The organism is Terrabacter sp. Soil810 (genome assembly GCF_001429645.1).
In the GTDB taxonomy this organism is placed as follows: Bacteria; Actinomycetota; Actinomycetes; order Actinomycetales; family Dermatophilaceae; genus Terrabacter.
The window spans coordinates 1,026,957-1,139,764 of sequence record NZ_LMSW01000011.1 but is presented as its reverse complement, the minus strand read 5'-3'; the positions used below and the strand labels follow the sequence as shown (position 1 = coordinate 1,139,764).

General features: G+C 71.3%; 108 protein-coding genes, 3 tRNA genes and 1 other RNA gene (2 of these 112 cut by a window edge). 45 read left to right on the top strand and 67 right to left on the bottom strand.

Annotated features, from left to right (window positions below; genetic code table 11):
• The 7 genes from ASG96_RS11175 to ASG96_RS11145 form a co-directional block, all read right to left on the bottom strand.
• Nucleotides 1–535, bottom strand: partial view of a hypothetical protein gene (locus tag ASG96_RS11175; protein ID WP_057587958.1) — the 5' portion only. 65 nt of this gene lie to the left of the window's left edge; the window shows 535 of its 600 coding nt (coding positions 1–535); it begins with the start codon at nt 533–535; its stop codon lies off the left edge, out of view.
• A gap of 95 nt (nt 536–630) precedes the next feature.
• Nucleotides 631–1,257 carry a Clp protease N-terminal domain-containing protein gene (locus tag ASG96_RS24545; protein WP_056758453.1) on the bottom strand — a complete coding sequence of 209 codons (627 nt, stop codon included), beginning with the start codon at nt 1,255–1,257 and terminating at the stop codon, nt 631–633.
• Between the two features lie 4 nt (nt 1,258–1,261).
• The gene (locus ASG96_RS11165; RefSeq protein WP_056758945.1) at nt 1,262–1,474 is read right to left on the bottom strand and encodes a helix-turn-helix domain-containing protein; all 213 of its coding nucleotides are present in this window, start codon (nt 1,472–1,474) and stop codon (nt 1,262–1,264) included.
• 103 nt (nt 1,475–1,577) lie between these two features.
• Nucleotides 1,578–1,973, bottom strand: coding sequence for a VOC family protein (locus ASG96_RS11160; protein WP_056758455.1), 396 nt, complete (start codon nt 1,971–1,973; stop codon nt 1,578–1,580).
• A 173-nt stretch (nt 1,974–2,146) separates the two neighbouring features.
• Nucleotides 2,147–2,716, bottom strand: a complete 570-nt coding sequence (locus ASG96_RS11155; RefSeq protein WP_056758458.1) for a dihydrofolate reductase family protein — start codon at nt 2,714–2,716, stop codon at nt 2,147–2,149.
• 146 nt (nt 2,717–2,862) lie between these two features.
• Entirely contained in the window at nt 2,863–4,350 is a 1,488-nt protein-coding gene (locus ASG96_RS11150; protein ID WP_082591732.1) for an alkaline phosphatase family protein, read from the bottom strand.
• A gap of 162 nt (nt 4,351–4,512) precedes the next feature.
• Nucleotides 4,513–4,845, bottom strand: coding sequence for a hypothetical protein (locus ASG96_RS11145; RefSeq protein ID WP_157610791.1), 333 nt, complete (start codon nt 4,843–4,845; stop codon nt 4,513–4,515).
• Between the two features lie 607 nt (nt 4,846–5,452).
• Here ASG96_RS11145 and ASG96_RS11140 point away from each other — a divergent pair.
• Nucleotides 5,453–5,890, top strand: coding sequence for a hypothetical protein (locus ASG96_RS11140; protein ID WP_056758466.1), 438 nt, complete (start codon nt 5,453–5,455; stop codon nt 5,888–5,890).
• Between the two features lie 931 nt (nt 5,891–6,821).
• Here the strand turns inward: ASG96_RS11140 and ASG96_RS11135 are convergent.
• A complete protein-coding gene (locus ASG96_RS11135) occupies nt 6,822–7,235 on the bottom strand; it encodes a PPOX class F420-dependent oxidoreductase (RefSeq protein WP_057588405.1) in 414 nt (137 codons plus the stop codon).
• 489 nt (nt 7,236–7,724) lie between these two features.
• Between ASG96_RS11135 and ASG96_RS11130 the strand changes: the two genes are divergently transcribed.
• The gene (locus ASG96_RS11130; RefSeq protein ID WP_056758469.1) at nt 7,725–8,417 is read left to right on the top strand and encodes a GAF and ANTAR domain-containing protein; all 693 of its coding nucleotides are present in this window, start codon (nt 7,725–7,727) and stop codon (nt 8,415–8,417) included.
• Nucleotides 8,418–8,491: 74 nt separating this feature from the next.
• On the opposite strand, the gene ASG96_RS11125 is transcribed toward ASG96_RS11130, so the two are convergent.
• Entirely contained in the window at nt 8,492–8,923 is a 432-nt protein-coding gene (locus ASG96_RS11125; protein ID WP_057587955.1) for a VOC family protein, read from the bottom strand.
• A gap of 371 nt (nt 8,924–9,294) precedes the next feature.
• Here ASG96_RS11125 and ASG96_RS11120 point away from each other — a divergent pair, with 371 nt between their 5' ends.
• The 3 genes from ASG96_RS11120 (at nt 9,295) to ASG96_RS11110 (ending at nt 14,341) form a co-directional block, all read left to right on the top strand.
• The gene (locus tag ASG96_RS11120) at nt 9,295–10,401 is read left to right on the top strand and encodes a phosphotransferase (RefSeq protein ID WP_057587954.1); all 1,107 of its coding nucleotides are present in this window, start codon (nt 9,295–9,297) and stop codon (nt 10,399–10,401) included.
• Nucleotides 10,402–10,767: 366 nt separating this feature from the next.
• On the top strand, nt 10,768–11,793 hold the full coding sequence (gene glsA, locus ASG96_RS11115; protein ID WP_082591730.1) for a glutaminase A: 1,026 nt from the start codon (nt 10,768–10,770) through the stop codon (nt 11,791–11,793).
• A gap of 661 nt (nt 11,794–12,454) precedes the next feature.
• Nucleotides 12,455–14,341 carry a CHAT domain-containing protein gene (locus ASG96_RS11110; RefSeq protein WP_056758478.1) on the top strand — a complete coding sequence of 629 codons (1,887 nt, stop codon included), beginning with the start codon at nt 12,455–12,457 and terminating at the stop codon, nt 14,339–14,341.
• A 246-nt stretch (nt 14,342–14,587) separates the two neighbouring features.
• On the opposite strand, the gene rnpB is transcribed toward ASG96_RS11110, so the two are convergent.
• Nucleotides 14,588–14,983: RNase P RNA component class A (rnpB, locus tag ASG96_RS14840), an RNA gene on the bottom strand.
• A gap of 92 nt (nt 14,984–15,075) precedes the next feature.
• Nucleotides 15,076–16,875, bottom strand: a complete 1,800-nt coding sequence (locus tag ASG96_RS11105; protein WP_057587953.1) for a PP2C family protein-serine/threonine phosphatase — start codon at nt 16,873–16,875, stop codon at nt 15,076–15,078.
• An 81-nt stretch (nt 16,876–16,956) separates the two neighbouring features.
• Between ASG96_RS11105 and ASG96_RS23220 the strand changes: the two genes are divergently transcribed.
• Nucleotides 16,957–17,340, top strand: a complete 384-nt coding sequence (locus tag ASG96_RS23220; RefSeq protein ID WP_056758484.1) for an ATP-binding protein — start codon at nt 16,957–16,959, stop codon at nt 17,338–17,340.
• Between the two features lies 1 nt (nt 17,341).
• Here the strand turns inward: ASG96_RS23220 and ASG96_RS11095 are convergent, their stop codons facing one another.
• From ASG96_RS11095 to ASG96_RS11085, 3 genes are all read right to left on the bottom strand, one after another.
• The gene (locus ASG96_RS11095) at nt 17,342–17,695 is read right to left on the bottom strand and encodes an STAS domain-containing protein (protein ID WP_057587952.1); all 354 of its coding nucleotides are present in this window, start codon (nt 17,693–17,695) and stop codon (nt 17,342–17,344) included.
• A 72-nt stretch (nt 17,696–17,767) separates the two neighbouring features.
• Entirely contained in the window at nt 17,768–18,505 is a 738-nt protein-coding gene (locus ASG96_RS11090) for a hypothetical protein (RefSeq protein WP_057587951.1), read from the bottom strand.
• A 4-nt stretch (nt 18,506–18,509) separates the two neighbouring features.
• Complete coding sequence (locus tag ASG96_RS11085) at nt 18,510–20,147, bottom strand: peptide chain release factor 3 (protein ID WP_157610787.1); 1,638 nt, start codon at nt 20,145–20,147, stop codon at nt 18,510–18,512.
• Nucleotides 20,148–20,322: 175 nt separating this feature from the next.
• Here ASG96_RS11085 and ASG96_RS11080 point away from each other — a divergent pair, with 175 nt between their 5' ends.
• Entirely contained in the window at nt 20,323–21,114 is a 792-nt protein-coding gene (locus ASG96_RS11080; protein WP_157610785.1) for a hypothetical protein, read from the top strand.
• A gap of 129 nt (nt 21,115–21,243) precedes the next feature.
• Here the strand turns inward: ASG96_RS11080 and ASG96_RS11075 are convergent, their stop codons facing one another.
• Nucleotides 21,244–21,753, bottom strand: coding sequence for a hypothetical protein (locus ASG96_RS11075; RefSeq protein WP_057588402.1), 510 nt, complete (start codon nt 21,751–21,753; stop codon nt 21,244–21,246).
• 83 nt (nt 21,754–21,836) lie between these two features.
• A complete protein-coding gene (locus ASG96_RS11070; RefSeq protein WP_057587949.1) occupies nt 21,837–23,273 on the bottom strand; it encodes an RNB domain-containing ribonuclease in 1,437 nt (478 codons plus the stop codon).
• A 151-nt stretch (nt 23,274–23,424) separates the two neighbouring features.
• Here ASG96_RS11070 and ASG96_RS11065 point away from each other — a divergent pair, with 151 nt between their 5' ends.
• Both ASG96_RS11065 and ASG96_RS11060 read left to right on the top strand, forming a co-directional pair.
• Nucleotides 23,425–24,174, top strand: a complete 750-nt coding sequence (locus ASG96_RS11065) for a YaaA family protein (protein ID WP_057587948.1) — start codon at nt 23,425–23,427, stop codon at nt 24,172–24,174.
• A gap of 1 nt (nt 24,175) precedes the next feature.
• Nucleotides 24,176–25,270, top strand: coding sequence for an SLC13 family permease (locus ASG96_RS11060; RefSeq protein ID WP_057587947.1), 1,095 nt, complete (start codon nt 24,176–24,178; stop codon nt 25,268–25,270).
• A 122-nt stretch (nt 25,271–25,392) separates the two neighbouring features.
• Here ASG96_RS11060 and ASG96_RS11055 read toward each other — a convergent pair whose 3' ends face one another.
• The 8 genes from ASG96_RS11055 to ASG96_RS11020 form a co-directional block, all read right to left on the bottom strand.
• Nucleotides 25,393–26,574 (bottom strand): O-succinylhomoserine sulfhydrylase, encoded by a 1,182-nt coding sequence (locus tag ASG96_RS11055; protein WP_057587946.1) that lies wholly within the window; start codon nt 26,572–26,574, stop codon nt 25,393–25,395.
• Nucleotides 26,571–26,984, bottom strand: a complete 414-nt coding sequence (locus ASG96_RS11050) for a rhodanese-like domain-containing protein (RefSeq protein ID WP_057587945.1) — start codon at nt 26,982–26,984, stop codon at nt 26,571–26,573. The genes ASG96_RS11055 and ASG96_RS11050 overlap by 4 nt, the downstream gene beginning before the upstream one ends.
• A 24-nt stretch (nt 26,985–27,008) precedes the next feature.
• Entirely contained in the window at nt 27,009–28,007 is a 999-nt protein-coding gene (locus tag ASG96_RS11045; RefSeq protein WP_057587944.1) for a reverse transcriptase-like protein, read from the bottom strand.
• Nucleotides 28,004–28,654 (bottom strand): zinc ribbon domain-containing protein, encoded by a 651-nt coding sequence (locus ASG96_RS11040; protein WP_369813579.1) that lies wholly within the window; start codon nt 28,652–28,654, stop codon nt 28,004–28,006. The genes ASG96_RS11045 and ASG96_RS11040 overlap by 4 nt, the downstream gene beginning before the upstream one ends.
• Nucleotides 28,655–28,740: 86 nt before the next feature.
• Complete coding sequence (locus ASG96_RS11035) at nt 28,741–29,631, bottom strand: Nif3-like dinuclear metal center hexameric protein (RefSeq protein WP_057588400.1); 891 nt, start codon at nt 29,629–29,631, stop codon at nt 28,741–28,743.
• A 1-nt stretch (nt 29,632) separates the two neighbouring features.
• Nucleotides 29,633–29,705: transfer RNA gene (locus tag ASG96_RS11030), tRNA-Val, on the bottom strand.
• A gap of 34 nt (nt 29,706–29,739) precedes the next feature.
• Nucleotides 29,740–30,267, bottom strand: coding sequence for a peroxiredoxin (locus ASG96_RS11025; protein ID WP_082588776.1), 528 nt, complete (start codon nt 30,265–30,267; stop codon nt 29,740–29,742).
• 104 nt (nt 30,268–30,371) lie between these two features.
• Nucleotides 30,372–30,788 carry a DUF3052 domain-containing protein gene (locus ASG96_RS11020; RefSeq protein ID WP_056758514.1) on the bottom strand — a complete coding sequence of 139 codons (417 nt, stop codon included), beginning with the start codon at nt 30,786–30,788 and terminating at the stop codon, nt 30,372–30,374.
• A 296-nt stretch (nt 30,789–31,084) separates the two neighbouring features.
• Between ASG96_RS11020 and aceE the strand changes: the two genes are divergently transcribed.
• The 8 genes from aceE (at nt 31,085) to fabF (ending at nt 41,745) form a co-directional block, all read left to right on the top strand.
• On the top strand, nt 31,085–33,856 hold the full coding sequence (aceE, locus tag ASG96_RS11015) for a pyruvate dehydrogenase (acetyl-transferring), homodimeric type (RefSeq protein WP_056758517.1): 2,772 nt from the start codon (nt 31,085–31,087) through the stop codon (nt 33,854–33,856).
• A 187-nt stretch (nt 33,857–34,043) separates the two neighbouring features.
• Entirely contained in the window at nt 34,044–35,468 is a 1,425-nt protein-coding gene (gene argG / locus ASG96_RS11010; protein WP_056758521.1) for an argininosuccinate synthase, read from the top strand.
• Nucleotides 35,469–35,634: 166 nt separating this feature from the next.
• Complete coding sequence (locus ASG96_RS11005) at nt 35,635–36,351, top strand: class I SAM-dependent methyltransferase (RefSeq protein WP_057587943.1); 717 nt, start codon at nt 35,635–35,637, stop codon at nt 36,349–36,351.
• A gap of 100 nt (nt 36,352–36,451) precedes the next feature.
• The gene (locus tag ASG96_RS11000) at nt 36,452–37,780 is read left to right on the top strand and encodes a CdaR family transcriptional regulator (RefSeq protein WP_057587942.1); all 1,329 of its coding nucleotides are present in this window, start codon (nt 36,452–36,454) and stop codon (nt 37,778–37,780) included.
• Nucleotides 37,781–37,826: 46 nt separating this feature from the next.
• A complete protein-coding gene (locus ASG96_RS10995; protein WP_057587941.1) occupies nt 37,827–38,777 on the top strand; it encodes an ACP S-malonyltransferase in 951 nt (316 codons plus the stop codon).
• 142 nt (nt 38,778–38,919) lie between these two features.
• Entirely contained in the window at nt 38,920–39,975 is a 1,056-nt protein-coding gene (locus tag ASG96_RS10990; RefSeq protein ID WP_200962673.1) for a beta-ketoacyl-ACP synthase III, read from the top strand.
• A gap of 138 nt (nt 39,976–40,113) precedes the next feature.
• Nucleotides 40,114–40,362, top strand: a complete 249-nt coding sequence (locus ASG96_RS10985) for an acyl carrier protein (RefSeq protein ID WP_020145270.1) — start codon at nt 40,114–40,116, stop codon at nt 40,360–40,362.
• A gap of 132 nt (nt 40,363–40,494) precedes the next feature.
• Complete coding sequence (fabF, locus tag ASG96_RS10980; protein WP_056758531.1) at nt 40,495–41,745, top strand: beta-ketoacyl-ACP synthase II; 1,251 nt, start codon at nt 40,495–40,497, stop codon at nt 41,743–41,745.
• A gap of 34 nt (nt 41,746–41,779) precedes the next feature.
• Here the strand turns inward: fabF and ASG96_RS10975 are convergent, their stop codons facing one another.
• The 5 genes from ASG96_RS10975 to ASG96_RS10955 form a co-directional block, all read right to left on the bottom strand.
• Nucleotides 41,780–42,604 (bottom strand): LAGLIDADG family homing endonuclease, encoded by an 825-nt coding sequence (locus tag ASG96_RS10975; RefSeq protein WP_056758534.1) that lies wholly within the window; start codon nt 42,602–42,604, stop codon nt 41,780–41,782.
• 104 nt (nt 42,605–42,708) lie between these two features.
• Nucleotides 42,709–43,083, bottom strand: a complete 375-nt coding sequence (locus ASG96_RS10970) for a WhiB family transcriptional regulator (RefSeq protein ID WP_057587940.1) — start codon at nt 43,081–43,083, stop codon at nt 42,709–42,711.
• Nucleotides 43,080–43,586 (bottom strand): HNH endonuclease, encoded by a 507-nt coding sequence (locus tag ASG96_RS10965; RefSeq protein ID WP_056758540.1) that lies wholly within the window; start codon nt 43,584–43,586, stop codon nt 43,080–43,082. Before ASG96_RS10965 ends, ASG96_RS10970 begins: the two co-directional genes overlap by 4 nt.
• Before the next feature lie 497 nt (nt 43,587–44,083).
• Nucleotides 44,084–44,599, bottom strand: coding sequence for a DUF3145 domain-containing protein (locus ASG96_RS10960; protein ID WP_082588777.1), 516 nt, complete (start codon nt 44,597–44,599; stop codon nt 44,084–44,086).
• 175 nt (nt 44,600–44,774) lie between these two features.
• On the bottom strand, nt 44,775–45,116 hold the full coding sequence (locus ASG96_RS10955) for a bifunctional 3-phenylpropionate/cinnamic acid dioxygenase ferredoxin subunit (RefSeq protein WP_056758543.1): 342 nt from the start codon (nt 45,114–45,116) through the stop codon (nt 44,775–44,777).
• Between the two features lie 142 nt (nt 45,117–45,258).
• Between ASG96_RS10955 and ASG96_RS10950 the strand changes: the two genes are divergently transcribed.
• Nucleotides 45,259–45,332, top strand: a tRNA-Ile gene (locus ASG96_RS10950).
• A gap of 1,161 nt (nt 45,333–46,493) precedes the next feature.
• Nucleotides 46,494–47,444: a zinc metalloprotease gene (locus tag ASG96_RS10945; RefSeq protein ID WP_057587939.1), complete on the top strand. Its 951-nt coding sequence runs from the start codon at nt 46,494–46,496 to the stop codon at nt 47,442–47,444.
• Nucleotides 47,445–47,540: 96 nt separating this feature from the next.
• Here ASG96_RS10945 and ASG96_RS10940 read toward each other — a convergent pair whose 3' ends face one another.
• Entirely contained in the window at nt 47,541–48,350 is an 810-nt protein-coding gene (locus ASG96_RS10940) for a maleylpyruvate isomerase family mycothiol-dependent enzyme (RefSeq protein WP_057587938.1), read from the bottom strand.
• Between the two features lie 341 nt (nt 48,351–48,691).
• Between ASG96_RS10940 and ASG96_RS10935 the strand changes: the two genes are divergently transcribed.
• The 5 genes from ASG96_RS10935 (at nt 48,692) to ASG96_RS10915 (ending at nt 53,617) form a co-directional block, all read left to right on the top strand.
• Nucleotides 48,692–50,053, top strand: a complete 1,362-nt coding sequence (locus ASG96_RS10935; protein WP_157610783.1) for a M23 family metallopeptidase — start codon at nt 48,692–48,694, stop codon at nt 50,051–50,053.
• Nucleotides 50,054–50,285: 232 nt separating this feature from the next.
• Nucleotides 50,286–51,014: an amino acid ABC transporter ATP-binding protein gene (locus tag ASG96_RS10930; protein ID WP_157610886.1), complete on the top strand. Its 729-nt coding sequence runs from the start codon at nt 50,286–50,288 to the stop codon at nt 51,012–51,014.
• Between the two features lie 91 nt (nt 51,015–51,105).
• Entirely contained in the window at nt 51,106–51,939 is an 834-nt protein-coding gene (locus ASG96_RS10925; RefSeq protein WP_056758559.1) for a glutamate ABC transporter substrate-binding protein, read from the top strand.
• A gap of 119 nt (nt 51,940–52,058) precedes the next feature.
• Nucleotides 52,059–52,736 (top strand): amino acid ABC transporter permease, encoded by a 678-nt coding sequence (locus ASG96_RS10920; RefSeq protein WP_056758562.1) that lies wholly within the window; start codon nt 52,059–52,061, stop codon nt 52,734–52,736.
• The gene (locus ASG96_RS10915) at nt 52,733–53,617 is read left to right on the top strand and encodes an amino acid ABC transporter permease (protein ID WP_057587936.1); all 885 of its coding nucleotides are present in this window, start codon (nt 52,733–52,735) and stop codon (nt 53,615–53,617) included. The genes ASG96_RS10920 and ASG96_RS10915 overlap by 4 nt, the downstream gene beginning before the upstream one ends.
• Before the next feature lie 69 nt (nt 53,618–53,686).
• Here ASG96_RS10915 and ASG96_RS10910 read toward each other — a convergent pair.
• The 4 genes from ASG96_RS10910 to ASG96_RS10895 form a co-directional block, all read right to left on the bottom strand.
• A tRNA-Asn gene (locus ASG96_RS10910) sits at nt 53,687–53,759 on the bottom strand.
• A gap of 106 nt (nt 53,760–53,865) precedes the next feature.
• Entirely contained in the window at nt 53,866–54,384 is a 519-nt protein-coding gene (locus tag ASG96_RS10905) for a hypothetical protein (protein ID WP_057587935.1), read from the bottom strand.
• A complete protein-coding gene (dnaG, locus tag ASG96_RS10900) occupies nt 54,384–56,318 on the bottom strand; it encodes a DNA primase (protein ID WP_056758571.1) in 1,935 nt (644 codons plus the stop codon). The genes ASG96_RS10905 and dnaG overlap by 1 nt, the downstream gene beginning before the upstream one ends.
• A gap of 51 nt (nt 56,319–56,369) precedes the next feature.
• Nucleotides 56,370–57,599 carry a deoxyguanosinetriphosphate triphosphohydrolase gene (locus tag ASG96_RS10895; protein ID WP_057587934.1) on the bottom strand — a complete coding sequence of 410 codons (1,230 nt, stop codon included), beginning with the start codon at nt 57,597–57,599 and terminating at the stop codon, nt 56,370–56,372.
• 102 nt (nt 57,600–57,701) lie between these two features.
• Here ASG96_RS10895 and ASG96_RS24480 point away from each other — a divergent pair, with 102 nt between their 5' ends.
• Nucleotides 57,702–57,833, top strand: a complete 132-nt coding sequence (locus ASG96_RS24480) for a hypothetical protein (RefSeq protein ID WP_020142547.1) — start codon at nt 57,702–57,704, stop codon at nt 57,831–57,833.
• Between the two features lie 24 nt (nt 57,834–57,857).
• Here the strand turns inward: ASG96_RS24480 and ASG96_RS10890 are convergent, their stop codons facing one another.
• Nucleotides 57,858–58,496: a YdeI family protein gene (locus ASG96_RS10890; RefSeq protein WP_056758577.1), complete on the bottom strand. Its 639-nt coding sequence runs from the start codon at nt 58,494–58,496 to the stop codon at nt 57,858–57,860.
• Between the two features lie 44 nt (nt 58,497–58,540).
• Between ASG96_RS10890 and ASG96_RS10885 the strand changes: the two genes are divergently transcribed.
• The gene (locus ASG96_RS10885) at nt 58,541–59,245 is read left to right on the top strand and encodes a hypothetical protein (protein WP_057587933.1); all 705 of its coding nucleotides are present in this window, start codon (nt 58,541–58,543) and stop codon (nt 59,243–59,245) included.
• A gap of 3 nt (nt 59,246–59,248) precedes the next feature.
• Here the strand turns inward: ASG96_RS10885 and dusB are convergent, their stop codons facing one another.
• A complete protein-coding gene (gene dusB, locus ASG96_RS10880; RefSeq protein WP_056758967.1) occupies nt 59,249–60,481 on the bottom strand; it encodes a tRNA dihydrouridine synthase DusB in 1,233 nt (410 codons plus the stop codon).
• A gap of 30 nt (nt 60,482–60,511) precedes the next feature.
• Nucleotides 60,512–61,240, bottom strand: a complete 729-nt coding sequence (locus tag ASG96_RS10875) for an alpha/beta fold hydrolase (RefSeq protein WP_082591726.1) — start codon at nt 61,238–61,240, stop codon at nt 60,512–60,514.
• 25 nt (nt 61,241–61,265) lie between these two features.
• Between ASG96_RS10875 and ASG96_RS10870 the strand changes: the two genes are divergently transcribed.
• Nucleotides 61,266–62,102: a sulfurtransferase gene (locus ASG96_RS10870; protein WP_057587931.1), complete on the top strand. Its 837-nt coding sequence runs from the start codon at nt 61,266–61,268 to the stop codon at nt 62,100–62,102.
• A gap of 91 nt (nt 62,103–62,193) precedes the next feature.
• On the opposite strand, the gene ASG96_RS10865 is transcribed toward ASG96_RS10870, so the two are convergent.
• Both ASG96_RS10865 and ASG96_RS10860 read right to left on the bottom strand, forming a co-directional pair.
• The gene (locus ASG96_RS10865) at nt 62,194–62,757 is read right to left on the bottom strand and encodes a HEAT repeat domain-containing protein (protein WP_057587930.1); all 564 of its coding nucleotides are present in this window, start codon (nt 62,755–62,757) and stop codon (nt 62,194–62,196) included.
• Nucleotides 62,758–62,920: 163 nt separating this feature from the next.
• Nucleotides 62,921–64,315 carry a glycine--tRNA ligase gene (locus ASG96_RS10860; RefSeq protein ID WP_056758592.1) on the bottom strand — a complete coding sequence of 465 codons (1,395 nt, stop codon included), beginning with the start codon at nt 64,313–64,315 and terminating at the stop codon, nt 62,921–62,923.
• Nucleotides 64,316–64,393: 78 nt separating this feature from the next.
• Between ASG96_RS10860 and ASG96_RS10855 the strand changes: the two genes are divergently transcribed.
• The 5 genes from ASG96_RS10855 (at nt 64,394) to ASG96_RS10835 (ending at nt 68,061) form a co-directional block, all read left to right on the top strand.
• The gene (locus tag ASG96_RS10855; RefSeq protein ID WP_056758595.1) at nt 64,394–64,684 is read left to right on the top strand and encodes a DUF6703 family protein; all 291 of its coding nucleotides are present in this window, start codon (nt 64,394–64,396) and stop codon (nt 64,682–64,684) included.
• A 62-nt stretch (nt 64,685–64,746) separates the two neighbouring features.
• A complete protein-coding gene (locus ASG96_RS10850) occupies nt 64,747–65,742 on the top strand; it encodes a metal ABC transporter substrate-binding protein (RefSeq protein WP_057587929.1) in 996 nt (331 codons plus the stop codon).
• Complete coding sequence (locus ASG96_RS10845; RefSeq protein ID WP_057587928.1) at nt 65,739–66,584, top strand: metal ABC transporter ATP-binding protein; 846 nt, start codon at nt 65,739–65,741, stop codon at nt 66,582–66,584. The genes ASG96_RS10850 and ASG96_RS10845 overlap by 4 nt, the downstream gene beginning before the upstream one ends.
• Nucleotides 66,581–67,645: a metal ABC transporter permease gene (locus ASG96_RS10840; RefSeq protein WP_056758604.1), complete on the top strand. Its 1,065-nt coding sequence runs from the start codon at nt 66,581–66,583 to the stop codon at nt 67,643–67,645. Before ASG96_RS10845 ends, ASG96_RS10840 begins: the two co-directional genes overlap by 4 nt.
• Nucleotides 67,642–68,061, top strand: a complete 420-nt coding sequence (locus ASG96_RS10835) for a Fur family transcriptional regulator (protein ID WP_056758606.1) — start codon at nt 67,642–67,644, stop codon at nt 68,059–68,061. The genes ASG96_RS10840 and ASG96_RS10835 overlap by 4 nt, the downstream gene beginning before the upstream one ends.
• Before the next feature lie 144 nt (nt 68,062–68,205).
• On the opposite strand, the gene ASG96_RS10830 is transcribed toward ASG96_RS10835, so the two are convergent.
• A complete protein-coding gene (locus ASG96_RS10830) occupies nt 68,206–68,985 on the bottom strand; it encodes an isoprenyl transferase (protein ID WP_057587927.1) in 780 nt (259 codons plus the stop codon).
• Nucleotides 68,986–69,042: 57 nt separating this feature from the next.
• Nucleotides 69,043–69,771, bottom strand: a complete 729-nt coding sequence (gene recO, locus ASG96_RS10825) for a DNA repair protein RecO (protein WP_056758612.1) — start codon at nt 69,769–69,771, stop codon at nt 69,043–69,045.
• Between the two features lie 120 nt (nt 69,772–69,891).
• On the opposite strand from recO, the gene ASG96_RS10820 reads away from it, so the two are divergent.
• The 3 genes from ASG96_RS10820 to gndA all read left to right on the top strand — a co-directional run bounded on the left by ASG96_RS10820 (nt 69,892) and on the right by gndA (nt 72,914).
• The gene (locus tag ASG96_RS10820; protein WP_056758615.1) at nt 69,892–70,542 is read left to right on the top strand and encodes an alpha-ketoglutarate-dependent dioxygenase AlkB; all 651 of its coding nucleotides are present in this window, start codon (nt 69,892–69,894) and stop codon (nt 70,540–70,542) included.
• A gap of 13 nt (nt 70,543–70,555) precedes the next feature.
• Nucleotides 70,556–71,371, top strand: coding sequence for a maleylpyruvate isomerase family mycothiol-dependent enzyme (locus tag ASG96_RS10815; RefSeq protein WP_056758619.1), 816 nt, complete (start codon nt 70,556–70,558; stop codon nt 71,369–71,371).
• Between the two features lie 109 nt (nt 71,372–71,480).
• Nucleotides 71,481–72,914, top strand: coding sequence for an NADP-dependent phosphogluconate dehydrogenase (gene gndA / locus ASG96_RS10810; protein ID WP_057587926.1), 1,434 nt, complete (start codon nt 71,481–71,483; stop codon nt 72,912–72,914).
• Between the two features lie 78 nt (nt 72,915–72,992).
• Here the strand turns inward: gndA and ASG96_RS10805 are convergent, their stop codons facing one another.
• From ASG96_RS10805 to ASG96_RS10765, 10 genes are all read right to left on the bottom strand, one after another.
• The gene (locus ASG96_RS10805) at nt 72,993–74,522 is read right to left on the bottom strand and encodes a hypothetical protein (RefSeq protein WP_057587925.1); all 1,530 of its coding nucleotides are present in this window, start codon (nt 74,520–74,522) and stop codon (nt 72,993–72,995) included.
• 60 nt (nt 74,523–74,582) lie between these two features.
• Nucleotides 74,583–76,328 carry a 2-isopropylmalate synthase gene (gene leuA / locus ASG96_RS10800; RefSeq protein WP_057587924.1) on the bottom strand — a complete coding sequence of 582 codons (1,746 nt, stop codon included), beginning with the start codon at nt 76,326–76,328 and terminating at the stop codon, nt 74,583–74,585.
• A gap of 317 nt (nt 76,329–76,645) precedes the next feature.
• On the bottom strand, nt 76,646–76,780 hold the full coding sequence (locus tag ASG96_RS24475; RefSeq protein WP_255358580.1) for a hypothetical protein: 135 nt from the start codon (nt 76,778–76,780) through the stop codon (nt 76,646–76,648).
• Nucleotides 76,781–76,820: 40 nt separating this feature from the next.
• Nucleotides 76,821–77,174, bottom strand: a complete 354-nt coding sequence (locus ASG96_RS10795; RefSeq protein WP_057587923.1) for a VOC family protein — start codon at nt 77,172–77,174, stop codon at nt 76,821–76,823.
• Nucleotides 77,175–77,250: 76 nt separating this feature from the next.
• Nucleotides 77,251–78,225: a GTPase Era gene (era, locus tag ASG96_RS10790; RefSeq protein WP_057587922.1), complete on the bottom strand. Its 975-nt coding sequence runs from the start codon at nt 78,223–78,225 to the stop codon at nt 77,251–77,253.
• Nucleotides 78,206–79,519, bottom strand: coding sequence for a hemolysin family protein (locus ASG96_RS10785; RefSeq protein ID WP_056758637.1), 1,314 nt, complete (start codon nt 79,517–79,519; stop codon nt 78,206–78,208). The genes era and ASG96_RS10785 overlap by 20 nt, the downstream gene beginning before the upstream one ends.
• 19 nt (nt 79,520–79,538) lie before the next feature.
• Complete coding sequence (gene ybeY / locus ASG96_RS10780) at nt 79,539–80,006, bottom strand: rRNA maturation RNase YbeY (RefSeq protein WP_056758639.1); 468 nt, start codon at nt 80,004–80,006, stop codon at nt 79,539–79,541.
• Nucleotides 80,003–81,142 carry a PhoH family protein gene (locus ASG96_RS10775; protein ID WP_235509168.1) on the bottom strand — a complete coding sequence of 380 codons (1,140 nt, stop codon included), beginning with the start codon at nt 81,140–81,142 and terminating at the stop codon, nt 80,003–80,005. The genes ybeY and ASG96_RS10775 overlap by 4 nt, the downstream gene beginning before the upstream one ends.
• A 136-nt stretch (nt 81,143–81,278) precedes the next feature.
• A complete protein-coding gene (locus ASG96_RS10770; RefSeq protein WP_057587921.1) occupies nt 81,279–82,811 on the bottom strand; it encodes a S10 family peptidase in 1,533 nt (510 codons plus the stop codon).
• Nucleotides 82,808–83,167, bottom strand: a complete 360-nt coding sequence (locus ASG96_RS10765; protein ID WP_056758646.1) for an HIT domain-containing protein — start codon at nt 83,165–83,167, stop codon at nt 82,808–82,810. Before ASG96_RS10765 ends, ASG96_RS10770 begins: the two co-directional genes overlap by 4 nt.
• Nucleotides 83,168–83,234: 67 nt before the next feature.
• On the opposite strand from ASG96_RS10765, the gene ASG96_RS10760 reads away from it, so the two are divergent.
• Entirely contained in the window at nt 83,235–83,888 is a 654-nt protein-coding gene (locus tag ASG96_RS10760; protein ID WP_235509137.1) for an RNA polymerase sigma factor, read from the top strand.
• Complete coding sequence (locus ASG96_RS10755; protein WP_057587920.1) at nt 83,885–85,060, top strand: Gmad2 immunoglobulin-like domain-containing protein; 1,176 nt, start codon at nt 83,885–83,887, stop codon at nt 85,058–85,060. The genes ASG96_RS10760 and ASG96_RS10755 overlap by 4 nt, the downstream gene beginning before the upstream one ends.
• Before the next feature lie 97 nt (nt 85,061–85,157).
• Here the strand turns inward: ASG96_RS10755 and ASG96_RS10750 are convergent, their stop codons facing one another.
• The 3 genes from ASG96_RS10750 to hrcA all read right to left on the bottom strand — a co-directional run bounded on the left by ASG96_RS10750 (nt 85,158) and on the right by hrcA (nt 88,178).
• On the bottom strand, nt 85,158–85,901 hold the full coding sequence (locus tag ASG96_RS10750; RefSeq protein ID WP_057587919.1) for a 16S rRNA (uracil(1498)-N(3))-methyltransferase: 744 nt from the start codon (nt 85,899–85,901) through the stop codon (nt 85,158–85,160).
• An 18-nt stretch (nt 85,902–85,919) separates the two neighbouring features.
• Nucleotides 85,920–87,053 carry a molecular chaperone DnaJ gene (gene dnaJ / locus ASG96_RS10745; protein WP_056758655.1) on the bottom strand — a complete coding sequence of 378 codons (1,134 nt, stop codon included), beginning with the start codon at nt 87,051–87,053 and terminating at the stop codon, nt 85,920–85,922.
• Between the two features lie 81 nt (nt 87,054–87,134).
• Nucleotides 87,135–88,178 (bottom strand): heat-inducible transcriptional repressor HrcA, encoded by a 1,044-nt coding sequence (hrcA, locus tag ASG96_RS10740; RefSeq protein WP_057587918.1) that lies wholly within the window; start codon nt 88,176–88,178, stop codon nt 87,135–87,137.
• 167 nt (nt 88,179–88,345) lie between these two features.
• Here hrcA and ASG96_RS10735 point away from each other — a divergent pair, with 167 nt between their 5' ends.
• A complete protein-coding gene (locus ASG96_RS10735) occupies nt 88,346–89,230 on the top strand; it encodes a DUF3097 domain-containing protein (RefSeq protein ID WP_057587917.1) in 885 nt (294 codons plus the stop codon).
• 23 nt (nt 89,231–89,253) lie between these two features.
• On the opposite strand, the gene ASG96_RS10730 is transcribed toward ASG96_RS10735, so the two are convergent.
• From ASG96_RS10730 to hemW, 3 genes are all read right to left on the bottom strand, one after another.
• On the bottom strand, nt 89,254–90,864 hold the full coding sequence (locus ASG96_RS10730) for a CHAP domain-containing protein (protein WP_162262033.1): 1,611 nt from the start codon (nt 90,862–90,864) through the stop codon (nt 89,254–89,256).
• A 276-nt stretch (nt 90,865–91,140) separates the two neighbouring features.
• Entirely contained in the window at nt 91,141–92,628 is a 1,488-nt protein-coding gene (locus tag ASG96_RS10725) for an aldehyde dehydrogenase family protein (RefSeq protein WP_057587915.1), read from the bottom strand.
• Nucleotides 92,629–92,652: 24 nt separating this feature from the next.
• Complete coding sequence (gene hemW / locus ASG96_RS10720) at nt 92,653–93,888, bottom strand: radical SAM family heme chaperone HemW (protein ID WP_057587914.1); 1,236 nt, start codon at nt 93,886–93,888, stop codon at nt 92,653–92,655.
• A gap of 62 nt (nt 93,889–93,950) precedes the next feature.
• Between hemW and ASG96_RS10715 the strand changes: the two genes are divergently transcribed.
• Entirely contained in the window at nt 93,951–94,688 is a 738-nt protein-coding gene (locus ASG96_RS10715) for a peptidylprolyl isomerase (RefSeq protein ID WP_056758672.1), read from the top strand.
• 9 nt (nt 94,689–94,697) lie between these two features.
• Here the strand turns inward: ASG96_RS10715 and ASG96_RS10710 are convergent, their stop codons facing one another.
• The gene (locus ASG96_RS10710; protein ID WP_082591725.1) at nt 94,698–96,599 is read right to left on the bottom strand and encodes a glycosyltransferase family 61 protein; all 1,902 of its coding nucleotides are present in this window, start codon (nt 96,597–96,599) and stop codon (nt 94,698–94,700) included.
• Between the two features lie 65 nt (nt 96,600–96,664).
• A complete protein-coding gene (locus ASG96_RS10705) occupies nt 96,665–97,915 on the bottom strand; it encodes an MFS transporter (RefSeq protein ID WP_057587911.1) in 1,251 nt (416 codons plus the stop codon).
• A gap of 98 nt (nt 97,916–98,013) precedes the next feature.
• On the opposite strand from ASG96_RS10705, the gene ASG96_RS10700 reads away from it, so the two are divergent.
• The gene (locus ASG96_RS10700) at nt 98,014–98,844 is read left to right on the top strand and encodes a tyrosine-protein phosphatase (protein ID WP_057587910.1); all 831 of its coding nucleotides are present in this window, start codon (nt 98,014–98,016) and stop codon (nt 98,842–98,844) included.
• A 61-nt stretch (nt 98,845–98,905) separates the two neighbouring features.
• Here ASG96_RS10700 and lepA read toward each other — a convergent pair whose 3' ends face one another.
• Nucleotides 98,906–100,750 (bottom strand): translation elongation factor 4, encoded by a 1,845-nt coding sequence (gene lepA, locus ASG96_RS10695; RefSeq protein WP_056758683.1) that lies wholly within the window; start codon nt 100,748–100,750, stop codon nt 98,906–98,908.
• A 204-nt stretch (nt 100,751–100,954) separates the two neighbouring features.
• Here lepA and ASG96_RS10690 point away from each other — a divergent pair, with 204 nt between their 5' ends.
• Both ASG96_RS10690 and ASG96_RS10685 read left to right on the top strand, forming a co-directional pair.
• Nucleotides 100,955–102,067: a M48 family metallopeptidase gene (locus ASG96_RS10690; RefSeq protein WP_235509136.1), complete on the top strand. Its 1,113-nt coding sequence runs from the start codon at nt 100,955–100,957 to the stop codon at nt 102,065–102,067.
• Complete coding sequence (locus ASG96_RS10685; protein ID WP_057587908.1) at nt 102,055–102,396, top strand: cupin domain-containing protein; 342 nt, start codon at nt 102,055–102,057, stop codon at nt 102,394–102,396. The genes ASG96_RS10690 and ASG96_RS10685 overlap by 13 nt, the downstream gene beginning before the upstream one ends.
• A gap of 37 nt (nt 102,397–102,433) precedes the next feature.
• On the opposite strand, the gene ASG96_RS10680 is transcribed toward ASG96_RS10685, so the two are convergent.
• Nucleotides 102,434–103,672: an MFS transporter gene (locus ASG96_RS10680; RefSeq protein WP_057587907.1), complete on the bottom strand. Its 1,239-nt coding sequence runs from the start codon at nt 103,670–103,672 to the stop codon at nt 102,434–102,436.
• A gap of 125 nt (nt 103,673–103,797) precedes the next feature.
• Between ASG96_RS10680 and ASG96_RS10675 the strand changes: the two genes are divergently transcribed.
• A complete protein-coding gene (locus ASG96_RS10675; protein ID WP_057588397.1) occupies nt 103,798–104,358 on the top strand; it encodes a type II toxin-antitoxin system PemK/MazF family toxin in 561 nt (186 codons plus the stop codon).
• A gap of 60 nt (nt 104,359–104,418) precedes the next feature.
• On the opposite strand, the gene rpsT is transcribed toward ASG96_RS10675, so the two are convergent.
• The 4 genes from rpsT to ASG96_RS10655 all read right to left on the bottom strand — a co-directional run bounded on the left by rpsT (nt 104,419) and on the right by ASG96_RS10655 (nt 109,083).
• Entirely contained in the window at nt 104,419–104,679 is a 261-nt protein-coding gene (rpsT, locus tag ASG96_RS10670; protein WP_056758695.1) for a 30S ribosomal protein S20, read from the bottom strand.
• Between the two features lie 226 nt (nt 104,680–104,905).
• Nucleotides 104,906–105,865, bottom strand: coding sequence for a DNA polymerase III subunit delta (holA, locus tag ASG96_RS10665; protein ID WP_057587906.1), 960 nt, complete (start codon nt 105,863–105,865; stop codon nt 104,906–104,908).
• 175 nt (nt 105,866–106,040) lie between these two features.
• Entirely contained in the window at nt 106,041–108,284 is a 2,244-nt protein-coding gene (locus tag ASG96_RS10660; protein ID WP_056758700.1) for an ATP-dependent DNA helicase, read from the bottom strand.
• Nucleotides 108,285–108,408: 124 nt separating this feature from the next.
• Nucleotides 108,409–109,083 (bottom strand): TetR family transcriptional regulator, encoded by a 675-nt coding sequence (locus tag ASG96_RS10655; RefSeq protein ID WP_057587905.1) that lies wholly within the window; start codon nt 109,081–109,083, stop codon nt 108,409–108,411.
• 82 nt (nt 109,084–109,165) lie between these two features.
• Between ASG96_RS10655 and ASG96_RS10650 the strand changes: the two genes are divergently transcribed.
• Both ASG96_RS10650 and ASG96_RS10645 read left to right on the top strand, forming a co-directional pair.
• Complete coding sequence (locus tag ASG96_RS10650) at nt 109,166–109,759, top strand: TIGR03086 family metal-binding protein (RefSeq protein ID WP_057587904.1); 594 nt, start codon at nt 109,166–109,168, stop codon at nt 109,757–109,759.
• Between the two features lie 100 nt (nt 109,760–109,859).
• A complete protein-coding gene (locus ASG96_RS10645; RefSeq protein ID WP_056758709.1) occupies nt 109,860–111,563 on the top strand; it encodes a formate--tetrahydrofolate ligase in 1,704 nt (567 codons plus the stop codon).
• Between the two features lie 65 nt (nt 111,564–111,628).
• Here the strand turns inward: ASG96_RS10645 and ASG96_RS10640 are convergent, their stop codons facing one another.
• Nucleotides 111,629–112,699: a GNAT family N-acetyltransferase gene (locus tag ASG96_RS10640; protein ID WP_057587903.1), complete on the bottom strand. Its 1,071-nt coding sequence runs from the start codon at nt 112,697–112,699 to the stop codon at nt 111,629–111,631.
• Nucleotides 112,696–112,808, bottom strand: the 3' portion of a protein-coding gene (locus ASG96_RS10635; protein ID WP_157610781.1) for a hypothetical protein. It continues 43 nt past the right edge of the window; only the last 113 of its 156 coding nucleotides appear in the window; the start codon falls outside the window, past its right edge; the stop codon is at nt 112,696–112,698. Before ASG96_RS10635 ends, ASG96_RS10640 begins: the two co-directional genes overlap by 4 nt.

The following is a 112,808-nucleotide window of genomic DNA, read 5'->3' as shown; positions in this document are numbered from 1 at the left end:
CCGGCGGCCCGATCGCCTCCATGTCGTGGCCGGTCCGCGCCAGCGCCCAGGCCACTGCCGAGTTGGAGTTCCACATCTCGCCCGCAGACAGCTCGTCCCTGCCCCAGGTCAGCACGGGCAGCGCTCGGAGCACCTCGACCACGGCTGCGACCCTTTGCGGGTCGTCCGTGGTGCGCAGCGGGCTGCCGACGGCTTCGGCGATATCCGGAATGAAACCCCCTGGCCAGACACGCATCTCATAGCGAAACGCGCGGAAGCGGCCGAGCCACCGCGAGCCGACAGGCCCCTCGGCGAGGACGCCACGATCGGTGTCCTCGACGTTCCACACCGGACCCATCTCGACGGCATAGGCGACGCCCTCGAGACTGATCATCAGGGCGCAGTGGTAGAGGTCCGCCGCAGCGCGGTGGTGTCGCCGCGCCGAGCCCTCTTCATAGAGGCGGCCGCACCATCGCACGACGTGGCCTCCCGCCCCGAGCGGAAGCCAGAACAGATCGACCGAGGCACCGGCAGGTTCATCGAGCACGCCTTCCACTCTCGCCCGATCCCGAGCGGGCGGTAAGGGGCGAAGGTCACGTCCGAGCGACGCGGTGACCAAACGTACGAATCCCACCGATGACGGTCAGCCGATCAGGCGGTGCGGCGGCCGTGATCCACGAGGTCGGCACGCAGGGCCCGAGGGTCGGCGCCGATCGCCCTGATCAGCATGGTGACCGCCTCGTCGTCGACGCGCAGCACGCCGAGGGCGATGTGTTCGGTGCGGATCTCGCGCGCTCCGGCGCGGATTGCCTCGCGCAGTGCCAGCTCGAGCACCTTCTTCGAGCCGCGCCCGAATGGGATGTGACCGCCCCACCCGAAGCGTCCACGAGCGGTGTCCAGGTCGTCGTCGCCCTCATCCGACGCAGCTCGGCCGGCGGGGGGCGTGGGCCCTGCGGCCGGCTCGTCGAGTGCCCCGTGGCCGAACTGGCGCTCGACGGCCTCACGGATGGAGTCGAGGTCGATGCCGAGGGTCCGGAGCGCCGCAGCATCGTCCTCGCCCAGCGGGGCGGGCGGAGCGGACGGCACGACGCCGAGGCACTCCGCGACGGCATCCGTCGTGATGCCGTGGGCGGAGAGGACGTCATGGACGCCGCTGCCCTCTTCGGTCAGGGCGAGGAGGAGGTGGACCGGGCGTACCTCGTCGGCTCCGAGCTCGCGACAGAGGTCCTGGGTCGAGACCACGACGGCGCGAGCATCACGGGCAAAGCGTTCGAACACGGGTCTACCTCCGGGCGTGCTTGCGGTGGACGGTCTGCTTCGTGACGCCGAGCGCGTCGGCGATCTCCTGCCACGACCAGCCCTTGCCCCGGGCGTTGCGCACCTGCAGGGCCTCGAGCTGGTCAAGGAGACGACCCAGCGCGGCCACCGCCCGCAGCCCGACCGTCGGGTCGGTGCTGTCGAGGTCGCCCGCGAGGTCGGCGGCGGTTCTGGTCATGCCTGTCAGCATATGCTGACAGGCGGCCGCCGTCAACACATGCTGACGAGCGCAGGAGAGCACCCGTGTCGGTCCAGCCCCACCCCCGGACCGCGCTTGCCCCTCAGTCCTCCGGGAAGCCGGAGTCGATGCAGAGGATGTTGCCCTCGCTGTCCTTGAACCAGGCCGCCTTGCCCATTCCGCCCATGTCCGCGATGCCGTCGTCCCACTCGACCCCCGGCAGGTCGTACGTCTCGAGTGCGACACCCTTGGCCTGCAGTGCACGAGCCTCGGCCACGACGTCGTCGACGTGGAACTGGGCGATGGTGTGACCGGCCTGGCCGGCATACTCGGTCTGGTAGACGCTGAACATCGTCCCGCCGTCGGTGCGGTAGACGAGCATTCCGGCGTCACCGATCTCGGCGGCCGGCTTGAGGCCGAGGGTGTCGGCGTAGAACGACTTGGCCCGCGCGAGATCGGCGGCGGGGATGTTGGCGGTGACGGACGCACTGGTGAGCATGGGGACCTCCTGATGAGCTGACGAACGTGATTCTGCGGTGGAGTCGGGGCGGTGACGGTGACACCGCGCGCCCTCATTCCGCCCTACACCTCCGCCGGCGATGCCGCAGCCGAACCATGAAGATTCCCGTTCGCAGCACAGTGGGCATGGCCGCGGGTGTCGACCACCGAGGCTCAGGACGTGCCAGGTGGACCGTCCAGCACCGTGGGCACGTACTCGACGAGCTGGATCTGGCCGTCGAACGTGCGGCAGTCCACCATGTCGAGAGCGACGTCGGGGTAGCCGTCGTAGATGCGCTCCCTGCCCGTCGCGCCGGTGATGACGGGGAACATCACGACCCGGAACCGGTCGACGAGGCCGGCTTCGAGCAGCGAGCGGCACAGGGAGACGCTCCCGATCGTGCGCATCGACCTGTCGCCCTCGTCCTTCAGCTGCCGTACGGCCTCGACGGCATCGCCGGCGAACAGCGTCGAGTTCTCCCACTCGAGGGGCTCGGTCAGCGTGTTCGAGAAGACGAACTTCGACATGCCTCCCAGCACGTCGGTCCCCGGCTCGCCCTCCTTCGTGAAGGAGTGCATGAGGCGATAGGTGTTCGCTCCCATCAGGACCACGTAGTCCGCCTCGGGGCTCTCACCCAGCCAGGCGAGGTACTCCGGCCCCTGCAAGCCCCACCAGCCGGGCCACCCCTCGGCAGCCGCGTACCCGTCGAGCGACGTGATGAAGTCGACCACAAGCTCAGCCATCTGGACTCCCCTCCCTGCTCACTGACCAGTCTGCCTCGGGTGCCTGTCGTCCGACCAGCGTCATGACACCGCCGCCCGACCGATGGAGGGGCGCTGTCGCAGATCCTCACCGAGTCAGCAGCGCTTCTCCCCGATCCTGGGCCTCCTCAACACTCGTCGCCGTTCGTCAGTCGCTGGGTGCCTTCCAGCCGAACCGCATCGAGCAGGCTCTCCTTGAGCCCGAGGGCGCGCAGGACGGTCGGCGCCACCTGTCGCAACGAGACGGGACAGCTGAGCGTGCGGCCTCCCTTGCGCCCGGGCTCGACGACCACCAGCGGGACGTGGGTGTCCTCGGCGCTGCCGCTCCCGTGGTCGACGAGCTTCGAGCTCACTGCTGCGTAGACGACACCGGGCACCGGCTGTACGACGATGTCGGGTATGCGGCCCGGGTTCCCGCCGAGCTGGCCGGCGAAGAGCGAGGCGACCGCGGCGCCGCTGGTGATCGTGCCCGCTCCCACGGTGCCTGCGTTCGCCTCGAGCACTGCCGCGGCGTCGGCTGCCCGGCCGCGATCCTTGAGCCAGATGAGTGCCATCGTGTCCGCCGTCACCTGTGCGGTCAGCCCGGGCTCCACGCTGTTGACCAGCGCGGCGAAGGCTGATGGGTCTACCCAGCGCAGGGTCGAGCGGTCGACCGGGCTGTTGGCGTGCTTCGCGGTCAGGATGATCATCGTCTCGTCCGTCAGGCCGTTGGCCTCGAGCCGGCTCAGCATGCGACCGATCGCGCCGTCCACGTGGTCGAGCGCCTGCGCCAGGCCAGGTGCGGTGCCGGCGAGCGGGCCGAGGGTGGCGATGCTCTGGGGGGTCGTGCCGGCCCCATCGACGTAGCCGGAGAACTTCTGCCCGATGTTCGGCGCCTGGAAGTTCATGCCGTAGATCGCCGGCACACCGACGACGGCCGAGCCGTCGTGGCTGAGGCCGTCCATCTCGTTCAGGACGGCGACGACCTTGAGCTCGTCGTTCGCGATGATCTTGGTGATGTCGGCCTTGGCCGCGTTGAACTCGGGGCCGTAGAAGTCATCGACACCTGTCCCTGAGGGGCCGGACAAGATCTCGTAGCTCGGGTGCTTGTCGGCGACCGCCGTGCGCAGCCCCGCCGCGTGCGCCACCTCGTAGATGGTGTTCACCTTGAGGAACTGGTGGGGGTAGACGACGCTGCACCCGTTGTCCGGGTCACGCGGCAGCTTGGCCGGGTTGATGTCGGCCACGCTGTCGCCGGCATTGGCGTTGACGTTGATGGTCTGGTTGAAGGGAACGAGCGCCCCGCGTGTGCTGCAGTCCGAACCGGCGGGCGACAGGTCGTTGTCCCAGGACACGTCGTAGTAGACGCCGGTGGAGCTCGGGGAGCCACCCGTCGTCATGGCGAGTGTGCCTGGGAACGAGTCCGACGGTGCCTGGGCTGACGCGTTCGAGTAGCGACGTCCCCGCTCCACCACCGCAGCCAGCGCCGAGGTCGGATGCGCCGCGACGTAGTTCGTCAGATCGGCGTCGTGGAATCCATCGAGGCTGAGAAGGAGAACATGGTCCACCTTCGGGTTGATGTCCGCCGAGGCAGAACCCACAGGTGCAAACGCCAAAGCCCCGGCAAGCGGCGCCATCACCACCGCAAGAACCCGCCACCGAAGATCTCGCACGGCTCCCCCTTTCGGGGTCGAGTACCACCCCAACCTGACCACTTTAGCGACAAAGAGCCCGAAATGAGCCCGAATCGGCCCCGACTCCGAGGCCCGTCAGGTCACCTGTCTGGAGCGTGGCCCGCGTCAGACCGACCTGATCGCGCCCTCGTAGTAGTCGCAATGACGTCGAAAGCCGGCGTTCGCCAACGTCGGAGGCAGGTCGGTATCTCCGGGCTCGACGTTCACCACGACGGCCGCGCAGCCGAGGTCGTGGGCCTGACCGGTCGCGACAGGCACGGCCTGCTGAGGGTTGGCGACTTCAGGCAGAAAGAGGATGGGCCCCGGCGGCGCGTACACGGGTGGTGCTGGAACCGTGATCGCCTGGGCCCCGGGCAGCGTGACCTCGACGCAGGCGTCGCCACCGCCCGAGCCTGGCAGCTCCTTCAACCACCACGAGGCCGTGATTGTCAGTCCCACCTGCAGGGCGAAGGCTCCTCGGGCTTGCTCGTAGGCCGGACACACGAACCGCACGTGGTCGCCCTGACAGTCGCGGCTGGGAGCGATCCAGAGGTCGCGGCCGTCACGCGTCCAGCTCTCCTGGTCGACGAAGAAGTCGTCGACCAGCCATCCGTCCGCTCGAGGGAAGCAACAAGCACTGAGTCGTCAGTTCGATAAGCCATGGCGCTGCTGTCCCTGAGGAGCTGGTCAAGGAAAGCGCGGTGCCGGCTCACGCGTCAGGTGCAGATCGCCAGAACACAGGCGCGTGCTGGACCAGTGGCTCTCGGCGGCGGTTCAGGGCAGCGGCGATCCAGGCAGAGTCATCCACGACGGCTGCACGGGCGGGCATGGAAGGACGGTAGCTGGGCCATTGCTCCGCGGGATGCTCAGTCAGCGGAGGGGTGGCGGCGACCAGATTGCCGCGCTGAGGGCGGCCAAGGCGCTCGACAACGCCGCTCCGAGGGCGACGACGATCGCCCGACCAAGCCGGTAGCGCAGCACTCGTGTGCGGGCGGTGCCGCATCAGGTGCCCGGTCGATCCGCCACGGCGTCCTGTCGGGCTACGTGCGTCGGTAGGCTCGGCGTTGTGCCGGACATCAAGGATCTCGAGCCGCTGATCGGTCGTTGGCGCCAGCTCGTCGACGCCCCGCGGCACGTCGCGGAAAAGGTCACGGGCGACATGACACTGGAGTGGCTCCGTGACGAGAAGGTGATCCTCCAGCGCTCGATCGTCGCGAACCCGATGTTTCCCGAGGGCGTCGTCCTGATCATGGCCGCGGACGAGGACGCCGAAGGCGACTTCACCGCGCACTACTTCGACTCCCGTGCGGTCTCGCGCCTGCTCCATATGAGCTTCCAGGACGGCGTCTGGAAGTGGTGGCGCCAAGCGAGCAACCCTGATGATTTCGATCAGCGCTTCGAAGGCACGCTCTCAGAGGACGGCAAGACGATCGAAAGCTCCTGCTACCTCGTCGAAGACGGCGAGTGGATCCACGACTTCGACGTCACCTACACACGCGTTTAGTCCCAGGGGTGCGGGGTGAGCCGGTACCTCATGATTCGCTTCTTCTTCACGCATTTCCGCTTCAGCCGGACCGGACGTCGGGAGCGAGGGCCGACATGGTGCGGTGGCAGGACGAACCGGAGGCAACTCTGGAACAGCGACCTCGGCGCAGCCTGGCGGGGCTACGTGCGCCCAGCTGGCATGAGCTGGTGCCACGGATCTCGTGCGACCGGATCACGATGACCTCTGACGCCACCTTCGATAGAGGAAGCGAACGAGGTGGCGCTGGAGGCGCCGCCAGTTGAACGGATCCGCCGCGTTGAGGGGCGGCTACGCTCGCCCCGTCATGTCGCCGTCCGAGCGATGGAGCCGAAGTGCGGTGGTCCTGGCAGCGTCCTCAGTGATTCGGTGCGAGCTGCGATGCTGCCCGCGCGGGACCTCGGTATTCGTCATCGTCAGTGGGCGCATCGAGCTTCTCGAAAAGGTAGGGCCCTGCGCTCCAGCTTCCCGCGGTCCCTGCTGACTGATCGGCAAGGACTTCTTCGGCTACCTCGGGCCGCACCACGTCAGGCTGGTCGAGCTCGAACGCTGCGGCGCGTCCAGCGCAGCTACGGGCTCCGTGGTCGGCGTGCGGGTCTTTGGGTCCCAACCCGTCTCGCCAACTCCCATGTCGGCGTCATCGACCGCCGCGGCCGACTTCCCCTCCTCGCGCGGGCTGCTCATCCGGGAAGGCTAACCGCGCAGATGGCACCGACTCCGTAATAGCGATGCGGGACTCCAGCGCATTTCGCGCGGGGCTCGCCGAGACCTCGAAGGCAGCGTCGTACTGCCGCGCGCGTCTCAGGGTGCCGACCGGCTGATCTCCTCAGAGGTCATGTTCGGCTGCGAGGCGGGGATGTAGTACGCCTGACGCCTGTGGTGCAACGTCCCGGACGTCCTTGTTGCAGGCCGGCTATAACGCGAGTTCGGCCTGACCGAATATCCGCTCGAGGTGCAGCCGCACCAGCGTCTCCCCCGGAGCATCGTTGCGGGCCGCGAAATCGTCGGCCCGGTCCGGTACATAGCGCGAGGCGATACGCGTGGCCCACCCCAACCGATCTGGCGGCTCATCGTCAAGAGTCACCGAACCCCTTGCCACCACGAATGCATAGGGAAACGAATCGTCCTCGACCACGGCGGCTGCCCGAGGGTTCGCGTGAAGATGACGACCCTTCGCACTCGTCGCCGTTGTGAGGAACACCAAGTCGTCACCGTCGAGGATGAACCACACAGGCGCGACGAGCGGCTTTCCGGTGCTGGAGGCGGTTGCCACCTTTGCAGTGCGAGCTCCAGAGCCCAGAAACGCTCGAGCCTCAGCTGCATCCATGTCTCGCATCGGGCGCCCCCACCTCCTTCGGCGCAGCCGAACAGCCTCCGCGGATCCGTCCGCGGCGGGCGGCTGGTACTGACATCGTATGACCGGTCCGAGGCCCATTCGTTCTGAAGCCGCGATCGGAGCCCGGTCCACGCAGTTCGGGCCGAGGCGCCGCGACGGCGACCCGGCTACCGACCGGGACGCGGGCGTAGCCGTGTCATACGGTCGTTCGATCATCGGTCTCCCTTCGGTGGCCGGGCGACGGGACCGGCCAGCTTCTCGAGCCTCCACATCGCGTGGTTGTTGCAATGAAGGAGCCAAAACCATTGCGACTCAGGTCGATTCGGGCAGTGGGTTGCGATCTTCTTGAGCGGCTATGTTGCATGTCTCCTTCGCGTCCGCTCTGGATTGAGGTAGCCGTCGCCTCCCGCGACGCTCACTTCCTCACCCTGTGTTGCCCACGGGGTTCGGGTAGGCGAGCCCAATGGGTACTTCAAGAGCATGGAACCGATCCCGGAGACGCGGCAAGCCCTCGAGCGACTCGGCCAGTACGGCGACTCAGCCTTGCAAGACGACCTGACGGACATCGCGGCGACGGTTCTGGCAGCGGCCCCGGGGATCGTGGGGTTCAGCCTTGGCCTCGTTCGCGAAGGTGTCACCTTCACCTATGTGGCGACCTCCGAGACCGTGGCCTCGCTCGACGCAGTCCAGTTCGTCGACGGCGGTCCCTGCGTCGACGCGGTCGGGGCCGGCGAGACCGTGCTCACGGACGAGGAGGAGCTGTTCGACGAGAAGCGCTGGCAGTGCTTCGCCCAGGCCAGCGCCACCGCTGGAGTCCGCAGCACGCTGTCTCTGCCGATCCTGACTGGCGAGACGGTCACCGCGGGCATCAACGTCTACGGCGCCGGGAGCGACACCTTCAGCGGTCACGAGCAGCGACTCGCCGAGATCTTCGGTGCCTGGGTCCCGGGTGCCGTGCACAACGCCGATCTCTCCTTCACCACCCGGACCAGAGCGACGGAGACCCCCGCACGGATCGAGGACCTCGACACGCTCAGCCGCGCGGCCGGCATCCTTGCGGCCCAGCAAGGCATCTCGCCCCGCGAGGCCGACGCCAAGCTTCACGATGCTGCGGACCGCGCCGGAGTGTCGGTCGTAGCCGTGGCCCGGTTGATCGTCCGCTCCCGTTCGTGACGACGCACGATTGCGGCTCACCTGACAGGTCCCGGCCGAGCGTCGTTTGTCGTCTTTGGGGGCCGCTGTGCCGCTCAGCCACCGCCCATCGCGACACTGCCGTCGGACAGCACCGGTGAGATGAGCCCGAAGACGTTCCCGTCGGGGTCGAGCAGGTAGCCGACACGGCCGATGCCCTGCATGTCGGCCAGCGGCAGTGCCTCCGAGGCCCCGAGGTCGAGGCCCTGCTGGAAGAGCTCGTCGATGCTGCCGTCGACGCCCACCACGACGTTGCAGCCGTTGACGGGCCCGCCGCGCTCGGGTGCCGGGCCCTGACGCAGCGTGAGCCCGCCGTTGATGCCCTTGCCGGGGGCGTTCATGCCGATGGCGCCATCGCCGGTGTCGATCGACCAGTAGGGCATGTCGCCGAACTGCGTGAACGTCCACCCCAGCAGCTGCCCGTAGAAGTCGATGAGCGCCTGCGGCTCAGACGCATGGATCTCGAAGTGCACCACGAGGTTCGACACGGCAACTCCCCCAGACGATGGGCTTTCACGCTACGCCGGTCGGACGGCATCCTCCAGAGATCTCGTCGGCAGCGGCGGGGGCTCGAAGGTGGATGAGTCGGCCAATACGCCGGAGATTGAAACAGCCCGGTCGTCCGTGTTGCCTGTAGTGCCCCAAGCCCCTGACCTGCACAAATGCGAAGTTGGCATCGTGGGGCACGGAAGCCACGCGGTAGGGGGACCGAGCTGCCGCCGGGACGAAGTGGCCGGGGCGGAGGCGTTGAGTCCTTGGACGGTCATCGGCTGAAGGGCTGCGCGTCGCGCATGCCGATGGGACAGTGGGCGGGGAGGTGTGCATGTCTTGGGCCGGCCTTGACCACCAACGTCCCGACGTGACGGCTGCGGTCCGGCGGCTCCTGGCCGACGAGGCGGCCGAGGTCGGCGACTGGGCCACCACCGAGCTCGCTCTGGGGGCGGCCAACAACCCGACATCCGGTGCCGCGACCCGACTTCGCGGGACCGCCACGACGAACGGGACAGACCGAGCGTGGTCGCTGGTTGCCAAGGTCGTCCGCCCCAGCCCGCACGACAGGCAGACCCCTCACTCCGTCATCTACTGGAGGCGCGAGGCCGACGTCGCCATCAGCGGTGTGCTGGAGCACGGCCTGGGCCTACGCGCTCCTCGGTGCCTGGGCGTTGTCGAAGCACACCCCGAGGCTGTCGTGATCCTGTTCGAGGACATCGGCGAGGTGTCGCACGTGTCGGGCTACGACGACGAGGAGTTCGCCGTCGCCGCGGCTGCGCTCGGCCGCTTCCAGGCGTACTACGTCCAGGGCCCGCCGCTGCCTGCGCGAGCGTGGTTGACCGGCAACCTGGTCGGGCGGTTCCGGAACGCGTGCCTGCCCCAGCTCCGGGTCGTGCACGACGTGCTGTGGGACCGGCCCGCTCGCCTCAGACGCTTCGAGATCGCGATGGGCGTCGACCCGGCTCCGCTCGTCGCTGCCCTGGATGACCCGACCCCCTTCATCGAGGTCCTGGAATGGCTGCCACAGACGTTGTGCCACAACGACGCTCACGTGAACAACCTCGTCGTGCGGCGGTCCGCCGAGGGTGGTTGGGACGTGTGGGCCATCGACTGGCAGATGGTCGGCACCGGTCCACTCGGCAGCGACCTCGCGCAGCTGCTCGTCGAGGTGGCCGAGCCTGACCTGCCGCGCGTGGAGACGATCGTGCTCGAGGCCTACCTCGCCGCCCTGCACGACGACGGTGTCAGGGTCGGGCGTGAGGCAGTCGAGTTCGCGTATGCCGCGAACGTGGCGCTGAGGCATGCTTCGTGGGTGCTCTACCTGCTGGGACGCTCCCTGGACGAGCTGCCACAGGGCGCACCGGACGAGGACGTCCTCAGGGCCTGCCTGCCGGCCCTCGAGCACCCGGGGCTCGGGCACTGCGCCGCGATGCTCGAACGCGCCGACCGCCTCCGGCGCCGGCTCGGCACGTGACCCTGCGCTGGAGCCAGACAGGGTGCGTGATCGGACTGGAGTGAGACGACGGAATGGACACGTGACTCGCTGCACGCAGTCGTGGCCACCTGGATGCTGTCAACGACGTCGACTCAGTTCGGCTCATCGACCGTGAATGTCCTGGGAGCGCATTCAATCTGAATCGCGCATGAGACGGCGCCGCGGTGCGAACCAGGTGCTCGCTGCCTGCCGCATGCACTCGGCGATCCACGCGCGTTGGACCTTCCGGGTCGCCGACGCTCTGACAACGTTCACCGCCCGCGCACCCGGGCCGAAGACCCTGAAGGCCATGGTGGCGCCGCAGGTGTGTCATAGGCTTCGCACATCCGGCATTGGAGGCGCGCCATGAGCAAGCTGTCGATGCATGAGCAGCTGCCGTTCGACGAGGAAGCGGTCAGGTCGTCGATCTCGACCGGAGAGCTACCAGAACCGGACGAGGTCAAGGTCGCTGTCACCGAGGCGTACGAGCGGTATCGGGCAAACCGCCAAGGTGCCGTGGCCGACTACATCCCGGTCCTGGCCGAGGCGTCGCCGGACTGGTTCGGTATCTCGGTGGTGGGAGCTCGAGGAAGGTCGTTCGAGATCGGGGACGTCGAGAGAACGTTCTCGATCCAGAGTGTGTCGAAGCCGTTCGTGTTCGCGCTGGTCTGTGAGGCGGTCGGAGACGTCGACGCGCGCCGCCTGCTCGGGGTCAACAGCACCGGCTTCCCCTTCGACTCGCTGGTGGCGGTCGAGCTCAACCTGGACAGGACGATGAACCCGTTGGTCAACGCGGGCGCGATTGCGGCCACGAGTCTGGTGCCGGGGAGCACCGCGGCGGAGAAGTGGGACCGGGTCAGAGACGGCCTTTCGCGCTTCGCCGGCCGTGAGCTCAGCCTGAACGAGAGGGTCTACGCCTCGGAGTCCGCCACCAACCTGCGCAACCAGGGCATCGCCCACCTGCTGCAGAGCTACGGCCGTCTCTACTTCGACCCCGACGAGGCCACCGACGTCTACACCCGCCAGTGCTCTCTCGACGTGAACGTCCACGACCTTGCGGTCATGGCGTCCACGCTCGCCAACGGTGGCGTCAACCCGGTGACCGGAGAGGCGGTCGTCGGGCCCGGCGCGTGCCGGCGTGTTCTGGCGGTGATGGCCACAGCCGGTCTGTACGAGCTGTCCGGCGACTGGCTCTACGAGGTCGGGGTCCCCGGCAAGAGCGGGGTGAGCGGCGGCATCGTCACTGTCGCACCCGGCAAGGGCGGTCTGGCCACGTTCTCCCCTCCCCTGGACGTGGCGGGCAACAGCGTGCGCGGTCAGCTGGTCACCAAGTACCTGGCGGAACGGCTCGGACTCAACCTCTTCGCCTCGGTGACGGTCTCGAAGGACTAGGCAGGCCGTGCGAGGCACCCAGCCCGCCGACTCTCTCCTCCCGGTCAGCCCGAGCATCCGGTACCTGGAGCCCAGTTCGACGTCGGTCCCCTGGTAGTCCGGCCCCGGGTCGCACGATGGATCGCGCGACCATGCCGGTGACCTTCCCCGTCCTCCGAGCACGAGAGTCAGGCGCGTCGATTCCCTTCGGCTGCAAGCCCGGTCATGTCTGCCGCGGACACCGTCTTGTACAGGCTGCTCGGCTTGGCCCACTGGCGGCTCCGATTCCTGTGTCACCGAGTGGCTTGCACAGCGGACGCCGGCGTTCGGGCCTGGTAGCCGACCTTTGGGCTCCACGTGCCTGTTGTTCGATCTGCACGCCGTCACCGCTGAGGTGTAGGCGATGGCGGTCCCTGACGAGCCAGCACGCTGCGCCCCACGAGGGTTGGCGATTCCACACGCGTGGCGGCCCTTGAACGGGATGTCGTCACGCCGCCGTGCCGCCGCGCCCACCAGCATTGACTGCAGGCAAGCTGAGCCGACCCTCGGCATAGGCAGCTGACGCGCGTATTCGACCGGGCTCGGTCAGAGAACTGACGCGGGGTGCGTTTCGGCTGACAACGTGACGAACCAAGGGGATGATCGAGAGGATGCATGGGCGAGGCGGCGCATGGATTCAGTGATGGAGATCGAGATCGGGCCGGCGGGCGTGGCCGGTCGGTTCACCGTGCGGGTGCTTCGTTCGGTCGGCGCGGGGGAGCCCACGACGTCGTGCGCGCTCGACGTGGAGGGTCTGCTCGCGCAGCGGCACGGGCTAGAGGACAGCATTCTCGCCTCGTCCATCGCGGCTCGTCGAGTCACGCCGGCGCACGAGTCATCTCTGGAGGCGGTCGGCACCCTGCTCTTCGACGCTGTTTTCGCCGGGCAGGTGCGCGAGGCCTACCGCACAAGTGTCGCCGTCGCGGAAAACCGTGGTGAAGGGGTGCGCCTGCTTCTTCGGCTCACAGCGCCGGGGCTCGCCGCGCTGCCTTGGGAGGCCCTCTATGACCGTGAGGGGCGCATCTACCTGTGTCGCAAGGAGCCGCTGCTGCGGCAGATCGGGACGACGCCCGCCACACCAACTCTTCCCCTCGAGCCACCTCTGCGGGTGCTCGCACTCATCGCATCGCCGAGCACGCTGCCCTCACTGGACGTTGCCGGCGAACGGGCACGTTTGGAGGAGGCCCTGGGCGAGCAGGTCGATACCGGATGGATCCACCTCGAGTGGCTCCTCGACGCAAGCTGGCAGCGTCTGCACGAGAAGCTGCTAGACGAGTCGTGGCACGTCCTGCACTTCATCGGGCACGGCGCCTTCGACCACACACGAGACGAGGGCGTGCTCGCGTTCGTCGGACCCGACGGGCGCGCGGACCTCATCAACGCGAGCAGCTTCGCGGACTTGCTGCACGAAGCCAGGCAACGGCCGCGACTGGTCGTGCTCAACGCGTGCCTCACCGCGGCCGAGAGCACCGACGACCTCTTCTCGGGTACGGCAGCAGCCTTGGTACGCAGCGGGATCAACGCTGTGGCTGCGATGCAGTTCGCCATCAGTGATAGAGCGGCCATCGCCTTTGCGCGCGGCTTCTACATGTCGCTCGCGCACGGTCGCGCCATCGACGAGGCGATGCGCAGCGGGAGGATCGGCATCCTCGGTGTCACCCGAGACACGCTCGAGTGGGTGACACCCGTTCTATGTGTGCGCGGCGACGACACACGACTCTTCGATGTCAAGCCCGATGCAGCACCCGTCCCTCCGACAGGAGATCCCGTCTCGCCGACAGGAGAGCCCGACCCGCCAAGCATGGAGCGCACCGCTCCGGCATCTGGTCCACGGGAGGGAGACCGCACCCGGTCTCTTCAGGTAGAGCCAGCAGAGGGCGCGACAACGGTCGGCGGGCCGACTCGCGTCGCCCGGCTAGCGCGGCCGCGCCGCCGCCGGGTCTACGCTGCCGCGGCTGCACTGTTCATTGCGGTCGCCGGGACCGCGGCCACCCTGCTGATCCTGGACCGGAGGGACGCGGGACGCCCAGCAGGCAACGAGATCACCGCGGCAGCCGCTTGGCGGCTCGTCATCAGCAACAAGATCAAGGGCAGCAACGGCTGCACTGTCACAGTGACGAACACCGACACCGGCGATCAGAGACCATTCGAGAGTGTCTGGGGGACCAAGACGTTCCAGATGCAGACCGAAGGCACGTTCCGATGGGAAGCAAACGACCCGGGCTGCCTCGTGGTCCAGCGCTCCGGGTCCGGGAAGGCCGTCCTGCCATTCAGCCAGAAGGCCGGCACGGGTGACACCGACGTCTTCGCGGCACCGAAGGCTCCGGGTAAAGTCGCCGTGCAGGTCTTGGCGTTCAACAGCTACGGCCAGTGCGCTTTCGAGCTGCACGATGCCGCGGACGGACAGCTTGTGGACCTCGGCACGGTGCCCCAAGGCGAAGGCCCGCTGCGGCTCGAGCCGAACGGACGCTCCGAGGTCTACCTCGCCGACTTCGCGGGATGCGACGTACGGGTATCCGCTGAGCCCTAATTGGACTGACCACCGACGTCAGGCGCGGCGTGCCTGCTGGAGGATGACGAAGACATCGGAGTGAGGTGCGGAGCAACCACGCACCCACACCGGACTCACAACGGAAGTCTTCGTTGTCCCATGCCAACGCCTGTCCGACTCCTGCCGGTCGGCTCCGCCTGGCCCAGCTCGTCGTCGAGCAGGGCGGACGCATTGCGGACCAACGGGGGTGACCAAACACATCACCGCAGGTCAGAGGCCTGAAAGTGGATGAGTCGGCCGATACGCCGGGTTCTGTTCCGCGCCACCGTTACCGGTGACGTGGCGACGGCCATCCATCTAGGCCGGCCATTGCTGGCCGGCTCGAGCGTCCTACCCGCGCACTCGACCGGGCCGGTCTCCCCGACACCCGAGGGCGTCGATCGTGCACTGTCTGGACTTGCTCCGGGTGGGGTTTACCGAGCCGCTCCAGTCACCTGGAGCGCTGGTGGTCTCTTACACCACCGTTTCACCCTTACCGGCTGCCGAAGCGGCCGGCGGTCTGTTCTCTGTGGCACTGTCCCGCGGGTCACCCCGGGTGGCTGTTGGCCACCACCCTGCCCTGTGGAGCCCGGACGTTCCTCGGCAGGGCCGAGGCCCTGACGCGACCGTCTGGCCGACTCATCCGCGCACCAGCATAGGCGCGTATGCCGTCCGCCGCGTCGGCGCCCACCGGGCCGGCTCCCCCGGCCGGGCGCTCGAGCGGTTCAGGGTGCTCAGACCAGACGGCGGAAGGCGAGAACGGCGACGTCGTCGTGGCGGTCGGGGTCGGACACGACCTCGGCGAGCTCGGCGAGGACATCGTCGAGGTCGGCGTCGTCCCCGACGTCCGTGAGCAGCTCCTCGGCGGCGACCTGCAGCCGTTTGAGCCCGATGTCGATGCTCTCACCGCGGCGCTCGACGAGTCCGTCCGTGTACATCAGCAGGAGGTCGCCGGCGACGAACGGCACCCGGGCGGCCAGCCGCGGGATCTCGCCGAGGCCGTGGACCGGTGAGCCGTCCTCGGTGACGAAGCGCGTCCGACCGCCTGACACGAGCAGGGGTGGGGGGTGACCGGCGACGACGACGGCCAGGTCGTCCCGCGCCGGCTCGAAGAGCAGGTAGACCGAGGACGCCATCTGCGTCGGCGGCTCGGTCGCCATGAAGCGGTCCATCGCGCCGGCAAGCGCGTCGGGCTCGGGGTCCTGGGTCGCGAGCACCCTTGCGGCAGAGCGCATCCGCGACCCGGCGACCGCGGCGTCGACACCGCGACCCATGACGTCGCCGAGGACGACAGTGACCCGGCCGTCGTCGAGGCCGCTGACGTCGTAGTAGTCGCCACCGACGTCGGTGCGACCGGCCTGCCGGTAGACCGTGCCGATCTGCCACCCCGGGATCTCGGGCAGGTCCTGCGGGAGCAGCGTCGCCTGGAGCACCGACGCGACGCGCCTCGTCTGGGAGTAGAGGTCGGCGTTGTCGATGGCGAGCGCTGCCCGTCGGGCGAGGTCCTCGGCGAAGGCGACGTCGTCGTGCGTGTAGCGGCGTCCGGACTCCGCCACGACGAAGGTCAGGACGCCCAGCACCCGGTCCTTGGCCACGAGCGGCACCGACATCGCGCTCTGCAGGCCGAGCTCGCGCGCGACCCTGAGGTGCTCGTCGTCCTGGGCCGACGCGACGAGCATCTCGTCGGTGACGTTCTCGACGAGCAAGCTCTCGCCGGTGCGAGCCACGTGCGCCGCCCCACCCTGCCGGTCCGGGTCCGGGGGCCAGCGCGTCTCGAGCTCGCGGGCGAGCTGCACCTTGTCGGGGTCGATGTGGGCGACGGCGAGGGTCCGCAGGACGCCGTCGTCGACCATCTGGACGGAGCACCAGTCGGCGTGGGCGGGCACGGCGAGCGAGGCGACCTGGCGCAGGGTCTGCCGGTAGTCGAGCGAGGTGGCGAGCGCCTGCGACGCGTCGGCCAGGAACTCGAGCTGGGCGGCGCGGTTGGCGCTCTGCGCCTCGGCACGCAGGCGCAGCATGGTCTGCGCGCACATGTCGGCAAGCACACCCAGCACCCACACCAGGTCGGGATCGACCGGCCCGACCTGCCCCTCGAACCGGAAGCCCACGGCCCCGAAAGCCGACCCGTCGGCGCGCGAGATGAGCGGCAGCGTCACCGACGACCGCTCCGTGCCGTCGTCGAGATCCGGGTAGCGCTCGAGCAGCTCCTGCCGCCCCTCGACCGAGACGATCTGGGTGGTCCGGACGGCGTCGGTGAGCGGCGAGTGCGCGTCGAGGTCGAGGGTCGCCCAGTGACGGGCCTCGGACGGGGTCAGACCGTGGGTCGCGATCGTGCGCAGCCGCGCCGGACCGTCCTGAACCGCGAGCACGGCGCGGGAGGCCCCCATGACGGTCGAGGCGCGCTCGGTGATGGTCTCGGTGAGCTCGTCCAGCGTCGTGGCCGCCGCGACCTGGGCCGCGATGCCCGCCAACGCCGCCAGTCGCGGGGCGACCGAGGCGCGGCTCGCCCCCGGGCTCTGCCATGGCGCGTTCATGAGGCCATCCTGACAGTCGGCGGCCTCGGGCACCCACGGATGGGGCAGAAGTGGGAGCATGCAGGAGTGACGGGTCGGCGGGTGGCCAGGGGACGCGAGCTGGGCCGGGTCGAGTTCGGCCCCGACGACCTCCGCCGCGTGCGCGAGATCGTGCGGGCCATCGCCCGCGAACGCATCCCCGACCGGGCCGACAACGCCGTGCTCGCCGTCCACGAGGTGGCCGTCAACAGCATCGTCCACGGCGGCGGCCACGGGGTCCTGCTCATCGACGAGACGGCCGACTCGCTCGTCTTCACGGTCGAGGACGACGACGGCACCGGGTCGGTGCCGGAGGTCCTCCCGCTCGATGAGCAGTCGACGAGCGGACGCGGGCTGTGGATCGCCCAGCGCCTGAGTGACCGGCTGACCATCGAGGCCCGCCCGATGCGTACGCGCATCGGCGTGCACCTCAGGCTGGCATCCTGACCTACGAGGGCTCCGACGGCTCCGACGGCTCCGACGGCTCCGACGGCTCCGACGCGTCGACCACGTCGATGACTTGGTCGAGGTGCATGAGTCTGACGAGGCGCAGGGTGATGTCGCCGCAGACGAGCTGCAGCCGGCCCCCGTGCTCCCCCACGTGGTGGTAGAGCCCGATGACGGCCCCGAGACCCGACGAGTCGAGGAAGGTGACGTCCCGCAGGTCGACGACGACCTTCTGACCGGGCTCGATGGCGAGCTCCTCGAACGCCGCCCGGACGTCCGGCACGGTGTACGTGTCGATCTCTCCGCTGAGCCGGGCCCAAGTGACGCCCCCCGTGCTCGAGACGGTGACGCTCATCGAACCTCCTGCCGACGTCGGTGTCCTGGCCTCACCGTAGGACGTCCGCGGGCGGTGTGTGGGCAGATGCGCTCAGTCGGCGGGCCGGCGTCCGGGGGTCGTGTTCGCGACGTAGACGGTGTTGGACGACGTGCCGCCGGTGAGCGGGTTCGCGAAGGTGACCTCGTGGGCCGCGACGTCGGCGAAGACCTCTGCCAGGAGCGCGGTGAAGGCGTCCTCGGGCGGGTCGTCCGACCAGAGGGCGAAGACCCCGCCGGGGTGCAGCCCGGCGGCCAGTCGCGCGAGACCCTCTCGGGTGTAGAGGTCGGCGTGGCTGGGGTGGAGGACGTGGTGCGGCGTGTGGTCGACGTCGAGCAGCACGGCGTGCACGAGCTCCGGCGCGACACCGAAGCCCTTCCCCTCGCGCGCCAGGGCGAAGAAGTCCCCCTCCACCAGAGCGGTCCGCGGGTCGTCGGTCAGGGCCGCGGTGTCCGGGAGCAGCTGCCGCTCGTGCCACGAGATGACGGGCCCGAGCGCCTCGACGACCGTCACCGTCCGCACGCGGGCGTCCTCGAGGGCGGCTGCGGCCGTGTAGCCGAGGCCCAGCCCGCCGACGACGACGTCGAGGTCGAGGTCGTCACCGTCGACGGCGGCGAGTCCGAGCCGTGCCAGCTCGATCTCGGCGACCGTGAAGAGGCTCGACATGAGGAACTCCTCACCGAGCTTCACCTCGTAGACGTCGACGAGCAGCGACGGCTCCACTCGACGTCGGAGGCTGATCTCGCCCATCGGCGTCTGCTGCCAGTCGATCTCCTCGAAACGCCGGCTCACGACGTCACCCGAAGATCGGCGTGAGGGCGCCGACGGGCAGGTCCTTCTCGACGGACGCGAGGCGCCACTTGTCGGCGAAGACCGCGACGTGCAGGCCGTCCTCGCGCGTCAGCGACTCCGCCCCGGGGCGGCTGTCGACGATCGGCATGGCGGCTGCCGTGACGGCGCGCGCGACCGAGTAGCTCAAGGGCTCGAGGCGGATCGGCGAGCCGAACTCGTGCTCCATCCGGTGCTTGGCGACGTCGAACTGCATCGGCCCGACGGCCGCGAGCACGGGCGCCTGGGCGCCACGGCGGTCAGAGTGCAGCACCTGCACCACGCCCTCCTCGCCCAGCTGCTCGATGCCCTTGCGGAACTGCTTCTGCTTGCCCGTGACGGCGGCCCGCGCGACGGCGAAGTGCTCGGGGGCGAAGAGCGGGATGCGAGGGAAGGTGACCTTCTCGTCGGCGAAGAGGGTGTCGCCGACCCGCAGCGCGTTGGCGTTGACGAGGCCGATGACGTCGCCCGGGAAGGCCTCGTCGAGCGTCGAGCGGTCGCGGCCGAAGACGCTCTGGGCGTACTTCGTCGCGAACGGACGTCCGGTGTCGGCATGCGTGACGACCATGCCGCGGCTGAACCGGCCCGAGCAGACGCGGACGAACGCGAGCCGGTCACGGTGGGCACGGTCCATACCGGCCTGGATCTTGAAGACGAAGCCCGAGAACGGCGCCGACACGTCACGCGGGGCGCCGGAGCGGTCGGGTCGCGCGCCCGGGGCGGGGGCGAGCGTCACGAGCGTGTCGAGCAGCTGGCGTACGCCGAAGTTGAGGACGGCCGAGCCGAAGAGCACGGGCGAGGCCGCGCCCGAGAGGAACAGCTCGAGGTCGAGGTCGTGGCCCGACGAGCGCAGGAGGTCGTACTCCTCGACGGCGTCGGTCCAGACCGAGCCCAGCGACCGCTCGGCCTCCTCCGCAGACATGCGGGTGGCGATGGCCTCGGTGGCACCGCCCGGCGTACGCGTGAACTCGACGAAGTCGCCGGTCGCGCAGTCGAGCACGCCCCGGAAGTCGCCGGCCACGCCGACCGGCCACGTCAGCGGCATCGGGTGCAGGTCGATCCGGGTGGTCAGCTCGTCCATGATCGCGAGCGCGTCGAGGCCGGGCCGGTCCCACTTGTTGACCACGGTGATGACGGGGACGCCACGGGCGCGGCAGACCTCGAAGAGCTTGAACGTCTGTGGCTCGATGCCCTTGGCGGCGTCGACGAGCATGACGGCGGCGTCGACGGCTGCGAGCACGCGGTAGGTGTCCTCGGAGAAGTCGGCGTGGCCGGGGGTGTCGAGCAGGTTGATGACGGTGCCGTCGTAGGCGAACTGGAGCACCGCGGAGGTGATCGAGATGCCGCGGTCCTTCTCCATCTCCATCCAGTCCGAGACGACGCCACGACGGTTGCCCTTGCCGTGCACGGCGCCGGCCTCGCCGATGGCGCGCGCGTGCAGGGCCAGCGCCTCGGTCAGGGTCGACTTGCCGGCGTCGGGGTGCGAGATGACGGCGAAGGTGCGTCGGCGGGCCGCCTCCTCGGCGACCGCTCCCCCGTTGTGGTCCGCGCCGTCGGGGTCTCGGCGTTCCGCGAGCTCGCGGTCGTGCAGGGCGGTGGCGTCCATGGTCCTCCAGTGATCGCCCCGAGTCTGTCACCGCTGGGCACGATCGCCCGAATCGGTACCGCCGTCACGCCTGGGCGGTGAGGTGACCCGAGTCACACCTGCCGGTTCACGTCAACGATCCGGCACCGTCGTTCGTCGTGCATGGGAGATGACGATCGCAACCGACCCCAGGACCATGACCGAACAGCTGACCGACGACCTGCCCGACACCCGACCCGGCTCCACGCCAGACGCGGAGCCCGACGCACGGCCCAGAGCGAAGCTGCTCGACCTCTCCCTGACCCAGCTGCTCGGCGGCTCGATGGCGGCGGCGACGGCAGCGGCCCTGGGCTCGCGACTCGGCGTCGTCGGCACCATTGCCGGCGCGGCGGTGCTCAGCGTCATCTCGGCGATCGCGGCCAGCCTCTACACGAACTCCATGGCCCGCGCCCGCGAGGCCGTGGTGCTCGTGCGCTCCCGCCGAGGGGCGGACGGCACCGACCTGGAGGTCGTCCGCGAGACCTGGTGGCGACGCCCCGACCGGGCGACGACCCGACGCGTCCTCGTCACGACGGGCGCGGTCTTCGTCATCGCTGCGGCCTTCCTCACCGGACTCCAGCTCGCGACCGGCGCAAAGGTGACCGGCACCGACCTCGGCGTGCGCGCGAGCGCGGGGGCGGTGGTCGACAGCCCGGCCGACACCGCCGGTGACACCGCTCGGGACGGCAGCGGCGCCTCCGACAGCGGCGCCACCGGGTCGCTCGCGACGACGCCGACCGCTCCCGCGGCCACGCCCGCGCCGGCGACGACCTCTGGGACCGACGTGACCCCGGGTCAGGCCCCGTCGACCGGCACCCCTGCCGCGACGACCCCCGCGACCCCGGCCGACCCGGGTGGAGCTGCGGGGTCCCCCGACCCGGCCGCGCCCACGGCACCGTCCACGCCCGACCCCGCCGCGACGACGACCGGCCCCGTCACCGCTCCCTGAGCGCCCGAGCCACGGACGACGAATGCCGTCCCGCCCCCCGGGTGCGACGGCATACCTCGTCCGTGGCCGGCCACGGCGTACGGCCGGTGGCGTCCTGACCCCGGCGGCCACAGCCGCCGCCGGCCGCCCTCAGCGTCGCTCGGGCCAGGGCCAGTCGACGTCGAGCGACTCGCCGACCGCGAGCCCTGACCACGCTGCCGAGAGGCGGTCGAGGTCGGCGAACGCCTCGGCGAGCTCCCGGGGTCCGAGGTCGGCGATGGCTTCCTCGGCTCGAGCGTGGTGGAGGTCGGGCGTCATCCCGCGGTGCCGCAGCCACGCCGGGTAGACCGCAGCGGCCAGCTGCTCGGACCGCCCGATCTGCGTGCCGCGCGACTGGTTCCGACGTTCGACGCGACGTGCCCACGCCTTCGTGCGCGGTTCCTGGGTGGGCACGAAGGTGCCTGCGTTGCCGCCGGCTGCGATCTGGCCGAAGATGCCGTCACGCAGCCCGAAGCGGTGCTCCACGACGAGGTGCACGAGGTCGTGCGGAGCGAGGGCGCTCCACCCCGGGGCCGGGCTCATGACGAGGTCGGTCGCGAGGTCGCGCGCGATGCGCACCTCGTAGCTTCGATCACCGGTCCTCGCGAAGCTCACCCGCATGCCGACGAGGCTAGGAGCGGCGGCGGCGCGGTGCCACCGCATTTCGGGCGCGGCCCGCCGCGTGACCGTCGACCCGCCGGCCGTCAGGCGACCGAGAGCGCGATCGTGCCGGTCGCGACGTCGGCCGCGTCGACCCTCAGGGTCACCGTCTCGCCGGCCTGTGCCGACCCGCTGGCCTTGGCGACGACGGCGAGGTCGATGAGCTGGACGACGACGCCCTTCTCGTTCTCGTCGACCACGACCCCCTGCACCGTGCTCCCCACGAGCGGGTGCAGCTCGGCGGCCTCGACGGCGTCGGTGCAGGCCCGCTCGACCCCATTCGTGCGCCGGTCGGAGGCGGACATGATCTCGGGCAGCGTCGGCAGCGCCTCGCGCACCCAGCCGGGCACGTCCTGGCCCGCCGAGATCGCCTCGCACACGACGAGGCCGAACCGGTCGACGAGGCGGCGCAGCGGCGCCGTGACGTGCGCGTACGGGTTGGCGACGGCGGCGTGCGTCGGCTGCGCGGGCGCCTCTCCGTCGAAGGGCGTGTAGCCAGCGCCGCGGAAGAGCGTCGTCGCCTCGTGGATGAGCGCGAGGTGCCGCGGGTCCGTGTGGTCGAGCGAGCGCAGCAGCTCGCCGTAGGACAGGCCCTTCGGCCAGTCCACACCCGCCGCCGCGACCTGTCGGCGGAAGCGCGCCAGGTCGCGCGGGTCGGGCGGCGGCATGGTGCGCAGGATGCCGATCCTGCCTCGCAGCATGAGGTCGGCACCGCCCATGCCGGTGAGCAGCGAGATCTGGGCGTTCCAGTCCTCCGAGGCCAGCAGCGGGCGGAACGAGATGCGGAAGCCGCCGTCCTCGACCTCCTCGACCTCCTGCTCGGGCATCGGCAGCGTCGCGCCACCGCGCTCGCGCTCGAGCAGGACCCGCTTCTCACCGACCTCCTTGAGCAGCACGAGGCACTCCTCGGCGGTGCCGGCGTCGACCTCCTTCTGCACCTGCTCGTAGTCGTAGCGCCGGACGCTGCGGACCATCGCGCGGTAGACCTCGACGGAGGTGCCCTCTCCATCGGCCGCCAGCGTCATGTCCCACACGAAGGCGGGCCGCACCTGTTCGGGCAGCAGGCTCGCCGCGCCCTCGCTCAGCTCCGAGGGGTGCAGCTGGACGCGCTCGTCCGGGCAGTAGACCGTCTGCCCGCGCCGGCGCGCCTCTGCGTCGACGGCGCCGCCGGCACGGACGAAGGCCGGCACGTCGGCGATGGCGTAGCGCACCCGGTAGCCCTCGCCGCTGCGCTCGATCGACATGGCCTGGTCGAGGTCCATCGACGTCGGCGGGTCGATGGTGATGAACGGGACGGCCGTCTCGTCGCGCTCCGGCAGGGTCGCGGCACCGGCAGCCGCGGCCGCCTCGGCCAAGACCTCCGGCGGGAACTGGTCCGGCAGCTCGAACTCGCGGCGCACCGCCTCGAAGCGAGCCGTGAGCTGCCGTGCCACGTCGCCGGGCTGCGTCGCCGGGCGGAAGACGATGTGTCGCTGGGCCATGGCGCCACCCTACGCATCACGACCCGCTCCGGGCGGCTGCGAACCTCGCTCCGGCCGGCCGCTGCGGGCGCGTCGGACCGCACCGTTTCTCGTCGTCTGCGACACGCGGCGCGATGAGACATCGCTGTCCGGTTTGCCTAGGCTGGCCCCCGTGCTCATCCTGCTCCCCCCGTCCGAGGGCAAGACCCCACCCCGGCGGGGGCGGTCGCTGGACCTCGGCACCCTCTCCTTCCCGGAGCTGACGCCGCTGCGCGAGTCGCTCGTCGAGACCGTGGCCCGGCTGAGCGGCGAGCCGGAAGCGGCGACCGTCCTGTCGGTCAGCCCCAACCTCGTCGGCGACATCGAGCGCAACACCCGCCTGTTGACGGCACCCACGGCGGCCGCGTCCCACGTCTACACCGGCGTGCTCTACCAGGCACTCGACATCGACTCCCTCGACGCGGCCGCCAAGCGCCGCGCCAACCGCTGGGTCGTCGTCGTCTCTGCCCTCTTCGGCGCGTTGCGCCTCGCCGACCGCGTCCCGGCCTACCGCGTCAACATCTGCAGCACCCTTCCCGGCGTCGGCTACCTCTCACACGAGTGGCGCAAGGAGCTGCCGGCGGCGCTCGACGCCGCGGTGAAGCCCCGTGAGCTCGTCGTCGACTGCCGGTCGAGCACGTATGCCGCCGTGTGGCGTCCCACGGGCGAGCGTGCCGAGCGCTGGGTGCACATCACGGTCCCCGGCGCCTCGCACATGGCCAAGCACACCCGTGGGCTCGTCACGCGCGAGCTCGTGCAGGCCGAGGCCCCGCGCACGCCGCAGGCCCTGGCCGAGCGGCTCTCGGAGCGCTTCGAGGTCGAGCTGACGCCCCCGCCGCGCGCGGGCCGGCCGTGGCAGCTGGCCACGACGCCGAGGGCCTGACGTGCACCTCGACCTCACCCTGCTCGTCGAGCGGGTCGCGCCGATCCTCGTCTTCCTCGTCGCGATCACCCTCGTGGCCGAGATCTGCGACCTGGCGGGCCTCTTCGACGTCATGGCCCACCACGCGGCGCGCACCGCGAAGGGGCGGGTGCTCGTGCTGTGGCTGCTCATCGTCGGTCTCGCGGTCGTGTGCACCGTCGTGCTCAGCCTCGACACCACTGCCGTGCTGCTGACGCCGGTGGCCATCACGGTGGCCCGTCAGGTCGGGGCCCCACCCCTGCCGTTCGCCATGACGACGCTCTGGCTGGCCAACACGGCGTCCCTGCTGCTGCCGGTGTCCAACCTGACCAACCTGCTGTCCCTCCACCCGTTCGCCGAGCTCGGCGTCGGGACCCTCGGCTACATCAGGCTGATGGCCGTGCCCGCGGTCGTCGCGATCGTCGCCACCGTCGTCGTGCTCTGGCTGCTGCACCGACGCGACCTCGGCAGCACCTACGACACGCCTCCGCCCGCCGAGCCGCACGACCGGGTGCTCATGCAGATCGCGGGCGGTGTCTGCGTCCTGCTCGCCCCGGCCTTCGTGGTCGGCGTTCAGCCGGCCCTGGCCTCCGTGCCCGCGGCGGGCATCCTCCTCGCGGCGACCTACTGGCGGGCGCCCGAGCTGCTGCGCCGGATCAAGATGCCGTGGCTCACCGTCATGGGCATCTGCATCCTCTTCCTCGTCATCGACGCCGCCCTGCGCCTCGGGCTGGAGGCATGGCTGCGCACCGTCGTCGGGCACGGAAGCGACACGGCCGACCTCTTCCGCGTCAGCGGACTCGGCGTGCTGAGCTCGAACGCCATCAACAACCTGCCGGCCTACCTGGCGCTCGAACCGACCGTGGCCGACTCCCCTGCCCGCCTCGCGGCCCTGCTCATCGGGGTCAACGCCGGACCCATCATCACGATGTGGGGCTCGGTCGCGACGCTGCTCTGGGCCTCGCGCTGCCGGTCCGCGGACCTGTCGGTCGACGTGGGCCGGATCGCCCGCACCGGCGCGCTCTGTGCCGTCACGGTCGTGGCCGCCGCGACGCTGGCCCTCGCCGCCACCACCTGACACCTGACCGGCTGACCACCTGACCGGGCTGACGGCATACGCCCTGCCGTCGACCACACCCTCGAGCCAGCCGCACGCCGTAGGCGGTGTGCGGCTGACCGCGAGGTGAACCAACGCTCGGGTCAGCCGAGCGCGCGGCGGAGGTCGTCGACGAGGTCGCGGACGTCCTCGAGGCCGACCGACACGCGCAGGACGCCGTCGGTGATGCCGACCGCGGCCCGCGCCTCGGGCGACAGGCGGCGGTGCGTCGTCGTCGCCGGGTGGGTGATGAGCGACTTCGAGTCGCCGAGGTTGTTGGAGATGTCGATGATCTGCAGGGCGTTCATGAGCGCGAAGGCCTCGTCCTTGCCCCCGTCGAGCTCGAACGTCACGACCGTGCCACCGGCGAGCATCTGCCGCTTGGCGAGGTCGTGCTGCGGGTGCGACTCGAGGAAGGGGTGCACGACGCGCGTGACCTTGGGGTGCGACTCGAGGAAGCGAGCCACCTCGAGGGCGCTGTCGGCCATCCGCTCGACGCGCAGCGACATGGTCTCGAGGCCCTTGACCAGCACCCACGCGTTGAAGGGCGACATCGACGGGCCGGTGTGGCGCATCAGGTTCTGCACCGGGCCGTCGATGAACTCCTTCGGTCCGAGGACGGCGCCGCCGAGCGTGCGGCCCTGGCCGTCGATGTGCTTCGTCGCGGAGTAGACGATGATGTCGGCGCCGAGGTCGAGCGGCTTCGAGAAGACCGGGGTGCCGAAGACGTTGTCGACGACGACCTTGGCGCCCGCGGCGTGGGCCAGCTCGGTGACGGCGGCGATGTCGACGAGCTCCTGCATCGGGTTGCTCGGCGTCTCGAAGAAGACGGCGGCGGTCGGCACGGAGAGCGCCTCACGCCACTGGTCGAGGTCGGCCCCGTCGACGAAGACGGTCTCGACACCCCAGCGCGGCAGGATCTCGTCGAGGATGACGAAGCACGAGCCGAAGAGGGCGCGGGACGAGACGACGCGGTCGCCCTGGCCGAGCAACGCGGCCAGCGCGACGAAGACGGCGGACATGCCGGAGCCGGTGGCGAAGCACGCCTCCGCGCCCTCGATCTGCCGCAGCCGCTCCTCGAACATCGCGACCGTGGGGTTGCCGTAGCGGGAGTAGACGAATCTGTCGACGTCACCCTTGAAGGCCGCCTCGGCGTCCTCGGCGGTGTCGTAGACGAAGCCGGACGTCAGGTAGAGCGCCTCGGAGGTCTCCTCGAAACCACTGCGGGACAAGCCTCCCCGGACGGCCAAGGTGTCAGGGCGCCACGGCTGGCTCGCGTCGCTCATCCCTGCACCCACGGCAGACCCGCGACCTTCCAGCCCGAGACCGAGCGGTGGCGCTGCTCGTCGTGCGGCCCCTCGAAGCCCTCGACGACGTTGTGCGACCGGACCCACCCGCCACGCGTGGCGGCCTCGGCCGCCGCGACGGAGCGCACCCCGGAGCGGCAGAGGAAGTAGACCGGTGCGTCCTTGGGCACCCCGGCGGCCTCGAGCTCGGCGACGAAACGACCGTTGACCGCACCGTCGGGGTAGGTCTGCCACTCGACGAGGACGACCTCCTTGCCGAGGTCGGCGAGGTCGGGCAGCCCGACGTAGGACCACTCCGCCCTCGTGCGCACGTCGACGAGCACCGCACCGGGCTCGTCGCGCAGGACCGTCCAGGCCTGCTCGGGGGTCACGTCACCGGCATAGCTCATGCCCCGAATATCGCACAGCGTCCGTCAGGCGAGATGGTCGGTCCGATTGGTGAAAGCCACCGACGCGGACCCGTCCTCCCAGACCCAGACCGCGGTGAGGCTGCCGGGCGCCGTCGCGACGGCCCAGAAGCGTTCCACGGGCGTGTCGAGCACGTCGGCGAGGACCGAGAGCACGCCCCGCCTGCTCGTCACCGCGACGACGGTGCCGCCTGACGCCGTGAGCGAGTGGTATGCCGTCCGCACCCTGTCGTCGGCCCCCTCGCCGGGTGCCTGGCCGGACCAGTCACCCGCCGTGTGCGGCTCGACCTCGAGCGCCGCGGCGAGGTCGGCCGCCATGCGCGTGGCGAGGTCGTCGTCGGCACCGACGACGCTCGTGCCCGGCCCGACGAGCCGCCGGACGGCCGTGACGACGCGGGGCACCGCAGCATCGTCGAGCGGCGCCTGGACGAGCAGCAGCCGCAGGGGGCGGGTGCTCGTCGGGGTGGAGGCGATCTCTGAGTCACCTTGCGCCGGAAGGGAGCTCGACTCTCGATCGGCGTCGGAGCCGTCACCGGCCTCGTTCGTCACGATCCGGTGGACGCTCTTGCCGTCCATCGCGTCGTTGCTCAGCGCGTCGGCGTCCTTGTTCTTCTCGCGCGGGATCCACTCGAAGTCGACGCTGCCGCCGGCGTCGGAGATCTCGGCGCACAGGTCGCGGGCCTCGAGCGCGAGCCGGCGCATGTCCTCGTGCTTGATCTTCCAGCGGCCCGACATCTGCTCGACGACGAGCTTGGAGTCCATCTTGACGCGCACGGTGGCGCCGGGGTCGAGGTCGAGCACGGCCCGCAGCCCGGCGAGCAGACCGGAGTACTCCGCCACGTTGTTGCTGGCCTTGCCCAGCGGCTCGGCCAGCTCGACGAGGACGCGGCCGTTCGCAGGGTCACGGACGAGGGCGCCGTAACCGGCCACCCCCGGGTTGCCCCGTGAGCCGCCGTCGGCCTCGACGACGAGCCGGCGTCCCGACCCGCGAGACGCAGCGGTCACAGACCGGACTCGCCCGTACGGATCATGATGCGACGGCACTCCTCGCAGCGCACGACCTCGTCCTCCGGAGCGTTGCGGATGCGGGCGAGGTCGACGTTTCCGAGCTCGAGCCGGCACCCGCCGCAGCGGCGGTGGCGCAGCTCGGCGGCGGCCATGCCACCGCTGCTGGCGCGGATCTTCTCGTAGAGGGCGATGAGCTCGTCGCCGACACCCGCGACGATGTCGGCCCGCCCGGAGCCCACCTTCTCGGCCTCGGTGTCGAGCGTCGAGATGGCGGCGGCGCGCTCGGACTCGAGGGTCTCGACACGTTCGGCGAGCTCGACCCGGCGGCCCTCGAGCTCGGTGACCCGGGCCGTGAGCGACTCGGACCGCTCCATCACCTCGAGCTCGACGTCCTCGAGCTCGGCCTGGCGGCGCGCCAACGAGGTCAGCTCGTGCTGGAGGGCCTGGAGGTCCTTGGCGCTGCCCTGGCCCGCGTCGAGACGCGACTGGTTGCGCGCCGCACGGTCGCGCACGAGCTGGACGTCCTGGTCGGACTTGGTCAGCTCGCGCTGGACGTCGCCGGCGGCGGTGCGGGCGTTGACGATCTCCGTCTCGAGCGCCCCGAGCTCACGCTGGGCCGCCTCGACCGCCGGGGTCTGCGGCAACGTCGCCTTCGCGTGCCTGATCTGGTCCAGGCGGGTGTCGATGGCCTGCAGGTCGAGCAGGCGCCACTGGCGGGACGGGTCGGCTTTCAGGACACACCTCCGGTTTCGGGAGCCGCGCGGTCGGCCCGCGCGGCGTTCGCACCGACGACGAACGTCCACGGCTCGGTGCGTATGGCTGAGACTCTGGTCTCGACCCTAGTCGCTCCGGGCACGTGCTCCAGCGCCGAGAGCAGGCGCTCGCGTCCGCTCACGAGCCACAGCGACTCCGTGGCCCAGTGCCCGGCGTCGACGAGGTAGGGAGGCCCGCCACGGGCCTCCTCCCGAGCCTCGAGGACGGGGTGGTGGCGCAGGTCCGCCGTCACGTAGACGTCGGCCCCGCTCGCGCGCACGTCGTCGAAGCGGTCGTCGCCCGATCCGCCCATGACGGCGACCGTGGAGACCAGGCCCTGGGGATCACCGCTCACCCGGATGCCGCCGGCGGTGGCGGGCAGGACCGAGACGACGAGGTCGGCGAACTCGGCGAGCGTCATCGCGGAGGCGAGCTCGCCGACCCGACCGATCGCGTGGGCGCCCTCGCTCGACAGCGGGCGCTGCTCGCCCAGCCCGAGCGCGTCGGCGAGGACCGTCGAGACCCCGGGGACGGCGACGTCGGCGTTCGTGTGGCCCACCCACAGCGCGACACCGGCACGCACGAGGGCCGTCACGGATGCGCCCTTCGCCGACGACGTCGCGACCGAGTGGACCCCCCGCAGCAGCAGCGGGTGGTGCGTCACGAGCAGGTCGGCGCCCCACTCGCGCGCCTCGTCGATGACGGCGAGGGTCGGGTCGAGCGCGAAGAGGATGCGGCGTACCGGCTGGTCGAGGTCACCCGTCACGAGGCCGACGCGGTCCCACTCGGCCGCGTCCCCGAGGGGGTAGAGGGACTCGAGCGCCGCGACGACGTCACGGAGGCTGAGGGCGGGGTCGGGGTCGTCCACGTGGGCCCGGCCGGGCTCGAACCGACGACACCCGCGGTGTAAACGCGGTGCTCTACCAACTGAGCTACAGGCCCTCACGTGCCGGCCGGGGTCACCGACGGGCGGCGGTCAGCCTACGGCATCGCGCTGGCTCGCGCGGAGCGTCGCGAGCGCCTCGCGGTAGGCCCTGAAGTCGCGGCCCTGGCCGATGCCTCGGACCTCGGTCCAGACGATCCGACCGGAGCGGTCGAGCAGGAACGTCCCCCGCAGCGCGAAGCCGTCCTCGTCGTCGAGGACGCCGTAGCGTCGCGCCACCTCGCCGTGCGGCCAGAAGTCCGACAGGAGCGGGAAGAAGTGGCCCTCGGCGTCGGCCCACGCGCGCAGGGTGTACATCGAGTCGCAGGAGATGGCGAAGACCTGGATGTCGTCGTCCTGGAAGTCCTCGAGCCCGTCGCGGATCTCGCGCAGCTCGCCGCGGCAGATGCCCGAGAACGCCGCCGGGTAGAAGACGACGACGGCGTTCTTCAGGTCGCGCACGGCCGAGAGGCTGACGTCGACGCCGTACTGGTCGACGAGGGTGAAGTCCGGCGCCAGCGCGCCCACACCCAGCGGGGCGGACGCCTGGACCGGGGACTCGGTCGGGTGCGCGTTCGTCATGGCGGCAAGTGTGACACCACCGCCCGAGTGCCCGCGTCACCCTGGACACCGGCCCGACGTCGGGCCCTCGGGTCACGGGGCATCACGGTGCCGTCAGCGTGCCCTCAGCGGCGCGGACCCTTGGGTGGCATGAGGCGCGTGGCCGCCCAGTCGGCGGCGACGTTCACCTGTCCGCCGGTCGTCAGGCCGGCCGTCGAGGCGGCCTCCTCGACCTCGCTCGCGTCGACGTGTCCCGATCGTCCGGACTTCGGCGTCAGCAGCACGATGAAGCCCTGGTCGAACAGCTTGGTCAGCCCGTCGACCATGAGGTCGACGAGGTCGTCGTCACCGTCGCGGTACCAGATGAGCACCCCGTCAGCGCCGTCGTTGAAGTCCTCGTCCTCGAGCTCTGTCCCGATGGCGTCCTCGAGCTCGAACCGCAGGTCGTCGTCGACGTCGTCGTCATAGCCGAACTCCTGGATGACCTGCCCCTTGGCAAATCCGAGCTTGCTGAAGGACGCCGCTCCCGCGGTCTCGCTCACTGTCACCGGTCCTCTCGATCGGTTGGTGCGTCGTGTCGTGGCGTGGGTGCCACGACATCAGTGCACTGGCTCCGACGCTATCGCGCAAGCCCGACCCGATGGGCGCAGAACGCGCGCGCCGCGCCCGAGGGAGCACACGGCATACCACCGGGTGGGACGGTGGCGGCGGCGAAGCGGCCGGTCCCGGTGCTGGACCCGAGTGTGACGGCCACCACGGTTTGGTAGAGGATGGGTGGGTGCAGCGCCGTGGCCGACCGGCCGCGGGCGCCGCCTCGCGACGAGAAAGGACCCACGACGTGGCATCCGAGGCCGGACCGATCCTCAACGGCATCCCCAGTCAGCTCCCGGACATCGACCCGGACGAGACGCAGGAGTGGATCGACTCCCTCGACGCCGTCCTCGACGAGAAGGGCCGGACGCGGGCGCGCTACATCATGCTCAAGCTCATCGAGCGTGCGCGTCAGCAGCAGGTCGGCGTCCCGTCCCTGACGGCGACCGACTACATCAACACGATCCCGCCGGAGCGCGAGCCGTGGTTCCCCGGCGACGAGGACGTCGAGCGCGAGATGCGCCGCTACATCCGCTGGAACGCCGCGATCATGGTCCACCGCGCCCAGCGTCCCGGCATCGGGGTCGGTGGCCACATCTCGACGTACGCGTCCGCCGCGACGCTCTACGAGGTGGGCATGAACCACTTCTTCCGCGGCAAGGACCACCCGGGCGGCGGCGACCAGATCTACTTCCAGGGCCACGCCTCCCCCGGCATGTACGCCCGCAGCTTCCTCGAGGGCCACCTCACCGAGGCGCAGCTCGACGGCTTCCGCCAGGAGAAGAGCCACGTCGTCGACGGCGCCGTCCAGGCCGTGCCGTCCTACCCGCACCCGCGGCTGCTCCCCAACTACTGGGAGTTCCCGACGGTCTCGATGGGCATCGGCCCGATGAACGCGATCTACCAGGCGCAGTTCAACAAGTACCTCCACAACCGCGGCATCAAGGACACCAGCCAGCAGGACGTCTGGGCCTTCCTCGGCGACGGCGAGATGGACGAGCCCGAGTCGCGCGGCCTGCTCCAGCTCGCGGCCAACGAGGAGCTCGACAACCTCAACTTCGTCATCAACTGCAACCTGCAGCGACTCGACGGTCCGGTCCGCGGCAACGGCAAGATCATCCAGGAGCTCGAGGCGTTCTTCCGCGGCGCCGGCTGGAACGTCATCAAGGTCGTGTGGGGCCGCGGCTGGGACCCGCTGCTCGCCGCCGACCGCGACGGTGCGCTCGTGCACATCATGAACCAGACCAGCGACGGCGACTACCAGACCTTCCGTGCCAACGACGGCAAGTACGTCCGCGACCACTTCTTCGGACGCGACCCGCGCACCGCCAAGATGGTCGAGGACTGGACCGACGAGCAGGTCTGGTGGGACCTCAAGCGCGGCGGCCACGACTACCGCAAGGTCTACGCGGCCTACCAGGCGGCGCGCCAGCACACGGGGCAGCCGACCGTCATCCTCGCCAAGACCATCAAGGGCTACGGCCTCGGCTCGCACTTCGCGGGCCGCAACGCCACGCACCAGATGAAGAAGATGACGCTGGACGACCTCAAGACCTTCCGCGACAGCCTGCGCATCCCGATCACCGACGAGCAGCTCGAGGCCAACCCCTACCAGCCGCCGTACTACCACCCGGGTGCCGACAGCGAGGTCATCAAGTACTCCGTCGACCGCCGCCAGAAGCTCGGTGGCACGCTGCCGAGCCGCCGCGTCGACTTCGAGCCGGTCAAGCTGCCCGGAGACGAGGCGTACGCCCAGGTCAAGAAGGGGTCGGGCAAGCAGGAGGTCGCCACGACGATGGCGTTCGTCCGCCTGCTCAAGGACCTGCTGCGCGACAAGGAGTTCGGCCCTCGCATCGTGCCGATCATCCCGGACGAGGCGCGCACGTTCGGCATGGACGCGTTCTTCCCGACGATCAAGATCTACAACCCCAACGGGCAGAACTACACGCCGGTCGACGCCGAGCTCATGCTCGCCTACCGCGAGAACGTCAGCGGCCAGATCCTGCACCTCGGCATCAACGAGGCGGGCTCGCTCGCGGCGTTCACGGCCGCCGGCACGTCCTACGCCACGCACGGCAAGCCGATGATCCCCATCTACGTCTTCTACTCGATGTTCGGCTTCCAGCGCACGGGCGACTCGATCTGGGCGGCCGCCGACCAGATGACCCGCGGCTTCCTCATCGGCGCCACGGCCGGTCGCACGACCCTGACCGGTGAGGGCCTGCAGCACGCCGACGGGCACAGCCCGCTCCTCGCGTCGACGAACCCCGCAGTCGTGCACTACGACCCGGCGTACGCCTACGAGGTCGCGCACATCATGCAGGACGGCCTCAAGCGGATGTACGGCGAGGGCAACACGCCCGAGGAGTCGAACCTCATCTACTACCTCACCGTCTACAACGAGCCGATCCAGCAGCCCAAGGAGCCCGAGGGCGTCGACGTCGAGGGCATCCTGCGCGGCATGCACCGCATCTCGCAGGCCGACACCACGGGCTGGACGCACGAGGCGCCGCGCGCCCAGCTGCTCGGCTCGGGCGTCGGTGTCCCGTGGGTGCTCGAGGCGCAGCAGCTGCTCGCCGACGACTGGGGGGTGGCCGCCGACGTGTGGTCGGTGACCTCGTGGAACGAGCTGCGCCGTGACGGCCTCGCGGCCGACAACCAGGAGTTCCTCAGGCCCGAGGGCCCGCCGATCAAGCCGTGGGTCACCCAGTGCCTCGAGGGCACCGAGGGCCCGGTCGTGGGCGTGTCCGACTACATGCGGGCCGTCCAGGACCAGATCCGCGAGTGGGTCCCCGGCACCTACGCCACCCTGGGCGCCGACGGCTTCGGCTTCTCCGACACCCGCGCTGCGGCCCGTCGCTTCTTCAAGATCGACGGCCCCTCGGTCGCGGTGCGCACGCTGCAGCTGCTCGCCAAGGAGGGCAAGGTCGACGCCGACGTCCCGCGCCGCGCGGCCGAGAAGTACCAGCTCGACGACGTCACGGCCGGCACGTCGGGCAACGCGGGCGGCGAGAGCTGACCCTCCCCCGCTGCCGTATGCCGTGTGGCCCGGTCCCTGCCCAGGGGCCGGGCCGCACGCATACCCCCTGGTCACGGCCACCGCCTCAGCAGACTGATCCGCAGCCTGTTCTCGTCCGGATCTGTCGGCCGATCAGTCTGCCTGCGCGATTGGATAGGTATGCGTGGCTGTGCATATACTTACATCCATGTCCAAGGTCCTGACCTCGCTCCCCGTCGGTGAACGTGTCGGCATCGCCTTCTCCGGCGGCCTCGACACCTCTGTTGCTGTTGCCTGGATGCGTGAGAAGGGCGCGGTTCCGTGCACCTACACGGCCGACCTCGGGCAGTACGACGAGCCCGACATCGACTCCGTCCCGGGCCGGGCCGGCCAGTACGGCGCCGAGATCAGCCGCCTCGTCGACTGCAAGGCCGCCCTCGTCGAGGAGGGCCTGTCCGCCATCGTCTGCGGCGCCTTCCACATCCGCAGCGGCGGCAAGACGTACTTCAACACGACCCCGCTCGGCCGCGTCGTCACCGGCACTCTGCTCGTGCGCGCCATGCAGGACGACGGCGTCTCCATCTGGGGCGACGGCTCGACCTTCAAGGGCAACGACATCGAGCGCTTCTACCGCTACGGCCTCATGGCCAACCCGCACCTGCGCATCTACAAGCCGTGGCTCGACGCCGACTTCGTCACCGAGCTCGGCGGCCGGCACGAGATGTCCGAGTGGCTCACGGCGCGCGAGCTGCCCTACCGCGCCTCCGCCGAGAAGGCGTACTCCACCGACGCGAACATCTGGGGCGCCACCCACGAGGCCAAGACGCTCGAGTTCCTCGACGAGTCGATCGAGGTCGTCGAGCCGATCATGGGCGTCAAGTTCTGGGACCCCTCGGTCGCGATCGAGACCGAGGACGTCACGGTCCGCTGGGAGCGCGGCCGGCCCGTCGCCGTCAACGGCCAGGAGTACGCCGACGCCGTCGCCCTCGTCGACGCGGCCAACACGATCGGAGGGCGCCACGGCCTCGGCATGAGCGACCAGATCGAGAACCGCATCATCGAGGCCAAGTCGCGCGGCATCTACGAGGCCCCGGCGATGGCGCTGCTCCACATCACGTACGAGCGCCTGCTCAACGCGATCCACAACGAGGACACGATCGCCAACTACCACGCCGAGGGCCGCAGGCTAGGTCGCCTTCTCTACGAAGGCCGTTGGCTCGACCCGCAGTCGCTGATGGTGCGCGAGTCGCTCCAGCGCTGGGTCGCGTCGGCCGTCACCGGCGAGGTCACGATCCGCCTGCGCCGCGGGGACGACTGGTCGATCATCAACACCGCCGGGCCCGCCTTCAGCTACCACCCGGAGAAGCTCTCGATGGAGCGCACCGAGGACGCCGCGTTCGGTCCCGTCGACCGCATCGGCCAGCTGACGATGCGCAACCTCGACATCGCCGACTCCCGCGCCAAGCTCGAGCTGTATGCCGCCCAGGGCCTGCTCGGTGCCGACGCGCACGAGCTCGTCGGCGAGCTCACCCCCGGTGGTGCGGCCGCGATCTCGGCCAACCCGGCCGTCGTGGGGCTCGACGAGCAGGACGACGCGCTCGACCGCGCCGCCATGGAGTTCGGCACCGACTGACCGGCGTCCCGTCGCCAGTCCGGTGGAGGTGATCGCGGCCGCCACCCGGCTGCCGGGATCACCTCGACCGGTGGCGGGGCGCTCGCGTCGGTCGCGTCGAGCTGACCCACGCACCCCTCGGCGGCCCCGGGGTTCCCTCCGTTGGCCGTCGCTAGGGTGTCGGGTCATGGACTCGACCAGCCACCTCACCGAGAGCGACCACGTCGCCGGGCAGTACGCCTCCACCGACAACCTCCGCACGCGTCGGAGCGTGTGGGGCCCCGGCCCGGAGGGCGTGTCTCCCGTGGACGTCCTGCGGACGCTCGTGCTGTCCTCCCGGCCGAGGCGAGTCATCGAGATCGGCTGCGGCACAGGCCAGTTCGCCCGCTCGATTCTCGACCAGGAGCCGGACATCGACTACGTCGCGACCGACCTCTCGCCGGCGATGGTGGAGGCGACCCGTGCGCTGGGCGTCACCGCTGAGGTCGCCTCCTCGGACGTGCTGCCCTTCGGCGACGCCACGTGCGACGGCGCCGTCGCGGCCTGGATGCTCTACCACGTGCCTGACCTCGACGGCACCCTGCGCGAGCTGCGCCGGGTCCTGCGCGACGGCGGCACGCTCCACGTCGCGACGAACGGCCGCGAGCACCTCTCCGGCCTGCTCCGGGAGGCCGGCGGAGAGCCCCCCGTCACCCAGTTCATGTCGGAGAACGCCGCCGAGGTGCTCGGCCGGCACTTCGAGCACGTCGCCCACCGGGACGTCGAGACCCGCGCGACCTTCGCCGACCACGCGGCCGCGAGCGCCTACCTCGCGACCTTCTCGCCCGAGCTGGCGCAGTCGCTCCCCCACTTCGAGGGCCCGCGGACGTATGCCGGCCAGACCGCCGTGCTGTCGGCGCACTGACACCGCTTCTCCCGAGCGGACCCCGTCGGCGGACCATGGCTGACGACCGCTTTGTGAGCGGCATACAAAGTCCGGGTGGGCGGAGACCTAGGCTGGCCCCGTGAGCGGACGGCGGCAGCACCCGAGCGAGGCGACCTCGCGCGCCGTCGAGCGCAGCGCCGGCGAGCTCGCGACCCTGGCGTCGCAGCGCATGGAGGAGCACCTGCGGTGGTACCGCGACCTCTCGGCGGAGGAGCGGTCGCAGGTCGGGCTCGTCGCCCAGGCCGGCATCTCGCAGTTCATCGCGTGGTTCCACCAGGAGGAGAGCCACCCGCCGTCGGCGATCTCGATCTTCGCGAACGCGCCGCAGGAGCTGACCCGCTCGGTGAGCCTGCGCCAGACGCTCGACCTCGTGCGCACCGTCGTCGACGTCGTCGAGTCGCGCGTGGAGGGCCTCGCGGCCCCCGGCGACGAGCAGCTGCTACGCGAGTCGGTGCTGCGCTTCTCGCGCGAGATCGCCTTCGCTGCGGCGGAGGTCTATGCCGGCGCAGCCGAGGCCAGGGGCGCGTGGGACGCCCGGCTCGAGGCGCTCGTCGTCGATGCCGTGCTCCGCGGCGAAGCGGACGACTCCATGCAGTCCCGGGCCAGCGCGCTCGGCTGGGGCGAGCTCGCCGACGTGACGTTCGTCGTCGGCAGCACCCCGACGGCGACCGGCGGGGCGGTCCCCGCGGTCGACGACCTGCGCCGGGCCGTACGCCAGCACGGGGTCGAGGCACTGGCCATCGTCCAGCGCTCGCGGCTCATCGCGATCCTCGGCGGCACCCGTGAGGCTCCTCGCATCGTGGAGGCCGTGGCCGACTGCTTCGGACCGGGTCCGATCGTGCTCGGACCCACGGTCCCGCACCTCTTCGCCGCCGGCCGCTCGGCGCGCGCCGCCCTGAGCGGGCTGGCGGCCGCACCGGCGTGGCCCGACGCGCCACGCGTGCTCGAGTCGGACGCCGTGCTCCCCGAACGTGCCCTGGCCGGCGACCCCCCGGCTCGGCGCATCCTCGTCGACCGCATCCACCGGCCGCTCGTCGGCGGCGGTCATGCGCCCCTGCTCCAGACGGCGACGGCCTATCTCGAGAGCGGCGGGTCGCTGGAGGCGACCGCGAGGGTGCTCTTCATCCACCCCAACACCGTGCGCTACCGGCTCGGCCGCATCTCCGACGTCACGGGCTACGACCTGACGACGCCACGCGAGGCGTGGGCGGTGCGCATCGCGCTCGCCCTGGGCCGGCTCGCGGCCACCCCGACGGGCCCGGCCACGGCCGCGTCGTCAGCCGGCGGCGCGGGGTCGTCCGGCGACGGTGGACCGGGCGCCCCGTCACGGACCCCTCGCCTGCGCCCACGCACGACCGATCGTTCTCCCTTGGAGGAAACCTCCAAACTATCCCCCACGACTTCGTGACATTCGGTGGCGAGGTCCTCACCGGTAACCGGGAAAGGTTGACCCCGTGCTAGCGATCGTCTGCCCTGGACAGGGCTCCCAGACCCCCGGCTTCCTCGCCCCGTGGCTCGAGCTCGACGGCGTGCGTGAGCAGCTGACCGCCCTCGGCCTGGCCGCCGGCCACGACCTCGTCGCGCACGGCACCGAGTCCGACGCCGAGACGATCAAGGACACCGCCGTCGCGCAGCCCCTCATCGTCGCGGCCGGTCTCGTGACGGCCTCGGCCCTCTTCGCGTCGCACGCCGAGCTCGCCGGCACGGGCGCCGTCCTGGCCGGCCACTCCGTCGGAGAGCTCACCGCCACCGCCCTCGCGGGCGTCGTCACCGACGAGCAGGCCATCTCCCTCGTCGCGACCCGCGGCCGGGCCATGGCCGAGGCCAGTGCGGTCACCCCCACCGGCATGGCAGCCGTGCTCGGCGGCGACCCCGACGAGGTCCTGGCGGCGCTCGAGGCCCACGGCCTGACGCCCGCCAACATCAACGGCGCGGGCCAGGTCGTCGCCGCCGGCACCCTCGAGCAGGTCGAGGCGCTCCGCGGGGCACCCCCGGCCAAGGCGCGGGTCATCCCCCTCCAGGTCGCGGGCGCCTTCCACACCAGCCACATGTCCCCGGCCGTCGACGCGCTCGCCGCCGCGGCCGAGGACGTCACGCCCTCGGCGCCGACCCTGCGCCTGCTGTCGAACGCCGACGGGGCCACCGTGGCCGACGGACCCGACGCCCTCGACCGCCTCGTCCGCCAGGTGAGCAACCCCGTGCGCTGGGACCGCTGCATGGAGACGATGCTCGCCCTCGGCGTCACCGGGCTGGTCGAGCTCGCCCCCGCCGGCACCCTCGTCGGACTCGCCAAGCGGGCCATGCCGGGGGTCGAGACCCTCGCCGTGAAGACGCCCGACGACCTCGAGGCAGCGCGCACGCTCGTCGCGACCCACGCGACCCCTTCGACCGAGTCGGCACCTTGACGCACCCGATGACTGGCGCACCGACCCCGACAGGGGCACGCTCGTGGAGAGACCCCCGTCCGACGGAGACCCCGTCCGCACCGGACCTCTCCAGCGCCGCACCACGACCCACCTGAACCCTCACCCCTCGAGAAGGCCTCACGTGACATCCCCCAGCGCCACCGCGCCGACGCCCAAGGGCACCGGCACCCTTGCCGACACCGGCGCCGCGCGCCACTCGCGCATCCTGGGTGTGGGCGCCTACCGCCCGGCCCGCGTCGTCATGAACTCCGAGATCGTCGACAAGATCGACTCGAGCGACGAGTGGATCCGCGAGCGGTCCGGCATCATCAGCCGCCACTACGCCGCCGACGACGAGAGCGTCATCGACATGGCGGAGGCGGCCTCCCGCCAGGCGCTCGAGCACGCGGGCATCGCGCCCGAGCAGATCGGCTTCGTCCTCGTCGCCACGGTCACGCACCCCTACCAGACTCCAGCCGCGGCCCCGGAGCTCGCGTCGCGGCTCGGCTCGACGGCCCCGGCCCTCGACATCTCCGCCGCGTGCGCCGGCTACTGCTACGGCGTCGCGATGGCCAGCGACATGGTCAAGGGCGGCTCGGCCGACTACGTCCTCGTCGTCGGCGTCGAGAAGCTCAGCGACTTCACCGACCCCTACGACCGCGGCAGCGCGTTCATATTCGGCGACGGTGCCGGCGCCTGCGTCATCGGACCGAGCGACACCCCGGGCATCGGCCCGACGGTGTGGGGCTCGGACGGCACGCAGCGCGACGCCATCACGCAGAAGCAGGCCTGGACCGACGTCCGCGAGTCCTGGCAGTCCGCCCAGGCCGACAAGAACGTGTGGCCCGCGATCGGCATGGCCGGCCAGACGGTCTTCCGCTGGGCCGTCTGGGGCATGGCCCCGGTGGCGCAGCAGGCGATCGACAAGGCCGGCATCAAGGCCGACGACCTCGACGCCTTCATCCCGCACCAGGCGAACATCCGCATCATCGACGCGATGGTCAAGCAGCTCAAGCTGCCGGGCGACATCCCCGTGGCCCGCGACATCGTGACCACCGCCAACACCTCGGCGGCCTCGATCCCGATCGCGACGACGCGGATGCTCGCGGAGAAGGAGATCCCGAGCGGCGGCCTCGCGCTGCAGATCGGCTTCGGGGCCGGTCTGGTGTATGCCGCGCAGGTCGTCGTGCTGCCCTGAGCACTCCCAGCACGGGCAGTCCCAGCACTCCCGCCGGTCCCGACGGGTCATTCGGGCCACGGAATGCCATCCACGACGGATGACAGCCCCGAGCACCACCGCCAGCACGAACCGCCAACACGAACAAGGAGCAGACAGATGGCTCAGTCCGAGCAGGAGATCCTCGAGGGTCTTGCAGAGATCGTCAACGAGGAGACCGGCCTCGACACCGCGTCCGTCGAGATGGACAAGTCCTTCACCGAGGACCTCGACATCGACTCCCTCTCGATGATGACGATCGTCGTCAACGCCGAGGAGAAGTTCGGCGTGCGCATCCCGGACAGCGAGGTCAAGAACCTCAAGACCGTCCGCGACGCCGTCACCTTCATCGCCGGCGCGCAGTCCTGATGCACCCGGTCGGCGCCCGGCACCACCGGGCGCCGGCCGAGCCGCAACGCCGGCACACCCGCGGCACCGCACTCCCGTCACACCCACCCCTCGCACCACACCACCCCACTCGACCCAGAGGAGCACGTCACCATGACGTCCAATCGCGACCGACGCGTCGTGGTCACCGGTCTCGGAGCCACCACGCCCCTGGGCGGTACCGCCACGGAGACGTGGGAGGCCCTGCTCGCCGGCCGGTCCGGCGCCCGCACGATGGACTTCGACTGGGTCGCCAAGTACGAGCTCCCCGTCACGTTCGCGGCGACGATCGCCACCCCGCCGATCGACGTGCTCGCCAAGGTCGAGACGCGCCGTCTCGACCCCTCGAGCCAGTACGCCCTCATCGCGGCCCGTGAGGCGTGGGCCGACGCCGGCGCCCCCGAGATCGACCCCGAGCGCCTCGGCGCCGCGATCGGGTCCGGCATCGGCGGCGTGTGGACCCTGCTCGACCAGTGGGACGTGCTGAAGGAGAAGGGCCCCCGGCGCGTCTACCCGCTGGCGGTCCCGATGCTCATGCCCAACGGGCCCGCCGCAGCCGTGTCGCTCGACCTCGGCGCCCGCGCCGGGGCCCACACGACGGTCAGCGCGTGCGCGTCCGGCGCAGAGAGCATGGGCTACGCCATCGACATGATCCGCACCGGCCGGGCCGACGTCGTCGTCGCCGGCGGCACGGAGGCCGCCGTCCACCCGCTGCCCATCTCGGGGTTCGCCGCGATGCAGGCGCTCTCGACGCGCAACGACGACCCGGCCCGGGCCTCGCGGCCCTACGACACCGGGCGCGACGGCTTCGTTCTCGGTGAGGGTGCAGCGGTCATCGTCCTCGAGTCAGAGGAGCACGCCCGCGCCCGGGGTGCCCGCATCTACGCCGAGCTGGCGAGCGTCGGCATGTCGGCCGACGCCCACCACATCACGGCCCCCGAGCCCAACGGCTCCGGCGCGAGCCGCGCGATGCTGTATGCCGTCGAGCGGGCCGACCTGTCACCGACCGACATCATCCACATCAACGTGCACGCCACCTCGACCCCCGTGGGCGACGTGGCCGAGTACAACGCAATCAAGCGAGCCTTCGGCGACCACACCGAGAACATGTCGGTGACGGCGACGAAGTCGATGACCGGGCACCTGCTCGGCGCGGCGGGCGCACTCGAGGCGGTCATCACGATCCAGTCGATCTACCACCGGCTCGTGCCGGCGACGATCAACCTGGACGACCAGGACCCCGAGATCCCGCTCAACGTCGTCACGGGCGAGCACCAGAAGCTGCCCGACGGCGACATCGCGGCCCTGAACAACTCGTTCGGCTTCGGCGGCCACAACGTCGCCCTGGCGGTCCGCAGCATCTGACTCATCGCCACGCCGGAACCAGAGTCCTGACTGCTCAAGGGTGGTCAGGACTCTGGTGTCCGTTCGTGATGCCGTGCCGGAGGCGCCATCGGCGCACGGATACCGACTTCATGGTGCGCCCGAGGATCTCCGCGGCCTCGGCAAGTGGGTGTGAGAACAGCAGCTCGTCCTGGGCCGCCGTCCACTTCTCCCGCTTGACGCCGTAGCGACCGGCCTTCTCGGGCGGGGGCTTCCACGCTGCGACCTCGGCCGCGGCGCTCGCCTTTCGAGCCATGACCGGCCAGTCCCCCGCCTGCCAGCAATGCCCTGCCATCAGCGTTGCGGACACGTTGGTCACCATCACGTTGAACACTCCGTCACGGGTGTTCCGCTGTGTCGAGCGTCTTACGCGGCAGACCTGCCAGACCTGGTCCTCGAAGAACCGCGCCATGGGCTCTGATGCGGTCACCAGGCTCACGAACGGAGCACCCGTCCGCGTGAATCCCACCGACCCATCTCCATCGAGCACTCCCCGCAGATATGCCCTCGACACCAAGCCGCACTCTTTCGGTGGCGCCACGTCGAGCGACTTGGGTCCCGGGCGCATACCCAGTCTCGCAAGTTCGATCCGCACGGCCTGGTCGGAGAACAGGAGCTGGTAGCTGACGTAGTCGTCGGCGAAGTTGGTGCGACGCCGACGACGCTTGAGAGCCGAGTAGCAGGGGATGACTCGCCTGATCTCATGCAGGACGTCGACATCGCGCTCGTGCAGCTCGATGCCAACCTTGCCCTTGTGGTCGACGCACCCCGAGTGCCATCCGTCCGTGTGCAGCAGTCCGAGCAGATAGGAAACCTCGGGTCGGGACGGATCGAGCAACATGACCGGACGCTAGACGGCGCCACCGACACAGCCCTCCGCCTGGCAGGGGCTCGGCGGGCTGGCGCCGTCCGCACGGGCGGGGCACCCGGCATACGGCCTTGGTGTCAGGCGCTGCGCGCCGCGTCGTGTCCCGTCGGGCGCACGTTGCCCGGCAGCTCGGTCGTCGGGCGCCCCTTGGCGAGCAGCTCGCCACCCCAGACACCCCACTCGAGGCGCCGCTGTGCCACGGCGAGGCATGCCGCGGCGAGCGGGCAGGTGCGGCACACCGACCTGGCCCGCTCCGCCTCCGCCTCGGTGGCCGGCCAGAAGAGGTCCGGGTCCTCGGCCGCGCAGAGCGGGACCGCGCCGTCGAGCTCGAAGGGATGCTCCGACGCCGCGCGGAAGATCCACGCGTCGAGACCCGGTGCGCCGCGGGGCGCCGGGCGGAGCCCGAGCTGTCCGAGCGACTGGGTGCGAAGGGTCGTGCGGTTCCTGGTCATCTGGCGGGCTCCTTCCCGGCGGTGGTGACGTGCGTGGCGTTGGACGGGGCGGCGCGGGCGAAGTGCAGCTGCACCCGCGTGGGGACGTACGGGTCCCAGCGCAGCGGCATACGTGCCTCGTCGGGGGTCCGGTCGCCCTTGCGGAGGTTGCACGGCTCGCAGGCCGCGACCGCGTTGGACCAGCCGGTCGCGCCGCCCCGCGAGCGGGGCAGGACGTGGTCCATGGTCGTGGCCGTGAGGCGACCGCAGTAGGCGCATCGGCGGCCGTCCCGAAGCAGCACGCCTTCACGCGAGTAGGTCGCCCGGGTGCGTGAGTAGAGCCACTTCTGCTCGACGTAGCGCACGAGCCGGACGACGACCGGCACCTGGTACGGGCCGAACCGCTCCGTCGCGTGGACCTCGACGGGGGTGGCGACGCCGCGCCAGATCATCCGCACCGCGTGCCGCACGCTCACGCGGTGCAGCAGGGTCTCGTCGGCGTTCCACACCTCGACCTGCGTCATGACCGCTCCTCCTCTCCGCCTGTCTCGATGTCGCTGCTGTCGGTCGTCGACGGGCGGCACGAGAAGAGCCGCCCGTCCGGGTCATCCCGGTGGGCGGCTCGATGAACGGAGCCGTCAGGCTCGTCGCGTCAGCAAGATCGCAGCCGGGGACGCCATGGCTGGGCCAGAGGGCGCCGCATGCAGCCCTCTCCCGGGAACGGGTAGGCCACATCGGCGACGCACAGGCTGCGCTTCGCTTTGGTGGTGAGTCCCGTTGCCATGACAGGTCCTTCGTGTTCGCGGACTGGAGATGCGTTGACGTGCGGACGGTGTCGCACGCCAGATCGATGATGACAGGCGAAGGCGACTGTCGCCCAGTGGTTTTCCGGAAGGTCGCGCTTCGTCCGGGTGACAGCCTCCGCGCGACGACGCGACGAGGGCCCGGGAGCACGAACCGCCCGGGCCCTCGTCATCTCGAGCGCCGCGCTGGAGGTCGCGGCGGGCGAGACGTCTGGTGGTCAGCCGACCTTGTGCAGCCAGCGCACGGCGGCACCGTCACCGGCGTAGCGGAACACCTCGAGCTCCTCGTCCCACGGGACGCCGAGCAGCAGGTCGATCTCGTCCTGGAGCGCCTCGGCGTCGCCGCGCGTGCGCAGGATCGCCTCACGGAGACGGTCCTCCTGGACGACCGCGTCGCCCGACGCCGACGTCATGGCGTGGTGGATGCCGAGCCGTGGCGTGTAGGACCACCGCGCCCCGTCGCAGCCGGGTGACGGCTCCTCGGTCACCTCGTAGCGCAGGCCGTCCCAGCCGCGCAGCGCACTGGCCAGCTCGGCCCCGGTGCCGGGGGCGCCGGTCCAGGACAGCTCGCTGCGCACCATCCGCGGTGCCGCCGGCTGCTGGACCCAGTCGAGCGCCACCCGCTCGTCGAGGACGGCCTCGATCGCCCACGTGATGTGCGGGCAGAGCGCGGCGGGGGCCCCGTGTACGAACAGGACCCCACGTGTCGTGGTGCGCGGCATCGCGACAGCCATCCGAACCTCCTGAAGTTGCAGGGACGTCTTCCCCAACGCCTGCGTCTTCATGCTTCGGTGGACTGACTCGGTGGTGCCGGACGATCGTGCTCGACCACGAGCACTCGCCCATTGTGCACCACGGGACACATCGGCACCAGCAGTCTCGAGACCCGATATGTGGCGTTCGCCCGGATCAGGTGCCGGCGGGCACACCGGGGAAGAGGTAGACCTCCTCGCCACGGACCTCGACCCGGTGGGTCCGCACCGGCTTCGTCGCGGGCAGGCACATGGGCTTGCCGTCGCTCAGGCAGAAGCGCGTGGCGTGCAGTGGGCACTCGACCTCGCCGGCCTCGACCCAGCCGTCCGCGAGCGAGGCGTCCTCGTGCGAGCACGTGTCGTCGAGGGCGTAGTACGTGCCGTCGTCGTCGCGGAAGAGCGAGATCGGCTCGTCCGTCGCCGTGACCGCGACATCGAGGACGAGCGCCTCGCCGGGCTCGACGTCGTCGACCGCAGCCACGCGGATGCCGTCACTCATGCTGTCGTTCCTCACGTGCCAGGGGAATGGTCACGGGCGAGCCTAGAGGTTGGCTCCGCGACCACCGCGCCCGCCTCCACGCGGGTTGCAGGCCGGTCGCTAGACTCCGACCGATCTCAGCGGCCCGGTCGCTGGCGGTCCCGGGGCAGTAGCTCAGCCGGTCAGAGCAGCGGACTCATAATCCGTCGGTCCAGGGTTCAAGCCCCTGCTGCCCCACCCCGTCTCTGTGTATGACTTCGCCTGATCGTTGACATTCGGGCTTCGCCTGATGCTTGACGATGTTTCGGGTGATGGTTGACAGCTACTTCGGCTGATCCTTGACGCTCTCTTCATGAAGGAGATGAGCGTGGCTGCTGGACGTGGGGAACCGGCATGCGCTAGGCGGCGTGGTGCATCACTCGATCGAGTGATGTCTTCGTCCCCCCGCTGAGCGCCATCCACGACGTCGACCGCTGGTTGGCGGGTAAGGCCGAGCGCGCCGCCGCCATCCCGGGCGCGACCAGCCCCGCGGCGGCAAGGTGCGGGTGGCGCGCCGGCGGGCCGGCGGGCCGGCGGGCCGGCGGACGGCCTGGTCCGCAACCCGCTATCGAGGTCGGCGACCAGGCCGGGGGCGATGATCAGCGGGTGAACCACGGTATGAATTTTCCGCTTGGGCCGGCTGAGTGGTTGCGGGTTTGACCCGGCGCGGCAGGGACTGACCGGCGGGGTGCGACCACCGCCGGCCAGTCCTGCACCGAGTGGCCCGCACGGGCCGGTCGGCACCCGAACGGCGCTGAGGGGTCGGCACGGGACCCTGGGGTGGGAGTAGGGCCACGTGCTCGTCGACCACTGGGGTCTCGCCGTCCGCTGGTCCGCGCCGACCCTCCTCCCGAGAAGGGGCCTGCGCGACCATGGGTCCAGTGTCCCCCGCGGGCGCGCACCCTGCGAGCAAACGGCACAGATACGGCACCCCGGGACGACGACCGGCCCCCGAGCCCGTCGGGTCTCGCCCGCCTCGCCCGCTGTGGCGCGACAGCACCCGTCGCCGGGGACGGCGATCGGGGCGGGTCCCGCCGACTCCCCCGGCAGAACCCGCCCCGTCCTCACCCCAACCGGCTCTCCCGCCGGTCACGCTCCGACCTGTCCCCCCACGGTCCGGTCGGCCTTCCTCCCCCACAACGACCACTGTGCCCTGCGGACTGCAAGTTCGAAACCCCCCAAATGCCGTGGTTTCCGCAAGATTGGCGCAAGGGGTGCGACGGGATCCGTCGTCGAAGGCCCCGAGGACCATCGTTCGAGGGGTCACGGATCGTCAGGTGCCAAGGCCCCGTGGCCGCCACGGCGCGAGTAGGTTCCGAGGACTGCACGCTCCGGGCCACCACATCTGGGAGATCACGAATGCCACGCAAGCCCACCCTGCGCTGGATGGCCGTCGCCGCCGCCGCGTTCAGCGTCGTCGCCGTCGGCTCCTCGAGCGCCACGGTCAGTGCCGCTCCGACCCGTCCGTCACCCGGCACGGCCGCGTGCGCGACGGCGCCCGACCTCGCGCGCGTCCGCGCCGGGAGCACGGCCAAGGAGCCCGAGCTCTACTCCACCAACGAGGCCAACGCATACGGCGTCATCAAGGACGCTCCGCGGATGCCGAACGGCAGCGTCCACATCCCCACGGTCTTCCACGTCGTCTCGGACCACACGCTCTCGACGACCGAGAAGGCACGCTGGGAGCGGCTCATCGCGGCCCAGATGACCGTCCTCAACGACTCCTACAGCGGGCGGACGGCGCCCGACGCCGCGAACTCCCCGTTCCGGTTCTCCCTGACCAGGATCGACTACACGGTCAACGCGCGGTGGTACACCGTGACGCCCGGGAAGACCGAGCGCGACATGAAGAAGGCGCTCTACACCGGCAACTCCGAGACGCTCAACGTCTACTCGGCCAACATCGGCGGCGGCCTGCTCGGCTGGTCCTACTTCCCCAAGGGCTACAACAACGGTCGCGACTTCATCGACGGTGTCGTCATGCTCGACGAGTCGATGCCGGGTGGCACGGCCGGCAAGTACGCCCAGGGCGACACCCTGACGCACGAGGTCGGTCACTGGCTCATGCTCGAGCACACCTTCAAGGGCGGCTGCTCGGCGAGCGGCGACTTCGTGGCGGACACGCCCCGTGAGGCCGTGCCGCAGTTCGACTGCCCGACAGGAGCCGACACGTGCACCGCACCGGGCGCCGACCCCATCCACAACTTCATGGACTACACGCAGGACTCCTGCATGGACATGTTCACGCGGGGCCAGGTCGAGCGGATGAACGACGCCTGGGTCGCCTTCCGCAGGATCCCGACGTCCTGACGGCGACTCGGCCACCCACTCAGGGCGTATGCCGTGTGCTGCGGACGTCGGAGCCCGCCGGTCCCGTGGCCGGCGGGCTCCACCGCGTCCCGTCGGTCAGAAGCCGGGGAACACCCGGCGCAGCGCGGGCAGGTGCTCGGCGCCGGCGACGCCTTCAGGGGTGTGCTCGGCGTCGAGCCGCCCGTAGACGAGGCGGACGAGCGACTCCGCGGGCAGGACGACGTCAGCCGCGTCCGTGCCAGCGCCGGAGCCGGCTGCCTCGGCCGCTGCCTCGGTCTCCACGGGCTGGAGGCGGACGGCGTCGGCATCGACGTCCAGTCGGAAGCGGCGCTCGGTCCCGCGGGTCCCGACGACCACCGAGGTCGGCCCGGCGTCCGCCGGCGGACGGCCCGCGAAGGCGACCGTGCCCGGCAGGCGGTCCACGAGCAGGTCGACGGCCTCGGGTCCGACCGTGGCAGCCGGGTCGAGGACGACCTCGACGTCCCACGTGTGAACGGCGTGCTCGGCGAGCCGGGCTGCGGCGACGCCCGAGAGGTCGGACGGCCCGCCGAAGAGCTCGAACTCGAACGGCGCACCGGAGGAGGCGACCTCCTCCAGCCTGGCGACGAAGCGGTCGTTGGCCGCGACGCTCTCGGCGACCTGGTCGGCCGGAGCCATGGCGTCCCACCGGGCCCAGACGGCCTTGAAGGCGTCGCCGTCGGGTGCGACCCCGTCCGCGAGGCCCGCGTCGAGGAAGAGGCCGAAGATCTCGGCCTGGCTGCCGAGGTGCGACGCGACCTGGGCGATGCTCCAGTCGGAGGGGTAGGCACTGCTCTCGTAGCGTTGCGGCTCGACCCGGTCGAGGACTCCCCTGAGCCTCTCGTGGGACGTTCGGACGGCGTCGATCCAGGTTGCCTGCGGGGTCATGCTGGCTCCATCTCCTCTTCGGGGTACGGTCTCCAGCGCCAACCAACCGAGGGGATTCCCGATTCCCGATCGCCCCGCGAGAGACGGACATTGTCCCCATCAGTCACATACGTCACCGATTCTCGACCGGTTTTCCCGGGAACCGCCCCATGCGCAACCGGTCGACCTATGGTGGTCAGGACCGGCCGGTCAGGACGTGGGGGCGTTCGTGGGGGCCTTCCGGTTGCGGCGGTTCGCCCGTCGGGAGAGTGTCGATGGTGACAGCAGGTGTGCCTCGAGGGGGTGGCTTGACGGTGACAGACGCCAATGAGCGAAGCGGTCCGTTCGTCCTGAACATCAGGATGAGCGGTCGGTTGGTGCCCTTCGCGACCATGCTGCTGTTGTTCGCCTTGCTTCCGTTCCTCGGGGGGAGCACCCCCCAGACCCCGACCGCCTCGGTCGTGCTGGCGGCCGGCTCCCCCGCTGCGGTGAAGGACGCCGTCGCCGCCGTCGGGCAGGCCCGCCAGGAGATGCGCGGATCGGTCGTCGGAGCGCCCACGGCCGCCCTGGCCCCGGTCGACTCGGCGTTCTCGGCCGCCATCGGAGGCGGCCTCTTCATGTTCCCCGCGATCAGCCTTGCGCCGGCCACGGCCCAGGCCATCGCGGCCCCCATCATCGGCCGACCCCTCTTCATCCACCCGGTGCCCGGTGGCGAGACCTCGCCGTTCGGACCGCGCATCCACCCGCTGCTCGGCCGTCCGATGTTCCACACGGGCATCGACCTCGCCGCCGCCTGCGGGACCCCGATCCACGCGGCCGCCGACGGCACGGTCATCTACGCCCGGGTGTCGGCGTCGTGGGGCGGGCGCACGATCATCGAGCACACCCCGACGCTGAAGACGGCCTACGGTCACCAGTCGAAGTTCCTTGTCACCGAGGGCCAGCACGTCAAGCAGGGCCAGGTCATCGGCCTCAGCGGCACGACCGGATGGTCGACCGGCTGCCACCTGCACTTCGACGTCATCGTCAACGACCGCTACGTCGACCCCGCGCCCTACCTGGGGTTCGCCCCGTCGGCCACCGCCTCCGTGCCGTATGCCGTCGTCCCGCACCTGGTGTTCGACCAGGGTGGCCGCGTCATCCGCACCGTCGAGGACGGTGACGTGCCGATCCCCGAGGCGACCGAGACGTCGTCGACCCAGACGAGCACCGGTGGCCGTCCGCCGACGTCCACGCCGACGCAGCCGACGACGACGCAGCCCAGCACCTCCACGGGCACGCCGACGACGAGCCGCCCGTCGACGACGACGAGCGCTCCCAGCTCGACGACGACGTCGAGCCCGACGAGCACCAAGCCCTCGCCGACGACGACCACGAGCTCGCCGTCCACCACCGTGCCGCCGACGACCTCCGCCCCGTCGACGACCACGACGAGCGACCCGCCACCCGCCACCACGAGCGACCCGCCACCCGCCACCACGAGCGACCCGCCGCCCGCCACGACGAGCGACCCGCCCGCACCGACGTCCGAGGCGCCGTCCACGACGAGCGAGGCGGCCGCGCCGGTCGCGGCCGACCCCACGCCGACCGCGACGGCCACGGCCACGGCCACCGAGGTGCTCAAGACGGCGACCGAGGTCGCGACCGCCATCGCGTCGGCGACCGACACCTCCTCGAGCGAGCCGACGGCCTCGACGACGACCGCAGCAGAGGGCGGCGCCTGAGCCCGACGCTCGGACGCTGGTGTCAGGCCCCACCGCACGGTGCGGCCTGACCTGTCCGTTCTCGGGCGGAAGATCGGGTCTGCCTCGTTCGACGACACTCCTCACGATTCGGGCACGCTCGGCGCGGAGGGTGCCTCCCGGTCCCCGGAGCCGATAGGTTTCCGGAATGGACGACGTGAAACCCGACACCGCGGCGCCGAGTGATCGGACCCCGGACACGCCTCGTGACCCCATGGTCGTCATCGACGGCGTCAACAAGCACTTCGGCGACCTGCACGTGCTGCGCGACATCAACCTCACCGTCGGCAAGGGCGAGGTGGTCGTCGTCCTCGGACCGTCCGGCTCGGGCAAGTCGACACTCTGCCGCGCCATCAACCGTCTCGAGACCATCGAGTCGGGCACCATCTCGATCGACGGCAAGGCCCTGCCCGAGGAGGGCAAGCCGCTCGCGCAGCTGCGCGCCGACGTCGGGATGGTCTTCCAGTCCTTCAACCTCTTCGCGCACAAGACGATCCGCGACAACGTGACGCTCGGACCGATCAAGGTCCGCAAGAAGTCCAAGGCCGACGCCGACAAGCAGGCGACCGACCTGCTCAAGCGCGTCGGCGTCGAGGCCCAGGCCGACAAGTACCCCGCCCAGCTCTCCGGCGGCCAGCAGCAGCGCGTCGCGATCGCGCGCTCGCTCGCCATGGGCCCGAAGGTCATGCTCTTCGACGAGCCCACCTCGGCCCTCGACCCCGAGATGGTCAACGAGGTCCTCGACGTCATGGTCGGCCTCGCCAAGGAGGGCATGACGATGATCGTCGTGACCCACGAGATGGGCTTCGCCCGCAAGGCGGCCGACCGCGTCGTCTTCATGGCCGACGGGCAGATCGTCGAGGTCGGCACGCCCCAGGAGTTCTTCACCAACCCGAAGAGCGACCGCGCCAAGGACTTCCTCGGCAAGATCCTCACGCACTGACACCCGGGACCCACAAGACCCACCGGACCTAGCGACAGGGCGCGGCACGCAGCACCGTGTGCCGCGAGCAACCACTCAGGGAGGAACCCAGATGAAGGCACGACGACTCGGAGCCGTTGCGGCGGCTGCGACGTTGGCGCTCACGCTCGCCGCGTGTGGCTCCGGCACCAGCGGGGGCGACGCCGGCAGCGGCGACGCGCTCAAGATCGGCATCAAGTTCGACCAGCCCGGCCTCGGCCTCAAGAAGGGCACCGAGTACTCCGGCATGGACGTCGACGTCGCCAAGTACGTCGCCAAGGAGCTCGGCACCTCGGAGGACAAGATCACCTGGGTGCAGGCGCCCAGCGCCCAGCGCGAGGACCTCATCTCCACCGGTCAGGTGAAGTTCATCGTGGCGACGTACTCCATCACCGACGCGCGCAAGGAGAAGGTCTCCTTCGCCGGCCCGTACTTCGTCGCAGGCCAGGACCTCCTCGTCCGCGCCGACGACACCTCGATCACCGGTCCGGACAGCCTCAACGGCAAGAAGCTCTGCTCGGTCAAGGGCTCGACCTCGGCCCAGAAGGTCAAGGACAAGTTCGCCCAGACGGTGCAGCTGCAGGAGTTCGGGACGTACTCCGAGTGCCTGCCCGCTCTCGCCACCGGCGGCGTCGACGCCCTGACGACCGACGACGCGATCCTCGCCGGCTTCGCGGCCCAGCCCGAGAACAAGGGCAAGTTCAAGCTCGTCGGCAAGCCGTTCTCGACGGAGAACTACGGGATCGGCCTCAAGAAGGGCGACACGGCCCTCTGCCAGAAGATCACGGACGCGATCAAGAAGATGCAGAGCGACGGCTCCCTGCAGAAGGCCATCGACGCCAACCTCGGCCCGGCCAACTACAAGCCCGGCGCGGGCAACCCGCCCACGCCGGCTGCGTGCTCCTGACCGACTCCCACCTCGAGGGCGGGTCGCTCACCACACGGTGCGCGGCCCGCCCTCGGCGGGGGTCCGGACTCCGACCCGTGAACCCCTGACCCACTGACTCGACAGCGGAAAGGAGCGTCGTGCTCGACATCATCGAGAAGTACGACATCCTCGGCGCGTTCTGGATGACCATCAGGCTCGCCTTCTTCTCGGCGATCGGCGCTCTCGTCATCGGCACCGTTCTCGCGGTGATGCGGGTGTCGCCGGTGGCGATCCTGAGACGTCTGGGCTCGTTCTACGTCAACACGGTGCGCAACACCCCGCTGACGTTGCTCGTCTTCTTCTCCATCGCCGGCCCGTACTACATCCTGCAGATCAGCCTGACCGACGTGAACTCACCGACGGCGCTCGTGGACAACGGCATCCGGTGGGCCATCGTCGCGCTGGCGGTCTACCACGCGGCCTTCGTCTGCGAGGCACTGCGCAGCGGCGTCAACACCGTTCCGCTGGGCCAGGCCGAGGCTGCCCGCTCGATCGGTCTCACCTTCGGCCAGAGCCTGCGCGAGGTCATCCTCCCGCAGGCCTTCCGCGGGTCCATCGCCCCACTGGGCTCGGTGCTCATCGCCCTGACCAAGAACACGACCGTCGCCTCCGTCATCGGCGTCGCGGAGGCCTCGCTGCTGATGAGCGAGATCATCGAGAACGAGACGGCGAGCGTCACGGTCTTCCTCGTCTTCGCGCTCGGCTTCGTCGTCCTCACGCTTCCCGTCGGCGTGTTCTTCACCTCGCTCTCGCGCCGTCTGGCGGTGAAGCGATGAGTGCCGAGTCCGTTCTCTTCGACGCCCCCGGGCCCCGCGCCCGACGGCGGCACGCGATCCTCACCCTCTTCGGCGTGCTGCTCGCCGTCGCCACCATCGGCGCCGTGCTCTGGAAGTTCAAGGCCCAGGGCCAGCTGGAACCCGAGATGTGGACCGTGCTGTTCAGCGCCGATGTGTGGACGCAGTACATCATCCCGGGACTGATCAAGACGCTCGAGGCCGCCGCGATCTCCATCGTCCTCGCCATGGCCTTCGGGCTCGTCTTCGGCATGGGCCGACTGTCACAGCACCGCACGCTGCGCTGGGTGTGTGGCGTCATCGTGGAGTTCTTCCGGTCCGTGCCCGTGCTGCTGATGATGTACTTCACGTACTCCTACTTCTCGACCAACGGCGTCTTCACGAGCGAGATCAACCCGCTCGCGGCCGTCGTGACCGCCCTGACGCTCTACAACGGCTCGGTGATCGCCGAGCTGGTCCGGTCGGGTGTGTTCAGCCTGCCGATGGGCCAGGCCGAGGCGGGCGTGTCCATCGGCCTCACCCCGCCCCAGGTGATGCGGTCGATCCAGCTGCCGCAGGCCCTCACCGCGATGCTGCCGGCACTCGTCGGGCAGCTCGTCGTGATCCTCAAGGACACCGCGCTCGGCACGGCGGTGCTCTACCCCGAGCTGCTCCAGGCCGCCCGCGACATCGGCACCGGCTACAGCAACACGATCCCGGCCTACATCTTCGTCGCGATCATCTTCATCCTGATCAACTACAGCCTGACCGTGGTGGCCGGACGGGTGGAGCGTCGTCTCAGCCGCCGCGGCCGCGGTCCTCGCAAGGGCGCACCGGCCACCGGCGTGGTCGGTGCCGATGCCGTCGGGACCCCGAGCCGCTGACGCGAGCCGACGACACGGCATACGAGAAGGGCCCCGACACCAGTGGTGTCGGGGCCCTTCTGCTCGGTGCTCCCCCGATTGGACTCGAACCAATAACCTGCCGGTTAACAGCCGGCTGCTCTGCCAATTGAGCTACAGGGGAATGCTGCTGCGCAACCATAGCAAAGCATCAGCGCCGTCGAGAAATCGGGTTCAACGGGTCGCTGGCGAGGTCCCAACGAGCCTGCGGGACGCCGTGCGGGGACCCGTCAGAGCCCCACCTCGGAGCGCAGCCGGGCCATCCGCTGGGCGGCTTCGCGAGCCACCTGCGGGTCGCCGAGGTCGGCGCCCTTGCCCGGGATCGTCTGCTCCAGCAGGGCTCCGCTGGCAAGGTCCTGGCGGATCACGACGCGCACCGTGCGGCGCCCGGCGGTGCGGAACTCGTCGGCGAGCACGACGCTCGCCTGGAGCCGTTCGCGCAGGGCCTGCTGGAGCAGCGAGGGCTCCGTCAGGCGCCAGCCGGAAGGCACCCCGCGGTCGACCCACGTGACGGTGAGCAGGGAGGACTCGCCCTGCCACGTGCCGGACTCGGCCTCGTGCCACGGGCGGTTCCAGACGAGGCCGCCCCCTGCGTCGACGAGGGCGAGGTGGTGGGTCGTCGCGACGACGTGCGCCCCGCTGGTCTCGTCCCGGGCCCAGGCGAGCACCTGCTCGCCGCCGTCGAGCGGGACCGCCGCGCGGACGTCGTCGGGCAGCGCCGGTCGGCGCCGCCGCTCGAAGAGTGCCATCAGCCCATCCCCGCCTTGATCGCCGCGAGCTCCCGCTGGAGCGTCTGCAGCTGGATGCCGAGCTCGCGCGTGCGTTCGGGCGACGGCGTCTCGGCGTGGTCGAGCCGGCGCATCTCGCTCATCGAGTCGGCGATCTGGCGCGTCAGGGCGATGGTGCGCACCCGGTCGAAGAGCTCGTCGACGTAGCGGGAGGTCGGTAAGCCGGTCGAGGCGTCCATCCGCGTCGGCAGGGTGTCGACGGCGAGCTCGCTGACGAGACCGGCGACGGGCGACGGCGCGGCCTCGGTGACGGCCGAGGTCCAGGCCCGGGCGTTGCCCTTGTCGCCGCTGTGGTGGGCGATGCGGATGCCGTCGAAGACCGCGCGGTGGGCGGGCGCCGAGAAGGCCTCGGGTGTCAGCAGGTCGATGGCGCCGGACTTGAACACCGTCGGGAACTGGAGCAGGACCTGGAGCAGCTGCCGCTCGGCGTGGACGACCGGGTCGCGCCGGTCTGGCACCGGCATGCCTCCAGCGTCACCGACGTGCGGTTCGGCGTCGTCGCCACGGTCGCGCCCGTTGCGGTCGGCGCGGTCCGTCCGGGCGTCCTCGTCGACCTTGATCTTGCCGGCGCGGGACACCTCGGTCGCGACCTGCTCGACATCGAGCCCGAGCATGCCGGAGACCTCACGGGTGTACTCCGGCCGGAGCGACTGGTCGCGGATCGAGGCGATGATCGGCGCCACGGCCCGGACCGCCTGGATGCGCCCCTCGGCGGTCGCGACGTCGAAGCGCTTGATCGTCGTGCGCACGGCGAACTCGAACATCGGCACCGCGTCCTCGATGAGCGCCTGCACGGCGGGGTCTCCCCCGGCCTGGCGCAGCTCGCACGGGTCCTTGCCCGACTTCTCGACGGCGACGAACGACTGGGAGGTCCACTTCTCGTCGTCGGCGAAGGCTCGCATGGCGGCCTTCTGACCGGCGGCGTCACCGTCGAAGGTGAAGATCACCTTGGCGGGTGCGAGGCCGGCCTCGTCACGCATGAGCCGACGCAGCGTCTTGATGTGGTCGGCCCCGAAGGCCGTGCCGCACGTGGCGACGGCGGTCTCGACGCCGGCGAGGTGACAGGCCATGACGTCGGTGTAGCCCTCGACGACGACGGCCTGACGCCCCTGCGAGATCTTCTTCTTCGCGAGGTCGAGGCCGTAGAGCACGGTCGACTTCTTGTAGATCGGCGTCTCGGACGTGTTGAGGTACTTCGCCTCGATGCGGTCGTCGTCGAAGATGCGGCGGGCCCCGAAGCCGACGGTGTCGCCGGTGATGTCGCGGATCGGCCAGACGAGGCGCCCGCGGAAGCGGTCGTAGAGCCCGCGCGAGCCCCGGCCGGCGATGCCGCCGGTGACGAGCTCGTCGTCGGTGAAGCCCTTGGCACGCAGGTGGCGCACGAGGTCCTCTCCCCCGCGCGGCGCGAACCCGATGCCGAACATCTTGACGTGCTCGCTGTTGAAGTCGCGGGCGCGGAGGAAGTCCCGCGCCTGCCGGGCCGGACCACCCGGTGCCAACAGCAGCTCGGTGTAGTACTCCTCGGCCACGCGGTGGGCCTCGACGAGGCGGCTGCGGCGACCGAGCCCCTCCTCGCGCGGCCGGTCGCCGTTCTCGTAGCGCAGCTCCATGCCCAGCTTCTGCGCGAGCCGCTCGACGGCCTCGGAGAAGCTGAGGTGGTCGACCTTCTGGACGAACGAGATGACGTCGCCGCCCTCGCCGCAGCCGAAGCAGTGCCACGCGCCCACGGCAGGGCGGATGTTGAAGGACGGCGTCTTCTCGTCGTGGAAGGGACACAGGCCCTTGAGCGACCCCGGACCCGCGGAGCGGAGCGTCACGTGCTCGCGCACGACGTCCTCGATGGACGACCGCGCCTTGACCGCCGCGATGTCCTCGCTGTTGATCAGCCCCGCCATCTGCCTCCTGTCGCCATCCGTGATTCTAGGTGCTCGCCCACGAGCTGCCCGTCACCGGCACCACTGGCTGTGGAGGGCGAGGGCGCGCACGTCGGTCAGGGAGGCCACCTGGTCGACGACCACCCGCAGCCGCTCCCCGTCGTCGGCGGCTGCCTCGTGGTCGAGGCGGAAGGCCACGTCGAGGCGCTCCTCGGGCGCGGCGGCATACGCCTCGACGACGGCGCGCACGACGTCGCGCTGCCCCGACATGACCGAGAGCCGCTCGTCGGTGGTCATGACGAAGTGGTTGGCGATCGCCTTGAGCACCGAGCACTCGGCGCGGGTGTCGTCGGGGACGACGAGGTCGGCCTCGAAGCGGCACAGCTCGCCCGGCCCGTGCCGCTCGCGCGTGGCCTGCTCGACGACGAGGACGAAGTGCCCGATGAGCCGGCTCGTCATGTCCTTGAGCCGCGCCAGGTCGCCCCGCGAGCCGTCGTATGCCGTGGGCACCGCTCCCGAGGCGAGGATGCGTTCCAGCGCGGCACCGAGCGCGTCGGCACCGAGGTCGGGCGCGTAGGTGCGGCCCGCGACGTCGATGACGTCAGCCATGTCGCGCGAGTGGAGCAGCCGGGGGTCGATCCAGCCCGAGGCGATGGCGTCCTCGACGTCGTGGACGGAGTAGGCCACGTCGTCGGACCAGTCCATGACCTCGGCCTCGAGGCACCGTCGGCGGGGCCGGGCGCCCTCGCGGATCCAGTCGAAGACGGGCAGGTCGGAGGGGTAGACGCCGAACTTCCTCGTCTCGTAGGGCCCGTCGCCGATCTCCCACGGGTACTTCGTCGTCGCGTCGAGGCTCGCACGGGTCAGGTTGAGGCCGGCGGACCGGCCGTCGGCGTGGGCGCGCTTGGCCTCGAGCCTCGTGAGCAGGCGCAGCGTCTGCGCGTTGCCCTCGAAACCGCCGATGCCCGAGGCGATCTCGTCGAGGACGGTCTCACCGTTGTGGCCGAACGGCGGGTGGCCGAGGTCGTGGGCGAGGCACGCGGTGTCGACGACGTCGGCGTTGCAGCCGAGGGCGGCACCGAACTCCCGTCCGATCTGCGCCACCTCGAGGGAGTGGGTCAGGCGGTTGCGGACGAAGTCGTCGTGACCCGGCGCGAGCACCTGCGTCTTGGCGGCGAGGCGGCGCAACGACGACGAGTGCACGACCCGAGCGCGGTCTCGGGCGAAGTCGTCGCGGTCGGCGCGCTTCTGGGCAGGGTCCTCTGCGACCCATCGCTCCCGGTCCCGACCCTGATAGCCCACACCGGAACTCTATGCGGGGTGACGGCAACGGCCCGGGCGCCGCACCCGGGGCGCATACTTCAGGGATGGAGCCGCTCAGGCTTCCAACCACAGGAGCGCGCCATGGGCGACAAGTCACCGAAGTCCCACATGTCCACGAAGGCCAGATCGCTCAAGGAGAAGCGTGCCGACAAGCACGCGAAGTCCGCCGCCAAGGACCACACCGAGATCATCCCGCCCAAGGCCAAGCGCTGACCGCCACCCGAGCCTGACGACGGCTCAGCCGAGCTCGGCCTGCATGCGCCGCACCCAGGCCGGCTCGGTGCCGTAGCGCTGCGTCTTGATGAGGCGCAGGTTGGCGCAGTCCTCGACGAGCTCGGCCATGCGCTTGTCGCGCGTCGCCTCCTGCTTGGCCGTCAGCACCCAGTTCGTGGCGACCTTGCGGTAGGAGGGCGTCGCCCCGTCCCAGAAGGCCGAGGCCTGAGGGTGGGCCCGCAGCATCGCCTCATAGTCGTCGGACCAGGTCAGGTCGCGGTTCTCGTAGGCGTAGACGCCCGAGCGGTCCTCACGCCGCCTGGCGAACGCAGCGAGCCCGGCCGGACGCATGCGCCCGGCCGCCGTCAGCTCGGCGACGGCGTTGATGTTGACCGTGCTCCAGTTGCTGCCCCGCTTGCGCGGGGTCCACCGCTGGCGCACGGCGTCCTCGTCGATGCGTTGCGCCATGGAGTCGATCCAGCCGAAGCAGAGGGCCTCGCGCACGGCCTCGGCCCACTGGAGGCCGCGGGGCTCGACGTGCTTCTTGTTGAGGCCCATCCAGAGCTCGGTGGCGCTCTCGTGGTGGGCATCGAGCCACGCGCGGAAGTCGTCGGCGTCGTCGAAGAAGGTCGCGGGCCGCTCGGCCGATCCGCCCTGTCGCATACCCCGATCCTGCCATCGGCCACCGACGCTGGGAGGATCGTGCCGTGACCGACCGGATCCTGCTCGCCGCCCGCAACAACGCCCTCTGGTGCGACGCCGTGGCCCGCTCGCACGGCGTCGTGTGCACCACCGACTCCGTTGCCTGGACCGCGTCGACGCGCACCCCGCCCTACTACCCGGACGCCGTGACGCTCTCGCCGGAGGCCGGTGAGTACGACGTCCTCGCCCGCGTGGACGACTCGGACGGCTGCTCGGTCAAGGACTCGTGGTCGCGGCTCGACCTGTCGACGGAGGACTTCGCCCGGATCGTCGTCGGCGAGTGGGTGTGGCTCGACCCGTCGGTGCCGATCGCGCCCGCTCCTGCACCCACCTGGCAGCGCCTCACGACGCCCCACGAGATGGCGGTCTGGGTGCGGGCCTGGGCGAGCGACCCGGACGCCGAGGCGATCCTGCGCCCGTCACTCCTCGAGGAGCCCGGGGTCGCGTTCCTCGCGCAGCGCGCGACCGAGGACCCGCAGTCGCCCGTCGTCGCCGGGGCGATCGTCAACGTGACGGGGGAGGTCGCCGGCCTCGGCAACGTCTTCACGCTCGACGGCGACGTGGAGCGCGCGTGGAGCGCGGCCGCGGCTGCCGCCCGCGACGTCGCGGACGGCCTACCCCTCGTGGGCTGGGAGGCCGGAGCGAGCGTCGCAGCGGCGGTCGCGGCGGGCTGCGAGCGGATCGGCCCGCTCAGCGTCTGGCTGAAGTGACCCTCAGCCGCCGCTGACCGACAGCTCGGCCTCGGCGATGGTCCGCCGGTGCTCCTCGGACAGCTCGCGCGACTCGAGCCAGCGGTCGGGCAGCGCCACGGTGCGCGAGGACCCCGCGCGCCCGCGCTGGCCCTCAGCGGCCTCGCCGGGCCACGGCACGTCGGGGTCGAGGGTGGCGAGGAGGTCGTCGAGGGCCGCCATGGAGTCGACGAGCGCGAGCGAGTTGCGGATCGTCGACCCGGCCGGAAATCCCTTGAGGTACCAGGCGATGTGCTTGCGGATGTCGCGGCAGGCGCGCTCCTCCTCGCCGTAGAAGTCGCAGAGGTATGCCGTGTGCGTCCGCAGCGTGTCGGCGACCTCGCCGAGCGTCGGGGTCACCCGCGCCGGGGTGCCGGCGAAGGCCGCGGCGAGGTCGGTGAACAGCCACGGGCGCCCGAGGCAGCCGCGACCCACGACCACGCCGTCGCACCCGGTCTCGCGGACCATGCGCAGGGCGTCCTCGGCCGACCAGATGTCGCCGTTGCCGAGGACGGGGATGCTCGTCACGGTCTCCTTGAGCATCCGGATGGCGCTCCAGTCGGCGGTGCCCGAGTAGGCCTGCGCGGCGGTACGGCCGTGCAGGGCGACCGCGGCGACCCCCTCGGCCTCGGCGGTGAGGCCGGCGTCGAGGAAGGTGAGGTGGACGTCGTCGATCCCCTTGCGCATCTTGACGGTGACGGGGATGTCGCGCTTGGCGCCCTCCTCGACGACGGCGCCGACGATGGCCTTGAAGAGGTCTTTCTTCCACGGCAGCGCCGAGCCGCCGCCCTTGCGGGTGACCTTGGGCACGGGGCAGCCGAAGTTGAGGTCGATGTGGTCGGCCCGGTCCTCGGTGACGAGCATCCGGGCAGCTGCCCGCGCGGTGGCGGGGTCGACGCTGTAGAGCTGGATCGAGCGCGGGTTCTCGTCCGGGTCGTGCTCGATCAGGCGCATCGACTCGGGCGTCCGCTCGACGAGCGCGCGCGAGGTGATCATCTCGCTGACGTAGAGACTCGTGGCGCCGCTCGCGCCCTCGAGGGCCCGGCCCTCGTTGCCGTACTCGCGGCAGAGGCGGCGGAAGGCGCGGTTCGTGATGCCGGCCATCGGCGCGAGGACCACCGGCGACTCGATGACGTGGCGGCCGATGCGCAGCGGGGGCAGCACGGCGCCCGTCGTCTCTGCGCGGGCGGCCTCACCGGCCTGCGTCGCGGGGCTCATCACGTCGGTCACGGGCTCGATTGTCCCCGATCAGGCGCGCGGAGCCGAATCGACGACGGTCCGCGCGAAGCGGAGCAGGGCGTCGGCGAACGCCTCCGGCTGGTCGAGCCCGGACAGGTGGCCGGCCCGGCGCACGATCTCCTCCCGGGCACTCGGGCAGGCTCGCAGGTAGGCGCGGGCACCGATCCGCAGCTGGTCGAACCGGCCGTTGAGCAGCAGCACCGGGCAGCGCACGTGCTCGAGCATCGAGGGCCGGCAGCGCGCCATGACCTCGCGCCACGCGGCCGCCGTCGGCGCGAAGTAGTAGCCGCCGGCGATGACCGGGTCGATGCGTTCGGCCGGGTAGAGGCGGTGCAGGACGCGGTCGTTGACCCGCGTCATCCGCTCCGCGCCGAGCCGGTCGGTCAGCGCCGCGACGCCCCGGTAGACCGCGGCTCCGGGTCCCGTGGGGACCGCGCTGGCCCCGGCGAGGACGAGCCCGTCGAGCGTGTCGGGGCGGGCAGCGGCATACGCCATCGCGGCGTAGCCGCCGAGCGAGTGGCCGACGACCACGGCCGGGGTGCCGGCGGGGACGGCACCGACGGCCGCCCCGATGACCTCGACGCAGCGGTCCAGCGTGAACGGCTCGTGGACGCGCTCCCCGTGCCCGGGCAGGTCCACGAGCGTCAGGTCGACGTGGTCACGCAGGAGCGGCACCTGCGGCGCCCACTGGGCGCTCGACAGGCGCGACCCGTGCACGAGGACCAGGTGAGCACGCACACGGTGAGGATGCCACGATGGCCCGGTGACCCACCTCATCACCGCCACCGAGCTCGCCCACGAGATCGAGGACGTCGTCGTGCTCGACGTGCGCTGGGCACTGACGACGGCGAACACGCCTGCAGGGCGGGCGGACTACGACGCCGGCCACGTGCCCGGCGCGTTCTTCGTCGACCTCGACACCGAGCTGGCGGCGCCGCCCGGCGACGGCGGACGCCACCCGCTGCCCGACCCCGCCGTGGTCGAGGCCCTCCTGCGCCGGGCCGGCGTCTCCGAGCACAGCCGCGTCGTCGTCCACGACGGCAAGGAGTCGTATGCCGCCGCGCGGGCCTGGTGGGTGCTGCGCTGGGTCGGCGTCGCCGACGTCCGGGTGCTCGACGGCGGGTATGCCGCGTGGCTGGCAGCGGGGCTGCCGGTCTCGACCGAGGAGCCCGCCGACCGGCACGGCGACATGCAGGTGCGGCCCGGGCACCTGCCGACGCTCGACGCCTCCGGTGCGGCAGCACTGGCGCGCGACGGGCTGCTCCTCGACGCGCGTGCGCCCGAGCGCTATGCCGGCGAGACCGAGCCCATCGACCCCGTCGCCGGCCACGTGCCCGGAGCGGTCAACAGCCCCACGACCGCCTGGGTCACGGCCGACGGCACGTTCCGGCGCGACCTGGCCGAGCACTGGGAGCGGGTTCGCGCCGGTCACGAGGGAGGCGACGGCGTCGGTGTCTACTGCGGCTCGGGAGTGACCGCGGCCCACGAGATGCTCGCGCTCGCCGAGCTCGGGGTCGACACGGTGCTCTACCCGGGATCGTGGAGCGAGTGGATCCGCGACCCCGCACGCCCGGTCGCGACCGGCCACTTCCCCGGCTGAGCGCCTCCCCACCCCGCAACACACCGAGTAGGTCACAACTCAGCGCGATCGGATCCCGGCGAGTTGTGACCTACTCGGTGTGTTGCCGGGGTCAGAGGTCGCGGTCGAGGCGGCGCTCGAGGGTGGTGAGTGCCCGAGCGGCCGCGACGCGCACGGACTCGTCCGGGTCGTCCACGGCCTCGTGCAGGGCGTCGGCGTGCTCGGCCTCCCCCACGGCGCCGAGCACCCGCGAGGCCGCGGCCCGGACCCTCGGCACGTCGTCGGTCGTCACGAGGCCTGCGCAGGGCTCGGCTGCAGGGCCGACCTCCCAGCGGGCCGCCACCTTGGCACACATCTCGCGGACCCGCCATGCCGGATCACCCAGTCCTGCAACGACATCCGGACCGCACTGCTCGGACCAGACGTAGAGCAGGGTGCGGGCGGCCCACACCCGGGACCAGTAGCGGGTGGCGTCGTCGAGGTGGTCGGGCGAGCCCCATCCGGACACGGCCTGGCCGCCGACCCAGCCGATGTCGGGCAGGTCGGGGTCGCCCCAGGTCGCACGCCCGGCGAGCAGGTCGGTGCACCACGAGGTCAGCACCTCGTCGCCGAGCGCGTCGGCCGCCGCCCGCGCCCGGTCGCCCGGCGTCGCGCGCAGCACCTCGGTCTCGACCATGCGGGCAGTATGCCGCCGATCCCGGACGTCCCGCGCCCGGGACGGGCCGGACCGCGGCGGGCCTCACCGACCGACCCCGCTGCCGGCACGGCACCACGGGCGCACGGATGCCGCCCGCCCGGGTGGGCGGACGGCATACGTGAGCGGCGGTGCTGCCTGCGCGTCAGCAGCCGACGAGGCGCTGGGCGAGGTAGCCCTCGACCTGGTCGAGCGCGATGCGCTCCTGCGCCATCGAGTCGCGCTCGCGGATCGTCACGGCGTGGTCCTCGAGCGTGTCGAAGTCGACCGTGATGCAGAACGGCGTGCCGATCTCGTCGTGGCGGCGATAGCGCTTGCCGATGGCGCCGGCGTCGTCGAAGTCGATGTTCCAGTGACGACGCAGCTGCGCGGCGAGGTCGCGGGCCTTCGGCGAGAGGTCGGCGTTGCGCGACAGCGGGAGGACGGCGGCCTTGACCGGCGCCAGGCGCGGGTCGAGCCGCAGCACGACGCGCTTGTCCACGCCGCCCTTGGTGTTGGGCGCCTCGTCCTCGTGGTAGGCGTCGACGAGGAACGTCATGAGCGAGCGCGACAGGCCGGCCGCCGGCTCGATGACGTAGGGGGTGTACTTCTCGCCCGTCTGCTGGTCGAAGTAGAGCAGGTCGGTGCCCGAGTGCTTCGAGTGCGTAGACAGGTCGAAGTCGGTGCGGTTGGCGATGCCCTCGAGCTCGCCCCACTCGGAACCGGCGAAGTTGAAGCGGTACTCGATGTCGACGGTGCGCTTCGAGTAGTGCGAGAGCTTCTCCGGCGAGTGCTCGTAGTGGCGCAGGTTGTCGGGGTTGATGCCGAGGTCGACGTACCAGCGGGTGCGCTCCTCGAGCCAGTACTGGAGCCACTCGTCGTCCTCGCCCGGCTTGACGAAGAACTCCATCTCCATCTGCTCGAACTCGCGCGTGCGGAAGATGAAGTTGCCCGGCGTGATCTCGTTGCGGAAGCTCTTGCCCGTCTGGGCGATACCGAACGGCGGCTTCTTGCGCGAGGCCTGCATGACGTTGTTGAAGTTGACGAAGATGCCCTGGGCCGTCTCGGGGCGCAGGTAGTGCAGGCCCGACTCGTCCTCGATGACGCCGAGGTAGGTCTTGAGCATCATGTTGAACTCGCGCGGCTCGGTCCACTGGCCCTTGGTGCCGCAGTCCGGGCACACGATGTCGGACATCGGGATCGAGTCGGGGTCCTCGATGCCCTTCTTCTCGGCGAGCGCCTCCTGGAGGTGGTCCTGGCGGCGACGGCGGTGGCAGCTGAGGCACTCGACGAGCGGGTCGGTGAAGGTGCCGACGTGGCCCGAGGCGACCCACGTCTCGCGCGGGAGGATGATCGAGGAGTCGAGGCCGACGACGTCGTCGCGGCTCGTGACCATGGACTTCCACCACTGGCGGCGGATGTTCTCCTTGAGCTCGACGCCGAGGGGGCCGTAGTCCCACGCAGACCTCGTGCCTCCGTAGATGTCACCGCTCGGGAAGACGAAGCCCCTGCGCTTGCAGAGGCTGACGACGGTGTCCACGATGGATGTCTGCTTGGCCATGCGGGACAGGTTATCGGGCCGGTGCCACTGCTTTGCCACGCGTCCGGGGTAGGCCGCCACGTCCCCTAGGCTCGTGACGTGGCCCTGAGCTTCCGTTCCCGTCTCGAGCACGCCTCCTACCCGTGGGTGGAGCGGCTCAACGCCGTCCCGCGCCCCCTAGCGCTCGGCGCCCTCGTCGTCCTGCTCGCGGTCGGCATCCTCGCGCCGCGGCCGTGGGGGGGCATCGCGTTCCTCGTCGTCGCGGCCTTCGTCGGCTGGCTGCTCTTCCTCACCTGGCAGCGTCTGACCATGCCCGAACGCCTGATGCGCACCGCGGTGCTCGTCCTCGCCGTGGCCGTCGCGGTGGTCAGGATCGTCCCCGCCGGCTGACCCAGGGCCAAGAACCCGAGAACGGTTTTGACAATCATTCTCACCATGGGAAGGATGGGCTCATGCCCGCCCCTCCCCCGCGCCGTGTCCTGTCCGCCGTCGTCGCCGCGACAGCCCTGGCGCTCACGACGGCCGCGTGCGGGAGCGGTTCGGACTCCGGGTCCGGCTCAGCCGCCGGGGCGGTCGTCACGTCGTTCTACCCCATCCAGTTCGCCACGCAACAGATCACGGGCGGAGCGCTCCCGGTCACCGTCCTGACGAAACCGGGCGCCGAACCCCACGACCTCGAGCTGGCACCGCAGGACATCGGCGGCCTGACCAAGGCACGCCTCGTCGTCTACGCCGACGGCTTCCAGCCTGCGGTCGACGAGGCCGTCGTGCTCGTCGACCCCACGAAGGTGCTCGACGTCGCCGACGTCGCGAAGCTCGTACCCGCGTCGACCGACGACAGCGACCACGCCGGCGAGTCGGGCACCGAGACCGAGCAGCACGACACCGCCGACGGGCACGACGGGCACGACGGGCACGACCACGGCGCCGACGACCCCCACTTCTGGCTCGACCCCTCGCGCTACGCCGCTGTCGCGCAGGCGATCAGCGCGCGACTGTCCAAGGACGACCCCGCGAACGCCCCGGTCTACGCGAAGAACACCGCGATCTTCGTGGAGAAGCTGTCCGCGCTCGACGAAGAGATGCGGGTGGGCCTGCAGCAGTGCCGCGTCAAGGAGCTGGTCACCAGCCACGCCGCCTTCGGCTACCTGGCAGCCCGCTACGGCTTCGAGCAGCGCGGCATCACCGGGGTCTCGCCCGAGGCCGAGCCCAGCGCGACAGCCCTCAAGGCGGTCGGTGACCTCGTGAGGTCCGCCGGCGTGACCACGATCTACCAGGAGACGCTCGTCGAGCCGCACTTCGCGCAGACGGTCGCGGAGTCGACGGGCGCGAAGGTCGCGACGCTCGACCCCATCGAGGGGATCACCAGCGCGTCGGTCGGCGCGGACTACTTCGAGGTCATGCGGAGCAATCTCGTTGCCCTGCGCGACGGTCAGGAGTGCTCATGAGGTCGGCACCGCTGCTCCCCCTCGAACCCACGCCGACGGACGAGGTCGTGACCCTGCGGGGCGCGAGCTTCGGCTACGGCGACGGCCCTGTCCTCAGCGATGTCGACCTGTCGATCCGGAAGGGCGAGATCGTGGCGATCGTCGGGCCCAACGGGTCGGGCAAGTCGACGCTGATGAAGGGCGTGCTCGGCCTCAACGAACGGGTCGCCGGCACCGTGACGCTCTTCGGCATCGACAGTGGTGAGTTCCACGACCGGGCCCGCCTCGGCTACGTGCCCCAACGGCACACGCTCTCGGCGTCGGTCCGGGCCACCGCCGAGGAGATCGTCGCGACGGGACGGCTCCCCCGCATCGGCTGGCTCGGACGGCTGCGCGCCACCGACCGGCAGATCGTGGCGCGCTCACTCGACGTCGTCGGCCTCGCCGACCGCGCCGCCACCGAGGTGAGCACGCTCTCGGGCGGCCAGCAGCGACGTGTCCTCATCGCCCGCGCCCTCGCCGGGCAGCCGGAGGTCCTGATCATGGACGAGCCCACCGCCGGGGTCGACGCCGCGAACCAGCACGTGCTCGCCGACGTGCTCGACCGCCTCGTCGAGCGCGACGTCACGATGGTCATCGTCACGCACGAGCTCGGAGCGCTCGAGCGGCTGCTCACCCGCATCGTCGTCATCGACGGCGGCCGCATCCGCTTCGACGGGACCCCCGAGGCGTATGCCGCCGCGCGCGACCGCGTGCACCACGACCACGACAGCCACCACCACGACCTCGAGCTCGAGGGGAACCACCCCTCGCTGGCCCACGGCCCGCTCGACGTCAGCCGAACCGACGGGAGCCGACCGTGATCGACCTGCTCTCCGTCGACTTCATGCAGCGGGCGCTCATCGCCGCGCTGCTCGTGGGCACCGTCGCGCCGATGGTCGGGATCTTCCTCGTCCAGCGGCGGCTCTCGCTCATCGGCGACGGCATGGGCCACGTCGCCCTCGCCGGCGTCGCGATCGGTCTCGTCTCCGGCGCCGCACCGGTGCTCACGGCCTTGCTGGCAGCGGTCATCGCGGCCGTCGTCATCGAGCTGCTCCGTGCCCGGGGCCGCACCAACGGCGACGTGGCCCTCGCCGTCATCTTCTACGGCGGCATCGCGGCAGGCGTCGTCATCATCAGCAAGTCGTCCAGCGGCACCCCGGCGAACCTCATGAAGTACCTCTTCGGGTCGATCCTCACCACCCAGCGCACCGATCTGTACGTCTTCGCCGCCCTGGCCCTGCTCATCTCGGTCACCACCTGGGCCCTGCGGCCCCGTCTCTTCGCGGTGGCCAACGACGAGGAGTACGCCCGCGCCGTCGGGCTCCCCGTCCTCCCGCTCAACATCGTGCTCGCCGTGCTGACGGCGACGACCGTCGTCGTCGCCATGCGGGTCGTCGGGCTGCTGCTCATCAGTGCGCTCATGATCGTGCCGAACGCTACGAGCCAGCTCGTCGCGAGGTCGTTCAGCGGCGGGCTGCGCTGGGCCATCGCGTTCGGCCTCGTCTCGTCCGTCGGTGGCGTGGCGCTGTCCTACCCGCTCGACACGCCCTCGGGGGGCACCATCGTGCTGCTCGCCGTGGCGCTGTTCGTCGTGACCGCGGTCGTCACTGCCGTCCTGGCCAGGGTCGGGAGCAGGAGGCACGACGTCGCCGAGACCCACGCCCACGAGCACGGGGCCGAGTGCGGGCACCCGGCCGTCACGCACGGCGACCACGTCGACTACGTCCACGACGGGCACCTCCACGCGGCGCACGAGGGCCACTACGACGAGCACGGCGTCCACCACGACCATCCGGCGGGGTCCACCCCGCAGGCCGAGGGGGCCGACGGGTCCACCTCGGTCGGCACGGCGCCCGGCCCGACGACAGGATCGAGACCATGACGAGCAGCACCAACACCTCCGCGACCTCTCGCAAGCCCACCCGCCAGCAGGCCGCCGTCGCCGAGCTGCTCGAACGCTCCGACGACTTCACCTCCGCCCAGACGGTGCACGCGCGGCTGCGCGACGCGGGTGCGGGCGTCGGCCTCGCCACGGTCTACCGGACGCTCCAGTCGATGGTCGAGGCCGGGACGGTGGACGTGCTGCGCACCGACGACGGCGAGGCGGTCTACCGGGCCTGCTCGACGCACCACCACCACCACCTCGTGTGCCGCGCCTGCGGCCGCACCGTCGAGGTCGAGGGTCCGGCCGTCGAGAGGTGGGCCGACACGGTGGCGCGCGACCACGGCTTCAGCGGCGTCACACACACCCTCGAGATCTTCGGCACCTGCGCCGACTGCACGGCCGCCGCCCCCTGACCCCCCTCCCCCTGACCCCACGCCCGGCCCTCCGCACCGAACGCAGCGCTCGGTCTCGAACGCCGTGCTCTACCAGCGCGTTCGGCACCGAACGCGGCGTTCGGTCGGGACAAAGGCCCGCCGGTGGCGGTCTGGAGGTCGCGGTCAGGGGGTGGTCGTCGGGGTGTCGACGGCGCCGCCGTAGCGGCGGTCGCGGGCGACGTACTCCTCGATCGCGGCCCAGAGGTCGCGCCGGTCGTAGTCGGGCCACAGCTGGTTCTGGAAGACCATCTCGGCATAGGCCGACTGCCACAGCAGGAAGTTGCTCGTGCGCTGCTCGCCGGACGAGCGCACGAAGAGGTCGACGTCGGGCATCGTCGGCTCGTCGAGGTAGCGCTTGATCGTCTTCTCGTCGACCGAGCCGGGACGAAGCCGACCGTCCTTGACGTCGTATGCGATCCGCTGCACGGCGTCGGCGATCTCGGCGCGGCCGCCGTAGTTGACGCAGAAGTAGAGGGTGAGCCCGGTGTTGTGCTGCGTCAGGTCCTGGGCGACCTCGAGCTCCTTGATGACCGAGCCCCACAGGCGCGGCGCGCGGCCGACCCAGCGCATCCGCACACCCCACTCGTGGAGCTGGTCGCGCCGCCGGCGGATGACGTCGCGGTTGAAGCCCATGAGGAAGCGGACCTCGTCCGGTGACCGCCGCCAGTTCTCCGTCGAGAAGGCGTATGCCGACAGGTGGGTCACGCCGATGTCGATGGCTCCCGCGACGACGTCGAGCAGCGACGCCTCCCCCGCCTCGTGGCCCTTGGTCCGCGGCAGGCCTCGCGCGTTGGCCCAGCGGCCGTTTCCGTCCATGACGATCGCGACGTGCTTGGGCAGCAGGTCGGCCGGGACGGCGGGCGCCGTCGCGCCGGACGGGTGCGGGAAGGGCTTGGCGTACATGGGTCTCCGGTCTGTCGTGATCGGGTTCGCTGCTGGCTCAGGCTCGTTGGGTCTCGTTCAGGCCCGTTCGACGAGGCGCAGCGACCGCAGCCCTCGCTCGATGTGCCACTGGAGGAAGGCGGAGACGAGGCCGTTGCCCTGCCTGCGGCACCGCTCGTCGCTCGCGTCGGCGACATCCCAGTCACCGGTCAGCAGGGACGCGAGCAGCTCGAAGGTCTCGGGAGCGGGGGCGCTCGAGCCGGGCGGACGGCATACGGAGCACACGGCCCCTCCGGCCTGCACGTTGAACGCCCGGTGCGGCCCCGGTGCGCCGCACTTCGCGCAGTCGACGAAGCTCGGTGCCCAGCCGGCGACGGCCAACGAGCGGAGCAGGTAGGCGTCGAGGACGAGACCGGGGTCGTGGGCGCGCTCGGCGAGCGAGCGCAGCGCGCCGGCGAGCAGGAGGTACTGCTGGGTCTGCGGCTCGTGCTCCTCGGTCAGCTGGAGCGCCGTCTCGAGCATCGACGTGGCGCAGGTGTAGGCGACGTAGTCGCGGGCGATCGCGTCGCCGTAGGGAGCGAGCGTCTCGACCTGGGTGACGGTGTCGAGGTTGCGGCCCTCGTAGCACTGGACGTCGACGACCATGCCGGGCTCGAGGCGCGAGCCGAAGCGGGACTTCGTGCGGCGCACCCCCTTGGCGACGGCGCGGACGCGGCCCCGGGTGCGGGTCAGCATCGTGATGATGCGGTCGGCCTCGCCCAGCTTGTGGGTGCGCAGGACGATCGCCTCGTCACGGTAGAGGGGCATGGGTCCATTCTCCCCCGCGCCGGGGCGTCGGTGGCACCGCACGCGCCGCTCTGTGTGAGGTCGACACGAAACACGTGCACCATTCGAACACTCGTTCGACCCTTGGGCTATCGTGGGGGGATGGACCTCTCTCTCCAGGGTTCCCTCCTCGACCTCACCGACGCGATGACGCTCCGCGACGTCGGCACCGGGACGACCCGCCACCACCTGGCCCACGGCGCGTGGGTCGACGTCCGTCCCGGCTGGCTCGCCGCCGGCGACGAGCTCTTCACGGCGCTGCTGCGCGACGTGCCGTGGCACGCCGAGCGACGCCAGATGTACGACTCGGTCGTCGACGTCCCCCGGCTGACGAAGTTCTACGCGGGCGACGAGACGCTGCCCCACCCGATGCTCGTCGAGGCCCGTGAGGCACTGAGCCGTCACTACGCCCCAGAGCTCGGCGAGCCGTTCGTCACCGCCGGGCTGTGCCTCTACCGCGACGGTCGCGACAGCGTCGCTTGGCACGGCGACCGCATCGGGCGCTCCCGTGACAGCGACACCATGATCGCGATCCTGTCGCTGGGGTCGGCGCGCACGCTCGCGCTCCGCCCGCGTGACGGCGGTCCCATCCCTGGGTCGACGGCAAAGAGCTTGCGCTATCCCCTGGGACATGGTGACCTCGTCGTGATGGGCGGCTCGTGCCAGCGGACGTGGGACCACGCGGTCCCGAAGACGTCCGAGCCGATGGGGCCGCGCATCTCCGTGCAGTTCCGCGTAGCCGGCGTCCGCTGACAGGAGAACCCGTATGCCGTCCAGCCGCTCAGGTGGCCCCCTTCCCTTCCTCGACCACCTCGCGGCCGACTCGGCCCGCTTCCGGGCGGCGCTGACGACGGCACCCGCGGACGTCCGCGTGCCGTCGTGTCCCGACTGGGACGCCGACGACCTGTTGTGGCACCTCGGCGAGGTGCAGTGGTTCTGGGGCGAGATCGCCGAGCGCGGCCTCACCGACCCGGCCGACCTCGACGCGATGAACGCGTCACGAGAGGAGCGGCCGAGCGACCGCGCCGGACTGCTTGCCTTCTTCGACCGCTCGAGCGAGCGGCTGCACCGCGTGCTCCGCGAGCTGCCCCCCGAGACACCGCTGTGGATGTGGGCCGACGACAAGACGGCCGGCTACATCCGCCGCCGGCAGGCCCACGAGGCGCTGGTCCACCGCCTCGACGCCGAGCTCACCGTGGGCGATCGCTCGCCGCTCGACTGCCGGCTCGCCGCCGACGGCATCGACGAGGCCCTGCGGATCATGCGCGGTCACGAGCCCGAGCCCGGCCTGACCCACGTGCCCGTCTCGGCGCCGGTGACGATCGCGACCGTCGACGCCATGCACACGTGGACCGTGACGCCGGTCCGCATCACCGGCACCTGGAACGGCGACGAGATCGACGTCCAGCGCTTCCTCGTCGCCGACGGCCCCGACGACTCCGCGACCGCCGAGATCTGCGGCTCGGCAGCCGACCTCGACTGCTGGCTGTGGAACCGCCCGCCCGAGGGCGAGATCACCCGCGAGGGTGACGCCGCCGCCCTGGCCGCGGTCGACGCCGTGCTCGACGACTCCATCGACTGACCTCGGCCGGCCACCCCGAGCGGCGCCCGCCGACCACGGCGCGACCGCGCCCTCCCGCCTGCCCGCCACACGGCATACGGTCGTGTCATCCCCTCCCGAAGGAGTCCCCATGTCTGACCTCGCCACCATCGGAGTGACCGGCCTCGCGGTCATGGGCAGCAACCTCGCCCGCAACCTCGCCCGCCACGGCCACACCGTCGCCGTCCACAACCGCAGCACCGCGAAGACGCGCGCGCTCGTCGACGAGCACGGCTCGGAGGGCACGTTCGTGCCATCGGAGTCGACGGCCGACTTCGTCGCGTCACTCGAGCGGCCGCGCCGGATCATCGTCATGGTCAAGGCCGGTGGTCCCACCGACGCCGTCATCGACGAGCTCGTGCCCCTGCTCGAGGAGGGCGACATCGTCGTCGACGGCGGCAACGCCCACTTCGAGGACACCCGCCGCCGGGAGAAGCGCCTGCGCGAGCACGGCCTCCACTTCGTCGGCACCGGCATCTCCGGAGGCGAGGTCGGCGCCCTCGAGGGTCCGTCGATCATGCCGGGCGGGTCGAAGGAGTCCTATGCCGCCCTGGGCCCGATCCTCGAGTCCATCGCCGCGCAGGTCGACGGCGAGGCGTGCTGCGCCTGGATGGGGCCCGACGGCGCCGGACACTTCGTCAAGATGGTGCACAACGGCATCGAGTACGCCGACATGCAGTTCATCGCAGAGGCCTACGACCTGCTCTCGGCGGCGGGGCTGACGGCCACCGAGTCGGCGGCCGTCTTCCGTGAGTGGAACTCCGGCGAGCTCGACTCGTTCCTCATCGAGATCACGGCCGACGTGCTCGACCAGGTCGACGCATCGACCGGCCGCCCCCTCGTCGAGGTCATCGTCGACGCCGCCGAGCAGAAGGGCACCGGTCGCTGGACCGTGCAGACCGCCCTGGAGCTCGGTGTGCCCGTCTCGACGATCGCCGAGTCCGTCTTCGCCCGCTCGGGCTCGGGTGACACCGACGTGCGTGGAGCGGCCCGCGGCGTGCTCGTCGGCCCCGACCGCACGGTGTCGGTCGAGGACCGCCAGCAGTTCGTCGACGACGTCCGTGACGCCCTGTGGTCGTCCAAGGTCGTCGCGTACGCCCAGGGCCTCGAGCAGATCCGCAAGGCCAGCGAGGAGTACGGCTGGGACGTCGACATCGCGACGGTCGCCCGCATCTGGCGCGGCGGCTGCATCATCCGTGCGCGCCTGCTCGCCCAGATCAGCGACGAGTACGCCGCCGGTCGGCTCGCGACGCTGCTCGTCGCCCCGAGCATCGCCTCGGGCCTCGCCGACCGGCAGGACGCGTGGCGACGGGTCGTCGCCCACGGCACCACCTCGGGTGTGCCCGTGCCCGGCTTCTCCAGCGCCCTCGGCTACTACGACACGGTGCGCGCCGAGCGCCTGCCGGCCGCCCTCGTGCAGGGCCTGCGCGACAACTTCGGGGCGCACACCTACGGCCGGGTCGACCGCGACGGCGCCTTCCACACGCTGTGGTCGGGCGACCGGAGCGAGGTCACCACGTCCTGATCGACCCGGCCCCGTCGGTGCCCGCGTCGGTGCCCGCGGCGGGCCGGCGGTGCACGTGAGTCACGGTGCCCGTCGCGGTCACCGCCTCACCGAGAGCGACGCCTGACGCGTGGGGAGCGAGCCGTGGACCATGGCCGCCAGCACCACGACGAGGGGGACGAAGGCGAAGAGGTAGCGCGATCGCCCCTGGAGCACCAACGTGAACGCCGCGATGCCGAGCACGGTCGCCGCGACGAGCAGGGTCTCGCGGCGGTACGGGGCGCGCAACAGACCGATCCCGGCCACGAGCAGCACGGCGAGCCACAACGCCTGGGTGAGGTCGGCCCGCGTCTGGTAGCCCGCCCCCTGGAACCCGTTGAGGTCGTGGACGATCCCGGTGACACCCGTCGCCGGCGCGAGCGTGCCGGGCAACGAGTCCGGCCCCTCGCCCCAGGCCCAGAACATGCCGTCGCCCCAGTTCCAGGCGGCCTTGCCCGCGTAGAAGGCGAGAGTGCCTCCGAGGCCGCGCTCGGCCCACCGGTCCGCGAGGACGCCCGCGGCATACGCCTTCATCTCGTCCTGGCTCCGGCCGGTCACGGCATCGACCATCTCGCGGGAGTACGCGCCGTAGTTGACCACTCCGTCAGCCGCGCGCTGCTCGTCGGCCCCCAGCGCGACCCACCAGGTGATCGGCGGCGAGACCGACATGTCGATGCGCGAGGAGTCCACCCCGGAGGCAGCGGTCGCCGCCGACGTCAGGCCCACACCCAGGGCGACGAAGGCGAGGGCGGAGGCCGCGCAGGCCGCGATGACTCCGGCCCGACGGGCGGGGAGGAGGTCGTGGTCGAAGATCGCGACGACCGCCGTCAGCACGGCCGCGATGGCGATGACGACCGGCGTGGTCTTGATGGAGTACGCGACCGAGACCGACACGATCGCGAGCAGCCACAGCACCACTCGTCCCGTACGAGCGCGCGGTGTCATCGCGCTGACCGCGAGCGCCACTCCCCCGACGACGAACGGCATCGCGTAGAAGTCGGTGTAGGGCACGGCCAGCCACGGACTCGTGCCGACGAGGACCAGCGTCGCGAGCTGCGCCACGAGGGAGGGCCCGCGGCCCGCCACGCGCACGACGAGGAGGTGCACGGCATACAGCGTCACGCCGACGCAGATCCCGTTGAGCGGGATCAGGACGGCGTCGGGCGCGAGCGAGAACGCTTGTCCGACAGCGACGCCCATGCGGTCGATGGCGAGCAGCGGCAGGTTGTTGGGATAGAGCGAGAGGTAGTCGTACTCCGCAGGGCCGAGCGGACGGCCGGCCTGCAGGCCTCGTGCCATGTCCATGATGACGCGCGCGTCCCACCCGTAGCGGTAGCGCGTCATGAGGCCGACCATCGTCGCAACGACGCCCCCACCGACCGCCACGACGACGGGCACCCAGCGCCGCTTGGCCCACCCGGGCACGCGGACGACCACGGCCAGCAGCAGGAACCCGAGGGTCGCGGGCACGACCACCAGCCAACGGTGCTCGACGTTGACGGGCCTGGGTGCCACGAGGCCGACGACCGCCACTGCGACGAGCGAGACCCCGGCCAGCCGAAGCAGCGCTCGACCGACCGGGGACTCCATGGCGCCAGACGCTACCCCACCGGGATGGACGGCAGATGAGGCGTCCGCCCGGACGTCTGGTCAGGCGTTCGGGACGGCGTCGCGCTCGGCGCGGTTGACGGCCGAGACGATGGCCTTGATGGACGCCGTGACGATCGACGGGTCGACCCCGACGCCCCAGAGCACCCGGTCGCCGACCGCGCACTCGACGTAGGCCGCGGCGCGGGCGTCGCCACCGGCCGACAGGGCGTGCTCGGCGTAGTCGAGCACGCGCACGTCCGGGGTGCCCTCGACCGTCGAGAGCGCGTCGACGAAGGCGGCGATCGGACCGTTGCCGGTGCCGGTGACCGTGAGCGACTCGCCGCCGTCACGGACGGTCGCCTCGATCGTGCTGGCGCCGTCGACGGTCGAGTCGGTGACGACGTTGGCGAGCTCGAAGCGGCCCCAGGCACGGCTCGGGTCGGGGAGGTACTCGTCCTGGAACTTCGCCCACAGGTCGGCGGGAGCGACCTCTCCCCCGTCCTGGTCGACGCCGCGCTGGACGACGCCCGAGAACTCGATCTGCAGCCGTCGCGGCAGGTCCATCTGGTGCTCGGTCTTCATGATGTAGGCGACGCCGCCCTTGCCGGACTGGCTGTTGACCCGGACGACGGCCTCGTAGGAACGGCCCAGGTCGTGCGGGTCGATGGGGAGGTAGGGGACGCCCCAGACGAGGTCGTCGATGCTCGTGCCCTGCTGCTTGGCCTCCGACGCCATGGCCTCGAAGCCCTTCTTGATGGCGTCCTGGTGCGAGCCGGAGAAGGCGGTGAAGACGAGGTCGCCGCCGTAGGGGTGCCGCTCGCCCACGGGCAGCTGGTTGCAGTACTCGACGGTGCGGCGTACCTCGTCGATGTCGCTGAAGTCGATCTGCGGGTCGATGCCCTGGCTGAAGAGGTTCATGCCGAGGGTGACGAGGCAGACGTTGCCGGTGCGTTCGCCGTTGCCGAAGAGGCAGCCCTCGATGCGGTCGGCCCCGGCGAGGTAGCCGAGCTCGGCCGCGGCCACACCGGTGCCGCGGTCGTTGTGCGGGTGCAGACTGACGACGATCGACTCGCGGCGCTCGAGGTGACGGACCATCCACTCGATCGAGTCGGCGTACACGTTGGGCGTGGCCATCTCGACGGTGGCCGGCAGGTTGACGATGATCTTGTGGTCGGGCGTCGGGTCGATGACGTCGACGACGGCGTTGCAGATGCGCATCGCGAAGTCGAGCTCGGTGCCGGTGTAGGACTCGGGCGAGTACTCGTAGTAGATCGTCGTGTCGGGGATCGTCTCCTCGAGCTTGCGGCAGAGGCGTGCCGCCTGGACGGCGATGTCGATGATGCCGTCCTGGTCGAGTCCGAAGACGACCTTGCGCTGCAGCGCCGACGTCGAGTTGTAGAAGTGGACGATGGCCTGCTTGCTGCCGCGGATCGCGTCGTAGGTGCGCTCGATGAGGTGGTCGCGGCACTGTGTCAGCACCTGGATCGTCACGTCGTCGGGGATGTGGCCGCCCTCGATGAGCTCGCGGCAGAAGTCGAAGTCGGTCTGGCTCGCCGACGGGAAGCCGACCTCGATCTCCTTGTAGCCCATCTTCACGAGCAGCTGGAACATCCGCAGCTTGCGCTCTGAGTTCATCGGGTCGATGAGGGCCTGGTTGCCGTCGCGCAGGTCGACGGCGCACCAGCGTGGTGCCTGCTCGATGCGCTTCGTCGGCCACGTGCGGTCCGGGAGCTCGAACGGGATCTGCTCGTGGAACGGGACGTACTTCTGGAACGGCATTCCCGACGTCTGCTGGGGGTGGATCATCGCGTCACTCTCTCGTCTGCGTTTCGCTCGGTGTCCGGCCGGACACGGGAAACTCCGCGACGAGGAGGGCCGGGGTCAGGCCTCGTCGCGGCAGAGAAGAAGGAGGCTCACCGCTCGCACCCGTTCACCGTATGCCGGTCGCTCCGTGCGCGTCCACCCCTCGGGACCGCTGCCCGCATCGTGAGACCTCGAAAGCTGCTCCGCTATCGGGAGCAGGATCCGAGTCCTGGACGACGTGCTGTTACGCACCCGCCTGTCGGACGCTGCTCCGCTTCGGGGAGCAGGATCCGAGCTGCTGGGCAGTCTCCGTCGGATGGTCAGGGAGTGGAGGGAGGCTCGGCGACTGGCTCGTCCCCGTGGGCGTCGGCGATCTGCTCCTCCGGACGCGGCGGCACCGTCTGGTCCTCCTCGAGGACCTCGAGCTCGTGGTCGTGCGCTGGCTGCTCGGACATGTCTGCCTCCTTGCCCGGAGTGTAGGGCGAGGCGCTGACCTCAGGCGCGCAGGCAGACCATGGGCGCGTTGCCGTCATGGTCCTCGAACTGCACGGAGATGACGCTGCCGATGTCCTCGACGTCCGAGGTGATCCTCACGTCGAGCGCCCGCAGGTGCTCGACCGTCGACGCCATGTCGTCGGTCCAGAGGAAGAACCGCGGTGGCCCGGACGCCAGGAAGTCTGGGCGGTTGGCGTCGAGTGCCAGCCAGGTCTCCCCGTCCGTCGGGATGTCGGAGATCGTGCCGTCGTGGGAGGCCACGTCGGGCTCGAAACCGAGCACGGCGGCATACCACCGGATGGCAGCGGCCGTGTCGCGGACCGAGACGAAGACCTGACCGACGCGGCGCTGGATGGGGCTGCTCGTCGCGGAAGGCTAGAGGACCGGGCCACGAACCAGAAACCCGTTGCGCCGCAGAGCAGGTCGACAGTCAGAAGCCGAGGCGCTGGAGCTGCTTGGGGTCGCGCTGCCAGTCCTTGGCCACCTTGACGTGGAGGTCGAGGTAGACCTTCTGCCCGAGGAGGGCCTCGATGCCCTTGCGGGCGTTGGTGCCGACCTCCCTCAGGCGTGAGCCGCCGCGCCCGATGACGATGGCCTTCTGGCTGGGCCGCTCGACGAAGACGTTGACGCGGACGTCGAGGAGGGGCTTGTCGTCGGGCCGGCCCTCGCGCTGCACCATCTCCTCGACGACCACCGCCAGCGAGTGGGGCAGCTCGTCGCGCACGCCCTCGAGGGCGGCCTCGCGCACGAGCTCGGCGATCATGATCATCTCCGGCTCGTCGGTGAGCACGCCGTCGGGGTAGAGCTGCGGCGAGCGCGGGAGGAACGACGCGAGGACGTCGCGCACCTCCTCGACCTGGCTGCCGGAGACGGCCGAGCACGGGATGATCGCGTCCCACTCCCCCAGCTGGTCGATGGCGATGAGGTGCTCGGCGAGACGCTCGCGGTCGACCGCGTCGGCCTTGGTCGCGATGGCGACGACGGGGCGGCGCCGGACCGAGCGCAGCTCGGTGAGCTCGTTGGCGATGAAGGTGTCGCCGGGGCCGATGCGCTGGTCGGCCGGCAGGCAGAAGCCGACGACGTCCACCTCGAGCAGGGTCTCGCGGACGAGGTCGTTGAGCCGTTGGCCGAGCAGCGTCCGCGGCTTGTGGAGACCGGGGGTGTCGACGAGGATCACCTGCGCGGTCGGCGTCGTCGCCACACCGCGGATGGTGTGCCGGGTCGTCTGCGGCTTGGAGCTCGTGATGGCGACCTTCTGGCCGACGAGCGCGTTGGTCAGCGTGGACTTGCCGGCGTTGGGCCGGCCCACGAGACAGGCGAAGCCCGCGCGGTAGTCGGCGGACCGCTCCGTGGGCGACGAGCCCGCACCGTCGGCGTGCGTCGGGTCAGCGTCCTGAGTGCCCATGGGCGTCCTCCGTCTCGGTGTGCGCGGCGTCGTCCTCCGGCACCGATGCCCGGTGCACGATGACCGACGCGACGCGGTGGCGGCGTCCGGCCATGCGTTCGGCCGTCAGCTCCAGCCCAGCGACCGTACCGGACGACCCGACGATCGGGACGCGTCCGATGACCTTGGTGAGGAGTCCACCGACGGTGTCGACGTCCTCCTCGTCGATCGTGACGTCGAAGAGCTCGGCGAGGTCGTCGATGTCCATGGACGCCGGGACACGCAGCGTGCCGTCCTCCAGCTGCTCGACGCCGGGAGCCTCGCGGTCGTGCTCGTCGGCGATCTCGCCGACGATCTCCTCGATGATGTCCTCGATCGTGATGAGACCTGCGGTGCCGCCGTACTCGTCGACGACGATCGCGAAGTGGTTCTGGTCGCGCTGCATCTCGCGCAGGAGGTCGTCGACGGGCTTGCTCTCGGGCACGAAGTGCATGGGCCGCATCACCTCGGTGGCCGGGTGACGACCGTCCTCGGGCGCGGCGTTGAGCCGGCGCGCGACGTCCTTGAAGTAGAGCAGGCCCCGCACGTCGTCGCTGTCCTCGCCGACGACGGGGATCCGCGAGAAGCCGGACCGCAGGAAGAGCGACATCGCGCTGCGCAGCGTCTTGTCGGCGTCGAGGACGACCATGTCGGTGCGCGGCACCATGACCGCGCGGGCGAGGGTGTCGCCGAGTTCGAAGACCGAGTGGATCATCTCGCGCTCGTCGGCCTCGATGACGTCGGAGTCACCGGCCATGTCGACGAGGTCGCGCAGCTCGGACTCGGTCTGGAAGGGCCCGTCGGTGTAGCCCTTGCCGGGCGTGACCGCGTTGCCGAGGACGACGAGCAGCTTGGCGACCGGGCCGAGGACCCGACGCAGCCCGACGGCGAAGGGCGCGCTCCACAGCGCGACGGTGTCGTAGTTCTGCCGGCCGAGCGTCCGCGGCGAGACGCCGACGACGACGAACGACACGACCGCCATGATCGCGATGCTGATGAGGGCGCGGCTCCACGTCGACTCGACCTGGCCGGCGACAGCCAGCGTGACGAGGACCGCCGCGGTGGCCTCGGCGACGACGCGCAGGAACGCGATGACCGAGAGGTATGCCGGTGAGTCGCCGACCACGGTCATGAGCGACTTCGCGCCTGACCGTCCTTCGTCGAACAGCTCCTGGGCGCGCACGCGTGACATGCGGAAGATGGCGGCCTCGGCGGCAGACAGCACGAACGCCACGACGATGCTGATGAGGGCCGGGAGGGCGAACTGCGGGAGCATCTCGGTCTCTCGTCCGCGGTCAGGCGCTCGGGCGGTTGCGGGTGGCGAGGAAGGTCAGCAGCAGCTGGCGTTGCAGCTCGAACATCTCGCGTTCCTCGTCCGGCTCGGCGTGGTCGTAGCCGAGCAGGTGCAGGATGCCGTGCGTCGTGAGCAGCAGCATCTCCTCCATCGGCGCGTGGCCGGCCTCGAGGGCCTGCTTCGTCGCCACGGACGGGCAGAGCACGATGTCGCCGAGGGTGCCCTCCTCGGGCTCCTGGCCCTCACGCCCGGGTCGCAGCTCGTCCATCGGGAAGCTCATGACGTCGGTGGGCCCGGGCAGGTCCATCCACTGCACGTGGAGGACCTCCATCGCGTCCTCGTCGACGAGCTTGATGCAGAGGTCGGCCTGCGCGTGCACGCGCATCTGACCCATGACGTAGGCCGCGCACGCCAGCAGCTCGAGCTCGTCGACGTCGTGGTCGGTCTCGTTGAGGACGTCGATGCTCACGCGCCGGCCTCCGTGACGTCACGGCGTCCGCCGTCGTCGTCGCGGCGCTCGTCACGGTGGTCGCCTCCGCGGTCTCCACCGCGGTCTCCTGCGCGGTCTCCACCACGGTCTCCTCCGCGGTCGACGGCCCGGTCCGGACCCGGCCGCGACCCGCGGCGGTCGCCGTGGTCGCGGTGGTCGCGGTGGTCGGCACGCGCCCCGCTCGTGCGGGCGCGTCGCTCGGCGCGCACCTCGTCGCGCTCGTAGGCGTCCACGATGGCGCTGACGAGGCGGTGGCGCACGACGTCGTGCGACGTGAGCTCGGCGAAGTGGACGTCCTCGACACCCTCGAGGATGTCGCGGACGACGCGCAGCCCGGAGCGGGTGCCACCGGGGAGGTCGACCTGGGTGATGTCACCCGTGACGACCATCTTCGAGCCGAAGCCGAGACGCGTCAGGAACATCTTCATCTGCTCGCTCGAGGTGTTCTGGGCCTCGTCGAGGATGATGAACGCGTCGTTGAGCGTGCGGCCACGCATGTAGGCGAGCGGGGCGACCTCGATCGTGCCGGACGCCATGAGCCGCGGGATCGTCTCGGGCGAGACCATGTCGTGGAGGGCGTCGTAGAGCGGGCGCAGGTAGGGGTCGATCTTGTCGTTGAGCGTGCCGGGCAGGAAGCCGAGACGCTCGCCGGCCTCGACCGCGGGGCGGGTCAGGATGATGCGGTTGACCTGCTTGGCCTGCAGCGCCGCGACGGCCTTGGCCATCGCGAGGTAGGTCTTGCCGGTGCCGGCCGGACCGATCCCGAAGACCACCGTGTGCTCGTCGATCGCGTCGACGTAGCGCTTCTGGTTCAGCGTCTTCGGCCGGATCGTGCGGCCGCGGCTGCTGACGATGTTCATCGTCAGCACGTCGGCCGGGCGCTCGGAGGTCTGCCCGCGCAGCATCGAGATCGAGCGCTCGACCGCGTCACGGTTGAGCGGCTGACCGGTGGAGACGATGGTCAGCAGCTCGTCGAGGAGCGTGTCGATGATGTCGAGCTCACCCGCCGGGCCGGAGAAGGTCATCTCGTTGCCGCGCACGTGCGTGTCGACGAGGGGGAACTGGCGCTCCATGGTGCGCAGCAGCTCGTCCCGGGGTCCGAGAAGCGTCACCATCTCGATCGGCGGCGGGATCTGCCGGGTCAGCACCGGCGTGTCACCGCCGCTCCCGGCGCCCGTGGGGAGCTGGGTGCCGTCAGGGCCGTCGGTCTGGGAAGGTCGAGGTTGCGCGTCATTCATCGTGGTCACGAGTCTACGTGTCGCGGCCCGAGCTCCTCACCACGAATTCCGCCAGGTCCTTGCTCTGCTGGAGGCGCGACGGCTCGTGCACGTACATCATGTGCCCGGCCTCGTAGTAGGCGTGCTCGATGTTCGCGAGCAGGTCCGCCGGCAGCTGCAGGTGGGCCACGACGTCCTCGGCGGCGAAGTGCGGGGTCGCACCGTCGTAGTAGCCGTAGGCGATGTGGACCCTGAGGTGCGGGTTCTGGCGCATCGCCCTCTCGAGCTTCGGCGAGACGTCGACGGGCCGTCCCTCGAAGTCCTTGAACGACCAGGGGTGGACGAGACGCGAGATCTGCTCGTAGTGCAGGTCGCTGCCGTAGCCGAGCTCGTCGCGGACGTAGTGGTTCCAGGCCGCGGCGTAGGGACCGGTGATGGCGTCGTGCGACGGGTCGGCATCCATGTTCTCGGCGATGGCCGCCGCGGCAGGCCCGGTGAAACGCGCGTCGAGACGGCCCACCGAGAGGCGCTCGTCGCGCAGCAGCTCGGTGAAGTAGCGCCAGTGCTCGATGCGCAGGTCGGCGCGGTCGATGTAGTCCTCGGTCAGGCCGGAGAGCCGGGCCAGCGTCGACACCGCCTCCGCCCGCTCTCCCTTCGTGAGCCGGTGGCCGCGGGAGAGCACCCACGGGTAGACGCGGACGGCATACGCCTCGGCCTCGTCGAGGACGGACCGCAGCGAGCGGCGACCGTGCTTGCCGTGGAAGTGGGCCACGGCGGCATACGTCGGCAGGTAGAGCGCGTGCGCGCGGTCGTTGCGCTGGTTCTCGAAGTCGACCGAGCTGAGGTCGAGGACGCTGCTGATGAGGACGAGCCCGTTGAGGTACATCCCGTAGCGGGACTGGAGGTGCTCGGCCAGGGCGGCCCCCCGCAGCGTCCCGTACGACTCGCCGGCGACGAACTTCGGTGACATCCAGCGACCGTTGCGCGAGGTCCAGAGCCGGATCAGCTCGCCGACGGACTCGATGTCCTTCTGGTAGCCGTGGTAGTCCCCCGGCTTGCCACCCTCGACGGCCCGCGAGTAGCCGGTCGACATGGGGTCGATGAAGACGAGGTCGCTGACCGCGAGCAGCGACTCGGGGTTGTCGACGAGGTCGTACGGGGGCGGCTGGAGGGCGCCCACGTCGCCGCTCAGGACGCGGCGTGGCCCGAGCAGGCCGAGGTGCAGCCAGACGCTCGAGCTGCCCGGCCCCCCGTTGAAGGCGAAGGTGACGGGTCGGGTCCGGGCGTCGGCGTCGTCGAGGACGTAGCTCGTCATCGACAGCTCCGCCCGAGCCTTGTGCCCGCCGAACGTGCCGTCCTTGTGCTCCTCCTCGCGGAGCACGACCCGTCCGGTCGTCGCGGTGTAGCGGAGCCTGCGACGGCCGACCTTGAGGGTGTGGTGCGTGGTCACGAGGTCGTCGACCGGCTCGACGGGCTTCGCCTCGGGCTCGGCAGGCTTCGCGTCGACGTCCGCCGATCCCTTTGCCTCAGAGGGCTTTTCGTCGACCGTGGCGCTCTCGTCGCTCACACCATCCTCCCCTCGGTGAAAGCGGCGCCCGCGAGCAGGTGCACGTGCGCGTGGAAGACGGTCTGGCCGGCGCCGCTCCCGGTGTTGACGATCATCCGGTGGGCGTCGGCGACTCCCTCCTGCTCGGCGACATGGGCCGCGAGCCGGAAGACGTCGGCGAGGTCGTCACCGGCGGCGGCCGCCAGTGCTCCCACGGTGGGCTCGTGACGCTTCGGCACGACGAGGACGTGGATCGGGGCGGCCGGGCTGATGTCGCGGAAGGCGATCGAGCGCTCGCTCTCGGCGACGCGGTCGGACGGGATGTCGCCCGCGACGATCTTGCAGAAGAGGCAGTCGCTGGGGGTCTGCGAGGTCATGACTGCACCCTAGGCATGTCAACCTCGGCGTGCACGTGCGCGTCCTGTGTCCGTGAGAACGTTGGGTATGCCGGCCGGCCAGCTCAGCGACCCCGGGGCCTCTGGGGCCGCTGACCGTCCCGCCGCGAGCCCCACCGGCGTCCCGGCGTCCGGAGCGTCCGACGCTTCCAGAGCGTCCGACGCTCCCGGCGAGCTGCCGAGCGACCCCGACGTCGCCATCGCCGAGCTCTACCACGCGCACTGGCACCGCCTCGTCCGCCTCGCGTGGCTGCTGCTGCGCGACCAGCTCGCCGCAGAGGACGTCGTCCAGGACGCCTTCGTCGCCACGCACCGCAGCTGGTCGGCCATCCGGGACGGCGGCCGGGTCGTCGGCTACCTCCAGACCGCCGTCGTCAACGGGTGCCGCTCGGTGCAGCGCCACAACGTCGTCGTCGACCGCCAGAACCTGCGCGACGCCGCCGCGGCCGACGCCCCCGGGCGCGGCAGCCACGGCAGCGCGGAGACCCACGTCCTCCACTCGGCCGACCGCGACGCCGTGCTGGACGCCCTGCGCACCTTGCCCTCGCGCCAGCGAGAGGTGCTGGTCCTGCGCTACTACTCCGACCTCTCCGAGGCCCAGATCGCCCATGCCCTCGAGATCTCCCCCGGCGCCGTGAAGACCCACGCCCACCGCGGCCTGACGGCCCTGCGCCGCACCATCGAACCCCTGGAGCTGTCATGAACACCGAGCCGACGCGACCGGGCGACACGCCCGCCGAGGAGCCGACCCTCATCGGCGCCGGCCTGCGCCCCGTCGAGGACCGGCTGCGTCGTTCCCTCGACGCCGAGGCACGCTCCATCAGCCCCACCGACCGTCTCGGCGCGATCCTCGCGGAGGCGCACGAGGCGGACACCGTGCGCCAGGGCCCCGGGACCAGGCACCACCGCTGGCTCGTCCCGGCGGCCGCGGCCGCCGCAGCCGTCCTCGTCGCCGGCACCGTGTGGGCGGTGAACCGCCCGGCGAGCCCGACACCTCCCGTCGCGGGCACGCCCACCGCCGTGGCGACGTCCACCCCCAGCGCCTCCTCAGGCGCCCCGTCCGGGGCTCCGTCGAGTGTCCCGACGAAGACCGCCCAGGGACCGAGCACCCCGGCGACCACCGCCGTTCCGCCTCCGGCCACGGCCCCGGCGACGGTGCCCGTCTACTACCTCGGCCCCGTCGTGGCCGGGGGTGACCAGCTGCGCCTCTTCCGTGAGTTCGTCGCCGCCCGCGTCCCGGCACCGACGACGGCTGAGGGCAAGGCGCTGGCCGCTCTCCGGCTCGCGACCGGCGCTCCGCCCGCGGGCTCCGCCTACTCGTCGGCCTGGTCCGGGGTGACCGTGGAGTCGGTGGCCGTCGGCCCCGACGCCATCACCGTCCGGCTGTCGTCCGGCACGACAAGCACCGACGCCCTCGCGGCGGAGCAGCTCGGCTGGACCGCGCAGGCCGCGGCAGGCACGGCGCTGCCGGTCCGCTTCGAGCTCGCCGACGGAGGGACCGAGGTCTCGCCGGGCCACCCGGTCTCGTCGTCCTTCACCAGGCCCACCTCCCCGATGGCGGTGCTCGACCAGGTCGCACCCGTCTGGGTGGACGAGCCGGCACGCGGCTCGTCCGTCCGGGCCGGGTCCCCGCTCACGGTCAAGGGCGTCGCGAGCACGTTCGAGGCCAACGTCGAGTGGGAGCTGCTCCGCGACGGTAGGCGTGTCGACCACGGCTTCACCACGGCCTCGGCAGGCGCCCCGGCGCGCGGTGCCTACCGGTTCACGACGACGTCGTCGCTCGAGCCCGGCGCCTACGTCGTCCGCGTCTTCGCGAGCAGCGCCAAGGACGGCTCGACCGTCGCCGAGCAGCTCGTCCCCGTCACGGCCCGCTGACCCGCCGCTCCCACCCGTTCGAGGTGATCGCGGCACCCACCCCCGTGTCGAGATCACCTCGAACCAGGGAAGGGCCTCGGCCGGTCGGGGTATGCCGTCAGGTCCAGCGAGCGCGCGCGCTGAGGACCGCGAGGGCAGCGGGACCGGCGGACGACGCGCGCAGGATCGTCGACCCGAGCCGGACCGGACGCGCCCCGGCAGCCGTCAGCGCCTCGATCTCGCGGTCGGTGATGCCGCCCTCGGGACCGACGACCACGAGCACGTCACCGGACGCGGGCAGGTCGACGGACGCGAGCAGCTCGGTCGCGTCCTCGTGGAGCACGAGCGTCAGGGCCGACTCCGCGACTCGAGCCACGAGCGGGGCGAGCCCGACCGCGGCGGACGTCAGCGGCAGACGCGACCGGCGTGACTGCTTGGTCGCCCGGGCCACGACCGCAGCCCACTTGGCGAGCGACTTGGCGGCCCGGTCGCCGCGCCAGACGACGACGGAGCGCTCGGCCTGCCAGGGCACGACCTCGTCGACACCGAGCTCGGTCGCGGCCTCGACGGCCTGCTCGTCGCGGTCACCCTTGGCGAGGGCCTGGACGAGGACGAGCCGAGGCGCGGGCTCGGGCTCGTCGACGACGTCGAGCACCCGTCCGCGCACCCACGCCCGGTCGACGTCGGTGGCCTCGAGCAGCAGGCGGCGACCCGCACCGTCGGCGATGTAGTAGCGCTCGCCGGGGCGGATGCGCACGACGGCCGCGGCGTGGCGGCCCTCGTCACCCTCGAGCAGCAGCGAAGACCCGGCGACGGCCTCGGCGACCGCGGACGGCTCGCCGAGGAAGAGCTGGTGGGTCACCGGGCGCTCACGTGCGGCTCACTTCTCCTTGAAGGCGTCGCGCAGCTTGCCGAAGAGGCCCTTGTTGGCCGGCGTCAGCCGACCCTCGTGGCGCTCCTCGCCGCGCAGGGTCGCGAACTGGTGCAGCAGCTCGCGCTGCTCCTCCGTCAGGCGCGTCGGCGTCTGCACCGTGGCGTGCACGAGCAGGTCGCCACGCCCGCCGTGCCGTAGGTGGGTCACGCCGAGACCGCGCAGGGTGAGCACGTCGCCGCTCTGGGTGCCGGGCTTGATGTCGAGGTCCTGCATGCCGTCGAACGTCGAGAGCTTGAAGCTCGTCCCGAGAGCGGCTGCCGCCATGGGCAGCTCGACGTTGCAGTGCAGGTCGTCGCCGCGGCGGGTGTAGGTCTCGTGGTTGACGACGCGGATCTCGACGTAGAGGTCGGCCTTGGGTCCGTTGCCGGGCCCGACCTCGCCCTCGCCGGTCAGCTGGATGCGGGTGCCGGTGTCGACACCGGCGGGCACCTTGAGCTTGAGCGAGCGGCGGGTGCGCACGCGGCCGTCACCCGAGCAGTCGTGGCACGGGTCGGTGAGCGTCGAGCCGTAGCCCTGGCAGTTGACGCACGGGCGCGAGGTCATGACCTGGCCGAGGAAGCTGCGCTGGATCTGCTGCACCTCACCGGCGCCCTTGCAGATCGGGCAGGTCTGGCGACCGGTGCCGGGCTCGGCGCCGTCGCCGTCGCAGCGCTTGCAGCCGACGGCGGTGTCGAGCGTCAGCTCCTCCTCGGAGCCGAAGACGGCCTTCGAGAGGTCGATGTCCAGACGCACGAGGGCGTCCTGGCCGCGCTGCACGCGCGCCCGCGGACCTCGCGTGCCGGCCTGGGCGCCCGCGCCGAAGAAGGCGTCCATGACGTCGCTGAACGAGAAGCCCTGTCCCGCACCGAATCCGGCACCGCCGCCCGACGCGAACGGGTCGGCGCCCATGTCGAAGGACTGGCGCTTCTGCGGGTCGGAGAGCACGTCGTAGGCCTGCGACACCCGCTTGAACTCCTCCTCGGCCTCGGCGCCGGAGTTCACGTCCGGGTGCAGCTTGCGGGCGAGCCGACGGTAGGCCTTCTTGATCTCCTCCTGGCTCGCGTCGCGCGAGACCCCGAGGACGGCGTAGTAGTCGTTCAAGCTGAGATTCCTTCGGTACGTGGTGCTTTCGGTTCCGGCGCGGCGCTGCGCCGGCGGACTGGCCGCGGTGGTGCAGGTGGGTCAGGTGGCCTGGTTCTCGTCGAGGATCTCGGAGACGTAGCGCGCGACGGCGCGGACCGACGCCATCGTCGTCGGGTAGTCCATCCGGGTCGGGCCCAGCACCCCGAGGCTCGCGACGCGCTCGGCGCCGGAGCCGTAGCCCATCGACACGAGGGACGTGGACTGGAGCCCGGTCACGGGGTTCTCGGTGCCGATGCGCACCGACACGAGGTCGGGGTCGTCACCGAGCTGGCCGAGGAGGCGCAGCAGGGTGACGTGCTCCTCGAGGGCCTCGAGGATCGGGCCGATGGTGCGCGGGAAGTCGGTGCCGGCGCGAGCGAGGTTGGCCTGGCCGGCGAGGACCACGCGCTCCTCGCGCTCCTCGACGAGGGCGTCACCGAGGGCGGACACGACGGCCTCCATCGCCGCCCGGTCGGCCTCGTCGACGTCGTCGACGAGGCGTCGCAGCCGGGTCGCGGCCACGGTGAACGGCACGCCGGTGGCCACCTCGTTGATGCGGGAGCGGATCGAGGCGACGAGCGCCTCACCGGTGCCGTCCGAGAGCACGCGCCCCGTGTCGACGACGCGCTGCTCGACGCGGCCGGTGTTGACGATGAGCACGATCATCAGGTGCGACGACCCCATCGGCACGAGCTCGATGTGGCGCACCGTCGACCGCGTGAGCGACGGGTACTGCACGACGGCGACCTGTCGGGTCAGGCTCGCGAGGAGGCGCACAGTGCGGTCGACGACGTCGTCGAGGTCGACGGCCCCTTCGAGGAACTGGCCGATCGCACGACGCTCTCCCGAGCCGAGCGGCTTGACGGCGCTGAGGCGGTCGACGAAGACGCGGTAGCCGGCGTCGGTGGGCACTCGCCCCGCCGACGTGTGCGGCGCGTGGATGAGGCCCTCCTCCTCGAGCAGGGCCATGTCGTTGCGCACGGTCGCGGCACTCACCCCGAGGTGGTGGCGCTCGACGAGAGCCCGGCTGCCCACCGGCTCGGAGGTCTGGACGTAGTCCTGCACGATCGCGCGCAGCACCATCAGCCGACGGTCCTCGCTCATCGCGTCCCCTCCTTCACGGGCTTGGCACTCTCGATCGACGAGTGCCAAGTCTACGTCGTGCCTCGCGGATCTCCGACTTCATCCAACCGTATGCCGTCGCGCCGCCACCTCCCCTGCCCGCGTGGCGGCTGCGTGGGTCGCCGCCCGGCGGCATACCCTCGCTTGTCGTGTCCCCCAACGATCGCTACGGATCCGACGTCCTCACCGGCGACTGGCGTGCCCCGCGGCGCGGCCGGTCCACCCCGACCCCGGCGGAGCCCGACCTCGTCGTCGAGGAGGTCGAGACCGGCTGGGTCGGCGCCGTGGTGCGGGTGGAGAAGGCGGGCGGCATGCACGTCGTCCACCTCGAGGACCGCCATGGCCGCACCAAGGCGTTTCCGCTGGGCCCCGGCTTCCTCGTCGACGGCGCTCCGGTGACGCTCACTCCCCCGCAGGCTGCCGCCGGGACCGCGCTCGCGGAGGCGAGACGGGCCGCCTCCAGGACCGCGAGCGGCTCCGTGGCCGTCGAGGGTGCCCGGGCCCGCGTCGCGAGCGGCTCGCGGATCTACGTCGAGGGCCGCCACGACGCCGAGCTCGTCGAGAAGGTCTGGGGCGACGACCTGCGCGTCGAGGGGGTCGTCGTCGAGCTGATGGACGGCGTCGACGACCTCGCCGGCATCATCGCCGAGTTCCAGCCGGGGCCCGGCCGTCGCCTCGGCGTCCTCGTCGACCACCTCGTCCCCGGCACGAAGGAGGCCCGCATCGTCGCTCAGGCGCAGGCGCTGCCGGGCCTCTCCCAGCACGTGAGGATCCTCGGCCACCCCTACGTCGACGTGTGGCAGTCCGTGCGCCCGGAGCGGCTCGGCTGGCAGCAGTGGCCGGTCATCCCGCGCGGCACGTCGTGGAAGCACGGCATCTGCGCCGAGGTGGGCTGGGCCCACGCGAGCCAGGCCGACATCGCCAACGCGTGGAAGCGCATCCTCGGGACGGTGCGCACCTACGCCGACCTCGAGCCGACGCTGCTCGCGAGCGTCGAGGAGCTCATCGACTTCGTCACCGAGCCCAGCGCCTGAGCGCCGGGCCCGAGGACCCGGGCTCACCTCTTGAGGTAGCCCTGGACGTCGACGACGAGGTAGGACGCGGCGCTCGTGTGCACCGTGATCGACCCGCCCACACCGACGGGGACCACGACGGCGTTGACCCGCGTGCGGCCCGAGGCCACGGTGACGTTGGCGGGGCTCGGTCGGGTCGTGCCCGAGGCGTAGGCCGTGACGGCCGTCGTCGCCGTCGGGGCGATGGGTGTCAGCGTGATCGACACCGCGGCCACGCCGACGGTCGGCACCCCGGCGCGGCCGAGGATGGGCACCGACACGGTCGACCCTGCCGCGACCCGGCCCGTGGGCGCGCCGAGCCCGATGCGCGTGTCGAGCAGCCGGGCCGGGGTGACCGCGACGTGGTCACCGCCGGTCTTGAACCAACCCACGACGTCGACGAGCAGGTCGGTCCCGGCCGTCGACTGGATCGTGACCTTCCCGCCGGTGCCGATCCGCGACACGACCGCACCCGTCATGGCGGCGTCGGCGTCGTAGCGCACGTGGGCCGTCGTCGGCCGGGTCGTCCCGGTCGGGTATGCCGTCAGCCAGCCCCCGGCGCCGGGCGCGACCGCGGAGACGGAGAGGACGACGGCTGACGCCCCCGTGCTCGGCACGATGCCGGCCCCGGCGACCGGCAGGTCGACGCTGCCGCCCGCGGGGATGCGCACCTGCGCGGTGCCGAGGCCCGTGCGCGTGTCGAGGACACGGGTCGGGGTGACCGAGACGAGATGCCCCGTCGTGGGGTACCAGCCGACGACCTCCGCGACGAGGTGCGTGGTCGCCGAGGTGTAGAACCGGACCCTGCCGTCGGTGCCGAGCCTCGCCGGCACGAGCTCGCTGACCGTGCCCGCGGTCGTGTACGTGAGGCTCCGCGAGCCGGGGCGCGTCGCGCCGGACGGGTAGCTCGTGAGGTAGCCGGCGGCCGCCGGCGCGGTGACCGTCACGTTGAGCACCGCGGTGCCGACCCCACCGCTCGGGATGCCGGCACGGCCGCTCACCTGCAGGGCGATCGAGGTGCCCGCCGCGACCTTCGCGGCCGGGGCGCCGAGGCCGGTGCGGGTGTCGAGCAGACGGGTCGGGGTGACGGGACGGTAGACGTCGGTGTCGACGACCGTGGCGCCCTGGTCCTTGAGGTGGATGAAGCCGTTGGGCCACCTGCCACCGCCCCGCGTGACCTTGCGCCACTTGAAGTCGCCGCCCCAGTTGTCCTCCGAGACGAGGATCTCGTCGGCCGAGACCACCTTCTCGACGTAGGCGACGTGTCCTGTCGAGGAGAAGGAGGTGTTCCACCAGGCGACCGAGCCGACGGCCGGGTCGTCGTTCGTCTGGCCCGGGAAGGACGGACCCCAGTTGGAGGCGTTGCCCGACAGCGACGCCGGCTTGGTGTTCGGCAGGCCGTTCCTGACGAGGCGGTAGGCGACGTAGTTCGTGCAGTTGTGACCGGTCGACTGGCGCCAGTAGCTCGTCGCGTTGTTCTCCTTGTAGCCCCCGTGCGGGTAGCCGGCCGCTTGGCACGGGTCGTAGCCGGTGCAGAGCACGATCCACTCGGCGGAGCGGGCCGGTCCGGCCAGGCCGACCGTCCCGACGGCGCCGAGCAGCAGGGCGACCACCACGACGAGGAGGGCACCCGCCCGCGTCCGTGAGGGCCGCGCGGTCAGAGGACGGGGTCCGGCGGGACGGGGTCCGGCGGGACGGGGCTCGGCCGAGACGTCGCGCGCGCGTGGCATAGGTGTCTCCCGTGGTCGCCGAGGGTGCACTCGGCAATCTAGGACAATCGGGCCACGCGATCACTGGTTTCCCAGAAATCCCATGCGACACGCGAGAGACCTAAGTGACCTCCAGCCACACCTGTGTTAATGACACGGCTGTCATTCACCGTCCAGGCGAGGTCACGACCGGCCCCCTGGCCGCCGGCGCCCCGGGAAGGCCACGCGGGCGATGACCTGCTCCTTGAGCGAGGTGAAGGGTGGACGCACCCACACCGTCGTGTCCGGTCGCGTCGGCATCGAGAGCACGGCCTTGTCGTGCGAGAAGAGCGCCACCGAGCGCTCCCCGTGGTACGCGCCCATGCCGCTCGCCCCGACCCCGCCGAAGGGCAGCCCCGGGACGGCGAGGTGGGCGAGCGGGATGTTGAAGCCGAGGGCACCAGACGACGTGTCGCGCACGAAGCGCTCACGCACCTCGTCCGACGTCGTGAAGACGTAGAGCGCGAGCGGCTTGTCGCGGCGGTTGACGACGCCGACGGCCGCGTCGAGCCCCTCGACCGCGACGAGGGGCAGGATCGGCCCGAAGATCTCCTCGCCCATGACGAGCTCGCGCGGGTCGTCGGGGTCGGCGACCTCGACGACCGTCGGCTCGAGGTAGCGCGAGGACGCGTCGGACCGACCACCGGTGACGACGCGCGCCGGGTCGACCAGGGCGGTGAGCCGCTCGAAGTGGCGACCGTCGACGATGCGCCCGTAGTCGGCCGAGGCCGCCGGGTCGTCGCCGAAGGCCTCCTGGATCGCTTGCACGAGAAGGGGCTTGAGGGCGTCCAGGGTCGCCCGGCTTGCCAGGACGTAGTCCGGCGCCACACAGGTCTGTCCGGCGTTGGTGAACTTGCCCCACACGAGACGGCGCGCCGTCACCTCGAGGTCGGCGTCGTCGGCCACATAGGCCGGCGACTTGCCGCCGAGCTCGAGCGTCACCGGCGTCAGGTGTCGCGCGGCGGCCTCGAGGACGACACGACCGACCGTCCCGTTGCCCGTGTAGAAGATGTGGTCGAACCGCTCGGCGAGCAGTGCCGTCGTCTCCGGGACCGCTCCCTCGACGACGTGCACCGCCGACGCGTCGAGGTGCTCGGGCAGCAGGCGCCCGAGCACCTGTGACGTCGCCGGGGCCACCTCGCTCGGCTTGATGACGACGGCGTTCCCGGCGGCGAGCGCGCCGACGAGCGGTGCGAGACAGAGCTGCACCGGGTAGTTCCACGGGGCGATGACGAGAACGACGCCGAGCGGCTCCCGCACCACCTTGGCCCGCCCCGGGGCGAGCGAGAGCGGCACCCTCACCCGGCGCGGAGCGGTCCACGCGCGCAGGTGGCGCAGGGTGTGGTCGATCTCGCGGACGACGAACCCCGTCTCGGTGACCCAGGCCTCCGTGGCGCTCTTGCCGAGGTCGGCGTGCAGGGCCGCGGCGAGCTCGTCCTCGTGGTCGACGAGCAGCGAGCGCAGCGCCCGCAGCTGGGCGACGCGCCACTCGCGCGGCTTGGTCACCCCGTAGTCGAACGCACGGCGGGCGGTGGCGACCACCTCGGCCGCCTGTGACACGACCCCACGGCTCGCACCGGGCTCCTGGTGCACCTCGTCACCGGCACTCGTCGTCGACACGGTCTCGCTCATGGGGCCCTTCCTCGGTCAGACCCCTCAGGAGGCGAGGAGCCGGTGCACCACGGTGTCAGCGAGCAGGCGCCCGCGCCGCGTCAGCACGAGACGGGAGTCCCGCACGGCGGCTGTGCCGTCGAGCAGGCCGTCGGCGACGAGGCCTGCGACGGCGGTGCGTCCTGATCCTCGCAGATCGCCGACCGGCAGTCCCGCGACCAGGCGTGTGCCGAGCAGCACACGCTCGTCGTAGCGCTGGTCCTCGCTGAGGGTCTCGCGGGCCTGGGCGGGCGACTCCCCCGCGCCCAGCCGAGCGGCATACGCGCTGGGGTGCTTGACGTTCCACCAGCGGATGCCGCCGACGTGGCTGTGCGCGCCCGGACCGACGCCCCACCAGTTGGTGCCGGACCAGTAGGCGACGTTGTGGCGGCAGCGGGTCCGCTCCGAGCGGGCCCAGTTGCTGACCTCGTACCAGCCGAACCCGGCAGCCGAGAGCAGCTGGTCGGCGAGCTCGTACTTGTCGGCCTCGTCGTCGTCCTCCGGCGCGGGAACGACGCCGCGGCGCACCTGGGCCGCGAGCTTGGTGCCGTCCTCGACGACGAGTGCGTAGGCCGAGACGTGGTCGGGCTCGAGCGCGACGGCGGCCTCGAGGCTGCGACGCCAGTCGTCGAGCGACTCCCCCGGCGTGCCGTAGATGAGGTCGACGCTCACCTGCATGCCGGCGTCTCTCGTGGCCGCGACGGCGCGGGCGACGTTCTCGGGGTCGTGGGTGCGCTCGAGCGTGCGCAGCACGTGGGGCACCGACGACTGCATGCCGACCGAGACGCGCGTGAAGCCACCGACGGCGAGCTCGCGCAGCGACTCGGGCGTCACGGAGTCGGGGTTGGCCTCGGTCGTGACCTCCGCGTCGGCCGCCAGCCCGAAACGCTCGCGTATGCCGTCCAGCACCGTCACGAGGTCGCCCGACCTCAGCATCGTCGGGGTTCCGCCACCGACGAAGACCGTTGACACCGGCGGCGCTTCGTCGCCGAGCACGGATCGCGCGATGTCGAGCTCGCGCACCGCGGCGTCGGCATAGGTGTCGATGCCGATGCTCGCGCCGGGGCCGCCGAGCTCGGTCAGGGTGTACGTGTTGAAGTCGCAGTAGCCGCAGCGCACGGTGCAGAACGGGACGTGCACGTAGACACCGAGGTCGGTGCTCGCGAGATCGGCCAGGGCCGCGGCAGGAAGCTCACCCGTGCTGGGAGCGGGGTCGCCGTCGGGGAGGGCGGAGGGCGGCATACGCCCATTGTCCCAGCCCGGGAGGTGTGTGCCGTCCACTCCCCCGGTCGTACGCTGCGGTCATGCCCGAGAGGCCGTCGCCACGACGGAGGACCGCCCGGATCCTCCTCGGCGTCGCCGTGCTCTGCCTCGTCATCGCCGTGTCCCTGGTCGCGGTCAACGTGTTCGTCGAGGGCGGCAGACCCGTCGCCTCGACGTCCTCACCGGCCCCCGTCGCCGCCCCCACCTGCTCACCGCCACCCGCACCGCCGACGGGCTACCCGACCTTCACGACCGCCCCGGACGCGTCCGTCGCGCAGGGCGCGTCCTGGTCTGCCGTCGTGCGCACGACGTGCGGCAGCCTGACCCTCCGGCTCGATGGAGCGCGGGCGCCCCGAAGCGTCGCGTCCTTCGTCACGCTGGCCCGGGCCGGCTACTGGAACGACAGCGTCTGCCACCGGCTGACCTCACGCCAGGCTCCGACGGCCTTCCTCCAGTGCGGTGACCCGACGGGACGCAGCACGGCCGACCCCGGCTACGACCTGCCCCTCGAGAACGTCCCCGCGGACCGCACCTACCGCGTCGGCGACGTGGGGATGGCCCGGGGTGACGGGTTCCCCGGCACCGCGGGCGAGTTCTTCGTCGTCCACCGGGACTTCACGGTGCCGCCCGGCGCGCCCGTCTACTCGCGCATCGGGACGGTGACGTCGGGGCGGGAGGTCGTCGAAGGGATCGCGAGCCGCGGCGGCGAGGACACCCGACCGGACGGACCGCCCTTCCAGTCGATCAGCGTGCTCTCCGTCGACATCATCGGGCGATGACCCGGCGCCTCAGCGGTCGAGGCGCTCGGCGAGGAAGCGCCCCTCGTCGTCGAGGTCGACGGTGAAGCTCGACGCGAAGGCCTGCTGCGTCCACGACCCCTCGGGGTGCTCGAGGTCGGAACGGCTGCGCACGGCCGTCAGGTCGTGGCCGCGCAGGGCGGAGATGAGGTACTCGTTGCGGGCCGTGTAGGCATCGGGCCCGAGCGCGAAGACGCGCTTCGGCGCCTTGCAGAAGGCCAGCGAGAAGAGGCCGCTGCCGGCGAATCCCGCGATCGTCCCGGCGGCGCGGAAGAGTGCCACCTGCTCGGCGAGCGGATGGTCCTCGGGGTGCACGACCTCGAACCCGCGCCCTGCGAAGAACGCCTCGACCTCGTCGACGTTGTGGCACGACCGCTTGAGAGACGGTCGCCGCGACACGAAGATCCGGTCGGGACGCCGGCGCCGCTCGGCGCGCTGCACGACGTGGTCGCCGACACGGTCCCAGATGCTCGCCATCCCGGGATGGATGTAGCGGGGCAGCGAGAACATGCCCGTCGAGGTGTAGAGGCGCTCGGGCCGGCACGGCGCCGTGAAGACGTGGACGTCGTCGGGGGCGATGCCGAACGCCCCGAGGATGTCGATCTCGAAGGGGGCGAGCACGGCCGGCTCGCGGTCGTGCTGCAGCGTCATCAGCACCTTGACGTCCGGCTCGAGCTCACGGACGCGGTCCCAGGCCCAGAGGCGGCTCAGCTGTTCGGTCATGAGATGGCCGAAGTGCCCGGGCCACTCGCTGTCGAGGTGGAACCACGCCCCGGGCAGCTCGTCAGGCGTGCTGATGTCGCGGCGCACCGTCCCGAAGCGGGGTGCGCGCTCGACGACGTAGACGTTGGCGATCCGCTCCATCCAGTTCTGCCGGAAGGTCTCGGGGAAGAGGACCTCGTCGCGGGTCACGATCTGTCCGCGTGAGCAGGTCGGTGCGTCGTAGCGCCGCAGCACCATCTCGGGCACGGTCAGCCGCGACTGGACGTACGGGTCGGCCACCCGGTTGACGTCGTAGGCGCACGTCGCGGTCCACGTGACCGCCGGCAGGGCGTCGAGCCGCTGCCCGAGCTCGGGCCGGCCCGCGAGGACGGTGTCGACCTCCTCCTCGCGCAGCTTCGGGGCGACACGCACGCCGTTGACGAGGCGCAGCACCTTGCTGTGGACGTGGACCTGCTCGAGCGAGCGGCCGAGCCCCTCGACGTCCCGGTAGGCGGCCGCGTCGGCCCGGTGGTCGCGGAAGTCCCGGATGCGAGCCTCCTGTGCCGCAGCGACCAGACCCCACAGGTCACCGGCGTAGGGCGCGTCCGGCGGCAGGTTCTCGTTGGGCAGGGCGTCGTCGACCGCGATGCGCGTGCCGCCCGCCGATGCCGTCACCGAGGCCACCTGCCGCTGCGCCAGGGTCTCTCCCGAGCGCGGGGTGGGTGCGGCGTCGTCCCCGAGCGGGTGCGGGACGAGGCGCCGGGCGACGTACTGGCCGCCGGCGCGCAGGTGCATGAACACCCGCTGGAAGAGGAGGGCCTGGTCGTTGCCGTTCTCGTCGGAGGCATCGACGACGAGGTCGAACGGGCCCTCGACGGTGAGCCGCGCATGGGTGGCCGAGGCGTCGTCGGGCAGCTGCACGGTCGAGACGCGCGACGCCGGCCACTGTGCCTGCAGGACGGTCGACCACGGCGCCGCATCGGGTCCGCCGACGACGAGAACCGCCGCGTCGTCGCGTCCCTGCAGGGCGTCGAGGACGACCTCCATGGCGGCGAGGTGCGGACGGACATCGGCCCAGCGCTGCTGGTCGGCGCGCCGGACGAGCTCGCTCGCCGGGCTGACGGCGGACTCCTCCACCACAGGGTCGACCGGTTCGTCGTCCGGCAGGCGCGTGGCTGGCACAGGGGACATCCAAGCACGCCACGGGGACGACGTCGCACAGGATCGCGTAGGTTGCCGGGGCGGTCCAAAGCTGCTCAGCCCGAGTGCGTCGTGACTCCGTACCGGGCCCGCGAGTCCAGGGCCCAGCGCGCCGCCGGCACCGACACGAGGGCGATGACGACCATGAAGGCCGCCAGGATGAACCAGCCCGTCTCGCCGAGGTCGACGCAGAGGTAGGTGACGACCGGAGGGGCGACGACGGCGAGCACGCTGAAGCCGAGGCCGGCGAAGCCTTGGTACTGCCCCTGACGCTCGTGCGGAGCGAGTCCCATCTGCAGCCCCCACTGTCCACCGGACCCGATCATCTCGCCGACGACGTGCACGAGGGACCCGGCGACGAGCGCCGCGATCGCGAGCCACACGTCGCCCCGGTCGGCGAGGGCGACGATCGCGAAGCCGGCCGCGATCCACCAGGCCCCGCGCACCAGCGCCCTGGCGCCGGCCACGACCGAGTCGGCGCGGCGCGAGAGCCGCACCTGGAAGAGTGCGACGGCGGCCGTGTTGATGATGAGCAGGACGGCGACCATGGCGGTGGGCGCCGTCGTGTGGGCGGAGACATAGAGGGCCAGGCCGAGCTCCATGACGAAGAAGTGCAGCGAGAAGAGCCCCGTGATGATGGTGATGACGACGTAGGGCCAGTCCCGGATGACCCCGAGGCGCGGCTCGCCGGCGGCCCGCGCGTGCGGCGCGAGGTCCGGCAGCCGAGTCGAGTTCCAGGCAGCGAACGCCGTGAAGATCGCGTTGATGACGAACACGGTGACGTACGCCCACCGCTCGTCGATGATGAGCGCGGCGCCGCCGAAGACCGACCCGAGGCCGAGCGCGGTGTTCGTCACGGCCCTGAGGTAGGCCTTGAAGAGCACACCCCGCCCACCCGTCGCGAGCTGGGCGACGACGCCCTGGTTCACCGCGCCGGCCCCGCGCTCGAAGAACGCGAGCACCCCGAGCAGGAGCGCCAGCATCCACGGGGTCGTCGCCAGGACCGGTGGCGCACTGAACACGGCCGCCCCGACCATGAAGCCGGTGAGCACCTGGCGCGGGCCGCGGGTGTCGCCGAGGTGACCCGCGGGCACCTGGACGACGATGCCGACCACGGCCGACACCGACATCGCGAGGGCGACCTCGGTGGCGCTGAAGCCGACCTGGCGCGTGAAGTAGAGCGCGCTCGTGGTGAGGACGGCCCCGGCGCCGAAACGGTTGGCGAACGAGCCCAGCGCGAGGATGCGCAGGTCGCGGTCCACGGGGATGCCCCGGTGCGTCAGCGGTGGGGTCGTCGTCGACGTCATGCGCTCTCTCCTCGTCCACACATATCTCTCGATATCAAGATATCTGACGGTGGGCAGACCGGTGCAACTCGTTTTCCGCCGTCGCATATGGTGCAAGGGTGTACAGCCCCAACTGGATCGAGCTCGACGGCGTCGTCAACATGCGTGACCTCGGAGGGATGGTGACCGTCGGCGGCGACACCGTCCGCCCTCGCCGGCTGCTGCGTTCCGACAACCTCCAGGACCTCACGGCCGGCTCCGTCGAGGTCCTCGTCACCCTCTACGGCGTGAGCGACGTCGTGGACCTGCGCACCGACGTCGAGGTCGCCAAGGAGGGCAACGGCCCCCTCCGCGCGCTGGACGGCATACGTCATCACCACCACACGCTCTACCGGGAGGACACGACCGAGTCGGGCATCCCGGCAGCCGAGCGCGCCCTGCCGTGGGAGACCGACGAGCGCCGCGACGCCGCAGCGGCCGAGGCCGCCGAGCGCAACGGCGCCCACCGCCCCAGCCACGACCAGTTCTGGTCGGAGCACTACCTCAGCTACCTCGCGAGCCGCCCCGACTCGGTGGTGGCGGCGCTGCAGGCCATCGCCTCGAGCGAGGGCGCGGCCATCGTCCACTGCGCCGCCGGCAAGGACCGCACGGGCACGGTCGTGGGCCTCGCCCTCAAGGTCGTCGGGGTGCCGGACGACCTCGTGGTCGCCGACTACGCGGCGTCGGCCGAGCGCGTCGCGGCGATCATGGAGCGGCTGCGCGCCAAGGACGCGTACGCCGCGAACCTGAAGGACAAGACGGTGGCCCAGCAGTCGCCGACCACCGACACGATGCGGTTGCTGCTCGCTGCGCTCGACGAGCGCTACGGCGGTCCGCTCGGGTGGCTCGACGAGCAGGGCTGGACCGCGGCCGACACGGAGCGGCTGCGCCGCAAGCTCCTCGGGCCCTGAGACCGGTCGTCGACGTCCCGTCGGGTGCCGCCCGGCCTCGGGCCGGGCGGCCGCGGTGGGCCTACTTCTTCTTGTCGCCCTTGTCGCCGTCGCTCGAGAGGGCAGCGACGAAGGCCTCCTGCGGCACCTCGACCCGTCCGACCATCTTCATGCGCTTCTTGCCCTCCTTCTGCTTCTCGAGGAGCTTGCGCTTGCGGCTGATGTCGCCGCCGTAGCACTTGGCGAGCACGTCCTTGCGGATGGCGCGGATGTTCTCGCGGGCGATGATGCGCGAGCCGATGGCCGCCTGGATCGGGACCTCGAACTGCTGGCGCGGGATGAGGTCCTTGAGCTTGCTCGCCATCATGACGCCGTAGGCGTAGGCCTTGTCCTTGTGGACGATGGCCGAGAAGGCGTCGACCGTCTCGCCCTGGAGCAGGATCTCGACCTTGACGAGGTCGGCGACCTGCTCGCCGTCGGGCTCGTAGTCGAGCGAGGCGTAGCCGCGGGTGCGTGACTTCAGCTGGTCGAAGAAGTCGAAGACGATCTCGGCGAGCGGCAGCGTGTAGCGCATCTCGACGCGGTCCTCGGAGAGGTAGTCCATGCCGCGCAGGTTGCCGCGCTTCTGCTGGCACAGCTCCATGATCGCGCCGACGAACTCCGACGGAGCCAGGATCGTGGCGCGCACGATCGGCTCGCTGACCTCCCGGATCTTGCCGTCGGGGTACTCGCTCGGGTTGGTCACGTGGACGGCCTTGCCGTCGTCCATGGTCACGTCGTAGACGACGTTGGGCTGGGTCGAGATGAGGTCGAGGTCGAACTCGCGCTCGAGCCGCTCGCGGACGATCTCGAGGTGCAGCAGGCCGAGGAAGCCGACGCGGAAGCCGAAACCGAGAGCCGCCGACGTCTCGGGCTCGTAGACGAGCGCGGCGTCGTTGAGCTTGAGCCTGTCGAGGGCGTCGCGCAGGTCGGGGTAGTCCGAGCCGTCGATGGGATACAGACCGGAGAAGACCATCGGCTTCGGGTCGCGGTAGCCGCCGAGGTCCTTGGAGGCGGGCTTGCTCGCGTTGGTCACGGTGTCGCCGACGCGCGACTGTCGCACGTCCTTGACGCCGGTGATGAGGTAGCCCACCTCGCCGACGCCGAGACCCTTGCCGGGCACCGGCTCGGGGCTGATGACGCCGATCTCGAGGAGCTCGTGGGTCGCCCGGGTCGACATCATGACGATCTTCTCGCGCGGGCTGAGATTGCCGTCGACGACGCGGACGTAGGTCACGACGCCGCGGTAGGTGTCGTAGACCGAGTCGAAGATCATCGCGCGCGCCGGGGCGTCGGGGTCGCCGACGGGAGCCGGCAGCGTGCGGACGATCTTGTCGAGGAGCGGCTCGACGCCGGCCCCGGTCTTGCCCGAGACCCTGAGGCAGTCGTCGGGCTCGCAGCCGATGAGCTTGGCCATCTCCTCGGCGTACTTCTCGGGCTGGGCCGCCGGCAGGTCGATCTTGTTGAGGACCGGGATGATCGAGAGGTCGTTCTCCATCGCGAGGTAGAGGTTCGCGAGGGTCTGCGCCTCGATGCCCTGGGCCGCGTCGACGAGGAGCACCGCGCCCTCGCAGGCGGCGAGCGAGCGGGACACCTCGTAGGTGAAGTCGACGTGGCCCGGGGTGTCGATCATGTTGAGGGCGTACGTCGTCCCGTCGAGCTCCCACGGCATGCGGACGGCCTGGCTCTTGATCGTGATGCCACGCTCGCGCTCGATGTCCATGCGGTCGAGGTACTGCGCCCGCATGGCGCGTGAGTCGACGACACCGGTCAGCTGCAGCATGCGGTCGGCCAGCGTGGACTTGCCGTGGTCGATGTGCGCGATGATGCAGAAGTTGCGGATCAGGTCCGGCGGCGTTGCGTTGGGTGCCAACGCGGAGCGGGCCATGGGCGACACGTGGGACGAACCTCGCAGAGTCAGGTGACGGGGATGGAGCTGGTCGGCGGGCGTGCGGCGCTCGAGTCGCTCGGGCTCGAGTCGCTCGGGGCGCTGCCGCAGCCAGCACAGTGTCCCATGCTTTGGGGGTCCGGCGCTCACGCCCTCGCGGGCCGCGCCCACCACCGGCCGGCCTCGTGACGCACAATGGCGGCCATGCGCGCCCAACCGATGCAGGTCCTGCCCGTGGCCCCCGGGTCGCACCTGCCACTGCGCCGCTACGTGCGGCACCCGAGGGAGATCGTCTCGCTCGTCGTCGCGATCATCGCCTCGCTCCTGCTGCTGCTCGCGGCCATCGCCGAGGTGTCGACCGCGATCGACGAGCAGCGCGTGCCCGACGTCTACGCGCTCGCGCTGATCTTCGCACCGCTGCTGGTCTGGTTCGCCCGAGGGCAGCTGTGGGCGCAGCAGCGGCTCACCGGCATCAAGCTGACCCCGGAGCAGTTCCCCGAGGCGTACGCCATGCTCGTCGACGCCGCGGGGCGGTCCGGACTCACCTACGTGCCCGATGCGTACGTCGTGCTGGGGAACGGCGTCATCAACGCGGCGGCCTCCGGGCACGGGTTCCGGCGCTTCGTCTTCATCAACAGCGACCTGCTCGAAGTGGGTGGCGCCGCCCGTGAGCCGGATGCCCTCCGCTTCGTCATCGCCCACGAGGTCGGGCACATCGCCGCCGGCCACGTCAGCTACTGGCGCATCCTCGGCACGTTCGCGTCGCAGTGGATCCCGCTCGTCGGCTCGACCCTGAGCCGGGCCCAGGAGTACACCGCCGACAACTACGGCCACGCGCTCGCGCCGCAGGGCGCCCGCTCGGCCATGGCCACCCTGGCCGGAGGCAAGTACCTCGGCCGGTCGGTCGACGTCGATGCCATGGCCGACCGGGCCGTCACCGAACCGGGCTTCTTCGTCTGGGTCACGAACGCCTCGGCGAGCCACCCGGTGCTGCTGTGGCGCATGCACGCGCTGCGCGACCGCCGCCGCCCCGGCCGGCTGCTCTGGCGCCCGAAGGAGCCGTGGCTGTGGGGCCCACCTGCGGTGCCCGGCGCCTACGCCCTGCCGGCGATGGTCGGCTTCATCCCGACAGCGCTCCCCCAGGCCACGCCGGAAAGGACGGTGACCCAGGCGATGCCGGTCGGCGCCGTGTCGAACGACGCGACCCCCGTTCGACGTGAGTCCGAGGGCGACGGCGCCACCGCGCCCTACCCCGACGCGACCGCGCCCGCGGCCGTGCCGCTCCCGAGCCGAGAGGACGAGCGATGGAGACCGTGATCAGCCGGGCCGACGGCCGCGAGGACGGCGAGGAGTGGACGGAGAACTACGAGGAGCTGCCCGGCGGGGCCGGCATCAGCATCATCCTCGAGTCGACGACGGAGGAAGGGGTCGGACCCCGCCTGCACCGGCACCCCTACGCCGAGACCTTCGTCATCCGGCGCGGCTCCGCGACCTTCACGGTGGGGACGGACGAGGTGGTGGCGCACGCCGGGCAGGTGCTCGTCGTGCCGGCCGAGACCCCGCACCGCTTCCGCACCGGGCCCGACGGCTACGAGGCCGTGCACATCCACGCCAACGACCGCTTCGTCACCGAGTGGCTCGAGTGACCTGCCCGTCCCCCTCGCACGAGCGCTCGTCCAGGCGTCAGGCGTTCGTCGTGGCCGAGGCGACGACCGCCACCTCGGACCGACGCTCGGAGGTGCTCGTCGCGGCACGTGAGCGGCGCTCCAGCACGGCTGACAGCACCGCGACGCCGACACCGAGGACGGCGAGCACCGCGCCGACGAGGCTCGGCGCGCCGTAGCCCCAGCCCGCGGCGAGGACGACCGAGCCGAGCCAGGCACCGAGGGCGTTGGCGGTGTTGAGCGTCGAGTGGTTGAGGGCGGCCGCAAGGGACTGCCCCTCGTGCGCGACGTCCATGAGGCGCGTCTGGAGCAGCGGCACGACGATCGAGGGCAACAGCCCGAGCACGAAGACCATGACGACGGCGAGCCACAGGGTCTGGGCAGCCCAGCCGAACACGGCGAGGAGCACGGCGATCGCACCCAGCGCACCGATGATGCCCTTGAGCACCCCGACGCGGTTGGCGACGCGCCCGCTCAGCACCATGCCCGCGACCATGCCGATGCCGTAGGCCGCGAGGACCCACGGGATGTAGCGCTCGTCGAGCCCGGTGAGCTCGGTCATGGTCGGCGTGATGAAGGAGTACATCGCGAACATCCCGCCGAAGCCGACGACGCCGATGAGGAGCGCGAGCCAGACCTGGACGCGGCGCAGCGCCTGCATCTCGGCCCGCATGGACTCCTCGCCGCTCGGGGGCAGGTGCGGCAGGAAGATCGCGATGGCCACGACGGTCAGCGCCCCGATGACGCCGACGAGCACGTAGGGCAGGTGCCACGAGAATCGCTGGCCGAGCAGGGTCGCGAGGGGCACTCCGACGACGTTCGCGACGCCCAGCCCACCGAGGATGGCGGCGACGGCCGCGGTGCGCCGCTGGTGCGACACGAGGGACGCGGCGACCACCGAGCCGATGCCGAAGAAGGCGCCGTGCGGCATGCCGGCGAGGAAGCGGGCAGCCATGACCGTCGGGTAGGTGTCGGCCGCGAGGATCGCGAGGTGGGCGACGGCGAAGAAGGCCATGAGCCCCATGAGCAGGCCCTTGCGTGGTGCCTTGGCGAAGGCGACCGCGATGAGCGGGGCGCCGACGACGACGCCCAGCGCGTACGCGGAGACGTAGTGGCCCGAGGTCGCGATGTCCACGCCGGTGCCCGCCGCGATCTGCGGCAGCAGGCCCATCGTCACGAACTCCGTCGTGCCGATCGCAAAGCCGCCGACGGCGATGGCGAGGATGGCGAGGGTCGTGCGGCGTGCGGCGGGACTCACAGGGCTTCTCCGGGTTCGGGGTTCGTCGGCGTCCGCATGCGGTGCACCGAGGTGGCGTGGTGCGGATCGCCGTCGACCCGGTCTCGGACGTCAACGGTAACGGTGGCGCGGCTACGGTGATTCCCATGTCCAGCACCTTCGACCGACTCCTGGGCCGCCTCCGCGGTCTCGTGCGCGGCCCGTCCTCCTCGACCCGCCCTCGTCCGCCGGCCGGCCGCAGCGAGGCTGGCCCGGCAGGGCGGCCGGGCGCCCCTGCGACCGTTCCCGGTGCGGCGAAGCCCTACCCGGGTGACGCGACCCGCCTGCCGGACACGACGTATGCGCCGCGTCCCGACGGTCGGCCCGACCCCGGTGAGATCGTCTGGACGTGGGTGCCCTACGAGGAGGACCACAGCCAGGGCAAGGACCGCCCGGTCCTCATCGTCGGTCACGACGGAGACTGGCTCGTGGGGCTGCCCCTGACGAGCAAGGACCACGACCGCGACGAGCAGCAGGAGCGGCGGTCGGGCCGGGAGTGGGTCGACGTCGGCTCCGGCGCCTGGGACGGGCGTGGACGGCCGAGCGAGGTCCGGGTCAACCGGCTCGTCCGGGTGGACCCGGACGGGGTGCGGCGCGAGGGCGCCGTGCTCCCCCGTGACCGCTACGACGACGTCGTGGCCGCCGCGCGCGCCCACCACCAGCGCTGAGACGCAGATCGGGCCCGTCACCACGAGGTGACGGGCCCGTTCACACGTGAGGGTGGTGCGTCAGAGCGACGCGACCTTCTTCGCCATGGCCGACTTCTTGTTGGCGGCCTGGTTCTGGTGGATGACACCCTTGCTGACAGCCTTGTCGAGCTTCTTCGAGGCGGTCTTGAGGGCCTCGGCAGCAGCGTCCTTGTCGCCGGAGGCCGAGGCCTCGCGGACCTTGCGGACCCACGTGCGAAGCTCGCTCTTGACGGCCTTGTTGCGCTCGGTGCGCGTCGCGTTCGTCTTGATGCGCTTGAGCTGCGACTTGATGTTTGCCACGTTGATGGTTTCTTTCGTTCGGTCGGATGGTTGCCGTTAGAGGGCGGCAAAGCTGCTCGGGACCGGGCGTGGGGACACCCTGCGTGAGCGGCTCTGGGTGGTGCATGCATGCGCGCACGACCTGAGCGCGCACGCAAGGGTCAAAGTTACCAGCGGCCGGTGCGCTCGACCAAACCGGCCGTATGCCGTGGGGCCCGGCCCGCGCGGAGGCCCGCATGGCGTCGCCTCAGCGAGCGGCCCGCGCCCGGGAGATGGTCAGGATGGCCCGCTCGACGGCATACACGGGGTCGCGTCCGCCGCCCTTGACCTCGAAGTCCGCGGCGGCCACGGCCTGGACGGCGACGGCGAGACCGTCGGGGCTCCAGTGACCGACGGCGCGTCGGGCCTTGTCGATCTGCCACGGCGCCATGCCGAGGCTCTTGGCGAGCTGGGCCGAGCTGCCCCGGCCCGCCGCACCGACCTTGATGAGCTGGCGCAGCTGCGAGGCGATGACGGCGACGATCGGGACAGGGTCGACGCCGGTCGCGATGGCGTGGCGGAGCAGACGCAGCGCCTCCCCCGAGTGCCCGGCGATCGTCGCGTCTGCGACCCGGAAGCCGGTGGCCTCCACCTTGCCCCCGTGGTAGGTGTCGACGACCGCGTCGTCGACAGTGCCCTCGGTGTCGGAGACGAGCTGCGAGCAGGCGGCGGCGAGCTCGCGGACGTCCTTGCCGACAGCCTCGATGAGGGCGCGCACGCCCTCGCTCGTGATCTTGCGCCGGGCCGCCGAGAACTCCTTCATCACGAAGTCGGTCTTGTCACGGTCGGTCTTGATGGCCGGGCACTCGATGACCCGCGCGCCCGCCTTTTTCATCGTGTCGAGGACCTTCTTGCCCTTCATCCCGCCGCCGTGGGCGACGACGAGGCCGACGTCGGGGTCGGGCGCTGCGAGGAGCGAGAGCAGGTCGAGCTGGAGCTCGTCGGGCGACTCGTGGAGGTCGCGCACGACGATCGTCTTGGCGCCGCCGAACAGGGAGGGGCTCGCGTGCATCTGCAGGGCCCCGGACTCGTAGGTCGCGGCGTCGATGCGGATGACCTCGGCGTCGGCCTCCTTGGAGCCGGCGAGGACGCCGGCGACGGCGCGCTCGACGAGGACGCCCTCCGGGCCGGTCACGAGCACGAAGGGCGGAGCGGCCGGGTCGGTCATGGCCTCAACTCTGCCATGCCGGTGCGACAGCCGGTCCGCGGCCGCGCGCGCGTCCCAGCCCTCCCGGCCCCGCCGTCCCGCCGCAAACACACCGAGCAGGTCACAACGCCCCGGGATCGGATGCTGGGGTGTTGTGACCTGCTCGGTGTGTTGTGGGAATGGGGCGGCGCCCGCGTCAGTCGAAGAGCGCGCCCGAGGCGATGGTCAGCCCGAGCTGCTCGACCCTGGCCGCGATCGTCTGCTCGGGCAGCTCGAAGTGGTCGACGAGCTCGTCGAGCTGCATGCCGGCCTCGGCCGCGTCACGCAGCTCCTCGTCCTGCTCGTCGGTCCAAGCGTGCCCCGACGTGACCGCGCTGCGGGAGGAGACCGGGGCCGGGGGCGGCACCGCGACCGGCCTCGGGTGCTCCGTGCCGTCGGCGTCGGCACGGGCCCCGGTGAGCGAGCGCAGTGCCGGCTCCTCGACGGCCACCGGCGGCGGGGCCGTGGCGTCGAGGCGGGCGAGCGCCGCGAGCACCATCGTCTTGTCGGTCGTCGGGTAGAAGGGCGGCAGCGAGCGCTGGAGGAAGCCGGCATACCTCGCCGTCATCATCCGGGAGTCGAGGAAGGCCACGACGCCACGGTCGTCGGCGCGGCGCACGAGACGTCCGGCGCCCTGGGCGAGACGAAGTGCGGCGTGGGTCGCCGACACCGCCATGAAGCCGTTGCCGCCCATCCGCGCGATGGCCTGCGACCGGGCCGACGCGAGGGGGTCGTCGGGTCGCGGGAACGGGATGCGGTCGATGATGACGAGCTGGCACGACGAGCCGGGCACGTCGACGCCCTGCCAGAGGGTGAGCGTGCCGAAGAGGCACGTGCGCGGGTCGCGCGCGAACTGGCGCACGAGCGTCGTGATCTGGTCCTCGCCCTGGCACAGGACGGGGATGTCGTCACCGAAACGCGCCCGCATGACCTCGGCAGCCGTCTGCGCGGCGCGCATCGACGAGAAGAGCCCGAGGGTGCGTCCGCCGGCGGCCCGAACGAGCTGCTCGATCTCGTCGAGCGTGTCGTCGCCGGCACCGTCGCGACCGGGCGGCGGCAGGTGGGCGGCGACGTAGGCGATCGCCTGCCTGGGGTAGTCGAAGGGACTGCCGACGTCGAGGCCCTGCCACCTCGGGGCACCGTCACCGCGCAGCCCGATGGTGCCGGCCACGGCGTCGAAGGTGCCGCCGAGCTCGAGGGTGGCGGACGTGAGGACGACGGTGCGCTCCTCGAAGACCTTGTCGCGCACGAGCATGGCCACACTCATCGGGGCGACGCGCAGCACGGGCCCGCGGCGCTGGTCGCGGCTCAGCCACACGACGTCGAGCTCGCGCTCCTCGAGGATGCGCTCGGCGTTCTCGTGGATCTCGTCGACGGCGGCGCGGGCGACCTGGCGGGCGCCGTCGGCCTCCTGCCCGGCCGGCGGCTTGAGGTCGCTCTGGACGGTGCGGGCCGTGTCGCGCACCCGCGCCAGGGCCATGCCGACCGAGTCCGGGACGCCGAGCATCCGCCCCTCCTCGAGGGGCTCGAGCGCGAGCGCGAGCATCTCCCCCGCCTCGTCGAGGGCGGCGGTGTTCTCGGACATCCGGCCGGCCTTCTTGGCGGCCGTCATGACCATGGTGCCGGTCAGCTCGTCGGTGATCGTCGCGGTGACGCGGTCGACGAGCTCGTGGGCCTCGTCGACGACGAGCACGTCGTGCTCGGGGAGCATCTGTCGCCCCTCGAAGGAGTCGATGGCCATGAAGGAGTGGTTCGTGACGATGACGTCGACGTCCTTGGCGGCCTCGCGGGCGCGCTCGACGAAGCACTCGGCGACGAGAGGGCACTTGCCGCCCATGCACTCGTGGGCCGAGACCGAGACCTGTCGCCACGCGCGCTCGGAGACGCCGGGGACGAGCTCGTCGCGGTCGCCGGAGTCGGTGGCACCCGCCCACTCCCGCAGTCGGACGACCTCCTGGCCGAGGCGCCCCACCGCGGCGTCGACCTGGCCCACCGACAGCAGGCCGTCCTCGTCGTCGGGGAAGCCGCCCTCGAGCTTGTTGAGGCACACGTAGTTGCGGCGCCCCTTGACGAGTGCGTACGTCGGACGCCGCCCGAGGACCGGGGCGAGCGCGTCGGCGACGCGTGGCATGTCGCGGTCGACGATCTGTGCCTGCAGGGCAAGGGTCGCCGTGGCGACGACCGCCGGCTTGCCGGCCTCGAAGGCATGGGCCACCGCGGGCACGAGGTAGGCGAGCGACTTGCCGGTGCCCGTGCCCGCCTGGACGAGCAGGTGCTCGCCCTCGTCGATGGCGTGGGCGACGGCCTTGGCCATCTCGACCTGGCCGGGCCGCTCGGCCCCGCCGACACCCGAGACCGCGGCGTGGAGGAGGTCGTCGAGCGCGGCGGGTCGCTGAGGCACTGGATCAGCGTATGCCGCCGGGGTGACCACTCGTGCCACCCGTCCCCCGCCTGTCGGCGCGCCGCGGTAGGCCGATCGTGGTCGGCGTGGAGAACGCATGTCGCAGAGCGGTCCCGGCGGCGGTTCAGTGGCTTCGCGCCCAGCGCTCCCCCAGCTCGGATCCCGTCGGCGCAGACGCGTCGAGCCCGGTGGGTGCAGCCGTGCGCAACGCGTCGAGGTGCAGGCCGAGGTAGCGACGCCGGAGGGCGGCGGTCCGCTCGGGATCGTCGACGCGCACCGCCGTGAGCTGCTCGAGGATCATGGGGACGTCGCTCGGCTCGACGTCGGGTCGCAGCCGGCCGGCTGTCCGGGCCTGGCGCACCAGGGCGTCGACGAGAGTCCCCCCGCGGACTGCGAGGTCGCGCAGGTCGTCGGTCGACCTGAAGGTCCCGGCGAGCCGCACCGTGAGGGCATGGACGTCGGCGTCGACGACGCGGCGTAGGAAGATCTCGAAGGAGGACCAGGGGTCGCCGTCGTCGGCGAGCGCCGCCTCGGCCAGCTCGACGAAGCGCCGGAGCCCGTCACCGCAGACGCGCTGGAGGAGCTCGTCACGGCTGGCATACCGACGGTAGAGGCCGCCGACGCCGACCCCCGCGGCCTGCGCGACCGCGGCCATGGGGGCGGCGGGGTCGCGCAGCAACACCGCGCGCGCCGCGTCGAGGATCGCCTCGTCGTTGCGGGCAGCCTCGGCCTGCCGACCCCGCCGCGGACGGGGCGACCCTGCGCCGGCGGCGGCGTCCTGCAGGCGGTCACTCGTCATGGACCGACGGTAGCACTTGATCGGAACGATCCATTCCGTTAACCTTTTCGGAACAGATCATTCCGATAGAAAGAGTGGCCCCATGGACACGGCACCGACCTCCTGGACGATGCTCGACGCCGCGCACTCCGCCCTGCGCGACACCGTCGCCGCGGTGCGCGCCGACCAGTGGCGCCTCCCCACCCCGTGTGCCGAATGGACCGCGGCGCAGGTGCTCCAGCACGCCGCCGGCGACCAGCAGGCCTACGCCGCGGTGCTCGGCGAAGGCGGCTTCCCGGCATACGACCCCTTCTCCCCCACGGGCACCCTCGACGGGGACGCCATGGACCTCCTCGACCACCCCCTCGCGGCGGCCCGGCTCGCCTTCTCCCGGGTCGGCGCCGACGACGTCGCCGTCCCCGTGCCCCTGCCGCAGGGGCCGCTCACCGCGACGGTCGCCGTCGGGGCCTGTGCCCTGGACGCCGCCGTGCACGCCTGGGACGTCGCGGCCGCGACAGGGCAGCCGTCACCCGTCAGCGAGGAGCTGGCGGAGCAGCTGCACGCCGTGGCCGTCGAGATCGTCGAGCCACTGCGCGGGTTCGCCTACGCTGCAGCACTCCCCGGCGACGAGGGCGGCGCCCTCGACCAACTGCTGCGCTACCTGGGACGCGACCCCCGCTGGACCCCGGCAGCCTGACCCTCGACGAGGCAGCGTCCGTCCGACGGTGGGACGCAACTCACCTCGCGGACGAGGCCATTTCGTTGTGCGGGCGGCGACACCGGAGTTGTATCGAGGTATGAGCGCACCCCTGCCCGCCGACCTCGACATCGCGAACGCGGCGACCCTGCGTCCGCTCGTCGACGTCGCCGCCGACCTCGGAGTCACCCCCGACCACCTCGAACCGTGGGGACGTGACGTCGCCAAGATCGACCTCGCGGTCCTCGACGAGCCCCGTCGGCAGCCCGACGCGAAGTACGTCGTCGTCACCGCGATCACCCCGACCCCCCTCGGCGAGGGCAAGACGACGACCGCGGTCGGACTCGCCCAGGCGCTCCAGCGACTCGACAAGCGTGCCGTCGTCGCCCTGCGCCAGCCGTCGATGGGACCGACCTTCGGCATCAAGGGCGGAGCCGCCGGCGGCGGCTACAGCCAGGTCGTGCCGATGGAGCGACTCAACCTGCACCTGACGGGCGACTTCCACGCCGTCACGTCGGCCCACAACCTGCTCGCCGCGATGATCGACAACCACCTGCACCACGGCAACGCGCTCGGCTTCGACGTCCGCAACATCACGTGGCGACGGGTCCTCGACGTCAACGACCGCGCCCTGCGCAACGTCGTCATCGGCCTCGGGGCGCGCCAGGACGGAATGGCCCGCGAGACGGGGTTCGACATCACCGCGGCGAGCGAGGTCATGGTGCTGCTGACCCTCGCCACGTCGCGGCGTGACCTGCGCGAGCGGCTCGGTCGGATCGTCGTCGGCTACACGACCGAGGGCAAGAGCGTGACCGCGGACGACCTGCACGCAGCCGGGGCGATGACGGCCCTGCTGGCGGACGCCCTCAAGCCCAACCTGCTGCAGACCCTCGAGGGCGGCCCGGCGATCATCCACTGCGGCCCCTTCGGCAACATCGCCACCGGCACGTCGTCCGTCACGGCCGACCTCATCGCGATGCGCGGCAGCGACTACGCCATCACCGAGGCGGGGTTCGGGGCCGACATGGGAGCCGAGCGCTTCTTCGACGTCAAGTGCCGCGTCAGCGGGCTCAAGCCCGACGTCGCCGTCATCGTGGCCACGGTCCGGGCCCTCAAGACCCACTCGGGACGGTATGCCGTCAAGGCCGGGAAGCCTCTACCCGCAGGCCTGCTCAAGGAGAGCCCGAAGGACGTGGAGGCCGGGCTGCCCAACCTGCGCAAGCACATCGAGATCGTGCGGCGCTTCGGCGTGCAGCCTGTCGTCGCCATCAACGCCTTCCCCGACGACCACGACTCGGAGCACGCCGTCATCCGCCGCTACTGCAACACCCTCGGCGTGCGTTCAGCGGTGACGCGCCACGTCGCGGAGGGCGGCACTGGAGCGCTCGAGCTCGCCCAGGTCGTCATCGAGGCTGCCCACGAGCCGACGAGCTTCGAGTTCCTCTATCCCCTCGACCTGCCGCTCGAGCAGAAGATCGAGGCGATCGCCACGCAGATCTACGGCGCCGACGGCATCGACGTCAGCCCGGCCGCGGCGCGAGCGCTCAAGGACTACGAGCGGCTCGGCTACGGCGGGCTTCCCGTCGTCATCGCCAAGACCCACCTCTCGATCTCGTCGGACCCGGCCCTGCGAGGCGCGCCGCGCGGGTGGCGGATGCCCGTCCGCGAGGTCAGGGCCGCGGTCGGAGCCGGCTACGTCTACGCGATCTGCGGCGACATGCGGACGATGCCGGGCCTGCCCACATCGCCCAACGCCGAACGCATCGACATCACCGAGGACGGCTCGGTCACTGGCCTGTCCTGACCTCGTCGCCGGCCGGAAGGCGCCGTCCCGGACGGGACGCCGTCGGGGACGGTAGGCCGTCCGGATCAGTGCAGCGGGGTGCAGTCGACGCGGCGGGCCATCGCGACGTCGTCGCGGTAGTCGTTCGCGCTGAGGCGGAGTCCGCGTGGCACCCGACCGACCTCGGTCCAGCCCGACCGGGCGTAGAAGTCGCCCAGCCCGAGACCGTCGCGGTAGTCGAGGCGCAGCAGCTCGACCCACGGCAGCTCGCGCCGGGCGATGCCGACCATGCCGCCGAGGAGGAGGCGCCCGAGGTTGCGGCCCTGGGCGGCCGGGTCGACCATGAGGCGCTTCAGCCCGGCGACGTGGTCGTAGGGAAAGCCTCTCGAGTGCTCCCAGAAGCCGAGGCCGAGCAGGGGCCCGTCGGGCTCCCTGAGCACACAGAGCAGCGAGCGCCGCTCGTGGACGTCGTCGAGGTGCCGGTCGAGCGCGGCCGCCACGTCGCGCCGGGCCGCCCCCGGCAGGAAGCCGACCGAGCCACCGGCGTCGTTGACGCGCACCCAGAGGTCGACGACGGCCTCCCGGAGCTCGGCGATCGCTGCCTCACGAGGCACGGATGCGACGCTCGGCGCCTCGAAGTACGGCATCGGCTCGCTGTCCGGCTCGCCCTTCATCTGCCGCGAGCCGACCTGGACGAGTCCCGCGGACACGGCAGTGCGCATCGACGCCGTGTTGACCGTGTCGACCATCGCCGTCACGAGCGCGTCGGGGCGGTGCTCGACTCCCCACGCGACGACGGCGCGCGAGATCTCCCGGCCGAGACCCGCGCCCAGGCGGTCGTGCGCGAGCCGGTAGTAGAGGTTGAGGGAAGAGCTGTCGGAGTCCTTGTGCCGCAAGCCCGCCCACCCGATGACCTCGCCGGTCGCGCGGTCGACGACAGCGGCATACCCCAGCTCGTCCCGCTCCCAGTCGGCGAGGTCGGCCTCGAGCCGCTCACGGCACCGCTCGGGACTCGGCATGCTCGACGGCGAGTGCGCGTACGTCCGCGGGTCGCTGTGGAGGCGGACGTAGTCGTCGAGGTCCTCGGCGCGGGGCCGGCGCAGCACGAGCCGCTCGGTCGTCAGCCAGACGGTCCCCTCGTCGATGGGAGCCGTCACGGCGCCTGTCGCTCGGGCGCGCGCGTCTCGCAGGCGGCCAGGGGCGCGCCGTCACAGCAGGGCTCGATGTAGAGGCACGTCGGGCAGCGGTTGTGCGCCTGCTCGGCAT

Excerpts from the sequence above, each read along its gene's own strand:
- ASG96_RS10705 (WP_057587911.1), bottom strand. The coding sequence starts at position 97,915 with ATGACGTCGACGACGACCCCACCGCTGACGCACCGGGGCATCCCCGTG.
- ASG96_RS10925 (WP_056758559.1), top strand. The coding sequence starts at position 51,106 with ATGAAGGCACGACGACTCGGAGCCGTTGCGGCGGCTGCGACGTTGGCG.
- ASG96_RS11075 (WP_057588402.1), bottom strand. The coding sequence starts at position 21,753 with ATGCGGGTGAGCTTCGCGAGGACCGGTGATCGAAGCTACGAGGTGCGC.
- ASG96_RS10710 (WP_082591725.1), bottom strand. The coding sequence starts at position 96,599 with ATGTCCCCTGTGCCAGCCACGCGCCTGCCGGACGACGAACCGGTCGAC.
- ASG96_RS11080 (WP_157610785.1), top strand. The coding sequence starts at position 20,323 with ATGACCGAACAGCTGACCGACGACCTGCCCGACACCCGACCCGGCTCC.
- ASG96_RS10965 (WP_056758540.1), bottom strand. The coding sequence starts at position 43,586 with ATGACGCAGGTCGAGGTGTGGAACGCCGACGAGACCCTGCTGCACCGC.
- ASG96_RS11050 (WP_057587945.1), bottom strand. The coding sequence starts at position 26,984 with ATGAGCTATGCCGGTGACGTGACCCCCGAGCAGGCCTGGACGGTCCTG.
- ASG96_RS10915 (WP_057587936.1), top strand. The coding sequence starts at position 52,733 with ATGAGTGCCGAGTCCGTTCTCTTCGACGCCCCCGGGCCCCGCGCCCGA.
- ASG96_RS11025 (WP_082588776.1), bottom strand. The coding sequence starts at position 30,267 with ATGACGAACGCGCACCCGACCGAGTCCCCGGTCCAGGCGTCCGCCCCG.
- ASG96_RS11150 (WP_082591732.1), bottom strand. The coding sequence starts at position 4,350 with ATGGCGCCGCTTGCCGGGGCTTTGGCGTTTGCACCTGTGGGTTCTGCC.
- ASG96_RS11095 (WP_057587952.1), bottom strand. The coding sequence starts at position 17,695 with ATGAGCGTCACCGTCTCGAGCACGGGGGGCGTCACTTGGGCCCGGCTC.
- ASG96_RS10970 (WP_057587940.1), bottom strand. The coding sequence starts at position 43,083 with ATGACCAGGAACCGCACGACCCTTCGCACCCAGTCGCTCGGACAGCTC.
- ASG96_RS11105 (WP_057587953.1), bottom strand. The coding sequence starts at position 16,875 with ATGAACGCGCCATGGCAGAGCCCGGGGGCGAGCCGCGCCTCGGTCGCC.
- ASG96_RS10685 (WP_057587908.1), top strand. The coding sequence starts at position 102,055 with ATGGAGACCGTGATCAGCCGGGCCGACGGCCGCGAGGACGGCGAGGAG.
- ASG96_RS10820 (WP_056758615.1), top strand. The coding sequence starts at position 69,892 with ATGGACCTCTCTCTCCAGGGTTCCCTCCTCGACCTCACCGACGCGATG.
- ASG96_RS10755 (WP_057587920.1), top strand. The coding sequence starts at position 83,885 with ATGAACACCGAGCCGACGCGACCGGGCGACACGCCCGCCGAGGAGCCG.
- ASG96_RS10930 (WP_157610886.1), top strand. The coding sequence starts at position 50,286 with ATGGTCGTCATCGACGGCGTCAACAAGCACTTCGGCGACCTGCACGTG.
- holA (WP_057587906.1), bottom strand. The coding sequence starts at position 105,865 with ATGACCGACCCGGCCGCTCCGCCCTTCGTGCTCGTGACCGGCCCGGAG.
- ASG96_RS10675 (WP_057588397.1), top strand. The coding sequence starts at position 103,798 with ATGTCCAGCACCTTCGACCGACTCCTGGGCCGCCTCCGCGGTCTCGTG.
- hemW (WP_057587914.1), bottom strand. The coding sequence starts at position 93,888 with ATGCCGCCCTCCGCCCTCCCCGACGGCGACCCCGCTCCCAGCACGGGT.
- gndA (WP_057587926.1), top strand. The coding sequence starts at position 71,481 with ATGTCTGACCTCGCCACCATCGGAGTGACCGGCCTCGCGGTCATGGGC.
- ASG96_RS10775 (WP_235509168.1), bottom strand. The coding sequence starts at position 81,142 with ATGGTGACGCTTCTCGGACCCCGGGACGAGCTGCTGCGCACCATGGAG.
- ASG96_RS10945 (WP_057587939.1), top strand. The coding sequence starts at position 46,494 with ATGCCACGCAAGCCCACCCTGCGCTGGATGGCCGTCGCCGCCGCCGCG.
- recO (WP_056758612.1), bottom strand. The coding sequence starts at position 69,771 with ATGCCCCTCTACCGTGACGAGGCGATCGTCCTGCGCACCCACAAGCTG.
- ASG96_RS10690 (WP_235509136.1), top strand. The coding sequence starts at position 100,955 with ATGCGCGCCCAACCGATGCAGGTCCTGCCCGTGGCCCCCGGGTCGCAC.
- ASG96_RS10715 (WP_056758672.1), top strand. The coding sequence starts at position 93,951 with ATGCCCGAGAGGCCGTCGCCACGACGGAGGACCGCCCGGATCCTCCTC.
- ASG96_RS10845 (WP_057587928.1), top strand. The coding sequence starts at position 65,739 with ATGAGGTCGGCACCGCTGCTCCCCCTCGAACCCACGCCGACGGACGAG.
- ASG96_RS10850 (WP_057587929.1), top strand. The coding sequence starts at position 64,747 with ATGCCCGCCCCTCCCCCGCGCCGTGTCCTGTCCGCCGTCGTCGCCGCG.
- ASG96_RS10985 (WP_020145270.1), top strand. The coding sequence starts at position 40,114 with ATGGCTCAGTCCGAGCAGGAGATCCTCGAGGGTCTTGCAGAGATCGTC.
- ASG96_RS11135 (WP_057588405.1), bottom strand. The coding sequence starts at position 7,235 with ATGGATGCAGCTGAGGCTCGAGCGTTTCTGGGCTCTGGAGCTCGCACT.
- ASG96_RS10860 (WP_056758592.1), bottom strand. The coding sequence starts at position 64,315 with ATGGCCAAGCAGACATCCATCGTGGACACCGTCGTCAGCCTCTGCAAG.
- ASG96_RS11110 (WP_056758478.1), top strand. The coding sequence starts at position 12,455 with ATGGAGATCGAGATCGGGCCGGCGGGCGTGGCCGGTCGGTTCACCGTG.
- ASG96_RS10650 (WP_057587904.1), top strand. The coding sequence starts at position 109,166 with ATGGACACGGCACCGACCTCCTGGACGATGCTCGACGCCGCGCACTCC.
- ASG96_RS10960 (WP_082588777.1), bottom strand. The coding sequence starts at position 44,599 with ATGGCTGTCGCGATGCCGCGCACCACGACACGTGGGGTCCTGTTCGTA.
- ASG96_RS10905 (WP_057587935.1), bottom strand. The coding sequence starts at position 54,384 with ATGGCACTCTTCGAGCGGCGGCGCCGACCGGCGCTGCCCGACGACGTC.
- ASG96_RS10655 (WP_057587905.1), bottom strand. The coding sequence starts at position 109,083 with ATGACGAGTGACCGCCTGCAGGACGCCGCCGCCGGCGCAGGGTCGCCC.
- ASG96_RS10760 (WP_235509137.1), top strand. The coding sequence starts at position 83,235 with ATGCCGGCCGGCCAGCTCAGCGACCCCGGGGCCTCTGGGGCCGCTGAC.
- ASG96_RS10785 (WP_056758637.1), bottom strand. The coding sequence starts at position 79,519 with ATGCTCCCGCAGTTCGCCCTCCCGGCCCTCATCAGCATCGTCGTGGCG.
- ASG96_RS11055 (WP_057587946.1), bottom strand. The coding sequence starts at position 26,574 with ATGAGCGACGCGAGCCAGCCGTGGCGCCCTGACACCTTGGCCGTCCGG.
- ASG96_RS11070 (WP_057587949.1), bottom strand. The coding sequence starts at position 23,273 with ATGGCCCAGCGACACATCGTCTTCCGCCCGGCGACGCAGCCCGGCGAC.
- ASG96_RS10830 (WP_057587927.1), bottom strand. The coding sequence starts at position 68,985 with ATGTACGCCAAGCCCTTCCCGCACCCGTCCGGCGCGACGGCGCCCGCC.
- ASG96_RS10865 (WP_057587930.1), bottom strand. The coding sequence starts at position 62,757 with ATGGTCGAGACCGAGGTGCTGCGCGCGACGCCGGGCGACCGGGCGCGG.
- ASG96_RS10645 (WP_056758709.1), top strand. The coding sequence starts at position 109,860 with ATGAGCGCACCCCTGCCCGCCGACCTCGACATCGCGAACGCGGCGACC.
- era (WP_057587922.1), bottom strand. The coding sequence starts at position 78,225 with ATGGGCACTCAGGACGCTGACCCGACGCACGCCGACGGTGCGGGCTCG.
- ASG96_RS10725 (WP_057587915.1), bottom strand. The coding sequence starts at position 92,628 with ATGAGCGAGACCGTGTCGACGACGAGTGCCGGTGACGAGGTGCACCAG.
- ASG96_RS24475 (WP_255358580.1), bottom strand. The coding sequence starts at position 76,780 with ATGTCCGAGCAGCCAGCGCACGACCACGAGCTCGAGGTCCTCGAGGAG.
- ASG96_RS24480 (WP_020142547.1), top strand. The coding sequence starts at position 57,702 with ATGGGCGACAAGTCACCGAAGTCCCACATGTCCACGAAGGCCAGATCG.
- ASG96_RS10835 (WP_056758606.1), top strand. The coding sequence starts at position 67,642 with ATGACGAGCAGCACCAACACCTCCGCGACCTCTCGCAAGCCCACCCGC.
- hrcA (WP_057587918.1), bottom strand. The coding sequence starts at position 88,178 with ATGAGCGAGGACCGTCGGCTGATGGTGCTGCGCGCGATCGTGCAGGAC.
- ASG96_RS11160 (WP_056758455.1), bottom strand. The coding sequence starts at position 1,973 with ATGCTCACCAGTGCGTCCGTCACCGCCAACATCCCCGCCGCCGATCTC.
- ASG96_RS11085 (WP_157610787.1), bottom strand. The coding sequence starts at position 20,147 with ATGGACGCCACCGCCCTGCACGACCGCGAGCTCGCGGAACGCCGAGAC.
- ASG96_RS11155 (WP_056758458.1), bottom strand. The coding sequence starts at position 2,716 with ATGGCTGAGCTTGTGGTCGACTTCATCACGTCGCTCGACGGGTACGCG.
- ASG96_RS11165 (WP_056758945.1), bottom strand. The coding sequence starts at position 1,474 with ATGACCAGAACCGCCGCCGACCTCGCGGGCGACCTCGACAGCACCGAC.
- lepA (WP_056758683.1), bottom strand. The coding sequence starts at position 100,750 with ATGGCCCGCTCCGCGTTGGCACCCAACGCAACGCCGCCGGACCTGATC.
- dnaG (WP_056758571.1), bottom strand. The coding sequence starts at position 56,318 with ATGGCGGGGCTGATCAACAGCGAGGACATCGCGGCGGTCAAGGCGCGG.
- fabF (WP_056758531.1), top strand. The coding sequence starts at position 40,495 with ATGACGTCCAATCGCGACCGACGCGTCGTGGTCACCGGTCTCGGAGCC.
- ASG96_RS10955 (WP_056758543.1), bottom strand. The coding sequence starts at position 45,116 with ATGAGTGACGGCATCCGCGTGGCTGCGGTCGACGACGTCGAGCCCGGC.
- glsA (WP_082591730.1), top strand. The coding sequence starts at position 10,768 with ATGAGCAAGCTGTCGATGCATGAGCAGCTGCCGTTCGACGAGGAAGCG.
- ASG96_RS10940 (WP_057587938.1), bottom strand. The coding sequence starts at position 48,350 with ATGACCCCGCAGGCAACCTGGATCGACGCCGTCCGAACGTCCCACGAG.
- ASG96_RS10975 (WP_056758534.1), bottom strand. The coding sequence starts at position 42,604 with ATGTTGCTCGATCCGTCCCGACCCGAGGTTTCCTATCTGCTCGGACTG.
- ASG96_RS10765 (WP_056758646.1), bottom strand. The coding sequence starts at position 83,167 with ATGACCTCGCAGACCCCCAGCGACTGCCTCTTCTGCAAGATCGTCGCG.
- ASG96_RS10890 (WP_056758577.1), bottom strand. The coding sequence starts at position 58,496 with ATGCGACAGGGCGGATCGGCCGAGCGGCCCGCGACCTTCTTCGACGAC.
- ASG96_RS11005 (WP_057587943.1), top strand. The coding sequence starts at position 35,635 with ATGGACTCGACCAGCCACCTCACCGAGAGCGACCACGTCGCCGGGCAG.
- ASG96_RS10805 (WP_057587925.1), bottom strand. The coding sequence starts at position 74,522 with ATGGAGTCCCCGGTCGGTCGAGCGCTGCTTCGGCTGGCCGGGGTCTCG.
- ASG96_RS11130 (WP_056758469.1), top strand. The coding sequence starts at position 7,725 with ATGGAACCGATCCCGGAGACGCGGCAAGCCCTCGAGCGACTCGGCCAG.
- argG (WP_056758521.1), top strand. The coding sequence starts at position 34,044 with ATGTCCAAGGTCCTGACCTCGCTCCCCGTCGGTGAACGTGTCGGCATC.
- ASG96_RS10815 (WP_056758619.1), top strand. The coding sequence starts at position 70,556 with ATGCCGTCCAGCCGCTCAGGTGGCCCCCTTCCCTTCCTCGACCACCTC.
- leuA (WP_057587924.1), bottom strand. The coding sequence starts at position 76,328 with ATGATCCACCCCCAGCAGACGTCGGGAATGCCGTTCCAGAAGTACGTC.
- ASG96_RS10935 (WP_157610783.1), top strand. The coding sequence starts at position 48,692 with ATGAGCGGTCGGTTGGTGCCCTTCGCGACCATGCTGCTGTTGTTCGCC.
- dusB (WP_056758967.1), bottom strand. The coding sequence starts at position 60,481 with ATGAGCCCCGCGACGCAGGCCGGTGAGGCCGCCCGCGCAGAGACGACG.